At 63.5% G+C, this 110,848-nt stretch carries 110 protein-coding genes and 1 tRNA gene (1 of these 111 cut by a window edge); 58 read left to right on the top strand and 53 right to left on the bottom strand.

What is annotated here, in order from left to right; all coding sequences use genetic code 11:
* The 11 genes from astD to ACNQPL_RS07970 form a co-directional block, all read right to left on the bottom strand.
* Positions 1–1,416: the 5' portion of a succinylglutamate-semialdehyde dehydrogenase gene (gene astD, locus ACNQPL_RS08020; protein WP_346615025.1), read on the bottom strand. 48 nt of this gene lie to the left of the window's left edge; only the first 1,416 of its 1,464 coding nucleotides appear in the window; the start codon lies at positions 1,414–1,416; the stop codon falls past the left edge of the window.
* Positions 1,417–2,445 (bottom strand): arginine N-succinyltransferase, encoded by a 1,029-nt coding sequence (astA, locus tag ACNQPL_RS08015; protein WP_346615024.1) that lies wholly within the window; start codon positions 2,443–2,445, stop codon positions 1,417–1,419.
* 54 nt (positions 2,446–2,499) lie between these two features.
* Positions 2,500–3,519 carry an arginine/ornithine succinyltransferase subunit alpha gene (gene aruF / locus ACNQPL_RS08010; protein ID WP_416466397.1) on the bottom strand — a complete coding sequence of 340 codons (1,020 nt, stop codon included), beginning with the start codon at positions 3,517–3,519 and terminating at the stop codon, positions 2,500–2,502.
* Positions 3,520–3,660: 141 nt separating this feature from the next.
* Positions 3,661–4,881: an aspartate aminotransferase family protein gene (locus tag ACNQPL_RS08005; protein WP_346615022.1), complete on the bottom strand. Its 1,221-nt coding sequence runs from the start codon at positions 4,879–4,881 to the stop codon at positions 3,661–3,663.
* Positions 4,882–5,207: 326 nt separating this feature from the next.
* On the bottom strand, positions 5,208–6,188 hold the full coding sequence (argR, locus tag ACNQPL_RS08000) for a transcriptional regulator ArgR (protein WP_346615021.1): 981 nt from the start codon (positions 6,186–6,188) through the stop codon (positions 5,208–5,210).
* Positions 6,189–6,287: 99 nt separating this feature from the next.
* Positions 6,288–7,052, bottom strand: coding sequence for an arginine/ornithine transport ATP-binding protein AotP (gene aotP, locus ACNQPL_RS07995; RefSeq protein ID WP_346615020.1), 765 nt, complete (start codon positions 7,050–7,052; stop codon positions 6,288–6,290).
* Between the two features lie 22 nt (positions 7,053–7,074).
* Positions 7,075–7,773: an ABC transporter permease gene (locus ACNQPL_RS07990; RefSeq protein WP_346615019.1), complete on the bottom strand. Its 699-nt coding sequence runs from the start codon at positions 7,771–7,773 to the stop codon at positions 7,075–7,077.
* Positions 7,770–8,459, bottom strand: a complete 690-nt coding sequence (locus ACNQPL_RS07985) for an ABC transporter permease (RefSeq protein ID WP_346615018.1) — start codon at positions 8,457–8,459, stop codon at positions 7,770–7,772. Before ACNQPL_RS07985 ends, ACNQPL_RS07990 begins: the two co-directional genes overlap by 4 nt.
* Positions 8,460–8,547: 88 nt before the next feature.
* The gene (locus tag ACNQPL_RS07980; protein ID WP_346615017.1) at positions 8,548–9,333 is read right to left on the bottom strand and encodes an ABC transporter substrate-binding protein; all 786 of its coding nucleotides are present in this window, start codon (positions 9,331–9,333) and stop codon (positions 8,548–8,550) included.
* A gap of 493 nt (positions 9,334–9,826) precedes the next feature.
* Positions 9,827–11,788, bottom strand: coding sequence for an acetate--CoA ligase (acs, locus tag ACNQPL_RS07975; RefSeq protein WP_346615016.1), 1,962 nt, complete (start codon positions 11,786–11,788; stop codon positions 9,827–9,829).
* Positions 11,789–11,860: 72 nt separating this feature from the next.
* Entirely contained in the window at positions 11,861–12,469 is a 609-nt protein-coding gene (locus tag ACNQPL_RS07970) for an acyl-homoserine-lactone synthase (RefSeq protein WP_131949441.1), read from the bottom strand.
* 354 nt (positions 12,470–12,823) lie between these two features.
* Between ACNQPL_RS07970 and ACNQPL_RS07965 the strand changes: the two genes are divergently transcribed.
* Positions 12,824–13,078: a DUF2790 domain-containing protein gene (locus tag ACNQPL_RS07965; RefSeq protein ID WP_346615015.1), complete on the top strand. Its 255-nt coding sequence runs from the start codon at positions 12,824–12,826 to the stop codon at positions 13,076–13,078.
* Between the two features lie 62 nt (positions 13,079–13,140).
* Here ACNQPL_RS07965 and ACNQPL_RS07960 read toward each other — a convergent pair whose 3' ends face one another.
* Entirely contained in the window at positions 13,141–14,700 is a 1,560-nt protein-coding gene (locus tag ACNQPL_RS07960; RefSeq protein WP_346615014.1) for a sigma-54-dependent transcriptional regulator, read from the bottom strand.
* Between the two features lie 255 nt (positions 14,701–14,955).
* Here ACNQPL_RS07960 and phhA point away from each other — a divergent pair, with 255 nt between their 5' ends.
* The 4 genes from phhA (at position 14,956) to ACNQPL_RS07940 (ending at position 17,772) form a co-directional block, all read left to right on the top strand.
* Complete coding sequence (gene phhA, locus ACNQPL_RS07955; RefSeq protein ID WP_346615013.1) at positions 14,956–15,744, top strand: phenylalanine 4-monooxygenase; 789 nt, start codon at positions 14,956–14,958, stop codon at positions 15,742–15,744.
* Between the two features lie 38 nt (positions 15,745–15,782).
* The gene (locus ACNQPL_RS07950; RefSeq protein WP_346615012.1) at positions 15,783–16,139 is read left to right on the top strand and encodes a 4a-hydroxytetrahydrobiopterin dehydratase; all 357 of its coding nucleotides are present in this window, start codon (positions 15,783–15,785) and stop codon (positions 16,137–16,139) included.
* 210 nt (positions 16,140–16,349) lie between these two features.
* Positions 16,350–16,475, top strand: coding sequence for a hypothetical protein (locus tag ACNQPL_RS07945; protein WP_256215917.1), 126 nt, complete (start codon positions 16,350–16,352; stop codon positions 16,473–16,475).
* Between the two features lie 97 nt (positions 16,476–16,572).
* Complete coding sequence (locus tag ACNQPL_RS07940) at positions 16,573–17,772, top strand: MFS transporter (RefSeq protein ID WP_416466395.1); 1,200 nt, start codon at positions 16,573–16,575, stop codon at positions 17,770–17,772.
* A 121-nt stretch (positions 17,773–17,893) separates the two neighbouring features.
* Here the strand turns inward: ACNQPL_RS07940 and ACNQPL_RS07935 are convergent, their stop codons facing one another.
* Positions 17,894–20,914 (bottom strand): FAD-binding and (Fe-S)-binding domain-containing protein, encoded by a 3,021-nt coding sequence (locus ACNQPL_RS07935; RefSeq protein WP_416466394.1) that lies wholly within the window; start codon positions 20,912–20,914, stop codon positions 17,894–17,896.
* 152 nt (positions 20,915–21,066) lie between these two features.
* Between ACNQPL_RS07935 and ACNQPL_RS07930 the strand changes: the two genes are divergently transcribed.
* A complete protein-coding gene (locus ACNQPL_RS07930; RefSeq protein ID WP_416466393.1) occupies positions 21,067–21,951 on the top strand; it encodes a LysR substrate-binding domain-containing protein in 885 nt (294 codons plus the stop codon).
* Between the two features lie 168 nt (positions 21,952–22,119).
* Here ACNQPL_RS07930 and ACNQPL_RS07925 read toward each other — a convergent pair whose 3' ends face one another.
* The 3 genes from ACNQPL_RS07925 to ACNQPL_RS07915 form a co-directional block, all read right to left on the bottom strand.
* Entirely contained in the window at positions 22,120–23,541 is a 1,422-nt protein-coding gene (locus tag ACNQPL_RS07925; RefSeq protein WP_346615008.1) for an amino acid permease, read from the bottom strand.
* Between the two features lie 766 nt (positions 23,542–24,307).
* Positions 24,308–25,375 carry a 23S rRNA pseudouridine(2605) synthase RluB gene (rluB, locus tag ACNQPL_RS07920; protein WP_346615007.1) on the bottom strand — a complete coding sequence of 356 codons (1,068 nt, stop codon included), beginning with the start codon at positions 25,373–25,375 and terminating at the stop codon, positions 24,308–24,310.
* 193 nt (positions 25,376–25,568) lie between these two features.
* Positions 25,569–25,790 (bottom strand): DUF1127 domain-containing protein, encoded by a 222-nt coding sequence (locus ACNQPL_RS07915; RefSeq protein WP_346615006.1) that lies wholly within the window; start codon positions 25,788–25,790, stop codon positions 25,569–25,571.
* Positions 25,791–25,886: 96 nt separating this feature from the next.
* Between ACNQPL_RS07915 and ACNQPL_RS07910 the strand changes: the two genes are divergently transcribed.
* Entirely contained in the window at positions 25,887–26,738 is an 852-nt protein-coding gene (locus tag ACNQPL_RS07910; protein WP_346615005.1) for a LysR substrate-binding domain-containing protein, read from the top strand.
* Positions 26,739–26,741: 3 nt separating this feature from the next.
* Here ACNQPL_RS07910 and ACNQPL_RS07905 read toward each other — a convergent pair whose 3' ends face one another.
* Positions 26,742–27,491, bottom strand: coding sequence for a sulfite exporter TauE/SafE family protein (locus tag ACNQPL_RS07905; protein ID WP_416466392.1), 750 nt, complete (start codon positions 27,489–27,491; stop codon positions 26,742–26,744).
* 113 nt (positions 27,492–27,604) lie between these two features.
* Here ACNQPL_RS07905 and ACNQPL_RS07900 point away from each other — a divergent pair, with 113 nt between their 5' ends.
* The 3 genes from ACNQPL_RS07900 to ACNQPL_RS07890 all read left to right on the top strand — a co-directional run bounded on the left by ACNQPL_RS07900 (position 27,605) and on the right by ACNQPL_RS07890 (position 29,642).
* Positions 27,605–28,561 (top strand): LysR family transcriptional regulator, encoded by a 957-nt coding sequence (locus ACNQPL_RS07900; RefSeq protein WP_416466391.1) that lies wholly within the window; start codon positions 27,605–27,607, stop codon positions 28,559–28,561.
* A gap of 55 nt (positions 28,562–28,616) precedes the next feature.
* On the top strand, positions 28,617–29,072 hold the full coding sequence (locus ACNQPL_RS07895; RefSeq protein ID WP_346615002.1) for a MarR family winged helix-turn-helix transcriptional regulator: 456 nt from the start codon (positions 28,617–28,619) through the stop codon (positions 29,070–29,072).
* 141 nt (positions 29,073–29,213) lie between these two features.
* Complete coding sequence (locus tag ACNQPL_RS07890; protein ID WP_346615001.1) at positions 29,214–29,642, top strand: organic hydroperoxide resistance protein; 429 nt, start codon at positions 29,214–29,216, stop codon at positions 29,640–29,642.
* 112 nt (positions 29,643–29,754) lie between these two features.
* On the opposite strand, the gene ACNQPL_RS07885 is transcribed toward ACNQPL_RS07890, so the two are convergent.
* Together ACNQPL_RS07885 and earP are read right to left on the bottom strand one after the other, a co-directional pair.
* Complete coding sequence (locus tag ACNQPL_RS07885; protein WP_043203751.1) at positions 29,755–30,327, bottom strand: elongation factor P; 573 nt, start codon at positions 30,325–30,327, stop codon at positions 29,755–29,757.
* A 48-nt stretch (positions 30,328–30,375) separates the two neighbouring features.
* On the bottom strand, positions 30,376–31,509 hold the full coding sequence (gene earP / locus ACNQPL_RS07880) for an elongation factor P maturation arginine rhamnosyltransferase EarP (RefSeq protein WP_416466389.1): 1,134 nt from the start codon (positions 31,507–31,509) through the stop codon (positions 30,376–30,378).
* 144 nt (positions 31,510–31,653) lie between these two features.
* Here earP and ACNQPL_RS07875 point away from each other — a divergent pair, with 144 nt between their 5' ends.
* Entirely contained in the window at positions 31,654–32,046 is a 393-nt protein-coding gene (locus ACNQPL_RS07875) for a hypothetical protein (protein WP_416466388.1), read from the top strand.
* Positions 32,047–32,048: 2 nt separating this feature from the next.
* Positions 32,049–32,519: a GreA/GreB family elongation factor gene (locus ACNQPL_RS07870; protein WP_416466387.1), complete on the top strand. Its 471-nt coding sequence runs from the start codon at positions 32,049–32,051 to the stop codon at positions 32,517–32,519.
* A gap of 30 nt (positions 32,520–32,549) precedes the next feature.
* Here the strand turns inward: ACNQPL_RS07870 and ACNQPL_RS07865 are convergent, their stop codons facing one another.
* Complete coding sequence (locus tag ACNQPL_RS07865) at positions 32,550–33,494, bottom strand: LysR family transcriptional regulator (RefSeq protein ID WP_416466386.1); 945 nt, start codon at positions 33,492–33,494, stop codon at positions 32,550–32,552.
* A 117-nt stretch (positions 33,495–33,611) separates the two neighbouring features.
* Here ACNQPL_RS07865 and ACNQPL_RS07860 point away from each other — a divergent pair, with 117 nt between their 5' ends.
* The 4 genes from ACNQPL_RS07860 (at position 33,612) to ACNQPL_RS07845 (ending at position 38,434) form a co-directional block, all read left to right on the top strand.
* Positions 33,612–34,361 carry a 3-oxoacyl-ACP reductase family protein gene (locus ACNQPL_RS07860; protein WP_346614996.1) on the top strand — a complete coding sequence of 250 codons (750 nt, stop codon included), beginning with the start codon at positions 33,612–33,614 and terminating at the stop codon, positions 34,359–34,361.
* Positions 34,362–34,500: 139 nt separating this feature from the next.
* Positions 34,501–35,694, top strand: coding sequence for an MFS transporter (locus ACNQPL_RS07855; protein ID WP_416466385.1), 1,194 nt, complete (start codon positions 34,501–34,503; stop codon positions 35,692–35,694).
* A 97-nt stretch (positions 35,695–35,791) separates the two neighbouring features.
* Entirely contained in the window at positions 35,792–36,172 is a 381-nt protein-coding gene (locus ACNQPL_RS07850; protein ID WP_346614994.1) for a hypothetical protein, read from the top strand.
* A 123-nt stretch (positions 36,173–36,295) separates the two neighbouring features.
* Positions 36,296–38,434, top strand: coding sequence for a TonB-dependent siderophore receptor (locus ACNQPL_RS07845; protein WP_416466384.1), 2,139 nt, complete (start codon positions 36,296–36,298; stop codon positions 38,432–38,434).
* 140 nt (positions 38,435–38,574) lie between these two features.
* Here the strand turns inward: ACNQPL_RS07845 and ACNQPL_RS07840 are convergent.
* Positions 38,575–38,664 (bottom strand) — tRNA-Ser (locus ACNQPL_RS07840).
* A 290-nt stretch (positions 38,665–38,954) separates the two neighbouring features.
* Between ACNQPL_RS07840 and ACNQPL_RS07835 the strand changes: the two genes are divergently transcribed.
* Positions 38,955–39,644: a crotonase/enoyl-CoA hydratase family protein gene (locus ACNQPL_RS07835; protein WP_346614992.1), complete on the top strand. Its 690-nt coding sequence runs from the start codon at positions 38,955–38,957 to the stop codon at positions 39,642–39,644.
* A gap of 89 nt (positions 39,645–39,733) precedes the next feature.
* On the opposite strand, the gene rhlI is transcribed toward ACNQPL_RS07835, so the two are convergent.
* The gene (gene rhlI, locus ACNQPL_RS07830) at positions 39,734–40,339 is read right to left on the bottom strand and encodes an acyl-homoserine-lactone synthase (protein WP_003138177.1); all 606 of its coding nucleotides are present in this window, start codon (positions 40,337–40,339) and stop codon (positions 39,734–39,736) included.
* A gap of 77 nt (positions 40,340–40,416) precedes the next feature.
* Between rhlI and ACNQPL_RS07825 the strand changes: the two genes are divergently transcribed.
* Positions 40,417–41,136 carry a lysophospholipid acyltransferase family protein gene (locus tag ACNQPL_RS07825; RefSeq protein ID WP_416466383.1) on the top strand — a complete coding sequence of 240 codons (720 nt, stop codon included), beginning with the start codon at positions 40,417–40,419 and terminating at the stop codon, positions 41,134–41,136.
* Positions 41,137–41,199: 63 nt separating this feature from the next.
* Complete coding sequence (locus tag ACNQPL_RS07820; protein WP_346614990.1) at positions 41,200–42,171, top strand: magnesium and cobalt transport protein CorA; 972 nt, start codon at positions 41,200–41,202, stop codon at positions 42,169–42,171.
* A 47-nt stretch (positions 42,172–42,218) separates the two neighbouring features.
* On the opposite strand, the gene ACNQPL_RS07815 is transcribed toward ACNQPL_RS07820, so the two are convergent.
* Positions 42,219–42,953 carry an amidotransferase gene (locus ACNQPL_RS07815; RefSeq protein WP_416466381.1) on the bottom strand — a complete coding sequence of 245 codons (735 nt, stop codon included), beginning with the start codon at positions 42,951–42,953 and terminating at the stop codon, positions 42,219–42,221.
* A 526-nt stretch (positions 42,954–43,479) separates the two neighbouring features.
* Between ACNQPL_RS07815 and ACNQPL_RS07810 the strand changes: the two genes are divergently transcribed.
* The gene (locus ACNQPL_RS07810) at positions 43,480–44,280 is read left to right on the top strand and encodes a c-type cytochrome (RefSeq protein WP_416466380.1); all 801 of its coding nucleotides are present in this window, start codon (positions 43,480–43,482) and stop codon (positions 44,278–44,280) included.
* Between the two features lie 115 nt (positions 44,281–44,395).
* Here ACNQPL_RS07810 and ACNQPL_RS07805 read toward each other — a convergent pair whose 3' ends face one another.
* The 4 genes from ACNQPL_RS07805 to ACNQPL_RS07790 form a co-directional block, all read right to left on the bottom strand.
* Positions 44,396–44,725: a ribonuclease E inhibitor RraB gene (locus ACNQPL_RS07805; RefSeq protein WP_346614987.1), complete on the bottom strand. Its 330-nt coding sequence runs from the start codon at positions 44,723–44,725 to the stop codon at positions 44,396–44,398.
* Positions 44,726–44,901: 176 nt separating this feature from the next.
* Positions 44,902–45,138: a hypothetical protein gene (locus ACNQPL_RS07800; RefSeq protein ID WP_346614986.1), complete on the bottom strand. Its 237-nt coding sequence runs from the start codon at positions 45,136–45,138 to the stop codon at positions 44,902–44,904.
* A gap of 186 nt (positions 45,139–45,324) precedes the next feature.
* The gene (locus ACNQPL_RS07795) at positions 45,325–47,382 is read right to left on the bottom strand and encodes an LTA synthase family protein (protein WP_416466379.1); all 2,058 of its coding nucleotides are present in this window, start codon (positions 47,380–47,382) and stop codon (positions 45,325–45,327) included.
* Positions 47,383–47,530: 148 nt separating this feature from the next.
* Entirely contained in the window at positions 47,531–47,725 is a 195-nt protein-coding gene (locus ACNQPL_RS07790) for a PLD nuclease N-terminal domain-containing protein (protein WP_346614984.1), read from the bottom strand.
* Between the two features lie 126 nt (positions 47,726–47,851).
* On the opposite strand from ACNQPL_RS07790, the gene ACNQPL_RS07785 reads away from it, so the two are divergent.
* Entirely contained in the window at positions 47,852–48,790 is a 939-nt protein-coding gene (locus ACNQPL_RS07785) for a ZIP family metal transporter (RefSeq protein ID WP_346614983.1), read from the top strand.
* A 131-nt stretch (positions 48,791–48,921) separates the two neighbouring features.
* On the opposite strand, the gene ACNQPL_RS07780 is transcribed toward ACNQPL_RS07785, so the two are convergent.
* Both ACNQPL_RS07780 and ACNQPL_RS07775 read right to left on the bottom strand, forming a co-directional pair.
* Entirely contained in the window at positions 48,922–49,452 is a 531-nt protein-coding gene (locus tag ACNQPL_RS07780) for a hypothetical protein (RefSeq protein ID WP_416466378.1), read from the bottom strand.
* A gap of 59 nt (positions 49,453–49,511) precedes the next feature.
* Complete coding sequence (locus ACNQPL_RS07775) at positions 49,512–50,036, bottom strand: ankyrin repeat domain-containing protein (protein ID WP_346614981.1); 525 nt, start codon at positions 50,034–50,036, stop codon at positions 49,512–49,514.
* Positions 50,037–50,304: 268 nt separating this feature from the next.
* Between ACNQPL_RS07775 and ACNQPL_RS07770 the strand changes: the two genes are divergently transcribed.
* Positions 50,305–50,577: a DUF3509 domain-containing protein gene (locus ACNQPL_RS07770; protein WP_346614980.1), complete on the top strand. Its 273-nt coding sequence runs from the start codon at positions 50,305–50,307 to the stop codon at positions 50,575–50,577.
* A 120-nt stretch (positions 50,578–50,697) separates the two neighbouring features.
* Here ACNQPL_RS07770 and ACNQPL_RS07765 read toward each other — a convergent pair whose 3' ends face one another.
* The 3 genes from ACNQPL_RS07765 to aroC form a co-directional block, all read right to left on the bottom strand.
* A complete protein-coding gene (locus ACNQPL_RS07765) occupies positions 50,698–51,234 on the bottom strand; it encodes an oxidase (protein ID WP_416466376.1) in 537 nt (178 codons plus the stop codon).
* A complete protein-coding gene (locus ACNQPL_RS07760; protein ID WP_416466374.1) occupies positions 51,234–52,388 on the bottom strand; it encodes an MFS transporter in 1,155 nt (384 codons plus the stop codon). Before ACNQPL_RS07760 ends, ACNQPL_RS07765 begins: the two co-directional genes overlap by 1 nt.
* A gap of 121 nt (positions 52,389–52,509) precedes the next feature.
* Positions 52,510–53,601 (bottom strand): chorismate synthase, encoded by a 1,092-nt coding sequence (gene aroC / locus ACNQPL_RS07755; protein ID WP_346614977.1) that lies wholly within the window; start codon positions 53,599–53,601, stop codon positions 52,510–52,512.
* A 142-nt stretch (positions 53,602–53,743) separates the two neighbouring features.
* On the opposite strand from aroC, the gene ACNQPL_RS07750 reads away from it, so the two are divergent.
* Both ACNQPL_RS07750 and ACNQPL_RS07745 read left to right on the top strand, forming a co-directional pair.
* A complete protein-coding gene (locus ACNQPL_RS07750; protein WP_416466373.1) occupies positions 53,744–54,706 on the top strand; it encodes an alpha/beta hydrolase in 963 nt (320 codons plus the stop codon).
* A gap of 81 nt (positions 54,707–54,787) precedes the next feature.
* A complete protein-coding gene (locus ACNQPL_RS07745; protein ID WP_387531517.1) occupies positions 54,788–55,576 on the top strand; it encodes a hypothetical protein in 789 nt (262 codons plus the stop codon).
* A 36-nt stretch (positions 55,577–55,612) separates the two neighbouring features.
* Here the strand turns inward: ACNQPL_RS07745 and prmB are convergent, their stop codons facing one another.
* The gene (gene prmB / locus ACNQPL_RS07740; RefSeq protein WP_346614974.1) at positions 55,613–56,521 is read right to left on the bottom strand and encodes a 50S ribosomal protein L3 N(5)-glutamine methyltransferase; all 909 of its coding nucleotides are present in this window, start codon (positions 56,519–56,521) and stop codon (positions 55,613–55,615) included.
* Positions 56,522–56,700: 179 nt separating this feature from the next.
* Between prmB and ACNQPL_RS07735 the strand changes: the two genes are divergently transcribed.
* The 5 genes from ACNQPL_RS07735 to ACNQPL_RS07715 all read left to right on the top strand — a co-directional run bounded on the left by ACNQPL_RS07735 (position 56,701) and on the right by ACNQPL_RS07715 (position 59,379).
* Positions 56,701–57,291, top strand: a complete 591-nt coding sequence (locus ACNQPL_RS07735) for a cysteine hydrolase family protein (RefSeq protein ID WP_346614973.1) — start codon at positions 56,701–56,703, stop codon at positions 57,289–57,291.
* A gap of 89 nt (positions 57,292–57,380) precedes the next feature.
* A complete protein-coding gene (locus ACNQPL_RS07730; RefSeq protein ID WP_346614972.1) occupies positions 57,381–57,701 on the top strand; it encodes a hypothetical protein in 321 nt (106 codons plus the stop codon).
* Between the two features lie 71 nt (positions 57,702–57,772).
* The gene (locus ACNQPL_RS07725; RefSeq protein WP_416466371.1) at positions 57,773–58,333 is read left to right on the top strand and encodes a Smr/MutS family protein; all 561 of its coding nucleotides are present in this window, start codon (positions 57,773–57,775) and stop codon (positions 58,331–58,333) included.
* A 69-nt stretch (positions 58,334–58,402) separates the two neighbouring features.
* A complete protein-coding gene (gene folE / locus ACNQPL_RS07720) occupies positions 58,403–58,948 on the top strand; it encodes a GTP cyclohydrolase I FolE (RefSeq protein ID WP_346614970.1) in 546 nt (181 codons plus the stop codon).
* Between the two features lie 59 nt (positions 58,949–59,007).
* Entirely contained in the window at positions 59,008–59,379 is a 372-nt protein-coding gene (locus ACNQPL_RS07715) for a glutaredoxin family protein (RefSeq protein WP_346614969.1), read from the top strand.
* 119 nt (positions 59,380–59,498) lie between these two features.
* On the opposite strand, the gene ACNQPL_RS07710 is transcribed toward ACNQPL_RS07715, so the two are convergent.
* A complete protein-coding gene (locus ACNQPL_RS07710) occupies positions 59,499–60,101 on the bottom strand; it encodes a glutathione S-transferase family protein (RefSeq protein ID WP_416466370.1) in 603 nt (200 codons plus the stop codon).
* A gap of 144 nt (positions 60,102–60,245) precedes the next feature.
* Here ACNQPL_RS07710 and ACNQPL_RS07705 point away from each other — a divergent pair, with 144 nt between their 5' ends.
* On the top strand, positions 60,246–61,436 hold the full coding sequence (locus ACNQPL_RS07705; RefSeq protein ID WP_416466369.1) for a benzoate/H(+) symporter BenE family transporter: 1,191 nt from the start codon (positions 60,246–60,248) through the stop codon (positions 61,434–61,436).
* 48 nt (positions 61,437–61,484) lie between these two features.
* Here the strand turns inward: ACNQPL_RS07705 and ACNQPL_RS07700 are convergent, their stop codons facing one another.
* Complete coding sequence (locus ACNQPL_RS07700) at positions 61,485–62,612, bottom strand: GNAT family N-acetyltransferase (protein ID WP_416466449.1); 1,128 nt, start codon at positions 62,610–62,612, stop codon at positions 61,485–61,487.
* 259 nt (positions 62,613–62,871) lie between these two features.
* Here ACNQPL_RS07700 and ACNQPL_RS07695 point away from each other — a divergent pair, with 259 nt between their 5' ends.
* Positions 62,872–64,116 (top strand): putative porin, encoded by a 1,245-nt coding sequence (locus ACNQPL_RS07695; RefSeq protein WP_416466368.1) that lies wholly within the window; start codon positions 62,872–62,874, stop codon positions 64,114–64,116.
* A gap of 191 nt (positions 64,117–64,307) precedes the next feature.
* Here ACNQPL_RS07695 and ACNQPL_RS07690 read toward each other — a convergent pair whose 3' ends face one another.
* Positions 64,308–65,429, bottom strand: coding sequence for a beta-ketoacyl-ACP synthase III (locus tag ACNQPL_RS07690; protein WP_416466367.1), 1,122 nt, complete (start codon positions 65,427–65,429; stop codon positions 64,308–64,310).
* A gap of 175 nt (positions 65,430–65,604) precedes the next feature.
* Positions 65,605–69,510: an ATP-dependent RNA helicase HrpA gene (gene hrpA, locus ACNQPL_RS07685; RefSeq protein ID WP_416466366.1), complete on the bottom strand. Its 3,906-nt coding sequence runs from the start codon at positions 69,508–69,510 to the stop codon at positions 65,605–65,607.
* A 520-nt stretch (positions 69,511–70,030) separates the two neighbouring features.
* Here hrpA and ACNQPL_RS07680 point away from each other — a divergent pair.
* Together ACNQPL_RS07680 and ACNQPL_RS07675 are read left to right on the top strand one after the other, a co-directional pair.
* Positions 70,031–71,395, top strand: a complete 1,365-nt coding sequence (locus ACNQPL_RS07680; protein WP_416466364.1) for a glutamine synthetase family protein — start codon at positions 70,031–70,033, stop codon at positions 71,393–71,395.
* Between the two features lie 30 nt (positions 71,396–71,425).
* A complete protein-coding gene (locus ACNQPL_RS07675) occupies positions 71,426–72,733 on the top strand; it encodes an NAD(P)/FAD-dependent oxidoreductase (protein WP_416466363.1) in 1,308 nt (435 codons plus the stop codon).
* 112 nt (positions 72,734–72,845) lie between these two features.
* Here the strand turns inward: ACNQPL_RS07675 and fadD1 are convergent, their stop codons facing one another.
* Both fadD1 and fadD2 read right to left on the bottom strand, forming a co-directional pair.
* A complete protein-coding gene (gene fadD1, locus ACNQPL_RS07670; protein WP_416466362.1) occupies positions 72,846–74,543 on the bottom strand; it encodes a long-chain-fatty-acid--CoA ligase FadD1 in 1,698 nt (565 codons plus the stop codon).
* Positions 74,544–74,835: 292 nt separating this feature from the next.
* Positions 74,836–76,524 carry a long-chain-fatty-acid--CoA ligase FadD2 gene (gene fadD2, locus ACNQPL_RS07665; protein WP_346611607.1) on the bottom strand — a complete coding sequence of 563 codons (1,689 nt, stop codon included), beginning with the start codon at positions 76,522–76,524 and terminating at the stop codon, positions 74,836–74,838.
* A gap of 211 nt (positions 76,525–76,735) precedes the next feature.
* Between fadD2 and ACNQPL_RS07660 the strand changes: the two genes are divergently transcribed.
* Both ACNQPL_RS07660 and ACNQPL_RS07655 read left to right on the top strand, forming a co-directional pair.
* Positions 76,736–77,680: a lysophospholipase gene (locus tag ACNQPL_RS07660; protein WP_416466361.1), complete on the top strand. Its 945-nt coding sequence runs from the start codon at positions 76,736–76,738 to the stop codon at positions 77,678–77,680.
* A 33-nt stretch (positions 77,681–77,713) separates the two neighbouring features.
* The gene (locus ACNQPL_RS07655; protein WP_012315672.1) at positions 77,714–78,184 is read left to right on the top strand and encodes a MaoC family dehydratase; all 471 of its coding nucleotides are present in this window, start codon (positions 77,714–77,716) and stop codon (positions 78,182–78,184) included.
* 122 nt (positions 78,185–78,306) lie between these two features.
* Here the strand turns inward: ACNQPL_RS07655 and ACNQPL_RS07650 are convergent, their stop codons facing one another.
* The 8 genes from ACNQPL_RS07650 to ACNQPL_RS07615 all read right to left on the bottom strand — a co-directional run bounded on the left by ACNQPL_RS07650 (position 78,307) and on the right by ACNQPL_RS07615 (position 83,780).
* On the bottom strand, positions 78,307–79,545 hold the full coding sequence (locus tag ACNQPL_RS07650) for an RNA polymerase sigma factor (RefSeq protein ID WP_416466360.1): 1,239 nt from the start codon (positions 79,543–79,545) through the stop codon (positions 78,307–78,309).
* Positions 79,545–80,030 (bottom strand): SRPBCC family protein, encoded by a 486-nt coding sequence (locus ACNQPL_RS07645; RefSeq protein WP_346611610.1) that lies wholly within the window; start codon positions 80,028–80,030, stop codon positions 79,545–79,547. The genes ACNQPL_RS07650 and ACNQPL_RS07645 overlap by 1 nt, the downstream gene beginning before the upstream one ends.
* A gap of 21 nt (positions 80,031–80,051) precedes the next feature.
* Positions 80,052–80,396, bottom strand: coding sequence for a YciI family protein (locus tag ACNQPL_RS07640; protein WP_387531475.1), 345 nt, complete (start codon positions 80,394–80,396; stop codon positions 80,052–80,054).
* Positions 80,397–80,440: 44 nt separating this feature from the next.
* Positions 80,441–80,866 (bottom strand): YybH family protein, encoded by a 426-nt coding sequence (locus ACNQPL_RS07635; protein ID WP_416466359.1) that lies wholly within the window; start codon positions 80,864–80,866, stop codon positions 80,441–80,443.
* A gap of 102 nt (positions 80,867–80,968) precedes the next feature.
* A complete protein-coding gene (locus ACNQPL_RS07630) occupies positions 80,969–81,445 on the bottom strand; it encodes a GyrI-like domain-containing protein (protein ID WP_416466358.1) in 477 nt (158 codons plus the stop codon).
* A 10-nt stretch (positions 81,446–81,455) separates the two neighbouring features.
* Positions 81,456–82,103: a LysE family translocator gene (locus ACNQPL_RS07625; RefSeq protein ID WP_346611614.1), complete on the bottom strand. Its 648-nt coding sequence runs from the start codon at positions 82,101–82,103 to the stop codon at positions 81,456–81,458.
* Positions 82,104–82,182: 79 nt separating this feature from the next.
* Positions 82,183–82,515 (bottom strand): type II toxin-antitoxin system HicB family antitoxin, encoded by a 333-nt coding sequence (locus tag ACNQPL_RS07620; protein WP_387531466.1) that lies wholly within the window; start codon positions 82,513–82,515, stop codon positions 82,183–82,185.
* 299 nt (positions 82,516–82,814) lie between these two features.
* Positions 82,815–83,780 carry a threonine dehydratase gene (locus ACNQPL_RS07615; RefSeq protein ID WP_416466357.1) on the bottom strand — a complete coding sequence of 322 codons (966 nt, stop codon included), beginning with the start codon at positions 83,778–83,780 and terminating at the stop codon, positions 82,815–82,817.
* A gap of 76 nt (positions 83,781–83,856) precedes the next feature.
* On the opposite strand from ACNQPL_RS07615, the gene ACNQPL_RS07610 reads away from it, so the two are divergent.
* Entirely contained in the window at positions 83,857–85,218 is a 1,362-nt protein-coding gene (locus tag ACNQPL_RS07610) for a PLP-dependent aminotransferase family protein (RefSeq protein ID WP_416466356.1), read from the top strand.
* 65 nt (positions 85,219–85,283) lie between these two features.
* Here the strand turns inward: ACNQPL_RS07610 and ACNQPL_RS07605 are convergent, their stop codons facing one another.
* Complete coding sequence (locus tag ACNQPL_RS07605; RefSeq protein ID WP_346611618.1) at positions 85,284–85,541, bottom strand: DUF2790 domain-containing protein; 258 nt, start codon at positions 85,539–85,541, stop codon at positions 85,284–85,286.
* Between the two features lie 276 nt (positions 85,542–85,817).
* Between ACNQPL_RS07605 and ACNQPL_RS07600 the strand changes: the two genes are divergently transcribed.
* A complete protein-coding gene (locus ACNQPL_RS07600; RefSeq protein ID WP_416466354.1) occupies positions 85,818–86,267 on the top strand; it encodes a GNAT family N-acetyltransferase in 450 nt (149 codons plus the stop codon).
* Here ACNQPL_RS07600 and def read toward each other — a convergent pair.
* The 3 genes from def to ACNQPL_RS07585 form a co-directional block, all read right to left on the bottom strand.
* The gene (gene def / locus ACNQPL_RS07595; protein ID WP_416466353.1) at positions 86,222–86,758 is read right to left on the bottom strand and encodes a peptide deformylase; all 537 of its coding nucleotides are present in this window, start codon (positions 86,756–86,758) and stop codon (positions 86,222–86,224) included. The two genes, ACNQPL_RS07600 and def, sit on opposite strands and share 46 nt — an antisense overlap.
* Entirely contained in the window at positions 86,755–87,708 is a 954-nt protein-coding gene (locus ACNQPL_RS07590; RefSeq protein ID WP_346611621.1) for a YihY/virulence factor BrkB family protein, read from the bottom strand. Before ACNQPL_RS07590 ends, def begins: the two co-directional genes overlap by 4 nt.
* 180 nt (positions 87,709–87,888) lie before the next feature.
* Positions 87,889–88,068 carry a CsbD family protein gene (locus ACNQPL_RS07585; protein ID WP_346611622.1) on the bottom strand — a complete coding sequence of 60 codons (180 nt, stop codon included), beginning with the start codon at positions 88,066–88,068 and terminating at the stop codon, positions 87,889–87,891.
* Between the two features lie 244 nt (positions 88,069–88,312).
* Here ACNQPL_RS07585 and ACNQPL_RS07580 point away from each other — a divergent pair, with 244 nt between their 5' ends.
* A complete protein-coding gene (locus tag ACNQPL_RS07580) occupies positions 88,313–89,782 on the top strand; it encodes a right-handed parallel beta-helix repeat-containing protein (RefSeq protein WP_416466352.1) in 1,470 nt (489 codons plus the stop codon).
* Positions 89,783–89,972: 190 nt separating this feature from the next.
* Entirely contained in the window at positions 89,973–90,353 is a 381-nt protein-coding gene (locus ACNQPL_RS07575; protein ID WP_416466351.1) for a hypothetical protein, read from the top strand.
* Between the two features lie 2 nt (positions 90,354–90,355).
* Here ACNQPL_RS07575 and ACNQPL_RS07570 read toward each other — a convergent pair whose 3' ends face one another.
* Entirely contained in the window at positions 90,356–91,192 is an 837-nt protein-coding gene (locus ACNQPL_RS07570) for a S1 RNA-binding domain-containing protein (protein WP_346611625.1), read from the bottom strand.
* Between the two features lie 130 nt (positions 91,193–91,322).
* Between ACNQPL_RS07570 and ACNQPL_RS07565 the strand changes: the two genes are divergently transcribed.
* The gene (locus tag ACNQPL_RS07565) at positions 91,323–92,183 is read left to right on the top strand and encodes a DUF6279 family lipoprotein (RefSeq protein ID WP_416466350.1); all 861 of its coding nucleotides are present in this window, start codon (positions 91,323–91,325) and stop codon (positions 92,181–92,183) included.
* Between the two features lie 43 nt (positions 92,184–92,226).
* Here ACNQPL_RS07565 and aceK read toward each other — a convergent pair whose 3' ends face one another.
* Positions 92,227–93,936 carry a bifunctional isocitrate dehydrogenase kinase/phosphatase gene (gene aceK, locus ACNQPL_RS07560; RefSeq protein WP_416466348.1) on the bottom strand — a complete coding sequence of 570 codons (1,710 nt, stop codon included), beginning with the start codon at positions 93,934–93,936 and terminating at the stop codon, positions 92,227–92,229.
* A 236-nt stretch (positions 93,937–94,172) separates the two neighbouring features.
* On the opposite strand from aceK, the gene ACNQPL_RS07555 reads away from it, so the two are divergent.
* The 18 genes from ACNQPL_RS07555 to ACNQPL_RS07470 all read left to right on the top strand — a co-directional run.
* On the top strand, positions 94,173–95,054 hold the full coding sequence (locus tag ACNQPL_RS07555) for a DMT family transporter (RefSeq protein ID WP_416466347.1): 882 nt from the start codon (positions 94,173–94,175) through the stop codon (positions 95,052–95,054).
* Between the two features lie 387 nt (positions 95,055–95,441).
* On the top strand, positions 95,442–96,287 hold the full coding sequence (locus ACNQPL_RS07550) for an ABC transporter ATP-binding protein (RefSeq protein WP_416466346.1): 846 nt from the start codon (positions 95,442–95,444) through the stop codon (positions 96,285–96,287).
* A gap of 31 nt (positions 96,288–96,318) precedes the next feature.
* Entirely contained in the window at positions 96,319–97,320 is a 1,002-nt protein-coding gene (locus tag ACNQPL_RS07545) for an ABC transporter substrate-binding protein (RefSeq protein ID WP_346611629.1), read from the top strand.
* 29 nt (positions 97,321–97,349) lie between these two features.
* Positions 97,350–98,126: an ABC transporter permease gene (locus tag ACNQPL_RS07540; RefSeq protein ID WP_346611630.1), complete on the top strand. Its 777-nt coding sequence runs from the start codon at positions 97,350–97,352 to the stop codon at positions 98,124–98,126.
* Positions 98,123–98,890, top strand: a complete 768-nt coding sequence (locus ACNQPL_RS07535; protein WP_387528806.1) for an SDR family oxidoreductase — start codon at positions 98,123–98,125, stop codon at positions 98,888–98,890. The genes ACNQPL_RS07540 and ACNQPL_RS07535 overlap by 4 nt, the downstream gene beginning before the upstream one ends.
* A gap of 15 nt (positions 98,891–98,905) precedes the next feature.
* A complete protein-coding gene (locus ACNQPL_RS07530) occupies positions 98,906–99,445 on the top strand; it encodes a cupin domain-containing protein (protein WP_416466345.1) in 540 nt (179 codons plus the stop codon).
* A gap of 4 nt (positions 99,446–99,449) precedes the next feature.
* Complete coding sequence (locus ACNQPL_RS07525; RefSeq protein WP_416466344.1) at positions 99,450–100,307, top strand: alpha/beta fold hydrolase; 858 nt, start codon at positions 99,450–99,452, stop codon at positions 100,305–100,307.
* Between the two features lie 5 nt (positions 100,308–100,312).
* Positions 100,313–101,131, top strand: coding sequence for an IclR family transcriptional regulator (locus ACNQPL_RS07520; protein ID WP_416466448.1), 819 nt, complete (start codon positions 100,313–100,315; stop codon positions 101,129–101,131).
* Between the two features lies 1 nt (position 101,132).
* Positions 101,133–101,930 carry an SDR family oxidoreductase gene (locus ACNQPL_RS07515; protein ID WP_416466343.1) on the top strand — a complete coding sequence of 266 codons (798 nt, stop codon included), beginning with the start codon at positions 101,133–101,135 and terminating at the stop codon, positions 101,928–101,930.
* Positions 101,923–103,605: a thiamine pyrophosphate-binding protein gene (locus ACNQPL_RS07510; protein ID WP_416466342.1), complete on the top strand. Its 1,683-nt coding sequence runs from the start codon at positions 101,923–101,925 to the stop codon at positions 103,603–103,605. Before ACNQPL_RS07515 ends, ACNQPL_RS07510 begins: the two co-directional genes overlap by 8 nt.
* Positions 103,606–103,615: 10 nt before the next feature.
* A complete protein-coding gene (locus ACNQPL_RS07505; protein WP_346611636.1) occupies positions 103,616–104,419 on the top strand; it encodes an aspartate dehydrogenase in 804 nt (267 codons plus the stop codon).
* A gap of 10 nt (positions 104,420–104,429) precedes the next feature.
* Positions 104,430–105,920 carry an aldehyde dehydrogenase gene (locus ACNQPL_RS07500; protein ID WP_346611637.1) on the top strand — a complete coding sequence of 497 codons (1,491 nt, stop codon included), beginning with the start codon at positions 104,430–104,432 and terminating at the stop codon, positions 105,918–105,920.
* Entirely contained in the window at positions 105,917–106,885 is a 969-nt protein-coding gene (locus ACNQPL_RS07495; protein ID WP_387528787.1) for a VOC family protein, read from the top strand. Before ACNQPL_RS07500 ends, ACNQPL_RS07495 begins: the two co-directional genes overlap by 4 nt.
* A gap of 10 nt (positions 106,886–106,895) precedes the next feature.
* Positions 106,896–107,123 (top strand): recombinase-like helix-turn-helix domain-containing protein, encoded by a 228-nt coding sequence (locus ACNQPL_RS07490; protein WP_346611639.1) that lies wholly within the window; start codon positions 106,896–106,898, stop codon positions 107,121–107,123.
* A 20-nt stretch (positions 107,124–107,143) separates the two neighbouring features.
* Positions 107,144–108,178: an aromatic ring-hydroxylating dioxygenase subunit alpha gene (locus tag ACNQPL_RS07485; RefSeq protein WP_346611640.1), complete on the top strand. Its 1,035-nt coding sequence runs from the start codon at positions 107,144–107,146 to the stop codon at positions 108,176–108,178.
* A 14-nt stretch (positions 108,179–108,192) separates the two neighbouring features.
* On the top strand, positions 108,193–109,152 hold the full coding sequence (locus tag ACNQPL_RS07480; protein WP_416466341.1) for a PDR/VanB family oxidoreductase: 960 nt from the start codon (positions 108,193–108,195) through the stop codon (positions 109,150–109,152).
* 176 nt (positions 109,153–109,328) lie between these two features.
* A complete protein-coding gene (locus ACNQPL_RS07475; RefSeq protein ID WP_416466340.1) occupies positions 109,329–110,558 on the top strand; it encodes a hypothetical protein in 1,230 nt (409 codons plus the stop codon).
* A 164-nt stretch (positions 110,559–110,722) separates the two neighbouring features.
* Positions 110,723–110,848, top strand: a 126-nt coding sequence (locus ACNQPL_RS07470; RefSeq protein WP_416466447.1) for a transposase, incomplete at its 3' end; no start/stop codon positions are given.

Genomic DNA, 110,848 nt, shown 5'->3' with positions numbered 1-110,848 from the left:
GGTCTCCAGCGAAGCCACGGGGTAAGCGCAGTAATCGGCCGCGTAATAGGCGCTGGCGCGATGGTTGCCACTGGCGCCAACGCCACCGAACGGCGCACTGCTGGCAGCGCCGGTCAATTGCTTGTTCCAGTTGACGATGCCGGCGCGGCTGCGCAGCCAGAAGTACTGGTAACGAGCACGGGAATCGGACAACAGCCCGGCGGCAAGGCCGTACTGGGTGTTGTTGGCCTCATCGATGGCGGCATCGAAGTCCGTATAACGGATCACCTGCAGCAGCGGGCCAAAGAACTCTTCGTCGGGGCGCTCGGCCACGGCAGTGACATCGATGATGCCTGGGGTCAGCAAGGCGGCATTGGCCTGCGGCTGGGTCATTTGCAGCAGGCTGATGGCGCCTCTGCCAAGCAGTTCGGCCTGGGCAGCAACCAGTGCCTGCGCTGCCTGCAGCGAGATTACCGAGCCCATGAAGGGCGCCGGCTGCTGGTCGAAGGCACCGACCGTGATGGTCTTGCACACCTCGACCAGTCGCTCGAGCAGCGCATCGCCCCAGGCACCCTGCGGTACCAGCAAGCGCCGAGCGCACGTGCAGCGCTGGCCGGCAGAGATGAATGCCGACTGGATGACGGTGTAGACCGCCGCGTCGATATCCTTGACCTCGTCCACCACCAATGGGTTGTTGCCGCCCATTTCCAGGGCCAGAATCTTGTCTGGCCGCCCGGCAAACTGCTGGTGCAACAAGTTGCCAGTACGGCTGGAGCCGGTGAAGAACAGGCCATCGATACCCGGGTTGGCAGCAAGAGCCACGCCCGTTTCCCGCGCGCCCTGGACCAGGTTGAGCACACCGGCAGGCAGGCCTGCAGCAATCCAGCAGTTGACCGTCAACTCAGCGACCTTGGGGGTCAGTTCGCTGGGCTTGAACACCACGCAATTACCTGCCAGCAGCGCCGGCACGATATGGCCATTGGGCAAGTGGCCGGGGAAGTTGTACGGCCCGAACACGGCGACCACGCCGTGGGGCTTGTGCCGCAGCACTGCGGTGGCATCGGCCAGCGGGCCGCTCTTTTCGCCGGTGCGCTCACGGTAGCTCTGCACCGAGATCGCTACCTTGTTGACCATGCTGGTGACTTCGGTGACCGATTCCCACAGCGGCTTGCCGGTTTCCTCACCGATGCAGTAGGCCAGCGCCTCGGAATGCGTCTTGAGCTGCTCGGCAAACTTCTCCAGCACATCGATGCGCGCTTCCAGGCTCAGTTGCGCCCATGCCGGGAAGGCCTGGCGAGCGGCCTGCACGGCAGCGTCTACCTGGCTTGCGTCAGCGCCCTGCCCTTGCCAGATAACCGCCTGGGTCACCGGGTTGAGCGATTGCAGGGCTTCACCCCGGCCAGCCTGCCAGTTGCCGGCGATGTAATGCGTGGTCATTTACTGGGCCTCCCGGGCTGCTGACAGCGGCACTGCGCGCACGTTGTCGCCAGCGCCCATGCGCAGGCGCTTGGCGGTCAGCGGGTCGACCACCAGGGTGCCAGCGGCCAGGCGCGCGGGCGCGGCGGTGATGCGGCAGTCATCGCGCTTGCGGTTGTGGATGATGTAAGGGGTGGCGTCATCGCCCGGCGTGCCCACGGCCAGCACCAAGGTCTGGCTTTCGCGCACCGCACGAATCTTCGAGGTTTCGCATTCGATAGCCGGGCCAGCGTCGAAGATGTCGACATAGCCCTGGTAGTTGAAACCTTCCTGCTTGAGCATGGCCAGCGCAGGCTCGGTATCGGTGTGCACCCGGCCGATGACGTTGCGCGCTGCTTCCGACAAAAAGCAGGTGTACAGCGGGAACTTGGGCATCAGCTCGGCGATGAACGACTTGTTGCCCACGCCGGTGAGGTAGTCGGCCTGGCTGAATTCCATCTTGAAGAAGTGCCGACCCAGGCTTTCCCAGAACGGCGAGCGGCCATGCTCGTCGGACATGCCGCGCATCTCGGCGATGATCTTGTTGCCGAACAGCTCGGGGAACTCGGCGATGAACAGCATGCGCGCCCGCGACAGCAAGCGGCCGTTGATCCCGGAGCGATAGTCACTGCGCAGGAACAACGAGCACAGCTCGGAGTTGCCCGTCAGGTCGTTGGCCAGGAACAAGGTCGGAATCTCGCGGTAGATGTTCAGCTCCTGCGAGGCACTGACGGTCAGGCCGACCCGGTAGTTGTACCAGGGCTCGCGCAGGCCGACGGCACCGGCGATGGCGCTGATGCCGACCACCAGGCCTTCATCGTTTTCCAGCACGAACAGGTAGTCGGTGTCGCCACGCTCGGCTTCGCCACGGAAGCTCTTTTCGGCCCAGCCAACGCGATGCCCGAGGCGCTCCTCATTGGCCGGCAAGGTGGTCAGCCCGGTGGTACCGGTGCTGCGTGCCAATTCGATCAGCGCAGGTAAATCGCTGCTGCGTACAGGACGAACGATCATGCTATCTCCTTGAGCGGCAGCTGCGGCCACCGCAAAACTCTCTGTTCCCAGGCTTCAGACCGCGACCAGGCGCACGCTGGCGCCCTCGCCCACACCCAACGCTTCCGCGGCCTGCGCACCGAGGCTGACCGGCTTGCCCGGCACCCAGTCCAGCTCCAGCAGCACGGCGCGGTAATCCTGCAGCTGGCCGTTGCACACCAGGTACGGGCGGCCACCCCTGGCCGGTGCCTCTTCCAGCCTGACCGGCACCACACGGCTCTGGGCGATCGAGCGGATGCCCGAAGCACGCGCATGCAGGGTGGGGCCACCGTCGAAGATGTCGATGTAATGTTCGGTCTCGAAGCCTTCGCGCATGAGGATGTCGAAGGTGATCTGCGCACGCGGATGCACCTGGCCCATGGCTTCCTGCGCGGCGTCCGGCAGCAGGGGCACGTAGATCGGGTAATGCGGCATCAGCTCGGCGAGGAAGGTACGGCTTTTCAGGCCGCACAGGCGCTCTGCGTGGGCGTAGTTGAGGTCGAAGAAGTTGCGCCCGATGGCATCCCAGAACGGCGACTCGCCTTGCTCGTCGCTATAGCCGACGATCTCGGTGACCATCGAATCGGCAAAGCGCTCCGGGTGCGCCGCCATGAACAGCAAGCGACCGCGCGAATTGAGCTCGGCCCAGCCACTGTTGACCAGTTCGGGCAGCACATAGAAGCTGGTCAGCAGGCTGTTGCCGGTGAGGTCGTGGCACAGCGACAGTACGTGGATCTTGTTGTGAATCTTCAGCTCGCGCGAAGCGTGCACGAAGGTTTCGTTACGGAAACTGTAAAACGGCTCGGAATAGCCGGCCGAGGCAACGATGGCCGAGCAACCGGCAAGCTTGCCGGTCTCGCTGTCTTCAAGGACGAAGAAGTAGCTCTCTTCACCGTTGAAGCTGACTTCGGCGGCGAACGACGTCTCCGAGGCGGCGATCTTATCGCCCAGGCGGGCAGCGTCGTCCGGCAGCGAGGTGACACCAACGGGGCTGTCTGCAGCCATGCGCTGCACTTCATTCAGATCAGCCATTTGCGCGGGGCGCATCACCAGCATGGTGTCACTCCTTTGGAAAAACTGGCCGTTCACGACGGCACGGAAAAACGGCGGGCGCGTGATTGAATCTGCAAGCACGCGCCGGCACTGGAATTCAGGTATCGCCGGCCCGTGCAGGGCCAGCGAAAGACCGCAGGCAAATCAACCCTGGGTCAGTTTGGCCACGGCGCGCTCGAAGCGGTCCAGGCCTTCATCGATGTCGGCATCTTCCACCACCAGGCTTGGCGCGAAGCGCACCACGTCCGGGCCAGCCTGCAGCACCATCACACCTTCCTTTTCGGCGGCGTTGAGGATGTCCTTGGCCTTGCCCTGCCAAGCCTCGTTGAGCACGCAGCCGATCAGCAGGCCGACGCCACGCACCTGGGTGAACAGGCTGTACTGCTGACCGATCTGTTCCAGACGAGCCTTGAAACGCGCGTGTTTGGCCTTGATGCCCGCCAGGGTTTGCGGGGTGTTGATCACGTCCAGCACAGCGCAGGCAACGGCGCAGCCCAGCGGGTTGCCGCCGTAGGTGGTGCCGTGGGTGCCGACGGCCAGGTGCTTGGCGATGTCGCTGGTGGTGAGCATGGCGCCGATCGGGAAGCCACCGCCCAGGCTCTTGGCGCTGGTCAGGATGTCCGGGGTCACGCCGTAGTGCTGGTAGGCGTACAGCGAACCGGTACGGCCGACACCCGTTTGCACTTCGTCGAAGATCAGCAGGGCGTTGTGCTCGTCACACAGCTTGCGCGCGCCTTCCAGGTACGCCTTGTCGGCCGGCACCACACCGCTTTCGCCCTGGATCGGCTCGATCACCACGGCGCAGGTCTTGTCGGAAATCTGTGCCTTCAGCGCTTCCAGGTCGTTGTATGGCACGTGGCTGATGCCGGTGATCTTCGGGCCGAAACCGTCGGAATACTTCGGCTGCCCACCGACGCTGACGGTGAACAGGGTGCGGCCGTGGAAGCTGTTCACGGTGGCGATGATTTCGTGCTTCTCGGGGCCGAAGCGGTCATGGGCAACGCGACGGGCCAGCTTGAAGGCGGCTTCGTTGGACTCGGCGCCGGAGTTGCAGAAGAACGCACGCTCGGCAAAGGTGGCGTCAACCAGCTTGTGCGCAAGGCGCAGGGCCGGCTCGTTGGTGAAGACATTGGAAACGTGCCAGAGGGTGTTGGCCTGGTCGGTCAGGGCCTTGACCAGTGCCGGGTGGCAGTGGCCCAGGGCGTTCACCGCGATGCCACCGGCAAAGTCGATGAGCTCGCGACCCGACTGGTCCCAGACGCGGGAACCCTCGCCTCGCACAGGAATGAAGGCCGCCGGAGAATAGTTGGGGACCATGACCTGGTCGAAATCGGCACGTTGCACCGGGGCTTGCTCAACGGACATCTGAGTCTCCTGAAGAGGAACGCTGGCCTGGATGTGGCGAGCGATGGGGGGATTGTAAGGACTGATCGGCGCCTGTCCTTGCGGCCAAGCGACAACTTGTTACAGCGCAAAACCCAGTTTCAGCCAGGCTTTCGGCAATGCGACAAACACTGTCGCAATCGCGCAGTGTAACGGTAGAGAAGGGATGGGTGAACGGGTGTTCACATTGAACTGGAGGGGCTGCGGGGTATAGGGCGATGATTTTGTGCTGCGGCCGCATCGAGCGCCGTGCGGGCGACGCTCGGTCTAATGGCCGCCACACAACTCAAGGCATGCCGCCAAGCTCGTCAGCCTTTTTCAGCCGGCGCCGAACTGAGCTCGAACGGGCTGCTGTTACGCCGCTGGTTACGATCCTCCCGCGGCGTCGCGCCAAAGAAGTTGCGGTAAGCACTGGAGAAATGCGGCCCGGAAGAGAACCCGCAGGACAAGCCGATCTGGATGATCGACTTGCTGGTCTGCATCAGCATCTGGCGTGCCTTGTTCAAGCGCAGCTCCAGGTAATACTGGCTCGGCACTCGATTGAGGTACTGCTTGAAGATGCGCTCCAGCTGCCGGCGCGAAACGCACACATGCTGGGCGATTTCGTCGGTGGTCAGTGGCTCTTCGATGTTGGCCTCCATCAGCAGCACCGCCTGGGTGAGCTTCGGGTGGCTGGAGCCCAGGCGATTCTGCAGCGGAATGCGCTGGCGTTCGCCACCCTCACGAATACGCTCGACCACCAGTTCCTCGGACACGGCACCGGCAAGCTCCGCACCGTGATCGCGCGCCAGCACCGCCAGCAGCAGGTCAGTCACGGTCATGCCGCCACACGCCGTCAGGCGGTCACGGTCCCAGTCGAACAGGTGGCTGGTGGCGATGACCTTGGGGAAACGCTCGGCAAAATCGTCCTGCCAACGCCAGTGCACCGCGGCGCGGTAGCCATCGAGCAGCCCGAGCATGGCCAGCGGGTACACACCGGCGGACAACCCGCCAATCATGCAGCCACTGCGGGCCAGCTGCTTGAGCGCTGTCGACAGCGTCGAACCCACCGCCTGTGGCGGTTCGTCGGCCAGCAGGAACAGCTTGTGACAGCCTTCCAGGCGACCATTCCATGGCTCGCCCGGCAGCCGCCAGGCACCCTCCTCGGCAGGCTCGGCCTGCAGGAAGGCCAGCTCGTAGACCACGTCTGGATGCACCCGCTGGGCCACCAGCAATACTTCCTCTGCCAGCGCCAACGTTAAAGGCTTGGTGCTTGGCCAGATGAGAAAACCGATTCGCTGGGTGGTCATAGGGTACGGTCCGAAACCTGAGGTCGTTCGAGTCTGTGGCGCCGGGTCAGGCTGCGCTCGCTGCGCAGCATGCCCTATTCTGGTGCAAAGGTGCAGCCTTTACTTCAGGCTGCCGGAGAGAAACTGCTTGAGTCGCTCGGATTGCGGGTTGGCCAGCACTTCGCGAGGGCAGCCGGTTTCTTCGACCAGGCCTTTGTGCAGGAACACCAGCTGGTTGGACACCTCGCGGGCAAAACCCATCTCGTGGGTCACCACTACCATGGTCCGGCCTTCCTGGGCCAAGGCCTGCATGACCTTGAGCACATCCCCCACCAGCTCCGGGTCGAGCGCCGAGGTAGGCTCGTCGAACAGCATAACCTCAGGCTCCACGGCCAGCGCCCGCGCAATTGCCACACGCTGTTGCTCACCGCCGGACATGTGGCCGGGGAAGGCGTCCTTGCGATGCGCCACGCCCACTTTGGCCAGGTAATGCTCGGCTTTTTCCAGGGCCTCCTTCTTGCTCACGCCCAGCACGTGCACCGGTGCTTCGATGACGTTCTCCAGCGCGGTCATGTGTGACCACAGGTTGAAGTGCTGGAACACCATCGACAGGCGCGAGCGCATGCGCTGCAGCTGACGGGAATCGGCAGCCTTGAGCGCGCCGTCCTTGCCGGCGACCAGCTTCAGCTCTTCGTTGTTGAGCAGGATCTTGCCGGCGTGCGGCTGCTCGAGCAGGTTGATGCAGCGCAGGAAGGTCGACTTGCCCGAACCGCTGGAGCCGATGATGCTGATCACATCGCCTGCCTTGGCCGCCAGGGAAACACCCTTGAGCACTTCATGGCTGCCATAGCGCTTGTGCAGGTCTTGGACTTCGAGTTTGTACATGCTGTCGGTTCTCACAGAGCGTTCAGTGCTTGCGCGGCGCCAGGTAGCCGAGCCAACGGCGTTCGGCCATCTTGAACAGGCGCACCAGGATGAAGGTCAGGCACAGGTAGAACACGCCCGCCGTGATGTAGGCCTCGAAAGGCAGGTAGTACTGGGCATTGACCGTGCGTGCGGCACCGGTGATGTCGATCAGGGTCACGATCGACGCCAGGCTGGTGGTCTGCAGCATCATGATCACTTCGTTGCTGTACTGCGGCAATGCCCGGCGCAGGGCCGACGGCAGCAGGATACGGCGGTACATCTTCATGCGCGACATGCCCATGGCCTTGGCCGCCTCGATCTCGCCATGGGGCGTGGCCTTGAGGCTACCGGCGATGATTTCGGCGGTATAGGCGCTGGTGTTGACACCAAAGGCCAGGCAAGCACAGAACGTGGCACTGGACAGCAATGGCCAGAACACACTTTCACGCACCGCCTCGAACTGCGCCAGGCCGTAGTAGATCAGAAACAGCTGCACCAGCATCGGGGTGCCGCGGATCACGTAGGTGTAGAGCCAGGCCGTGAGGTTGACCACCGGCTGCTTCGACACGCGCATCAGCCCCAACGGCACAGCCGCCAGCAGGCCGAAGAACAGCGATATCGCCAGCAACTTCAGGGTGGTCAGCAGGCCCCCCAGGTACAGCGGCATGGCCTCCCAGATGACGTTGTAATCGAAAATCATAGCTCAGCCACCTTGACGCCCACCGAGTAGCGCTTCTCGAGATACTTCAGTGCCAGCAGCGAGACACTGGTGAGCACCAGGTACAACGCCGCCACCGCCAGGAAGAAGGTAAAGGGTTCGCGGGTGGCGTCTGCCGCCTGCTTGGCCTTGAACATCATGTCCTGCAAACCGACCACCGAAATCAGCGCGGTAGCCTTGGTCAATACCAGCCAGTTGTTGGTGAAACCCGGAATCGCCAGGCGAACCATTTGCGGCACCTGGATGCGGAAGAACACTTGCCGCCCGCTCATGCCGTAGGCCGCGCCCGCTTCGGCCTGGCCCTTGGGGATACCGAGGAAGGCCCCGCGGAAGGTTTCCGACAGGTAGGCACCAAAAATGAAGCCCAGCGTACCGATACCGGCAATCAACGGGTTCAGGTCGATGTAATCGTCATAGCCAACCAGCGGCCCCAGACGGTTGATGATGTCCTGCCCGCCGTAGAAGATCAGCAGGATCAGCACCAGGTCCGGAATACCACGGATCACCGTGGCGTACATATCGCCCAACCAGGCCAGCCAGCGCACCGGCGACAAGCGCAGCGCCACGCCAATCAGGCCGAGCACGATGGCCAGGGCCATCGACGACAGGGCGAGCTGCAGCGTCAGCCACGCCCCGTCGAGGATGACTGCCCCGTAGCCTTTCAACATGATGAGGTCCTCGACCTAAAGAATGAAAAATGGTGCAAACCTCAGAGCCTCTGCTGTTTGCACCATTGCACAGGTGAAACTCGACGTCTTAGTTCGAGTCTGGACCGTAGATGTCAAAGTTGAAGTACTTGGCTTCAATTTGCTTGTACTTGCCGTTGGCGCGGATGGCGTCGATGGCGGCGTTGATGCGGTCGACGTTGGCCTTGTCACCCTTGCGCACGGCGATACCGATGCCGTCACCAAAGTACTTGGCGTCGGTGAATGCCGGGCCAACGAAGGCAAAGCCCTTGCCGGCGTCGGTTTTCAGGAAGCCGTCTTCCAGCAGGGTGGCATCGGCCACGGTGCCGTCGAGGCGGCCAGCGGCGACGTCGAGGTAGATTTCGTTCTGGGTGCCGTAAGGAACCACGGTGGCACCTTTGGCGCCCAGCACTTCCTTGGCGAAGCGGTCGTGGATCGAGCCGCGCTGCACGCCGATCTTCTTGCCTTTGAGTTCATCCAGGCTGTCGCTGACGGCAGTGCCGTCCTTCATCACCAGGCGCGCCGGGGTCAGGTAATAGCGCTTGGTGAAATCGACCGATTTCTTGCGGTCGTCGGTGATCGACATGGACGACAGGATGGCGTCGATCTTGCGCACTTTCAGTGCCGGGATCAGGCCATCGAATTCCTGCTCGACCCAGGTGCACTTGGCTTTCATCTCTTCACACAGGGCATTGCCGATGTCGTAGTCGAAACCGGCGATGCTGCCGTCAGGCTGCTTGAAAGCGAAGGGTGGGTAGGCCGCCTCGATACCGATTTTCAACGGTTTTTCATCGGCCTGCGACACCAGGGAAAACACGGAAAGCGCCAGGGCGCCAAGCAGTGCGAGCTTCTTCATCAGGTAACTCCATCGGTACGGGGCAATACAAGGCAGGGGTAACAACTGCCCGATATGCGAATGGGTACAACGCGAGCCGCGCAGGGTTCGACCAAGGTCGCAGACCACGAGCGAGTGAGTGGCATTTTAACGACAGCCCGGTAGTCGATATTTCTTCAAAGCGACAACTACTTACAGAAGCGCTTGAAACCGCAGCGGGCGAGGTTGACAGCCTTTGCAAGATATGCAAGAGCGCAAGAAATAGAACCCATAGGACTAGCAATTACTGGGCCTATTATTGGCAAAGCCTTGAGTTACGGCAAGTGCAGCGTGCCGGGTTGCACACATTGACGCGAAAAACGCACCGAAAACACACCTTGCTGTTTCCCGGCGCCCCGTTTCCGTGCAAAGGCGGTGACAGAGGGGGTAACGATGAATGTCGGGTAACAGTAAAGCAAAAACCCCGCCGGTTGCGCGGCGGGGTTTACTCAGGCCTGGATTGGCGCAGGCAAACTTACGCCGTCGCCAGGTTCATCGCCTTGTGGGTATCGATCAGGTGCTGCACCACACCAGGGTCGGCCAGGGTCGAGATGTCACCCAGTGCGTCGTACTCCGCGGTAGCGATCTTGCGCAGGATCCGCCGCATGATCTTGCCCGAGCGGGTTTTCGGCAACCCAGGCGCCCACTGGATCACATCCGGCGAGGCGATCGGGCCAATCTCCTTGCGCACCCAGTTCTTCAGCTCCATGCGCAGCTGCTCGCTCGACTCGACGCCGGCATTGAGGGTGACATACACGTAGATGCCCTGGCCCTTGATGTCGTGCGGTACGCCCACCACAGCGGCCTCGGCCACCTTGGCATGGGCGACCATGGCGCTTTCGATCTCGGCGGTACCCATACGGTGGCCGGAGACGTTGAGCACGTCATCCACGCGCCCGGTGATCCAGTAGTAGCCATCCTCGTCGCGACGCGCACCGTCACCGGTGAAATACATGCCGCGGAAGGTCTTGAAGTAGGTATCGACGAAGCGGTCGTGGTCGCCATACAGCGAGCGCGACTGGCCCGGCCAGGAGTCGAGGATCACCAGGTTGCCCTCGGCGGCACCCTCGATCAGGTTACCCAGGTTGTCCACCAGCGCCGGCACCACACCGAAGAACGGGCGGGTCGCAGAACCCGGCTTGAGGCCGGTGGCGCCCGGCAGCGGGCTGATCAGGATGCCGCCGGTCTCGGTCTGCCACCAGGTGTCGACGATCGGGCAACGCTCCTTGCCGACGGTCTTGTAGTACCAGTTCCAGGCTTCAGGGTTGATCGGCTCGCCCACCGAGCCCAGCAGGCGCAGGCTGGAACCGTCAGCGCCTTCGACGGCAGCTTGGCCCTCGGCCATCATCGCGCGGATGGCGGTCGGGGCGGTGTAGAGGATGTTGACCTTGTGCTTGTCGACGATCTTTGACACGCGCGTGATGTCCGGGTAGTTCGGCACGCCTTCGAACAGCAACGTGGTCGCGCCGTTGGCCAGCGGGCCGTAGACGATGTAGCTGTGGCCGGTGACCCAGCCGACGTCGGCGGTGCACCAGTAGACCTCACCCGGGCGGTAGTCGAACACCCGCTCATGGGTCAGCGCGGCATATACCAGGTAGCCGCCCGTGGTGTGCAGCACGCCCTTGGGCTTGCCGGTGGAGCCAGAGGTGTAAAGGATGAACAGCGGCTCTTCGGCGCCCATTTCCTTCGGCGCGCAGTGGCTCGAGGCAACCTTCATCAGGTCTTCGTACCAGATGTCGCGGTGTTGGTGCCAGGCGATGTCGCCACCGGTGCGCTTGCACACGATGATCTTCTGCACACTGCTGGTTTCAGGGTTGGTCAGCGCCAGGTCGACGTTGGCCTTGAGCGGGGTACGACGGCCACCGCGCACGCCTTCGTCGGCCGTGATCACCACCTTGGACTTGCAGTCGATGATGCGCCCGGCCAGGGCTTCCGGCGAGAAGCCGCCGAACACCACCGAGTGGATGGCACCAATGCGCGCGCAGGCCAGCATTGCCACCACGGCTTCGGGGATCATCGGCATGTAGATGGTCACCACATCACCGCGGTGCACATCCTGGCCACGCAGGGCGTTGGCGAACTTGCAGACCTGCTCGTGCAGTTCGCGGTAGGTGATGTTGCGGTGTTCGGAAGGGTCGTCGCCTTCCCAGATGATTGCCAGCTGGTCGCCGCGCTCTTCGAGGTGACGGTCCAGGCAGTTGGAAGAAACGTTCAGAGTGCCGTCGGCAAACCATTTGATATCGACATGATGGTCGTCGAAGGAGGTCTGCTTGACCTTGGTGAATGGCTTGATCCAGTCAAGACGCTGGGCCTGCTCGCGCCAGAAGCCGTCCGGGTTGATCACCGATTGCTGGTACATGGCCTTGTAGGTGGCCTCGTCGGTCAGGGTAGTGGCCGCAACCTCGGGACGAACGGGATACAGTGGAGCCGCACTCATCTGTGTTACCTCGGTGTAATAGTTGTTTTTGTATGGAATCGTTTGTAACTGTACCAGAGCGGCAAAAGCCATTCAGGCGGCGATGGCTTGCCGGGCTGCCTGCCCCGGCTTGATTCCTAATGCCGCAAACGTTTGCGGATCAATATCGATCCAGCATGCGACCACCAGACGTCCGTCCACCTGCTTCGGCGGGCCTGCGCGGTGCGCGTGTATGCCGATCCGGCGGAACAGCCGCTCCATGCTCGCGAACGTCACGCCGATCAGCTGCCGCGCGCCGAGCTGCGCCGCGCATTCGACCACGGCCGCGAGCATCGGCCGCACGGCCCACTCGGCATTGCCCGACCCGCCTTCGTCGTCGGTCGCCGCGAACCTGGACAGCTCCCAGACGGCCGCCGATTGCGGCAGCGGCATGTCTGCGGCGATCAGGTCGGCGAACAGCGACTGCAGCAGATACGGGCGCGTCGTGGGCAGCAGGCGCGCACATCCGCACACGTCGCCGCCGGCATTTCGCGCGAACACGTACACGGTATCGTCGCGATCGAACTGGTCGCGCTCGAAGCTTTCGTTCGCCGACGGGAGCTCCCAACCGAGTTGTTCGACGAACACGCGGCGCCGGTAGCGCCCGAGATCCGCTGCAAGTTCGTGTGGTAACCGCCCTTCTTCGTGAACGAAGGTCCGCATACGACGATGGTAGTAACGCGACGGGATGCGGCTGCGCCAATTCGCGCGGAAGGCTCTAGGCCGCAGCGGGCGGCCTGATGCGTGGGCAAAGGAGAGGGTTTTGCCGGGGGATTGTTACCGATTCTGTCAAAAGGCGAAAAAACTTTATCAAAACGCCATCTGTTTCCCTTAATTACCGAGGCATAAGATTCACCTCGCCAGCAACGGCAAGGCGATTAACAACTGGTAACAGTAACAGCCCCCACGAAGGCAATCCGTTAATCCCCCTCTAATCCGATAGTTGAAAACTTGGCTGTATTCGCGGCGCCACAAGCGCCGCGTGCCCCCTCACGACCTTAGACAGGTAAATAGAAAATGAAAGCTTTACTGGTATTGGTACTTGGCGGTCTTTGCAGCGCGGCGATGGCCGGCGAAGCAAACGATGTCGAGCAGATTCCGGTTGAACAGTACAGTTACTCGCAGCACCTGGACATCGCTCGCGTCATCTCCATGAGCGAAGTGCCGAATGTCTGTGAAGTAGTGCCTGCCCGCATGACCTACGAGGACTCCAACGGCCAGAAGCACATTCTCGAATACCGCGTGATGGGCAACGGCTGCTCCAACGGCTGATGCCTGTGAGTTGGGGGCCCAAAGGGCCCCTTCGCTCGTAACTTGTTTAAAGCATCATTCGTTCATTCACTCGACTTGCCCAGCGAATAATCACGCAACTTGTTGGCAATAGTCGTATGCGATACACCCAATCGCTTACCCAATGCGCGACTACTTGTGTATTCGCCCAGCAAACTCTCCAACACCGCTTTCTCGAACCGCCCGACAATCTCCGAAAGATCACCGTCCAGGGAAAACTCGCCCAACGGTTGGCGCACACCATAATCTGGCAAGCGGATATGCTCGCTCTTCACCACCCCGCCTTCGCACAGTGATACCGCCTGGAACAATACGTTTTCCAGTTGCCGTACATTGCCCGGCCAGTGGTACTGGGCAAGCTTGTCCATCGCCGCCGGCGCCAGGCGCGGCAGGGCGCAACCGATCTGCCGGCTGGCCTGGTCGAGAAAATGCTGCACCAGCCCTTCCAGGCCATCCATGCACTCGCGAAGCGGCGGGATGTGCAGCGACAGCACATTGAGCCGGTGATAGAGGTCCTGGCGGAACTCGCCACGGGCACACAGCTCGGACAGGTCCACCTGGGTCGCACAGATCACCCGTACATCCAGGTACACCTCTTCATCACTGCCGACACGGCGGAAGCAACCATCCTGCAGAAAGCGCAGCAGTTTCACCTGCAAGCGCGGGCTCATCTCCCCTACCCCATCGAGGAACAGCGTGCCGCCAGCCGTCAGCTCCAGAAGCCCCAGCTTGCCTTCGGCGCGCGCGCCCTCGAATGCACCCGGCCCGTAACCGAACAGTTCGGTTTCAGCCATGGATTCCGGCAGGCCGGCACAGTTCAGCGCCATCAACGGTGCCTGGCCACGCGGGCTGGCCAGGTGGCAGGCGCGCGCCAGCAACTCCTTGCCGGTGCCAGTTTCGCCCTCGATGAGCAACGGTGCGTCCAGTGGCGCCATGCGCCGCGCTTCACGCACCACCGCCGCCATCACCCGCGAGCTCTGAAAAATGCTGTCGAAGCCGCGCAACTCCTGCTTGCGCACGTTGTAGATGCGCTCGCCGATGCGGTCGGCGCGATGCAGGGTCAACACCGCACCCGCCAGCGCCTCGCTGTCATCGTGCTCTGATTGCAACGGCGCGATGTCAGCCAGGAACACGTCGCCCTTGACCTTGACCCGCAGGCCGTTGATTCTCGACTGATTGGCCCGCACCAGCTCCGGCAGGTCGAAGTCCTCGACATAGCGCGCCAAGGGCATGCCCGGCACTTCGTCAACCCGCACCCCGAGCAACTGCGCGGCGGTACGGTTGGCGGCAACGATGCTGCCGCCCATGTCCACCGACAACACCGGAAAATCCAGCGCCCCCAGCAGCGCGTTGAGTTCCATGTGCCGCCGCTCGCTGGGCATAAGCCCAACGCGCTTGACGCCAAACACCCCGGCGATTGCCTCGAACTTCGGCCGCAAGGCCTGGAACTGCAGGTTGATCAGATTCGGGCAATGCAGGTAGATGGCATTGCCGTGGTCGCCCCCCACCTCGCCACGCAGCACGTTGATGCCGTATTCCACCAACAGGTTGAGGATGTCGCGAAGGATGCCGATGCGGTTCTGGCAATGCACTTTGATACGCATGGGAGCTCTCGAAGCGGCGAAGTTTTTCAACTGCGCACGGAAAAGTCGTAAAGAAAAGCTGACAAATTCTGCCATTGTGCCAGCCCAATGAGCCGAATTTTCCGCGATGCGCGGTATTTTGTAAAATTATCGTTACGAATTACCTTGTACAGCCTGGGCAAGGGGGCACCGATCACCCGTGCAATTGGGCGGATGAAGGGATATTCCTAGGGTATGTCGTGGACATAACAAGAAAGCCTTCACCAGGAGAGCCACATGAAACAGACGCAGTACGTGGCACGCGAGCCCGATGCGCATGGTTTTATCGACTACCCGCAGCAAGAGCATGCGGTGTGGAACACGTTGATCACCCGTCAGCTCAAGGTCATCGAAGGCCGGGCGTGCCAGGAATACCTGGACGGCATCGATCAGCTCCAACTGCCCCACGATCGCATCCCGCAACTGGGCGAGATCAATAAGGTGCTGGGCGCCACCACCGGTTGGCAGGTTGCCCGGGTTCCGGCCCTTATCCCCTTCCAGACCTTCTTCGAACTGCTGGCCAGCAAGCGCTTCCCGGTGGCCACGTTCATCCGCACCGCAGAAGAGCTTGATTACCTGCAGGAACCGGACATCTTCCACGAGATCTTTGGCCACTGCCCACTGCTGACCAACCCCTGGTTCGCCGAATTCACCCACACCTATGGCAAGCTGGGCCTGGCCGCGACCAAGGAACAGCGGGTATACCTGGCGCGGCTGTACTGGATGACCATCGAGTTTGGCCTGATGGAGACCCCGCAAGGTCGCAAGATCTATGGCGGCGGCATCCTCTCCTCGCCGAAGGAAACCGTCTACAGCCTGTCGGGCGAGCCGGAGCACCAGGCCTTCGACCCGGTCGAAGCCATGCGCACCCCGTACCGCATCGACATTCTGCAGCCGGTGTATTTCGTGCTGCCGAACCTCAAGCGCCTGTTCGACCTGGCCCACGAAGACATCATGGGGATGGTCCAGCAGGCCATGCAGCTGGGGCTGCATGCGCCGAAGTTCCCACCCAAGGTCGCCGCCTGAACGGCCTTGCGACAACAACTCGAATCGGAAAATACCTCATGAATGCCTTGAACCAAGCCCACTGCGAAGCCTGCCGCGCCGATGCGCCGAAAGTCACTGACGACGAGCTGGCCGAGCTGATTCGCGAGATCCCGGACTGGAACATCGAAGTACGTGACGGCCACATGGAGCTGGAGCGCGTGTTCAAGTTCAAGAACTTCAAGCATGCCCTGGACTTCACCAACGCCGTGGGCGAAATCGCTGAAGCCGAAGGCCATCACCCAGGCCTGCTGACCGAGTGGGGCAAAGTCACCGTGACCTGGTGGAGCCACTCGATCAAAGGCCTGCACCGCAACGACTTCATCATGTGCGCGCGCACCGACAAGGTCGCCGAGACGGCTGAAGGCCGCAAGTAAAGCCTTTGAACAGGGCCGCTGTGCGCCAATGAACGGCGCACGGCGGCCCTGTTTTGTCTGCAGGAAATGTCCGGTATCCGCCCGCAAAACCGACAAGCGACCGGGAAAAAATACAAACTGTCATCCAGACTTGTGTATCCTGCCCCAGCTTTACGAAGCTCCAAACGCGCCTGGCGCAGACTTTTCACTCACACTTGCGAGGACGACGAGATGCACGAAATCCCGAATCTTCCCTTCCCAAGCCTGAACCCAGAAGAGCAAACCGTTGCCGCCCACTCCGAACCGACGCCTGCCGTCGAGGATGGCGACGATCAATCCAGCGCTGACCAGGAATAACCGCGCATCTCCCCGACTGTGTGAAAACGGCTGACCTGCGGGCCTCCGTCGTCATCGCGTTTTCACACCGTCCAGAACTTCTGCCACGTAGGCCCCCATGCCCGACTCACCGCGCCCCCTTGCGGTCACTCTGCAAGTCGTCTCCATTGTCCTGTTCACCTTCATCGGCTACCTGAACATCGGCATTCCCCTGGCCGTACTGCCCGGCTATGTCCACAACGACCTGGGCTTCAGCACCGTAATCGCCGGCCTGGTGATCAGCGTGCAGTACCTGGCCACTCTGCTCAGCCGCCCCACCGCCAGCCGCATCATCGACAACTTAGGCAGCAAGAAGGCGGTCATGTATGGCCTCGCCGGTTGCGGCCTGAGCGGCGTGTTCATGCTCGCGTGTGCGTTCCTCACCCATTTGCCGTGGTTGAGCCTGGCCTGTCTGCTGGTCGGCCGCCTGGTGCTGGGCAGCGCCGAAAGCCTGGTGGGTTCTGGCTCGATTGGCTGGGGCATTGGCCGGGTCGGCGCCGAGAACACGGCAAAAGTGATCTCCTGGAATGGCATCGCCAGCTATGGCGCGCTGGCCATCGGCGCCCCGCTGGGCGTGCTGATGGTCAAGCAGCTGGGGCTGTGGAGCATGGGGGTGAGCATCATTCTGCTGTGCATGCTCGGGCTCCTGCTGGCCTGGCCGAAACGCGCAGCGCCAATTGTCAGCGGCGTGCGCCTGCCTTTCATGCGGGTGCTGGGCAAGGTATTCCCGCACGGGTCCGGCCTGGCACTGGGCTCGATCGGCTTCGGCACCATCGCCACCTTCATCACCCTCTACTACGCCAGCCGTGCCTGGCCGAACGCGGCGCTGACCCTCAGCCTGTTCGGCGCCAGCTTCATCAGCGCGCGTTTGCTGTTCGGCAACCTGATCAACCGGATTGGCGGGTTTCGCGTGGCGATTGCTTGCCTGTTGGTGGAGACATTTGGCCTGCTGATGTTGTGGCTGGCGCCCAGCGCTGAACTGGCATTGGCGGGGGCGGCGCTCAGTGGTTTCGGCTTTTCGCTGGTGTTCCCGGCGTTGGGGGTAGAGGCTGTGAACCAGGTCTCCGCAGCCAACCGCGGGGCGGCGGTGGGAGCGTATTCGCTGTTCATCGATCTGTCGCTGGGGATTACCGGGCCGCTGGTGGGTGCGGTGGCGTCGGGGTTCGGGTTTGCTTCGATGTTCCTGTTCGCCGCGGCGGCTTCATGCTGCGGGCTGGTGTTGAGCTTGTACCTGTACAGGCAGGCGCGGCAGGGTCGCAAGCCGGTGCACGAAGCCTGAGCACTGCAGGGGTCTGGCGGCCCTATCGCCGGCAAGCCGGCTCCCACAAGTACAGTGCAGCCCGTGCATTCGGTGCAGTTCCTGTAGGAGCGGGCTTGCCCGCGATAGCGCCAACGCAGATCTATCGCTGGGCGTATTGCAAAACCACCTCCAGCGGGTGACGCAGCTGCCGCTCGGTCATGCGCTTGACCTGGCTGCGGCACGAATAGCCCGTCGCCAGTGCCTCACCTTGCTTGTCCAGCTTGGTTGCCCACGACTGCTCGAAAATGGTCCGCGAGGTGGCCTGGTTACGCGCCTCATGCCCGTAGGTACCGGACATGCCGCAACAGCCCGTGGCCTCGGTCACCAACTTCAGGCCCAGACGCGCGAACACCTGCTCCCACTGGCGGGTACTGGCAGGCACGTTGGTCTTCTCGGTGCAGTGCGCCATCAGCCGGAAGTTACCGGGGGCGGTCGGCGCCTGCTCGGGCAGCACATCCATCAGCCACTCTTGCGGCAGCAGCACATTCGGGCAGCCCGCAAGGCCCGGCACCTTCTGGTACTCCTGGCGGTAGACCAGGGTCATCGCCGGGTCCAGGCCCACCAGCGGCACGCCGCAGTCGGCCAGCGCCTTGAGCTGGGTAGCGTTGCGGATCGCCGCCTTGGCGAAGGCGCCAAGGAAGCCTTGCACGTGCAGCGGCTTGCCGTTGGCGCTGTAGGGCGCCAAAAACACGCGATGGCCAAGGCGGTGCGCCAGTTCGATGAACGCAGCCAGCAGCGACGTCTCGAAGTAACGGGTGAAAGCGTCCTGCACCAATACGATACTGCGCTCGCGCTGGGCCGGCGTCAGTTCACGCAGCGCCGGCACACTGGCCACGCCCACTCGGCAGCGGGTCAAGGTGGACTGGAAGTTGAAGCGGCTGATCAGCGGACTGTCGACCATGCCGACCTTGTCTGCCAGCAGCTTGCTCACCCACTTCGACCCCATCACCGCGTTGTACAGCCCCGGCGCATGGGCCAGGTACGGGATGGTGAACTCCAGTGAGCCAATCAGGTAATCGCGCATGGGGCGCTGGTAGCGCCCGTGGTACAGCTCGAGGAAGCGCGAGCGGAAGTCCGGTACGTTGACTTTGATAGGGCACTGGCCAGCGCACGACTTGCACGCCAGGCAGCCCGCCATGGCGTCGTAAACCTCGTGAGAGAAGTCTTCCTGGCCCAGGCTGCGTGCGCGATTGTTGCGCAGCCGCGCCGGTAGCCCACGCAACCAGGACACCTTGTTGCGCGCCGCCGCCAGCACGTCGATGTTCGCCTCACCTTGCAGGCGCAGCCATTCACGCATCAGCGAGGCACGGCCCTTGGGCGAGTGCTGGCGCTCGCGGGTGGCCTTCCACGACGGGCACATGGCGTCGTTGGGGTCGTAGTTGTAGCAGGCGCCGTTGCCGTTGCAATGCACGGCACTGCCGAAGTCTTGCCACACACGCTCGTCGATGGTGCGGTCGAGGTCGCCGCGCAGGGTCACGCCATCGACCTTGGTCAGGCCTTCGGCGCTGTCCGGCGGGGTGCAGATCTTGCCGGGGTTGAGCTGGTTGCGTGGGTCGAACGCGCCTTTCAGGCGCTGCAGCGCCGGGTACAACGCACCGAAGTATTCCGGCACGTATTCCGAGCGCAGGCCCTTGCCATGCTCGCCCCACAGCAGGCCGCCGTAGCGCTTGGTCAACGCCGCCACGGCATCGGAGATCGGCTTGACCAGGGCGGCCTGGGCCGGGTCTTTCATGTCCAGCGCGGGGCGCACGTGCAGCACGCCGGCATCGACGTGGCCGAACATGCCGTAGGCCAGGCCATAGCCATCGAGCAGCGCACGGAAGTCGGCGATGTAGTCGGCCAGTTGCTCCGGCGGCACCGCGGTATCTTCGACGAAGGGTTGCGGGCGCACTTCGCCCTCGACGTTGCCCAGCAGGCCCACCGAGCGTTTGCGCATGACGTAAACTCGGGTCACCGCCTCGGCGCCTTCGGCCAGGGTATGGCCAAGACGCTCGACGCTTGTGTCTGCCTGCAGGTGCTTGACGAACGCTTCGACGCGGGCATTCACCTCGGCCGGCTCGTCGCCACAGAACTCCACCAGGTTGATACCCAACGTCGGGCGCTCAGGGTCGGCCGGGAAGTACTCGGCGACGCTGTGCCAGACGATGTCCTTCATCGCCAGCATCAGCACCTTGGAGTCCACCGTCTCGATCGAAAGCGGCTTGTGTGCCATCAGTGCATTGGCATCCCGCAGCGCGTCCATGAAGCTTGTGTAGCGAACGTTGACCAGCACCGCGTACTTCGGAATCGGCAGCACGTTGAGCTTGGCCTCGACCACATAACCCAGCGAGCCTTCGGCGCCGCACAGCACGCTGTTGAGGTTGAAGCGGCCCTGCTCGTCGCGCAGGTGCGCCAGGTCGTAGCCGGTCAGGCAGCGGTTGAGCTTGGGAAAGGTGGTTTCGATCAGGTCGGCCTGGGTTTGCTGAATGTCACGGGCGGTACGGTACACCTCGCCCACTCGTCCAGGCGCGGCACAGGCCTGCTCCAGGGCTGCATCATCGATCGGCAGGCTGTGCAGGCGCTCGCCGCCGAGCAGCACGCTGTGCAGCTCCAGCACGTGGTCGCGGGTCTTGCCGTAGGTGCAGCTACCCTGGCCGCTGGCGTCGGTGTTGATCATGCCGCCCACGGTGGCGCGGTTGGAGGTGGACAACTCGGGGGCGAAGAACAGGCCATGCGGCTTGAGCGCGGCATTGAGCTGGTCCTTGACCACACCGGCCTGCACCCGCACCCAACGTTCCTCGACGTTGATTTCGAGGATGCTGTTCATGTGCCGCGAAAGGTCGACGATGATGCCGTCGGTCAACGACTGGCCGTTGGTGCCGGTGCCGCCACCGCGCGGGGTCAGCTTGACCTGCGCGAAGCGCGCCTCGCCCATCAGTGCGGCCACGCGCGCTACGTCATCGGCATCCAGCGGGAACACCGCCGCCTGGGGCAGGCGCTGGTAGATGGAGTTGTCGGTGGCCAGCACCGTACGGGTGCCATAGTCGGCACTGATCTGGCCACGGAAGCCGCTGCCTCGCAGGGCTTCCAGGAATTCGGGGTAGGTGGCGCTCGGCGCAACGGTCGGCAGCTGGGCGATCATCGAAGGATGGCCTCTTGATATGGGCTAATTCACGGAAATCCTGTCATCACGGCATGGGTCTAGACCAGCAGGGATGACGCATAGGCCAATGTTCCTGTAGTTTCGCTTCAGGGGCAAACGGATAATCCTGCCGCTATCAATGACTTTTATGAATGAATTACCGCCACCTCACCCCGTCCATGTCGCTGCTGCTGGCCTTCGAGGCCGCCGCTCGGCATGAAAGCTACACCCGCGCAGCTGCCGAACTGTCGCTGACCCAGAGCGCGGTCAGCCGCCAGGTACAGGCCTTGGAGCAACAGCTGGGCCTTACCCTGTTCCGCCGTGAAGGCCGCCAAGTGCAACTGACCGACGTCGGCCGGCTGTACCAGCGCGAGCTGAGCGAGGCCCTGGGCCGCATCCGCAGTGCCACCTTGCAGGCCCTGGCCTATCAGTCCGGGGTCGGCACCCTGCGCCTGGCCACCCTGCCCACTTTCGGCTCCAAGTGGCTGCTGCCGCGCCTGCATGCCTTCTACGGCGCCCACCCGGGTATGTTGGTGCACATCCACTCCCGGATCGAAGCGATCAACTTCGACACCAGCGAGATCGATGCCGCCATCGGTGTGGCCAGCCACGACCTGCCGGGGCTGATCTGCCATCGCCTGCATGCCGAAGAACTGGTAGTCATCCTGCCGCCACAGGCCAGCGGCGACTACCAAGGCTGGGACCCGGCGCGGATCAGTGCCGAAGTGCTGCTCAATGTTGCCAACAACCCGCATGCCTGGGGCGAATGGTTCTCGCACCATGGCCTGTCGCACCGGGCGATGCGCCTGGGGCCGAGCTTCGAGCTGACATCGCACCTGATCCAGGCCGTGCGCGCCGGGATCGGCATAGGGCTGGTGCCGCGCATATTGGTGGAGGAAGAGTTGGCCAAGGGTGAGCTGTTCAGCCCGGGGGCAGCGTTCGCCAGCCAGCGCAGTTACTACCTGATCTACCCGCCACGGAACGAGGCGCTGCCCTCGTTGCGCGCGTTTCGCAGCTGGCTGCTGGAGCAGATCTGAATGGGTTATTGCCTGGGCGGGCCCTATCGCCGGCAAGCCGGCTCCCACAGGGTAGTGCGTAGCCCGCGATTTCTGTGGGAGCCGGCTTGCCGGCGATAGGGCCGGGCCAGGCAACAAAAACCCGATGCCAGTCACCTGACATCGGGTTTTGTATGCCACCTGCAGCGCTTACTTGGCCACGGTACCGGCAGCAGTGCCATTGACCTGTGTGCGGCGCTTGGGCTTGATGAGGTAAAGGAGGAACATCCCCAGCACCCATACCGGCATCGCATACACCGAGATCTTGATGCCCGGGATCTGCAACATGATGCCCAGGATCAACACCACGAACGCCAGGCAGATGTAGTTGCCATAGGGGTACCACAGCGCCTTGAACAGCGGCTTCTGCCCAGTGCGCTCAAGGTGCTGGCGGAACTTGAGGTGGGAATAGCTGATCATCGCCCAGTTGATCACCAGGGTCGCCACCACCAACGACATCAGCAACTCCAGCGCATCGTGCGGCATGAAGTAGTTGAGCAGCACCGCGATCACGGTCACCGCTGCCGACGCCAGGATCGAACGCACCGGCACACCGCGCTTGTCGACCTTGGCCAGGGCCGCCGGGGCGTCGCCTTGCTCGGCCATGCCCAGCAGCATGCGGGCGTTGCAGTAGGTGCCGCTGTTGTACACCGACAGCGCCGCGGTCAGTACCACGAAGTTCAGCAGGTGCGCGGCCACGTCGCTGCCCAGCAGGGAGAACACCTGCACGAACGGGCTGCTGCCATAACTGCCACCGGAGGCGTCGATGCTGGCGACCAGGTTGTCCCACGGGGTCAGCGACAGCAGCACCACCAGCGCACCGATGTAGAAGATCAGGATCCGGTAGATGACCTGGTTGATCGCCTTGGGGATCACGGTTCGCGGTTTGTCAGCCTCGGCTGCGGTGAAACCGAGCATTTCCAGGCCGCCGAACGAGAACATGATGAACGCCAATGCCATGACCAGGCCGCTGACGCCATGCGGGAAGAAGCCGCCATGCGCCCACAGGTTGGTCACCGAGGCGTCAGGCCCGCCGCTGCCGCTGGTCAGCAGGTAGGCACCCAGGCCGATCATGCCGACGATGGCTGCAACCTTGATGATGGCGAACCAGAATTCCGCTTCACCGAACACCTTCACGTTCATCAGGTTGATGAAGTTGATCAGCAGGAAGAAGCCTGCCGCCGTCACCCAGGTAGGGATTTCTGGCCACCAGTAGTGAATGTACTTGCCGACCGCGGTGAGCTCCGACATGCCCACCAGGATGTACAGCACCCAGCAGTTCCAGCCCGACATGAAGCCGGCGAAACCGCCCCAGTATTTGTGGGCAAAGTGGCTGAACGAACCGGCCACCGGCTCTTCGACGATCATTTCGCCAAGCTGGCGCATGATCATGAAGGCGATGAAGCCGCAAATCGCGTAGCCGAGGATCATCGACGGGCCGGCGGTTTTCATCACGCCTGCCGAGCCGAGGAACAGGCCGGTACCAATTGCGCCGCCGAGGGCGATCAACTGGATATGGCGGTTCTTCAGGCCCCGCTTGAGCTCGCCTGAATGCATGTTGTGTTCACTCATGAACGAAGTCACCTGCATTGTTTTTATCTGTGACGGAATCGGACCCACCGCGCTCGTGGCGCAGCGGAATGGGCAAGGTGGTTACCTTGGGTTTCTTGAACACGGGTGCCGCCAGGGCGGCTCAGCCGGGTGTGAGCAAGAGTGCGCGGTACGCAAGAGGGTCACAGGTAAAACGCGGCGCACTGTATACCCCTGCGAGCGCGCAGGCGTCAACGCGTTGCGTCGTTCTCTCGGAAAAAACGCAGCGGTCCTGTGGTAGGTAGCCTTGAAAGGCGCAGTGATCGGCGTACATGGCGCCTCCATTTGTTGTTCTGGTAGCTCGGCTCTGGGGACGAGCTTTTTGCGCGTGGCAATGGGCGCAATATCCCCGTGGGACGGGGGTTTGGGCAATAGGGGAGCGGGCTTGGGCGGGGTGCTGGGGACGTGACCCTGGCAAGTAATTTTTACAGAGTACATGCCTGACCCATGAAGCCAGGCGGTTCCGTATAAATTTCTTTACAAGGCGGTTTGAAAACTTGCCAGTCGTCCGAAAATTACTTTTTCTTCAATATCTTGGGCCGCTGCGCGGCCAATCGCCGGCAAGCCGGCTCCCACACGAATGGGTGGTGTGAATCTGCTTTTGTGGGCTGCCCCCTCAACAAGGGGTGGTGTAAACCTGCTTTTGTGGGAGCCGGCTTGCCGGCGATTGGGCTGCACAGCAGCCCCTTCCCCGCAGGCACAAAAAAGCCAGCCCGAAGGCTGGCTGTTTCATTACCGCTACCGCAGATCAACCACGCGGCTTGCCGCGACCACGGCCTGCCGGCTTGTCGCCATCAGGCTTGGACGGGCGCTTGCGCATCTCGCTCGGGCGCTCGGCCACGGCGCTGCCGCGGTTGCCCTTGCGCGGTGCATCTTCACGCGGCTGACGGGCCGGGCGCTCGGCGGCTGCAGTGCCTTCCTGCGCCGGGCGAAGGTTACGCACACGCTCGCCACGGCCCATCGGCCGGGTCGACTTGCGCTGCAGGCGTTCCATCTTGTCCTTGGCCTTGAGGTTCATGGCAGGCAGGGCAACCGGCTGCAGCCCTACTTCGGCGGCCAGGATGTCGATTTCACCCTGGGTCATTTCACGCCAGCGGCCCATCGGCAGGTCGGAATTGAGGAACACCGGGCCGAAGCGCACCCGCTTCAGGCGGCTGACCACCATGCCTTGCGATTCCCACAGGCGACGAACCTCACGGTTACGCCCTTCCATCACCACGCAGTGGTACCAATGGTTGAAACCTTCACCGCCCGGCGCCTTCTGGATGTCGGTGAACTTGGCCGGGCCGTCTTCGAGCATCACGCCAGCCTTGAGGCGGTCGATCATCTCGTCGTCGACTTCGCCACGCACACGCACCGCGTACTCGCGGTCCATCTCGTAGGACGGGTGCATCAGGCGGTTGGCCAACTCACCGTCGGTGGTGAACAACAGCAGACCAGTGGTGTTGATGTCCAGGCGGCCGATGTTGATCCAGCGGCCTTCCTTCGGGCGTGGCAGGCGGTCGAACACGGTTGGGCGGCCTTCCGGGTCGTCACGGGTGCAGATCTCGCCGTCAGGCTTGTTGTACATGATCACCCGGCGGGTGGCCTCGGCGGCCTCTTCGCGCTTGATCAGCTTGCCGTCGACAGCGATGGCGTCATGCAGGTCGACGCGCTGGCCGAGGGTGGCGGCAACGCCATTGACCTTGATGCGGCCCTGGCTGATCCAGGCCTCGACGTCACGGCGCGAGCCCACGCCGATACGCGCCAGCACTTTCTGCAGCTTTTCGCCGGACGGAGGGGTAATTTCGGTATTTTGCAGGTCTTGCTCACTCATCTGGGCACCTCCCGGTGTAAGAATGAAAACGAGGTTTCTGGCGACGAACGCGCCAAAAGGCCGCGCATCATACGCGGTTCGTTGAAGGAACGCACTGCAGGTTAGTGGGTTTTCCGGGGGAGGTAAGGACTTTCTGCCCGATGGCTTTGCTGCTACCCCAGTGAACACCTGAGCGTTCACCGGGGCAGAACAGTCACCCTTTGCTCAGCGGATCATCCCAGAAGTGCCGATCGGCCTCTTGCTGGATATCTGCCCGGCTCAAGCCCAGATCGTGCAGGGTGGCATCGCTGAGGCTGGCCAGTTCCTGGCGCTGGCGGTAGAGGTCGTACCAACGCAGCGGGCGCTCAAGGGCTGCGTGCCACAGGTGGTTCAGGGAGAACGCAGATTGCTGGATGCTGCTGACATGACCTTTCATCGTGAAGCCCTCCGTGTTGATGGCTCCAGTCTCACGCCAGGCTTAAGATCAATCCAACGAATGTTTCTGATGCCATGCATCTCGGAGATTGATGCAATGTCCCAGTACCAAAGCCTTGATGCCGACGTGCTGCGCACCTTCGTCGCCATCGCCGAGCAAGGTGGCTTTACCCGCGCCGGCGAAGTGGTCAACCGCACCCAGTCGGCGGTCAGCATGCAGATGAAACGCCTGGAGGAAGACATCCTGCAGCGCCAGCTGTTCGAGCGCGAAGGCCGCCAGGTGCGCCTGACCGCCGAGGGCCAGGTGCTGCTGGGTTACGCGCGGCGCATCCTCAAGCTGCATGGCGAGGTGTTCAACACCCTGCGCATGCCGCACATGGTGGGCGTGGTGCGCATCGGCACGCCCGACGACTACGCCATGCGTTTCTTGCCGACCATCCTCTCAAGCTTCGCCCAGGCCTACCCGCTGGTGCAGGTGGAGGTGCATTGTGATTCGTCGAAACACCTGATGCTGCGCCAGGACCTGGACCTGACCATCGTCACCCGCGAGCCGGGCAACGAGATCGGCCAGTTGCTGCGCCAGGAGCGCCTGGTATGGGCTGCCGCCGAAGGCTTCTGCCCGCAGGAACAACGGCCCATGCCGCTGGCGCTGTTCAACACCGACTGCTTCTGCCGCGCCTGGACCTGCAACGCCCTGGAGGCCCAGGGCATCGACTATCGCATCGCCTACACCAGCCCCAGCCTGGCGGCGATCTTCGCCATCGTCACCGCAGGGCTTGCGGTGACGGCGCAATTGCAGAGCCTGGTGGGCGGTAATATTCGCATCCTTGGCGAGCAGGACGGGTTGCCACAACTGCCGGTGGCAAATGTGATGCTGTTGCGCAATTCCCAGACCCAGTCGCCGATCACCGACTGCATGGCCGATTACATCGTCGAAGGGTTCCTGTAGGCCTTACAACTCGAACCCCAGCATCACCGCGCACACCACCAGGAACACACAGAACATCCCGCGCAGGATCTTTTCCGGCAGCGCATGGGCCAGCCGCACACCCCAGCTGATGCTGAGCAGGCCACCGACCGCCAACGGGATACCCACACTCCAGTCGACACTGTGGTGCACGCCGTAGGTCAGCAAGGTGACCATGGTGCTCGGCGCCGCCAGCGCCAGCGACAAGCCTTGCGCCACCACCTGGGTAGTGCCGAACACACTGGTCAGGATTGGCGTGGCAACCACTGCACCGCCCACACCGAACAGACCGCCCATGGTCCCGGAGAAGCAGCCCAGCACGCCCAGCCATGGCCAGGCATGGCGCATTTCCGGGCTGGGGGGTGCGGCCTTGAGAAACATCCGCACCACGTTCCAGATGGCCAGCGCCACCAGAAAACCGACAAAACCCAGGCGCATGGCGTGCGCATCAATGCCCACCGCCCAGATCGAGCCCAGCCAGGCGAACACGAAGCTGCACGCCGACAGCGGCAAGGCATGGCGCAACTCGATGCGGTTGCGCTGGTGATAGCGCCACAGCGCCAGCAGCACATTCGGCACCACCATCACCAGCGCCGTGCCCTGGGCCAACTGCTGATCCAGGCCAAACAGAACCCCCAGCGCCGGGATGGCAATCAAGCCGCCTCCAATGCCGAACAGCCCACCCAGGGTGCCCAGGCCTGCGCCCAGCACGATATACAACAACCACTCGATCATCAGGGCCTCATCCGCCTCATTCACAATGCGAGCATGCTAACGATTGCGCGCTGGCGGGGAAACGCACAGCAACGCACAATGGCTGTGCGTTTTATGCAAAAGCAAGGCAAACCATGAGCCCTGATACCCTCACCGACCAGTTGAGCCTGTTCCTTGACGTGCTGGAGACCGGCAGCTTTTCCGCTGCCGCTCGGCGCCATCCGCTGACGCCCTCTGCCGTGGCACGGCGTATCGACAACCTTGAGCATGCCGTCGGCAGCCGCCTGTTTACCCGCAGCACCCATGCCGTGCGCGCCACACCGGCGGGCAATGCCTTCGCCGAGCGGGCACGGCGCATCATCGAGGAACTGCGCCTGGCCCGCGCCGAGGCGGTGTCGCTGAGCAATGCCCCGGAAGGCCTGATCCGTATCGACGCCCCCGCCGCTTTCGGCCGCCGTCACCTGGCCCCGGCCATCGCCGACTTCCTCGTCGCCTACCCTGGCCTGGACGTGCACCTGCGCCTGATCGACAGTTTCGTCGACCTGCACGGCAGCCACCTGGGCGAAGTCGACCTGGTCCTGCGCGCCGGCCCTTTGGCCGATACTCGGCTGGTCGCCACCCCGCTGGCCTACATGGTGCGCATCGCCTGTGCCAGCCCCACCTACCTGGCCAGCCGTGGCGTGCCCGCCTGCCCTAGCGAGCTGCCTGAACACGACGGGCTGGACTGGGACGGCCTGGCGCCACCGTTTGCCTGGCGCTTCCACGTCGATGGGCAATTGCGCCTGTACCGCCCCGCACGCATGCGCATGGCCGCCAACAATGCCGAAACCCTGCTGTTCGGCGCCCTCGCAGGCCTCGGCATCGCGCATTTGCCGACCTGGTTGATCAGCGAGTACCTGCTGCGTGGCGAGCTGCTGCCGCTGTTTTGCCATGACGGACTGCCAGGCGCGGAGACCAGCGGAATTTATGCGCTCCGCCTGGAACATGAAACGAACTCTCGCAGCCGCTTGCTGCTCGAATTCCTCAAGAGCCGCTTCAGCCCGATTCCTCCCTGGGACCTGGCGCTGCGAAGCGAGCTGCGCTGGCAATGAGTGCGCTAAACTTGAGCGCGCTGGATTTCCACATTGATCATATTCAAGGACCTGCATGAACGCCGACACCCAAGCCTCTTGCGACGAGCTGCTGCTGGACAATCAGGTCTGCTTCGCCCTGCACTCCACCTCGTTGCTGATGACCAAGGTCTATAAACCCCTGCTGCAGGCATTGGGCCTGACCTACCCGCAGTATTTGGCCATGCTCGTGTTGTGGGAGCAGGACGGCCTGACCGTGGGCGAGATCAGCCAGCACCTGCTCACCGACCCTGGCTCGCTCACCCCCTTGCTCAAGCGCCTGGAAAGCGAAGGCTTGCTCAAGCGTACCCGCAGCCGCGAGGACGAACGGGTGGTGCTGGTGCAACTGACCGACAAGGGCCGCGCCCTGCAGCAGCAGGCCAAAGCGGTGCCGCCCTGCATTCTGAAGGCCAGTGGTCGCAGCCTTGAGAGCCTGCAGAAGTTGCAGGCAGACCTGCTTGCACTGCGCGACAGCCTGCAAAAGAACCTCTGAGGGCTATGCTGTGCAGTGCCCGTTCGGATGAGCGGTGAAGATTTATCTTGCGCACAAACTAATTGCGCGCTAAGTTAAATCCCGTACCCACCCGGCGCACCCGCCTCAAGCGGGTCGCACAGCACATTAGCGAGGCTCAAGATGCAAAAGGTCACTCCGCTGTACATCGCAGAAGCCACTTCCACTGGCGGTCGCGACGGCAAATCCCGCTCCAGCGACGGCAAGCTGGAAGTCAAGCTGAGCACCCCGAAAGAACTGGGCGGCGCAGGCGGTGAAGGCACCAACCCTGAGCAGCTGTTCGCTGCCGGTTACTCCGCGTGCTTCATCGGCGCACTGAAATTCGTCGCCGGCCAGGAAAAGAAACAACTGCCCGCTGACGCATCGATCACCGCCAAGGTGGGCATTGGCCAGATTCCAGGGGGGTTCGGCCTGGATATCGACCTGCACATCAACCTGCCGGGCCTGGCCCAAGCGGACGCCGAAGGGCTGGTGGAGAAAGCGCACCACGTTTGCCCTTATTCCAACGCTACCCGCGGGAATGTGGACGTAAGGCTGCACGTTACTGTCTGAATCTGGCGGCGCTTGCTTCGCGGGCAGACCCGCCGCCACAGCAAGCCAGTGCAAATTTCAGCCAAAAAAAACCCGGCCAAGGCCGGGTTTTTTGTGCACGTCACAAGAAGGATTACTTCTTGGAACGGCCCTTGTACACACCACCTTCGCGAGTGTCGATGTCGATCCACTCGTCGATGTTGATGAAGTCGGCAACCTGCAGTTCAGTACCGTTCTTCAGCTTGGCAGGCTTCATGACCTTGCCCGAGGTGTCGCCGCGAGCAGCGTTCTCGGTGTAGACAACCTGACGGCTGATGGTGGTCGGCAGTTCAACCGATACCAGGCGGCCTTCGAAGAACACGGCTTCACAGACGTCTTCCATGCCTTCTTCGATGAACGGCAGAACGGCTTCGATATCTTCGGCGTTCAGCTCGTACATGGTGTAGTCGCTGGTGTCCATGAAGGTGTACGAGTCACCGCTGATGAACGACAGGGTCGCTTCTTTGCGATCCAGGATCACGTCGTCCAGCTTGTCGTCCGCACCGTAAACGGTTTCGGTCTTGTAGCCGGTCAGCAGGTTTTTCAGCTTGGTCTTCATGATCGCGCTGTTGCGACCCGATTTGGTGAACTCGGCTTTCTGAACCAGCCACGGGTCATTGTCGATCCGCAGTACGGTACCGGGTTTCAGTTCTTTACCAGTTTTCATTACGAAGTATCCGAATCTGGATGGATTTATAAAAATCGAGGCCGCATATCATATCCAATTTCGGTAAAAGTGTACCAGCGCCTTGGCAAGGTCCGGCCGAGCGGCCTGACAGGCTGCCCAATCACGGGCGTGCTGCTGCAGCTCGGGCCAGTGTTTACGGGCCCCTTGCCACGCCTGGCGCATGTCATTGCCCATGTTCCAGGCGCGCCACAATGCCACCAGTGCAGCACCGGCAGCGTCCGACAGCCCCTGCCGATAAAGGTTGAGGAACGCCTCGAGCTTTTCCCAGTGGGCGTTTTCTTCTTGCACGTAAATGTGCCAGAGCATCGGCCGGCCCGCCCACTGCGCACGCACGAACGAATCTTCACCGCGCACGGCATTGAAGTCGCAGCTCCACAGCAGGCGGTCGTAGTCGTCCTGGCTGACGAACGGCAAAACCTGCACGGTCAGTGCGCCGCGCTGGAACAGGTCACCCACCTTTAGCACCGGCTCGCCTAGCCAGTTGCTCAGGTCACCGAGAATACGGCCTTGCGGCACCAGCAGGTGGGTGGCGCAAGTGTCGGCTGCCAGCGCATCGAGCCAGGCACCAAGTTGTGGGTTTTCGTAGGCGAACAGCGAAATCAGCTGCGCATCGGCCTGCGGGTATACGCCCAGGCCTTGCAGGAACGCCTCACGCGCCTCTGCGGACTGCTGCAACGCTTCGCGCCGCGCCAACAAAGAGGCCTCACGTAGCAGCCCGCCGGTCCTGTCGGTGAAGCCGGGGAAGAAAAACACTTTGCGCAGCCCGTTGGACTGGGGCGACGGCAGGCCGTGGCAGCCCTCCACCCAGTCTTCAGCGCTGAGGTAATCCAGGTTCAGCCACAAAACAGGCGTGGTGCGCACGCGCATGGTTTCGACGTAAGGCGGTGGCAACTGGCAGGCAAAGGCACCAATCACCACGTCGGCCGGCTCCGCTGGCTGCCATTCGGCCGGCCAGGCACGCACGTCCACACCTTGTTGCCATTGCTGCGCAGCACTGGCGTCAGCGCCCGGGCACAGCGGCACGAAGGCGCCCAGGTCGTCCACCCACAGGCGCACTGCCAGCCCGTGCTCGGCCACCAACTGCCGCGCCAGGCGCCAGGTCACGCCGATATCGCCGTAGTTGTCGACCACAGTGCAGAAAATGTCCCAGGTGACTTTCACGCTCTCTGCCATGTGCCCTGCCCTCGCCCTACGCAAATCGGCGAATTCTGAGGCTAAATCGTCGCCGACAAAAGCATTGGCACTGAAAAACCGCCCGATGCCATGCGACAATGGCCGCTCGTCCCGCACTGCCAGGAGGCCGCCATGCCCCGCCACCGTGAACTGAAGATCACTCTCAAGCCCCTGCAGCTGATCCTGTGCGTGGCACTGGGCCTGTGGCTAGGCGCCGTGGCCATCGCCCTGAGCCTGGGGCTTGCCCTGCGTTGGTGGCCCGAGCAGGTGCAACCGGTGGCCCAGGCCGTAGCCCCTGGCATTGCCCAGCCGGCCGCCCCGCCCGCGCAACCGCTGGATGCGCAGAGCGAGATGTTCGAGCGCTACAAGGACATCCTGCACAAGCAAGAACAGCAACAAGCCGCCGAGGCCGCCCAAGGTAACCCGCGTAACCTCAACAGCCCGAAGTGCCAGTTCTGGCTATCACAAAACCGCACCGCGCCGACCGACAAGAGCCAGGCCAACGTGCTGGAGTTCTGTTACTGATCATGGACAAGGCCACCCTGCTCACACGCATCATCGAAGCCTTGGAAACGGACATGGAGGTCTTGCGCCGCGCCGCGCAAACCGCCTACGAAACCGCCACCGCCGAAGAGAACATCGCTGAGAACAAGTACGACACCCTTGGCCTGGAGGCTTCGTACCTCGCCACCGGCCAGGCCCGACGCACCGCCGAGATCCGCCAGGCACTGCTGACCTACCAGCAGTTGGCCCTGCGCGGCTACGACCCCGCACGCGGCATCCAGATCACCAGCCTGGTGACCCTGGAAGACCAGGACGGCGGCCAGCGGCGGCTGTTTCTGGGGCCAGAGGCGGCTGGCCTGAAGATTGGCGAAGCGCACGGGCTGGTGACGGTCATCACCCCACGCTCGCCATTGGGCCAACAGCTGATGGGCAAGAAGGTCGATGACGAGGTCAGCCTGGGTGCTCAGCAGTTGTTCATTGTTGAGGTGGTCTGATCCGGCCTCATCGCGGGCAAGCCTACAGGTTCACCGTTCCCCCCCGGTCAACGCATCGAATTTGGCCGCCAACCCGCGCTCGGCGAACTGCTCCTGCACAAAATCGATGAACGCACGGGTCTTGCCGGGTAGCAGCTTGTGTTCGGCGTAATACAGGCTGATATGCCCATCATCCACATACCAGTCTGGCAACACCCGTTGCAGTTGCCCCGCCTCCAGATAAGGCACGGCAAACGGCAGGCTGACCAAGGCAATGCCCAACCCTTGCTGGGCCACCGCGCAGGCTGCATCCGAGTCGCTCATGGTCATCGCCTGGCGTAACTGCAACGGCTGCTGCGCCTGCCAGCGGCTGGTCAAGGGCCAGGAGCGCACGCGGCCGGTCTGGGGTGAGCGAATCAGAATGCCGGCATGGCGCTGCAGCGCTTGTGGTTCCTTGATCGCATCGTGCCGGGCCAGGTACGCGGGCGCCGCCACCAGCACGCGATGTGCCGGCGTCAGCTTACGCGCCACAACCCCCAGCGGCAGTTCGAACCCGCCGCCGATCGCGGCATCGAAGCCTTGGCCGATCAGGTCCACCTGGCGGTTGTCGAAATGCCAATCCGGGGTGATGGCCGGGTAGCGCTGCAGAAACTCACCGAGCAACGGCAACACGTACAACCTGCCAAACACGGTACCCATGCTCACCCGCAACAGCCCGGCCGGCTGGCCTTCGGCACTGGCCAGGTTGGCCACGGCGTACTGAATGGTGCGAAAGCTGTCGCTGACCTCGCCCAGAAATCGCTGCCCGGCTTCGGTCAGGGTCAGCTTGCGCGTACTACGCTGGAACAGCCGCACGCCGAGGCGCGCCTCCAGCTGGGCGACATGTTTGCCCACCGCCGCCGGGGTCAGGCTCAGGCGGCGGGCCGCTTCGGCGAAGCTGCCGACCTCGGCGCTGCGGATGAAACACTCAAGGGCGTTGAAAGATTCCATGGCCATGATTACCAACCAAAGGTTTACTCTGCCAATAGCGATTGCCATCTTATCAGCAGGTAATCATCGGCCGATACTGCGCCCATCCAAGGCATTCGGCCTTGCTTCCAGCAGGAGATCAGCATGTCCAAGCAACTTACTCTCGAAGGCAAAGTGGCCCTGATCCAGGGCGGTTCTCGCGGCATCGGCGCCGCCATCGTGCGCCGCCTGGCCCGCGAAGGCGCCCAGGTTGCCTTCACCTACGCAAGCTCGGAAGGCCCGGCCAACGACCTGGTCGAAGAGGTCAAGGCAGCCGGTGGTCAAGCGCTTGCCCTGCGCGCCGACAGCGCTGACGCCGCAGCCGTGCAACTGGCGGTGGATGACACCGTGAAAGCCTTCGGCCGCCTCGACATCCTGGTCAACAACGCCGGCGTGCTGGCCGTGGCGCCGCTGGCGGAGTTCGACCTCGCCGACTTTGACCGCACCTTGGCCATCAACGTACGCAGCGTGTTCGTCGCCAGCCAGGCCGCCGCCCGCTACATGGGCCAGGGCGGGCGGATCATCAACATCGGCAGCACCAATGCCGAACGCATGCCGTTTGCCGGCGGTGCGCCCTATGCCATGAGCAAGTCGGCGCTGGTCGGCCTCACCAAGGGTATGGCGCGCGACCTGGGGCCACAGGGGATCACCGTCAACAACGTGCAGCCAGGCCCGGTGGACACCGACATGAACCCGGCCAGCGGCGAGTTTGCCGAGAGCCTTATCCCGTTGATGGCGATTGGGCGGTACGGCCAGGTCGACGAAATTGCCAGCTTCGTGGCCTACTTGGCGGGCCCGGAAGCCGGCTATATCACCGGTGCCAGCCTGACCGCCGATGGTGGTTTCGCTGCCTGACTGAGGAGGTTGCCGGTACTGGCTGGCGAAACGGCGAGTACCGGCAACCTTTGCGGATAACCTGATAACCCTACGTTGGCGTCATGCCTGGCAGTTCCCGATACTGAATGCCACTGACCACTGCCCGCACGAGATTGCCATGAACGCCCCGAGTTTGAGTCGCGCCCTGATCCTGCTGATGGCCACCGCCACCGGCCTGGCCGTGGCCAGCAACTACTATGCACAGCCATTGCTGCACAGCATCGCCGAACAGTTCGGCCTGAGCACCGCCAGTGCCGGCAGTATCGTCATCGCCGCACAACTCAGCTATGGCGCCGGCCTGCTGCTGCTGGCGCCACTGGGCGACCTGTTCGAGCAACGCCGCCTTATCGTGGTGATGTCGGCGATATCCACCCTGGGCCTGGTGATCAGCGCCTGCGCACCAAACCTGCCATGGTTGCTCCTCGGTACCGCGCTCACCGGCCTGTTCTCGGTGGTGGCGCAAATTCTCGTGCCCATGGCCGCGACCTTGAGCGAACCACACCAGCGCGGGCGCGCGGTGGGCACACTGATGAGTGGCCTGCTGCTGGGCATCCTGCTGGCACGCACCGCTGCCGGCTTCATGGCAGAACTGGGCGGTTGGCGCAGCATTTATGTGCTGGCTGCCGTGCTGATGGCGATCACCGCCTTCGCCCTGTACCGCAGCCTGCCGCAACACCACAGCCACGCTGGGCTGAAATACCCGGCGCTGATCGGCTCGGTGTTCCGCCTGTTCATCGAGGAGCCGGTGCTGCGGCTGCGTTCGCTGCTAGGGTTGCTGGCATTCAGCCTGTTCGCCCTGTTCTGGACGCCGCTGGCATTCCTCCTGGCCCGCGAGCCTTACCATTATTCTGACGCGGTAATCGGCCTGTTCGGCCTTGCCGGTGCAGCGGGCGCGCTTTCGGCCAACTGGGCCGGGCGCCTGGCAGACCGCGGCAAGGGCTCGCTGGGCACCACGGTGGGCCTACTGGCACTGCTGCTGGCATGGGTACCGCTGGGCTTTGCCGAGCACTCACTGGCAGCATTGCTGCTGGGCGTGCTGGTGCTCGACCTGGCCGTGCAACTGGTGCACGTGAGCAACCAGAATGCGGTGATTGCCCTGCGGCCCGAAGCACGTACTCGGCTCAATGCCGGCTACATCACCTGTTATTTCATCGGCGGCGCGCTAGGCTCGTTGCTGGGCACGCAGCTGTTCCAGCATTCAGGCTGGAAGGGCATCGTGGTGGCCGGGTTGCTGATCGGCGCGCTGGCCCTGCTGGTATGGGCTTGGGCCGAACGCAAGCGCAAGCGGGCTGCGAAGGCCTGCGCGGCATAGCGCCGCACGACCCTCCGTCGCCTGCTCGTTGACTTGCCCGACGTGCCAGCGCTTCAGTAGGTGCTGGCCAAGCCCCTTTCACTGACAGGACGACTCAATGACAAGACTCACGGTGCAATCCGGCGATTTCTTGCAAGGTGAAGGCGAGTATCGCAATGGATCGCTCACACTCAAAACCCCGCGCAGCCCTTCGCCTGGCGAGCGTATTTCCCTCACACGTATCAGCGACCTGCAGCTCGCCAGCCTTGAGACCAGCCGGAGCCTGGGCACTGCACTGGGCTGGGGCGTGGCCGGCGCCCTGGTGGCTGGCCCGGTGGGCCTGCTGGCCGGGCTGTGGCTCGGTGGCAAGGAGGAGGAAGCCACCTTTCTTGCCACGTTCAAGGATGGCCGCAAGCTGATGGCCATCACCGATGGCAAGACCTGGTCGAAGATCGATGACAGCTGGCGCCAGCACCGTCGGCCAGCTAAAAGCGAATAAGCATCTCGGGCGCGCTCTGGGCTGCATGGGCCTGATAAGATGCGGCACTTTTTGTCTGCACTGGCCTCTTCGCGGGCTTGCCCGCGAATGGGCCCGTGCAATCTCGCCCATCAAGGACCTCGCATGCCCCTGCCCCGCCCCCGCCTGCCCCTGAGCCTGCTCAGCCTGGGCCTGGCCTTGCACAGCCCTCACGGTTTGGCTGACAGCAGTGTCACCCTTGCCCCCGTGCAGGTGTCCGACACCTACGGCAGCGAAGGCTATCAGGTGCGCGAGGCCGCAGTCGGCGGGTTCCAGGCCGCACCGCTGCTCGACACCCCGGCGTCGGTCAGCGTGTTCAGCCAGCAACTGATCGAAGACCGGCAGGTACGCCAGCTCAGCGAAGTGCTGCAAAGCGACGCCTCGGTCGGCGAAAGTTATGCCCCTATCGGCTACTACGAAAACTTCAACGTCCGCGGCTTCGAACTGAACGCCGCCAGCAGCTACCGCATCAATGGCCAGACCATTGTCGGCGAGCAGAACGTCGCCCTGGAAAACAAGCAGCAGGTCGAACTGCTCAAAGGCTTGTCCGGCCTGCAAAGCGGCGTGTCCGAGCCTGGTGGGTTGATCAACTACGTGACCAAGCGCGCCGAAGATGTACGTAGCGTAACTGTTTCGACCAACGAACAGGGCGAGCGCTATCTGGCCACCGACCTGGGCGGCTGGTTCGGCAGCGAACGGCAGTTCGGCCTGCGCGCCAACCTTGCCCATGAGGACATCCGCTCGTACGTCGACCATGCCGATGGCAAGCGCGACTTCGCATCCTTGGCCTTCGACTGGCAGATCAGCGCCGATGCCACCCTGCAACTGGATGCCGAATACCAGCACCGCGAGCAGCGCTCAGTGCCGGGCTATCAACTGCTGGGCGGCAGCCAAGTGCCGCACGGCATCGACCCCGATGACAGGCTGGCCTATCAGCACTGGGCCAAGCCTGTGCAGAACGATTCGCTGAACCTGGGCGGACGCTTCCAGTACCGCTTCAACGATAACTGGAGCGGCACGCTCAGCGCCTCGCGCAGCCACGTGGTGATCGATGACTACAGCGCGTTTGCCTGGGGCAGCGAAGGTGGCTGGCAGTCGCACTTCAGCCCGCAAGGCGACTACGACATCTATGATTTCCGCAGCCCTGATGACACCCGCCGCACGGATGAGGCGCAGGCCATGCTCAACGGCCGTTTCGATGCCCTTGGCGTAAGCCACGAACTGACGGTCGGCAGCAGCGCCCAACGACGCACTCTGGACCAGCGCCCCTACTACAACGAGTGGGTCGGCAGCGGCAACATCTACACCGGCGCGCCTGCCGTGGACCCTTCGGACAAGCCCGTAGGCAGTAGCGAGCGGCGCCTGGACAGCCGCCAGTACGGCCTGTTCGTCAGCGACCGCATAACCTTGGACGAGCACTGGCAAACCGTGCTTGGCGCCCGTGAAGTGCGCCTGGACGAAAAAACCTGGGACGAGAACGGCGTGGCCGGGCGCCACACCCGGCAATATCAGCTGCTGCCCAATGCCGCACTGATCTACAAACCGCGCCTGGACACCACCCTGTACGCCAGCTACTCGAAGGGTTTGTCGGCCGGGGGCACCGCCCCTTGGTTTGCCAGCAACGCTGCCGAAATCCTCGCCCCCACCCTGTCGCAGCAACTTGAGCTGGGCATCAAGCGCGACTGGCAAGGCATGAGCTTCAGCGCCGCGCTGTTTCAGATCCGCCAGGCCTATCAGTACGCCCGCCCGCAAGGCGATGGCGGTTTCACCTACGTGCAGCAAGGCCAGCAGAAGAACATCGGCCTGGAGCTGGGCGCCAGCGGCTGGGTGACCTCGAACCTGCAGGTCCAGGCCAGCGCCGCAGCGATTCGGGCACGGGTCAAGAACAGTGGTACCGATGCCTACGAGGACCATCAGGCGATCAACGTGCCGCGCCTGAGTGCCGCCCTGCAAGCCGACTACAGCCTGCCGGTCCCTGGCCTGGCATTGCTTGGCGGCGCGCGCTACAGCGCCAGCAAGTATGCGAGCCAGGCGGGGAATGTCGAGGTGGGCGGGTATACGGTGTTCGATGTCGGTACACGGTATCGCACGCATGTGGGTGGCTATGAGACGGTGCTGCGGCTGACTGTGGATAACCTGTTCGACAAGCGCTACTGGCGGGATGTCGGCGACTACCTGGGGGACAACTACCTGTTCCAGGGGGCGCCGAGGACGGCGCGGTTGTCGGCGTCGGTGAATTTCTGAGTTCTGCGGGGGCCGCTTTGCGGCCCATTCGCGGGGCAAGCCCGCGCCCACAGATGTTCAGCTGACCTTGGACGCGCGCCCTACTACCCCTGAAACAAAAAGCCCCCGAACTTTTCAGTTCGGGGGCTTTTCGCAGAATGTGGCGGTGAAGAAGGGATTTGAACCCTTGATACGATTTCTCGTATACACACTTTCCAGGCGTGCTCCTTCGACCACTCGGACACTTCACCGTTTTCTCTTCAAGGCATTCACCCTGTCGAGGCGCGCTAATTTAGTGGAAGAGCTTTACCTTGGCAAGCATTTTTTTCAGTTTTTTCATGCATTTAAGCCAAACAGATAAAAACCTGAGGTTGCCAGGGCAATGCTGCCATTCTCGCCTGCGCTTTTACGGGCTGGCAACGCTCTACCCCGGCGCACCAAGGCGTTGAGCCCTGCCACTGACTGGCCAGTCAGCCTTGCTGCTTTACCTGGCCCACGGCGCTGGGTAACGTCATCGTCACGCCACCTAAAGGACTCTGCCATGAGCGAGCTGATTACCTACCATGCCGAAGACGGCATCGCCACCCTGACCCTGAACAACGGCAAGGTCAACGCCATCTCGCCGGATGTCATCGACGCTTTCAATGCCGCCCTCGATCGTGCCAAGGAAGAAAGGGCCGTGGTGATCATCACTGGCCAGCCGGGCATCCTGTCCGGCGGCTACGACCTCAAAGTGATGACGGCCGGGCCGAAGGAAGCAGTCAGCCTGGTCACCGCCGGTTCCACGCTGGCCCGTCGCCTGCTTTCGCACCCGTTTCCGGTGATTGTCGCCTGCCCCGGCAACGCAGTGGCCAAAGGGGCCTTCCTGTTGTTGTCGGCCGACTACCGTATCGGTGTAGAAGGGCCTTACAAGATCTGCCTGAACGAGGTCCAGATCGGCATGACCATGCACCATGCCGGTATCGAACTGGCCCGCGACCGCCTGAGCCGCGCGGCCTTCCAGCGCTCGGTGAACAATGCCGAGATCTTTGACCCGCAGGGTGCGGTAGAGGCCGGCTTTCTCGACAAGGTGGTACCGGCCGAGCAACTGCAGGACACCGCCCTGGCCGCGGCGCGTGAACTGAAGAAGCTGAACATGCTGGCGCACAAGAACACCAAGTTGAAAGTGCGCAAAGGGCTGCTGGATGTGCTGGACAAGGCCATCGAGCTGGATCAGGAGCATATGGGCTGACGGTACCGGCCCCATCGCCGGCAAGCCAGCGCCTACCGGAGTAGCGTGCTTCCGCCTTAATAGGGCCGGCTTGCCGGCGATAGCGCCATTCACACCGCCATCGACAGCGGTACACCCTGCAGCCATTCCGGGTGGTAGCGCAACAGCATCTCCAGGCCGCGCTCCTGGTAGGCCGGGAAGCTGATCGCGACCAGCGTCTCGCCCTTGACCTTCTGCGGCGGGCCGAGGCGCTGGAGGATCACGCCGTTGCGAACGAAATAGCGCTCCATGGCCGTGGTGGTCACCGCCACCACCGAACTGGCCCCCAGGTACCAGCCGCATTGCAGGCTGGACCAGAATATCTTCATCGCCAGCTGCGGATCGTCCGCCGCGCTGGCGGCGTAGCGCGAAAGCTCCCAGACCGACGGATCGCTCGGCGGGGTTTCGCTGCACAGGTAGGCGAAGACGTCCTTGAGCAGGTAGGCGTCGGTCGTCGGCAGCAGGCGGGCGCAACCGCAGATGCCCTGGCGGCCCATGGCGACGATGTAGCGGGTTTGCGGATGGTCGAACTGGTCGAATTCCTGGTCGCGGACCCTGGAGGTGGAGACCACGTCCCAGCCCAGCTTCTCGATGAAGACTTGATGCCGGTAGCGTCCCAGCTCGGCGATCATGGCGGCGGAAAGCCCTTCCAGCGATTCAGAGAGCAATTCGATCATCAGCCACAACACCAGGGTTTGCCCAACACAGTGCACAACCGTACACTGCACCGCGACCGTCTGGTGTGAGTCGTACCATGCTTTACTGCCTTCGCATGCTCCTGCTGGGGCTGCACTTCGTGCTGGTTGGGGTCATTGGCCTGCTCATCGGGCTGCTGCGCCCGTTCAACCGTGACAACAGCCGCCTCTTCGCCCGCCTCTACAGCCTGCCAGCCACCTGGCTGATGCGCATCAAGGTCAAGGCCGAGGTCGGCCCGCTGTGGGACCAGCCGCCCGGCTGCGTGATCGTCGCCAACCACCAGTCCAACTTCGATCTGTTCATCCTCGGCCACGTGGTGCCGCAACGCACGGTCGCCATCGGCAAGAAAAGCCTCGGCTGGATCCCACTGTTCGGGCAGCTGTTCTGGCTGGGCGGCAATGTGCTGATCGACCGCAAGAACGCCTACCAGGCGCGCAAGGCGATGCAGGTGACTACCCGCATCCTGCGCGACGACACCTCGATCTGGATCTTCCCCGAGGGCACGCGCAACCCCGAACAACAGCTGCTGGCGTTCAAGAAGGGTGCCTTCCACATGGCCATCGACGCAGGCGTGCCGATCGTACCGGTGTGCGTCAGCCGCTATGCCCGGCGCCTGAGCCTGAACAGCTGGCGCCAGCGCACGGTGGTAGTGCGCTCGCTGCCCCCAATCGCCACAGCCGGGCTTACCCAGCAGGACCTGCCGGCGCTGATCGAGCAGTGCCGCGGGCAGATGCAACAGTGCATCGATCGCATGGAAGGTGAGTTGCCTCAGCCGTAGGTTGCCCTCCTACGCTATACAGCCCAAGCTGTAACCCGTGTTCAACCGGACAAGTGGATAACCATGGGTCGAGTCGTGGCATCGGCGGTGTACAGCGCCGGCAGAAAGGTCACCAACATCAGCATTGACGAAGGCAGCGAGTGGGCGCAAAAGCCGGGGCATTTCGTCTGGATCGGCTTGGAAGAGCCCAACGCCGAAGAACTGGCCAACCTGCAGCGCCAGTTCAACCTGCACGAACTGGCCATCGAGGACGCGCTCGAGAAGCACAGCCGGCCGAAGCTTGAAACCTTCGGTGATGCGCTATTCATCGTCACCTACTCGCCCGTGCGCCATGAGGGCAAGCTGGAATTCATCGAGACCCACATCTTCGCCGGCAATGGCTACATCATCACCTGCCGCAACGGCCACTCGAAATCCTACGCCCTGGTGCGCCAGCGCTGCGAAGCGCGGCCGCTGCTGCTGGAACATGGCGAAGACTTCGTGCTGTATGCCTTGCTCGACTTCGTTACGGAAAACTACCAGCCCGTCAGCGAAGCCATACATGGCGAGATCGAGGAGCTGGAACAGAGCGTACTCAGCGGCTCGCTGCTCGAAGAGGACATTCGTCGCCTGCACGGCCTGCGCCGCGACATCCTGCGCCTGCGCCGCTATGTGGCACCGATGGTGGAGGTGAGCGAGGAGCTGCAGCGCCTGAGCTTCCCATTCATCGACAAGAACATGCGCCCGTACTTTCGCGACGTGCAGATCCACGTGACGCGGCAGATGGAAGACTTGTCCGGGATACGCGACATCGCCAGCCAGACCATCGAGATTGGTATGTTGCTGGAGTCATCACGGCAAAGCCTGGTGCAACGCAAGTTCGCAGCGTGGGCGGCGATCCTGGCCTTCCCTACGGCAATTGCGGGGATCTACGGGATGAACTTCCAGAACATGCCTGAGCTGAGCTGGCACTACGGCTACTTCGCGGTGCTGGGGGTGATTGGGCTGGGCTGTGCGGGGTTGTTCGCGAGCTTCAAGAAATCCGGGTGGCTGTAGCGTGTCGGGGCCGCGCTGCGGCCCCTTCGCGACGCGGCCCACAAGGCTCAGGCAGCGTTACCGTTCGACTTGGCCGGCTGCTGCACGAAACGCATCATCCACTCCCCGACCAGGTCGCCCTGATGCTCGGTGGCCAGGCTCGCCACTGCCTTGTGGTAAACCTCATCCCCCAGGTACTCCTGGCGCGCATCGAGCAGTGCCCGCGAGTAGTCATGGACGAACTCCGGGTGGCCCTGGAAGCACAGCACCTGGTCACGAATGTGGTAGGCCGCATTCGGGCAGAAATCACTCGAGGCAATCACCGTGGCGCCTTCCGGCAGCTCGGTCACTTGGTCCTGGTGGCTGATCAGCAGGGTCAGTTCGGAAACCTCCGGGTCCATCCAGGGGGCATGCGCCGCCAGTGAATAGCGATGAATGCCTACCCCCCAGCCCTTGTCAGCGCGCTCGGCCTTGCCACCCAGCGTCAACGCCAGCAATTGATGACCAAAACAGACGCCCAACAGTTTCTCGCCACGCTCGTAAAGCTTTAGCAGGTAGGCCTTGAGGGTCTGGATCCACGGGTCTGCGCCAAACGAATCAGCCTTGCTACCGGTTACCAGGTAGGCGTCAAAGCGCTCGTCATCGGCGGGATAGTCGCCGTTCATCACGTTGTACACACAAAACTCGGCTGCGATCGGCTGCCGCGAGAAGAGCTGCTCGAACATCCTTCCGTAGCCCTGGTACTGCGCGGTCAACTCCGGTCGCAGGACATCGGTTTCAAGGATGCAGATGCGTAACGACATAGGGATAGTCCTGAACGACATGAGTGGGAATCTGCTGTAGAGACTGACGCGAAAGACACGTACAAGCAAGTAGGCTGCACTGACGAACGGTCACATTTTGTCGGGTTGTGACGGGAGTATTCGCAGCCGTCTAGCCAGAGCGTGTCAGCGAGCTGGCCCATGGCCTCATAGCAGATGGCGATTGTCTATCATAATTGTTAGAACAAAGGGTTCTGAAACATGGATAACGTTCGCCCTACTGTTGGTTGTATATCGATTTGAAGAGGTAAGCAGTACGGGCGTGAATCACGCCACGGTGATCGACCCGAAGCGCGACAGGGAAGCCAACGGGTATTCAGGAATAACAACAAGAAGGCGGTCCGCCATGTTCAGACAATCGAAACTTCGCCAAGCTGGGCTCATTTTATTTGCCACGACCTTGCTGCTGATCCTGCCAAACCTCACACGCTTGTTCGGATGACGGTGGCTGTGGCCTTTACGGGCATTGCACAGGTAACCTGCCGGCCATGACGGTCGGAGATTGCCCATGCGCCCCTGCTTTGCCCTGCTAGCCCTTCTATTCAGCCTGCCGCTGCAGGCAGCGCAACTGCACCTGGAGTTGGGGAGCCTGTCTCGCAAGTGGGACAGCGCGCAGCTGCTGAGCCTGCCGCAGGCCCGCGAGATCAGTGTCGATCAGGACGTTTCCTACAAACGCCCCATGCGCTATCGCGCCGTCCCATTGGCCACGCTGCTGCAGGGCATCAAGGCGGATGACCATCTGCAAGCCGTCGCGCTGGACGGCTTTGCTGCCGAAATGCCCGCAGCACCGCTGCTGCAGGATGGCCCGGCACGCGCCTGGCTGGCCATCGAGGAGCCGGCAAGACCGTGGCCGGCGCTGGGCAAGGGCAAGCCAAGCGCCGGGCCGTTCTACCTGGTTTGGACCGACCCGCAGGCTAGCGGCATTCGGCCCGAGCAATGGCCCTTTCAAATCGCCACGATTCGCCGCCTGGCCGCTGTCGAGGCTCGCTTCCCCGCCCTGCTACCGGATCCGATGCTGACTAAGGATGACCCGGTGCGCCAGGGCTTTGCCCTGTTCCAGCAGAACTGCCTGGCCTGCCATCGGCTAAACGGCGCAGGGGACGCGCAATTCGGGCCAGACCTGAATGTGCCGCACAACCCGACCGAGTATTTCCAGCCTGGGTTCTTGCGCCAGTACATTCGCAACCCGCAAAGCTTGCGGCAATGGCCGCAGGCGCGCATGCCTGGATTTGCCGAAAGCGTGTTGAGTGAGCAGGAACTGGACGCGCTGCTGGCTTATTTGAAACATATGGCGGGGCGCAAGCCTTGAGAATCACGGCGCCATTCATGCGGGCAAACCCGCCCCACAGGCACACAACAGCAGTCAAGGCCGGTGATGTACCTGTGGCAACGGGTTAATCGGCGAAACACACACCGCGAAGGGCTCAGGCCCTCGGCCGCTCTTGCTTGACGCCCCACCCTTCTACCTCACCGCCATAGGGTGAAACGACCTGCTCGAAGGCTTCTTCAAAGTCACCGATACCACCGTAGGTGGCATACATGATCTTGCTCAGTTCCAGGTGCCACGCACCATCATCCCGTTCACGCACCTGAGCATTGAGTGACTCGCCGCGAAACTGCCCGGCCGCTCTTCGCGCGCCGGCTTCATCTGGAAATACCGCGTAAAACTCGATGGGATGGATCTGGCTGAAGTCAAAACCGCCTGCTTTCATCTGGCGCAGGACATTGCTGCTGATATCGTCGTGGCTGCTCATGAATCGTCCTCCCGAATAACGCAATGGATAGACTTTCCGTGCACTACGCACCCGCCGGCATGGCCGGGCAGATCGAGCTGATGCAAGACGCGAATGGAACAGGTGCAGCCCCGCAGAACAGGCCAACACCTCCCTGCAGCGTAGTGCCTGCGAGGGCACCACGCCAACTTGCGGGGTCAGGAAGCTTCTTGAATGCGGGTGATGACCACGCCGTTCTGCTCTTTGAGCCAGCGTGCAGTGGGCGACGGGGCGCGGTCCTGGAAGTCGTTGAGGTCCAACTCGTCCATGACGGGGAATAGATGCGAACGAATGGCGCGGGCCGCTTCCTCCTCGCTAGGGCACTGCTCACCGTGCAGTACCAGCGTGGTTGGCTCGCCTTTCTGGTCAGCAAAAATGACTTCCCACTCTTTCATCGAATAGCCCTCTCAAGCAGAGAACATCGGGTGTGATGCCTGTAAATGCTTGACCGTGGGCGGAGGGATTTGTTCAGTCAGTTGCAGCCAGTGGTGGGCTCATCGCCGGCAAGCCGGCTCTCACAGGGCGCCACTGTTCGTTGGTTCAGTGGCCTACCTGTGGGAGCCGGCTTGCTGGCGATGGGTTCAGTTCTTAGGTGTGCCGTGCACCACACCCGCCGTGTTATCCAGCAGGCTCTTGGTCGCCGTCTGGATGTAGGCCTCGAGCTGCTTGAGCATCTGCGGCTGGTCCGGGCTTTCGATCAGCTCGGCCTTGAACTCGCTGCCCAGCTGGTAGCGGTACATGCGCGGGGTCATGTCCTTGGACTCGATGAGGATGCGGTCACCCTGCACCAGGCCCACGATCTGCTCGCTGCCCGACGGTTTGATCATGCCCACGCCCTGGTCGCCCTCAGGCAGGTTGAGCAGGTCGCGGCCCCAGCACTGGTGGCGCGCCTGGCCACCAAGGCGGCCCATGATGGTCGGGACGATGTCGACCTGCGTACCCACGGTGTGGTTGACCGCACCGAACTTCTCCTGGATACCCGGGGCAATCAGCAGCAGCGGTACGTTGAAGCGACCCAGGTCGAGCTCGGTGACCTGCTGGTGGTTGCCGAAACCGTGGTCGCCGACGATGACGAACAGGGTGTCCTTGAAGTACGGCTCCTTGCGCGCCTTCTCGAAGAACTGGCCCAGCGCCCAGTCGGAATAGCGCATGGCGGTGAGGTGCTCGTCCAGGCGGCCCTGGCCGGTGACCTTCTCTACCGGCAGGTCCTTGGGCAGTGCATACGGCGTGTGGTTGGACAGCGTCTGCAGCAGTGCATAGATCGGCTTCTTGCCATCGTGCTTGGCCAGCTCCTCGTTACCACGGTCGAACATGTCCTGGTCGGACACGCCCCAGGTCGGGTCGGAGAACACCGGGTTGACGAAGTCGTTACGGCCAATGAAGGTGGTCATGCCTTGGTTGCCGAAGAACCCGGACTGGTTGTCCCAGGCAAAATCACCGTTGTAGACGTACACGTCGTCGTAGTCACGGGCACTGAGCAACGCTGGCAGGCCGGACAGCTTGTGGCCGCCTTCCGGGGTCTGCATCAGGTATTCGAAACCTGGCAGGTTGGGGAAGCAGGCCATGGTGGCGAACATGCCCTGGTGGGTATGCGTGCCGTTGGAGAAGAAGCGGTCGAACAGCAGCCCCTCTTTTGCCAGCTTGTCGAAGTACGGGGTGATGTTGTTCGGGCTGCCGAGTGCGCCTACCGAATGGCCGGCGAAGCTCTCCATGAGGATCACCACGACGTTCTTGACCGGCAGGGTACGCTCGGCCGGCGGCACGAAGTCACGGCGGATGGCGGCCTCGTCTGCGTCAACCAGGGTGTCGTGGGGGGTCAGCAGCTGTTCACGCACGGTCTGCGTGGCGAGGTTCTGCTCCAGTACCGGCTTCCAGATGTTGGCGCGGTCTTCGCCGAAGCGGCTCTTGGCAGCATCGATCAGGGTCAGGGTGCCGTTCAGGCCAAGCTGGTTGACGAAGTTGGAATCGGTGGTGAAGGCATCACCCCAGCGCATCGGCGGGCCTTGGCGCAAGGTGCCACGGGCGGCAACCACGGCCACCAGCAGAATCACCATGAACACCGCCAGGCGGTTGTACCACGGCGCCACGCGCTGCAGGCCATTGCCACGGGTCAGGCGGTCGATGCCCTTGAACAGCAGGCTCAGCAGCCAGGTGCCGAACAGCCACGCCAGCAGGTAGCGGACTACCGGGAAGCCGTACCAGAGCATGCTCATTACGGTTTTCGGGTCTTCCTTGATGTACTGGAAGACCAGGCCGTTGAGGCGCTGGTGGAATTCGCGGTAGAAGTCCATTTCCATCAGGCCGAGGAACATCACCACGCTCGAGGTGATGGTCAGCCAGAAGCGGAACAGGCCGCGCTGGGCCATGGCCCAAGGGCTCAGGATGGCCAGCAGCAGCGGAATGCTCAGGTACACCACCACCCGCAGGTCGAAGCGCAAACCGTTGAGGAAGCCCTCTGCGACCGTCGAGTAAGGGGTGTCGCCGATCATGTCGCTGTTGTAGATCAGCAGTGCCAGGCGAACCAGGCTGAGCATCAACATGATCACCAGGCCGCTGAGCAGCGTATAGGCCAGGTGCGATTTCAAGGTCGGCGTAAAAGCTCGCGCGCCCTGTTGCTTCAAGGCATCCGTGTTAGCCATGAATGGGGAGATCCTAGGATTGCGTGTTTGCGGGGATGGCGCCGGCGCTAGACCAACGCAGCATTGTGCGGGTGCGGATTCTGTTTAAACCAATGTGAAAATTTTGTCACGAGGCTGTTGCTGATTTTGTCAGTGCCAGCAAAGTGCCCTACCCGATCCGCACATTGCCCCTGGGCCCGGCAATCGCCCAGATCACCAGCCCGATCACAGGGAGCAAGGCGATCAGCAGTATCCACAGCACCTTGACCCCGACCTCCCTGCCACTCTTGATCACATTGAGAATGGCCCAGATGTCCAGGGCCAGAATGATCAGGCCAACCAGGCCGTTGAAAGTGGAACCCATGCCAAAACTCCCGTCGAAGGTGCATGCTGCACAGCATAGCCAGCTATCACGTCGATAGAAGGGAATCCTTGGCCTGCCCCACAGGTCACTGGATAAACTGCAGGTATTCATCGATTCGAGGTTCGCATGCCCCCAGCCCACACCCAAAGCGCTGCCCAACCCTCTTTGCTGAGCGCCTGGCGGCAACAGGTGGTGAACACCCCATGGCTCAGCGCAGGCCTTGGGGTCAGCCTGCTGGCGGTGATCGTGCTGCTGGCGGCAAGCTTCTGGAACGCCATCAATGGCGACCATGCCGACAACCTTCACCTGGCGCTGCTGGGCGGTTTGTCCGGCTTTGGCGCCACGGCGCTGGGTGCTGTGCTGGCCGTTGTACTGCGGGATGTCAGCGCGCGCAGCCAGGATGTAATGCTGGGCTTTGCTGCCGGCATGATGCTCGCCGCCAGTTCGTTCTCGTTGATACTGCCGGGCCTGGATGCGGCCCGCGAAATCACCGGCAGTGGCCCGGCTGCGGCCTTTACCGTGGTGCTGGGCATGGGCCTGGGCGTGTTGCTGATGCTCGGCCTGGACCGCTTCACCCCGCACGAACATGAAAGCACGGGCCCGTGCGGCCCCGAGGCGGAACGCATCAGCCGGGTGTGGCTGTTCGTGCTGGCGATCACCCTGCACAACCTGCCCGAGGGCATGGCGATTGGGGTGAGCTTCGCCAACGGTGACATGAACATCGGCCTGCCGCTGACCAGCGCCATTGCCATTCAGGACATTCCCGAAGGCCTGGCCGTGGCCCTGGCCTTGCGTGCAACCGGCTTGTCGAATTTAAAAGCAGCGCTGGTGGCAGTCGGTTCGGGGCTGATGGAACCGCTGGGCGCGGTGATCGGCTTGGGGATTTCCACTGGTTTTGCGCTGGCCTACCCGATCAGCATGGGGCTGGCGGCGGGAGCGATGATCTTCGTGGTGTCCCACGAGGTGATTCCCGAAACCCACCGTAATGGTCACCAGACGTCGGCGACCCTGGGCCTGATGGGCGGGTTTGCGGTGATGATGTTCCTGGATACGGCGCTGGGCTGATGGGTGCAGTGGCTGCACTGGCCCTATCGCCGGCAAGCCGGCTGCCACGCCGACCCCACCGAACCTGAGGGCGGTGATACCCCAGTGGGAGCCGGCTTGCCGGCGACAGGGCCAGTGCTGACAACCTGACTTCAGACGTGAACTGCGACCTTCAAGGCCTCCAGGGCCGGCTCGACCTTGATCCCCAGCTCGCTGCCCAACTCCAGCACGCGCGCCAGGTCGTTCTGGCCCACCATCACCACCTGCAGCTCGTCGTCGAGCAACTGGCTGAAGTTGAGCAACACATAACCGCCGCCCTCTTTGTTCAAGGCGCCCATCTGCACCTGAATGCGATTCAACGCCGTCAACGGCTCGGTACGCGCCAGCTGCTTGGGCTTGAGGTTGAACGGCACGCTCTTGTCGAACGAGTCACTGATCTGCTGGAACAGGTCCTGATAGCTGTCGGCCTGGAACACCACGGTGTCCGGCAGGCTGCCGAGCACAACCCACTCGCCCAGCGGGATCGGGAAGCTGTCGTCGTAGTTGATGTCCGGGTTGGCGGCAAGGAAGGTGGCGGGGTCGGCGTAAGCCTGGGCGGCTTCGTCGGCAATGCGCTCGATGTCTTCATCGCGCATGCAGCCGGCGGCGATGAGGCTGATGAATTCGAGCAACTGGTTTTTCATGAAGGGGGCCTGCGGCGGGTGAAAAGTCGCCTAGGATAGCCGCAAACGGCCCCCGACGGTTAGCCGGCCAGCGCCTGCAGGCGGGCAGCGGTGTCTGCAGCCCCCATGGTTTGCGCTGCCATCAGTGCAGTAGCGCCGCGCGCATCCTGGCGTGCCGGGTCGGCCCCAGCCGCCAGCAGGTATTCGAGAATCTCACTGCGGTTGAACATGGCCGCGAGCATCAGTGCAGTACGCCCGTCCTGTGCTGCGGCATCCACCGGCACGCCGTTTTCCAGCAGCAGGCGGATCATCGCCATATCGCCCTTGAACGCCGCGCCGGCGATTGGCAACTGGCCGTTGTCATTGGCGATCAACGGGTCGGCCCCATGGGCAAGCAGCACGGATACCGCCTGGTGGTGGCCGTGGTAACTGGCCAGCATCAGCAACGTGTCGCCTTTGTGGTTGCGCAGGTTGGCCGGCAAGCCACTGGCCAAAAGGCGCTGGAGCATTTCCCAATCGCCTTGGCGGGCCCGCTCGAAAACCTGCTCGGCGAATGCTGCGGTTTCTTCATCGGTCATGGCGGCGGGAGCGGGTTGGTCGGACACTTGAACCTCCTGGCAGAAAAGATTGCCTAATTGTTTGTCAGGCCTGCCAAGCGGGTCAAAGGTTCAGATTCTATGAGGCTGATAGGTGTTGCCCGCTTCGTGCAAATTGCATTGTGCAAAATGCACGACCATGCAGCCTGCACGGTCACCCCTCTTAAAAATTGTTACAAGTCACTGATTTTAAAGGACTTTTTCGAAACATAAGGATTGGCACGGTCACTGCAACCATCAACTCACGTCTGCCCACACATTCAGTTCAGGAGTTGATATGGACCTCATCCAGGAAAAGTTCGTCTCGGTGTTCTCGGCCTACCAGGTCACCACCCAGCCTCGCCCCGATGGCGGTGTCCTGCTGACCCTGCGCGCCGCTGACGGCAAGGTCACCCGCCGCGTGCTGACCTACGGGCAACTGCACAGCGCCGAGCAGCTGTCCTGGGCGATCAGCGCCATTCGCCGTGACCTGGCCGAGCAGGCCAGTGAGCTGCCGGTGATCACCATGCTGCAGAGCCAGCAGCGGTTTGCCCTGCCGACCTATCGCTAAGGTTTGTCTGCACCGGCCTGCACGTGGGCGAGCCCGCTGCCACAGGTACTGCATTGCCCATAGGGATGGCGGGGTACCTTTAGCGGCAGAGGGTTGGCCCACGTGGGGCCGGAGCGGACACTAAAACTCGTCCATCCCTGCGTACAGGCGAGCCGTTTCATCACCGGTAAACGTCGCGAGTGCGCCTTTCTCGTTGGCGAATACACGCAAGGCCAGGCAGAACGGATTGTCCCCCAGGTCCAGCCAACGCGGGCTGCCTGCCGGTATCACCAACTGATCCCCCTTCTCACACAGCACCGCATACACATACTCGCCCAAGCGCAGCCCGACTTGTACGCGGCCTGTCACCACGGCCAACACTTCATCAGCGTCATGCACATGCTCATCGCGCAGGGCGGCAGCCGAAGGCTCGGCACCGTCGCGGTTGAGCACGCTGAAGGCTTTGCTGCCCTGGGCGGTCATCAGTTGGTCGAGGTATTCACGGCAGATATCCAGCACTTCTTCCTGAGCACTGCCAGGGCGCACCCGCAGCGCCAGCGGGGTGTGGGTGAAACGCACGCCCTGCTCGGCCAAGGTGGCGGCGATATCGTCGTGGTGGGTCAGCACCTTGTTCGGCAAGGCCGGGCTGGACGGGTGGAATACACAGAGGATGCTCATCAGCGGCGGGTCCTGGTCGGTTTCGAACGAGTGGCAATGATAACGGCTGCCGCCAGCGCTGCGGCGCTGGCCATACCAAAGGTGAAGGTCGGGCCCAGCAATTTCCAGCTATAGCCTGAATACAAGGCACCCAGCGCACCGCCGGTACCCGACAGCGCCGCGTACAAGGCTTGGCCCTGACCTTGCTGGCGAGCGCCGAAGGTGGCCTGGACGAACGCGATGGAGGCGGCATGGAAGCAGCCGAACGTGGCCGCATGCAACAACTGAGCGAAGATCAGCACGCCCGGGTGGTCCGCCAGGTTACCCAACAGCAGCCAGCGCAGTGCCGCCAGGAGAAAGCTCAGCAACAGCACCTGCTGCACGCTGAACCGCGTGAAGATCCGGCTCATGGCCATGAACATCAGCACCTCGGCCACCACCCCCAGCGCCCACAACAGGCCAATCGCGCCGCGGCTGTAGCCCAGGTGTTCCAGGTGCAAGGTGAGGAAGGTGTAGTACGGCCCGTGGCTGAGCTGCATCAGGGCCACGCAGATGTAAAAGGCCACCACCCCAGGGGCCATCAACTGGCGCAGGAAGCCCCCCGCCTGGCGGTGCTCGCCCTGCTCCACCGGCTGGGCGTTGGGCACCCACAGGCTGGCGGCGACGATGCCGGCCATGATGGTCACCAGGGCGACCGGGTAGATATCCAGGCTCAACCACTCGAACAGGCGGCCCAACCCGACCACGGCCAGGATGAAACCGATCGAACCCCATAGCCGCACCTGGCTGTAGCGCCCGGTCTGGCCGTGCAGGTGGGCCAGGGTGATGACCTCGAACTGCGGTAGCACCGCGTGCCAGAAGAACGCGTGCAAGGCCATCACCAGCGCCAGCCAGGCATAACTCTTGCCGAAGAAGATCAGCGAGAAGGTGGCCAGGGTAGACAGAGCGCCCAGGCGTACGATCAGCAGCCGCTGGCCACTGCGGTCACCCAGCCAGCCCCACAGGTTGGGGGCGATGCAGCGCATCAGCATGGGGATCGCCACCAGCTCGCCGATGCGCGCCGGGGGGAAGCCGAGGTGGTCGAAGTACAGAGCGAGGAATGGGGCCGTCGAGCCCAGCAGGGCGAAATAGAAGAGATAGAAGCTGGACAGGCGCCAGTAAGGGATCGGGGGCATGGGGGGCTCCGCCAGGAGGGTTGCTGCCTGGACCGGCCCTTCGCGGGCAAGCCCGCTCCTACAAGGGCGACGCGATCCCTGTAGGAGCGGGTTTACCCGCGATGAGGCCGGTACAGACGATTCAAAGCTGGCGAAGCACCGGAGTACCGACCTTCACATCCGCATTCTGCCCACGGTGACGCAGCAGGTGATCCATCAGCACGATGGCCATCATCGCCTCGGCGATCGGCGTGGCGCGGATACCCACGCAAGGGTCATGACGGCCCTTGGTGATCACTTCGACCGGGTTGCCTTCGACGTCGATGGAGCGGCCCGGCACGGTAATGCTGGAGGTTGGCTTGAGCGCAAGGTGGGCAACGATCGGCTGGCCCGAGCTGATCCCGCCCAGAATGCCGCCCGCATTGTTGCTGAGGAAGCCTTCCGGGGTCATCTCGTCGCGGTGTTCGGTGCCGCGCTGGGCGATGCTGGCGAAGCCCGCGCCGATTTCCACGCCCTTGACCGCGTTGATGCTCATCAGCGCATGGGCAAGCTCCGCGTCGAGGCGGTCGAAGATCGGCTCGCCCAGGCCCGGCATGACGCCCTCGGCGACGACGGTAATCTTCGCGCCGACCGAGTCCTGGTCACGGCGCAGTTGGTCCATGTAGGCCTCAAGCTCTGGCACCTTGGCCGGGTCAGGGCTGAAGAAGGCGTTTTCCTCTACCGAATCCCAGCTCTTGAACGGGATTTCGATCGGGCCCAGCTGGCTCATGTAGCCGCGCACCTGGATGCCCTGGGTGGCCAGGTACTTCTTGGCGATGGCGCCAGCGGCCACGCGCATGGCAGTCTCACGCGCCGAGCTGCGCCCGCCGCCGCGGTAGTCGCGCTCACCATACTTGTGATGGTAGGTGTAGTCGGCGTGGGCCGGGCGGAACAGGTCCTTGATTGCCGAATAGTCCTTGGACTTCTGGTCGGTGTTGCGAATCAACAGGCCGATCGAGCAACCGGTGGTGCGGCCTTCGAACACGCCGGAGAGGATCTCCACTTCGTCGGCTTCCTGGCGCTGGGTGGTGTGCCGGCTGGTGCCGGGCTTGCGCCGGTCAAGGTCGTGCTGCAGGTCGGCGAGCGAGATTTCCAGCCCCGGAGGGCAGCCATCGACAATGGCGACCAACGCCGGGCCATGGCTTTCGCCAGCGGTGGTGACAGTGAACAGCTTGCCGTAGGTATTGCCGGACATGGACGCTCCGCGAGTCTGCCTGAGGTGAACGAGGCGGCCAGTATACGGAAAATTTCATCAGGAATGCTCGTCTGCACCGGCCCCTTCGCCGAACCTTCCCGCAGACATTGGGTCAAACTGCCATCTCCCCACGAAGTACCCCATGATGTCGCGCTTCGTCGCTTTGCTGTTCCTGCTGTTCACCGGCCTTGTCCAGGCCGCCGCGCCCACCGTGCTGCAACGCCCCATCGACCTCGACACCGGCCAGGGCGTGCTGCATGGCAGCCTGCTGTTGCCGCAACAGGCCACCCCGCCGCCGGTGGTGTTGATCATCGCCGGCTCCGGCCCCACCGACCGCGATGGCAACAACCCGGCCTCGGGGCGTATCGACAACCTCAAGCGCCTGGCCCTGCTGCTGGCCAACGAGCACATCGCCAGCGTGCGATACGACAAACGCGGGGTGGCCGCCAGCCAGCCGGCCACCCCCGATGAACGCAACCTCAGTGTCGAACGCTATGTTGCCGATGTCGTGGCCTGGAGCCGCAAGCTCAAGGCCGACCCACGCTTCGGCCCGCTGATCCTGGTCGGCCACAGCGAAGGCGCTTTGATCGCCAGCCTGGCCGCCGAGCAGGCCGGCGCCAGTGCGGTGATCACCCTGGCCGGCAGTGGCAGGCCCATGGCAGACGTGTTGCGCGAACAACTGGCACGGCGCATGCCACCCGCACAGCTGGCCCGCAGCAGCGCCCTGCTCGACCGCCTGCAGGCCGGGCAGACCACCCTGGACGTTCCGGCGCCTCTGCGCCAGGTGTTCCGCCCCAGCGTGCAGCCCTACCTGATTTCGCTGTTTCAGCAGGACCCGGCTCAAGCCTTCGCCCGCCTGCCCATGCCCGCGCTGATCGTCCAGGGCCGCAACGACATCCAGGTGGACGTCGCCGACGCCGAGCGCCTCAAGGCAGCGAAGCCCGATGCGCAGTTGGTACTGATCGACGGCATGAACCATGTGCTGCGCATCAGCCCCAAGGCCATGAGCCAGCAACGCGACAGCTACCTCAACCCGGAATTGCCACTGGCCCGTGAGCTGGGTGAGCGCGTGGTGACGTTCATTCACCAGCTACCCTCGGCGTAAGGCGATCGCCGCACAATGGCCTCAGGTCCTGGCCGATACGGCCGATAAGCTCGGTATTGGCCAGTATTTGAGACCGCCTTGATGACCGATGCCCCCGCCGCCGTAGAGCCGGCCGAAGAGCCGCAAGCCACGGACAGCGCCGCGCTGCCGTGGGCCGACCTTGCTGTCGAACATTTCCAGTTGCTGCGCCTGGCGCCGCTGCCCACCGACCGCAACAGCGGCGCGCGGCCGCTGCGCTTCGTCGAGTTCGGCCATGCCGAACGGCACGACAAGGCGCACAGCCTGTTGCGCATGGAGATCCGCCTGCCAGGGCAGAATGTGCGCAAGGAACAGAACCTGCTTGATGTGCGGGTCGATCACGCCGAACGGCTGGTCAGCATTGGCAGCGAAAACGGCCTGCAACTGGAGCCCCTGAACCGCGGCCTTGGCCGCTTCATGATGGCCCAGGCCGTGCAGTGGCTGCAGCGCAAGTGGTCGCACTACCGGGTCGAGGGGATGGCGCTGCCGAACAAGGATGCGCTCAACGAAGACACGCGCCTGCGCCGCGACCGGTTCATCGGCGCCACGGGCATTGAAGTGGAGTACGCCGACCCGCAGCACCTGAAAGGCCGCACTGTCGAGACCACGGTCGGCCAGCTCAAGGCTGGTTGGAACAGCGAGAAGGTGCAACGGGTTGGCATCCTCGATGCCGCCGGCATGCTGCAGCAGGCCGAGCAGAACCTGCTGGAGAAGGAAGCACAACTGCGCGAGCGCGATGAGCGGGTGGCCAAGTACCGGCGCGAAGACGGCGGGTTACGCTTTACCATCACCTGCCTGGTGGCGTTTGCGGTGTTCCAGGCGGGGCTGCTGATCTGGATTGCCACGCGCTAGCAACGCGGGGCCGCAGGGCGGCCCCAAGGCCTCGAATCAGACCCGCGCCTTGAACAGCTCCTGGTGCTGCCGGCATTGCTCCGCCGTCAGCATGAACACGCCGTGCCCGCCGCGCTCGAACTCAAGCCAGGCAAAGTCGACTTCAGGGTACAGCGCCTCGACATGCACCTGGCTGTTGCCCACCTCGACGATCAGCAAGCCCTTGTCGGTCAGGTGCTCGGCCGCCTCGGCGAGCATGCGCCGCACCAGGTCCAGGCCATCGTTGCCACAGGCCAGGCCCATCTCCGGCTCGTGGTGATACTCGGCCGGCATGTCGCCGAAATCCTCGGCATCGACATACGGCGGGTTGGACAGGATCAGGTCGAAACGCTGCCCCGGCAGGCCGGCAAAACCGTCACCCTGGACGGTGAACACGCGCTCGTCGAGGCCGTGGCGCTCGATGTTCTGGTTGGCCACTTCAAGCGCTTCGAAGGACAGGTCGGCCAACACCACCTCGGCCTGCGGGAACACCTCGGCAGCGACGATCCCGATGCACCCGGAGCCCGTGCACAGGTCGAGGATGCGCGCCGGCTCGTTGGCCAGCCAGGGCTCGAAGCGCTTTTCGATCAGCTCGCCGATCGGCGACCGAGGTACCAGCACGCGCTCGTCGACGATGAACGACATGCCGCAGAACCACGCCTCGCCCAGCAGGTAGGCGGTCGGCACGCGGTCTTCGATGCGGCGCTTGAGCAGGTGCTGCAGGCGTACGCGCTCGTCGTCCTCGAGCTGGCAGTCCAGGTAGCTGTCGGCTACCTCCCATGGCAGATGCACGGCGCCCAGCACCAACAGGCGGGCTTCATCCCAGGCATTGTCGGCACCGTGGCCGAAAAACAGCTCGTGCTCGTGGAAGCGGCTGACCGCCCAGCGGATATGGTCGCGCAGCGTGCGCAGACGAGATGTGATCACGGGGTACTCCTAATTCAGACCGTACAAAAGTCTAACAGCCCACACCGCACATTTGTTGCCGCGGATCGCCCTGCGGGTAGCCACAGGCCAGTAACTACGCTGGATGCGATGTCAACCATTCCCATTGGCGCCAAGGCAAGGGAGAATAGGTATACAAAAGCCCTTCCAAGGAGCCATTGATGTCCGTTCCAACCACGATGTTCCGCCTCACTGGCCGCGACTATCCGCCGGCCAAGCTGAGCCAAGCCAGCCTGATCGTCATCGATGCGCAAAAAGAGTACCTGAGTGGTCCGCTTGCGCTGTCGGGCATGGACGAGGCCGTGGCCAACATCGCCAGGTTGCTCGACGCCGCCCGCAAGGCCGGCCGTCCGATCATCCACGTTCGCCACCTCGGCACTGTCGGCGGTCGTTTCGACCCGCAGGGCGCTGCCGGTGAATTCATCCCGGGGCTGGAGCCACGCGACGGTGAAATCATCATCGAAAAGCGCATGCCCAATGCCTTCAAGAACACCAAGCTGCACGAAACCTTGCAGGAACTGGGTCACCTGGACCTGATCGTCTGCGGTTTCATGAGCCATTCCAGCGTCAGCACCACCGTGCGCCGGGCCAAGGACTATGGTTATCGTTGCACCCTGGTGGAAGACGCCTCGGCCACCCGTGACCTGGCCTTGAAGGACCGAGTGATCCCTGCCGCGCAGATCCACGCGTGCGAAATGGCCGTGATGGCCGATAACTTCGCCTGTGTCGCCCCGACCAACAGCCTGATCTAAGGCCGTTGAACTGACGACCGCCCGGCAACCGGGCGGAACCCAAGGGCGCGCCACGGGTCGAATTCCGGATGTCCACAGAGGAAATCGGAATGAAGCTCAAAGGCAGTTTCGACGCCAAGCGCCTGCGCCAGCGCGAACCGCGCAACTGGGGTGCCCGCCTGGCCGCCGGCCTGTCGGCGTTGCTGGCCACGTTCGGCGTGTTGCTGGCGATGGCCGGATTTGCCGGGCTGCTCGGTAATTACCCGGCCCTGGCCGAACTCAATGCCAACCGCCCGCTTGCCGGCACCCTGACCGTGGTCGGGTTGCTGCTGCTGTACCTGGGCGTGCGCTTTTGGCGGCGCAGCCGCATACGCCTGCGTCGGGGGCGAGAGTTGAACCTGTCGCCGCACCTGATGAAGAAGCACGACTGAAGGGTCCTCCAGGGGCGGTGCTGACGCCATTGGGCTGATCGCGTAAACTACGCCGCCCACGTGGAGGCATCATGCAAGACGACGATTTTTCCCTGTTCACCGCCGAGGTGCGCGGCGTCAAGCCGATCAAGCACGACCGTGCCGAGGTCGGCAAACCCAAGGCCGACCGCAAGCAGCTGGCCGGCCTGCGCCAGGCGGCGACCGTGCGCAGCGATCAAGCGCTGATGATTGACGGCCTGTCCGATCAATTTGTCATCGACGTGGGTGCCGAAGACGAGCTGATGTGGCGCCGCGACGGCGTGCAGGAAAGCCAGCTGCGCAAGCTCAAGCTCGGCCAGATCGCCTTCGAGGGCAGCCTCGACCTGCACGGCATGAGCGTAGAGAAGGCCCGCGAGACCCTCTGGGCCTTCATTGCCGAAGCCAACACGCTGGAAGTGCGCTGCGTACGCGTTACCCACGGCAAGGCTGCACGCCTAGATGGCAAGCGCCCGATGATCAAGAGCCACGTCAACACCTGGTTGCGCCAGCACCCGCAAGTGCTCGGTTTCGCCTCTTGCCAGGCCCGCCACGGCGGCACCGGTGCGGTGTACGTGATGCTCAAACGAACCATGATGGAAGGCCGCGACGAGTAACGCCACGCTTGCAGCGCGGGCTTTGCCGCCGTACCCTTCGTTTTTGCGATTTTTCCCACAGGTAGATACATGTCCCTGGAACAGAACTACACCGAGATCCTCAGCCAGATCGGCGAGGACGTCTCCCGTGAGGGCCTGCTCGACACGCCCAAGCGGGCTGCAAAGGCCATGAAGTACCTTTGCCGCGGTTATGAGCAGACGCTGGAAGAAGTGACCAACGGCGCGCTGTTCACCTCCGATAACAGCGAAATGGTGCTGGTCCGGGACATCGAGCTGTATTCGATGTGCGAACACCACATGCTGCCGTTCATCGGCAAGGCACACGTCGCCTACCTGCCCAAGGGCAAAGTGCTGGGCCTGTCGAAGGTCGCGCGGATCGTCGACATGTACGCCCGCCGCCTGCAGATCCAGGAAAACCTCAGCCGCCAGATCGCCGACGCCGTACAGCAGGTCACCGGCGCCGCAGGTGTGGCGGTGGTCATCGAAGCCAAGCACATGTGCATGATGATGCGCGGTGTAGAGAAGCAGAACTCGACCATGCTCACGTCGGTGATGCTCGGTGAGTTCCGCGAGAACGCCGCCACCCGCAGCGAGTTCCTCAGCCTGATCAAGTGATCGGCGAGTGACCCCGAGCCGACCCTGTGGGGTCGGCTTTTTCTTTTCAGGAGTTGCCCATGATCGTCAAAGCCCTGCGGGTCGGCCTCGGCCAGCTCATCGTGTTCGGCGACTGGATCAGCCGCCCGGCCAAGCGCAAGCGCGACGCCACGGCCCAGGCGCGCGTCGAACAAGAGGCCAAAGGCCTCGCGCTGTACCAGTTCCATGCTTGCCCGTTCTGCGTGAAAACCCGCCGGACGCTGCACCGCCTGAACGTGCCGGTGGCGCTGCGTGATGCCAAGAACGATGCGCAGCATCGCCAGGCCCTGCTCGAAGGTGGCGGCCGGGTCAAAGTGCCGTGCCTGCGGATTGAGGAGCAAGGCGAGGTGACCTGGATGTACGAGTCCAAGGCCATCATTGCCTACCTGGACAAGCGGTTCGCCTCGGCCTGATAACAGCTTCATCAGTACCGGCCCCATCGCCGGCAAGCCGGCTCCCACAGGATGACCACAATGTTGAATGTTGTGAGGTCTCGGTAGGAGCCGGCTTGCCGGCGATGGGGCCGGTAGACTCAGTCGACCATCGGTACGTGCCGAGGGTGCGCAGCCACCCGCTCCAGCCACGCCCTGACGCCCGGGTACTCGGTTAGGTCGAAGCCCCCCTGATGCGCCACGTGGGTGTACGCGTACAACGCCACATCGGCAATCGAATACTGGTCCCCCACCAGGTACGGCGTCATCTGCAGCTGCCGCTCCATCACCCTCAGCGCCTTGTAACCACCCTTGTGCAGCTTGCGGTATTCCTCCACGCGCTCGTCCGGCAGGCCCAGGTAAAACTGGATGAACCGTGCAACGGCAATGTAAGGCTCATGGCTGTACTGCTCGAAGAACTGCCACTGCAGCACCTGTGTACGCAGGCGCGGCTCGCTGGGCAGGTATTCGCTGCCATCGGCGAGGAAGTTGAGGATGGCGTTGGATTCCCACAGGCAGGTACCGTCCTCAAGCTTGAGCACCGGCACCTTGCCGTTAGGGTTCATGGCCAGGAATTCGGGCGTTTCGGTCTCGCCCTTGAGGATGTTCACCGGGTGCCATTCATATGGGCGGTCGAGCAAGCTCAGCATCAGCTTGACCTTGTAACAGTTGCCCGACTGGTAATCGCCATAGACCTTGTACATCGCCCCTCCCTCCCATGCAGTTGTGCAATCGTGCCCAATAGTTGGCGACTGTACGGCTAAAAGCAATGGCTGCTGTATGGCAAAGATCAAGGTTGCCCGCGTTAGTCTGAAAAAACTGCTTACACATGGACAAGGACTTACCCCATGACCGATGCCACTTCCGCACGCCTGCGGCCCCTGGCAGACAGCTCTCCGTCGGCGGTGGTCGCCGGCTTCATCGCCATGCTCACCGGTTACACCAGCTCGTTGGTGCTGATGTTCCAGGCCGGCCAGGCCGCTGGCCTGACCACGGCGCAGATTTCTTCGTGGATCTGGGCCCTGTCGATCGGCATGGCGGTCTGCAGCATCGGCCTGTCGCTGCGCTACCGCACCCCCATTACCGTCGCCTGGTCGACGCCTGGCGCTGCGCTGTTGATCACGAGCCTGGGCGGGGTCAGCTACGGCGAAGCCATCGGCGCCTATATCACCTGTGCATTGCTGGTGCTCATCTGCGGCCTGACCGGCAGCTTCGAGCGCCTGGTCAAACGCATCCCTGCCTCGCTGGCCTCGGCATTGCTCGCCGGCATCCTGTTCAAGATCGGCAGCGAAATCTTCGTCGCCGCCCAGCACCGCACGTTGCTGGTACTGGGCATGTTCTTCAGCTACTTGCTGGTCAAGCGCCTGTCGCCGCGCTATTGCGTGCTGGCTGCGCTGCTGGTGGGTACGGCGCTGTCCGGCGCCCTCGGCCTGCTGGACTTCAGCAGCTTCAAGCTGGAGGTGGCCACACCGGTGTGGACCACCCCCAGCTTCTCGCTGGCCGCCACCATCAGCATCGGCATTCCATTGTTTGTGGTGGCCATGACCTCGCAGAACATGCCCGGCGTCGCCGTGCTGCGCGCCGACGGTTATCAGGTGCCGGCCTCCCCACTGATTTCGGCGACCGGTTTTGCCTCACTCGTGCTGGCGCCGTTTGGCTCCCATGGGGTCAACCTGGCAGCGATCAGCGCGGCCATCTGCACCGGGCCACATGCCCATGAAGACCCGAGCAAGCGTTACACCGCTGCAGTGTGGTGCGGGATTTTCTACGGCATTGCCGGGGTGTTCGGCGCTACGCTGGCGGCTTTGTTCGCAGCGCTGCCGAAGGAACTGGTGTTGTCGATTGCAGCCCTGGCACTGTTCGGCTCGATCATGAACGGCCTGACCGTGGCCATGGGCGAGGCGCGTGAACGCGAGGCGGCGCTGATCACCTTCATGGTCACGGCGTCGGGTTTCACCCTGTTTTCGATTGGTTCGGCGTTCTGGGGGATTGTCGCGGGGGTGCTGACCTTGCTGATCCTCAACCCGCGCAAGGCCTGAATACGCTCGGCATTATCGCGGGGGCAGCCCCGCGACAGCGCCGTGTGGTCACTCCCGGCGGTAAGGCAGCATCTCCCGCGCCTGCTCGGCATACCCCTGTATGCCCACCCGCTCCTGCTGCAGGAAGTCCTCCACCGCCCGGCGCAACCCGGGGTGCAGCAAGTAATGCCACGAACGCGTCAGCACCGGCTCGAAGCCTCGAATCAGCTTATGCTCGCCCTGCGCCCCGGCATCGAAACGCTGCAGCCCTTCGGCGATGGCAAAGTCCATGCCTTGGTAGAAACAGGTTTCGAAGTGCAGCCGGTCAAACTCGTCCAGGCAGCCCCAATACCGGCCGAACAGGCTGTCGCCACCCACCAGGCTAAGGGCCATGGCAACATCGCGCCCACCCTGACGGGCCATGACCACCCGCAGCGCCTCGGGCATGCGCTCGGCCAGCAGGCTGAAGAATTCGCGGGTCAGGTACGGCGAGCGTCTGCGTACGGCATAGGTGTTGGCATAACACAGGTAGACAAAATCCCATTGAGCCTCGTCCAGCTCATCGCCGCGGTACCAGCGAAAATCGATGCCCTGCCCTGCCACCTGTTCACGCTCCTTGCGCATCTGCTTGCGCTTGCGTGAACTCAGGCTGTCGAGAAAGTCCTGGAAGTCCCGGTAGTTTCGGTTGCGCCAGTGGTACTGGCAGCCCAGGCGCTCCATCCAGCCGGGCAGGCCGGCAAGCTGGGTATCCAGGCCTTGGTCGGTGAAGTTGATGTGCGCCCCGGAAAGCCCGGCCTTCCTCAGGTACTCGGGCAGGGCCTGGAGCACGAGCAAGCCGTCGGCCGGGTCGGCCGCGAGCAGCCGCGGGCCACTGACCGGGCTGAACGGCACGGCGCCGAGCAGCTTGGGGTAATAGGCGATACCCGCGCGTTCGCAGGCATCGGCCCAGCCATGGTCGAACACATACTCACCGTACGAATGCCACTTGCGGTACGCCGGCAACAGCGCCCGCACTTGCCCGTCACGCTCCAGCACCAGGTGCTCGGCGGCCCAGCCATTGGCCGGTGCAACACTGCCGCTGTCTTCCATGGCGCTCAGGAACGCGTGGCGCAGGAAGGGCTGGCCGGCAGGCACCAGGGCGTCCCAGGTCGCCGCGGGCAGGTCACGCAGATGGGCAAGGCTGTAGAGGCTGGTCACGGTTTCGACTCGCATGCTGAAGGCACCAGTATCAGGAATAACAGCCGCCCACTCAAATGACGAATGCCTGGCTGATCCTTTTATTCTCAATTACTTAACCGCAGTGCCACTAATTAGACATTAATCTGTCATTGCCCCCCGCAATACTTGCGCCTGTTTTCCGGAACCCCAGAACCTGTCTATTCAGGCCCTTTCCGAAGACATGCCAACACGGGGCGGGCGCTGAGCCTCCCCAATTTTTTTCAGTAGGGAGAACCTTATGCGTCTTGTTTCTACACTTACCGGAGTGAGCCTCACCGGCATGATGCTGGCTCTGAGTACTCCGGCCAGTGCTGCTGTCGACGCCAAGCTGCTCGAAATGCTCCGCGCCAACGGCTCGATCAATCAGGCGCAGTACAACGAACTGCAGGGCGACCTGGCAAAAGAAACCAAGGAAAAGGCCGACCAGAAAGCTCAGTCCGAACGTATGAGCTCCTTTGAACAGAAAGTGGCATGGGCCGCCAAGACCCAGATCAAGGGCGATGTGCGCCTGCGCTACGAAGACGTCAACGTCGACGACCCAAACAGCAGCAGCGGCAACCAGGACCGTCAGCGCGTGCGTGCCCGCGTCGGTTTCTACAGCGAGATCAACCCGCAAGTCGACGCTGGCGTGCGTATCGCCACCGGCAGCAGCGCCGACCGCCGCTCCACCAACCAGAGCTTCGACAACTATTTCGACAAGAAGTCGCTGTGGGTTGACCTGGCCTACCTGGACTGGCACCCGACGGCTATCCCGAACCTGCACCTGATCGGCGGCAAGATGCAGCAGCCTTGGGTGAACATGGGCGACATCATCTGGGACAGCGACATCAACCCGGAAGGCGTGGCAGCCACCTACAAGGCTGATCTGGGCGGCGCCGAGGTATTCGCCAGCGCTGGCCAGTACACCCTCAAGGACAACGTGGACGGCGACGGCGTGCAGTACAAGCATGACGCCCAGGTCTACCACGCGCAGTTGGGCACCAAGTTCGCGCCAGTCGATGCGTTGAAGGTCACCGTGGGTGCGAGCATCTACGGCTACGACAACGACAAGGAAGCGGCCATCCTGCAGTCGTTCGGCAACACCACCAACGAGTTCAACCTGGTGGAAGGCTTCGGCCAGCTCGACTTCACCGGCTTCGCCATCCCACTGTCGGCCTACGGCCAATACGTGAAGAACACCGAGAGCACCGATGGCGAAGACCAGGCTTGGCTGGCCGGTCTGAAGACCAAGGTTGGCGCCTGGAGCCTGGATTACAACTACCGCGATGTGCAGCGTAACGCCGTGGTCAGCCTGTTCACTGACTCCGACTTCGGCAACGGTTTCACCGGCTCGCGTGGTCACAAGTTCAAGGTCGGTTACGAAATCGACAAGAACTTCTCGCTGGGGGCTGCTTACCTGATGGCCAAGACCGACCTGTCGCAGCTGCCGAACAGCAATGCGGATGTCGACACCTTGCAGGTGGACCTGGAGGCCAAGTTCTAAGCTGCAACGCCTTTGCTTCAATCGAGGCGGGAAATGCCGACCCCATCCGGCGCTTCCTGCCTTTTTTTGTCTGCAAGAAATGCGTCGGCCCCATCGCCGACAAGCCGGCTCCCATGGGGACGCCACGATGCTCCAGCTGTGTGGGGTCCCTGTGGGAGCCGGCTTGCCGGCGATGGGGCCGACGCGGCAGGTCAGCGTTTACGCAGAATCACGCTACCAATCGAATACCCCGCCCCAAACGAGCTCAACACGCCCAGCGAGCCCGTGGCCAGGTCATCCTGATACAAGTGGAAGGCAATCACCGACCCCGCCGAACTGGTGTTGGCATAGCGGTCGAGAATCACCGGTGCATCTTCCTCGGCCACTTCACGCCCCAGCAGCTTCTTGACGATCAGGTGGTTCATGCTCAGGTTGGCCTGGTGCAACCAGAAGCGTTTCACGTCGGACGGCTGCAGGTCGTTCTCGCCCAGGTGCTTGCCGATCAGTTCCGCGACCATCGGGCAGACTTCCTTGAACACCTTGCGGCCTTCCTGCACGAACAGCTTGTCACGCGCGCCAGCGCCCTCTTCCGCCGCGCGGTTGAGGAAGCCGAAGTTGTTGCGGATGTTGTTGGAGAATACGGTCTGCAGCTTGGTGCCGAGGATGTCGAACTGGTGCGCCGAGGTGGCCAGGTCGGCCCGCTCCACCAGTACCGCGGTGGCGGCATCACCGAAGATGAAGTGGCTGTCGCGGTCACGGAAGTTCAGGTGCCCGGTGCAGATTTCCGGGCTGACCACCAGCAGTGCGCGGGCCTGACCCAGCTGCACGCTGTTGGCGGCAGTCTGGATGCCGAACGTGGCCGACGAACAGGCAACGTTCATGTCGAAGGCGAAGCCCTGAATACCTAGCGCTTGCTGCACTTCGATGGCGATGGCCGGGTACGGGCGCTGCAGGTTGGAGCAGGCGACGATCACCCCGTCGACATCGGCGGCCGTGCGGCCGGCGCGCTCCAGAGCCTGGCGCGCGGCGGCAACGCCCATCTCGCAGAGGATCGACTGCTCGTCGTTGGAGCGCTCCGGCAGGCGTGGTTTCATGCGCTGCGGGTCGAGGATGCCAGCCTTGTCCATGACGAAACGGCTCTTGATGCCCGAGGCCTTTTCGATGAATGCAGCGTCGGACATTGGCGCTGCCTCGACCTCGCCACGCTCGATGGCAGCGGCATTGTCGAGGTTGAACTGCTGCGCCCAGGCGTTGAAGGACGCCACCAGTTCTTCGTTGGAAATGCTCTGGGCCGGGGTATACAGGCCGGTGCCGCTGATCACGACGTTATGCACGGTCGTTCCTCTGGTCAAAGGCCATCGCCACGGGGCGCTGGCTGGAAAATGCGTAATGGCACTTTAGTGCCAGATCAAGGGCGAGGGCGCGGCCCTCGTTCGCGGGTAAACCCGCTCCCACAGGGGCTGTATGGCCAGCCCCAAATAGGATCAATATTGCCACATCTTCTGGGGTTTAGGCTTCCACCTGAGACCACTGTTTGCTGAGACGCTTGTCAGAAATCGGCACTTTCGTGCCCAACTGCTGGGCAAACAGCGACACCCGATATTCCTCCAGCAACCAGCGGTACAAGGCCAGCTGCTCGTCACGCTTGCCCTCCTGGGCATGCTTGTCGGCACGGGCCTTGTACTGGGCCCAGAGGTTGCTCAACTCAGCGCTCCACACCCGGTCCTTCTGCACCTGGCTGCCCAGCTTCTCGAGGCGTAGTTCCACCGCTTTCAAGTAGCGCGGCAACTCCTTGAACCAGGCTGCGGGCGTTTCGCGCACGAAGCCCGGATACACCAGGTTGGCCAACTGTTGCTTGATGTCGTTGAGCGCCACCGCCTGGCTCAGGTCGATCTTGCCCTTGAAGCGCTTCTGCAGGCCGTGCCACAGCTTCAGCACTTCCAGCGTCTGGCGGGCCAGGCGCTCGGCATGCTCGGCCCAGCTACCGCGCTTGCGCTCGGCCAGGCCGGCCAAGGCGGCGCCATCACGCGGCAACGTGGCTTCGCCTTCGAGGATGCAGCTGTCCAGGCTCGCCAGCAGGATGTCCTCGACCAGCGCCTCGACACGGCCCAGTTCGCGGTACAGCAAGCCCAGCTCGGTCAGACCCGGCAGCTTGCCACGGAGGAATTTGGCCGGTTCCGCCAACTGCTGCAGCAGCAGGCGCTGCAAGGCGCGGCGGTGCTGGAACTCGGCTTCGGCCTGGGTCGAGAACCGCCCTTCGTGCACGCTGCCGCTCTGCTCCACCAGCGCCGGGTAGACGGTCATCGACAGGCCGGCAATCTTCTGCTGGGCGGTCTGCTTGACTTCGGTGAAGGCCTTGGCCTGCACCGGCTGCTCAGCCTTGTCGTTGCGCGGCACCGCTAGCGCCGCCTGGCTGGCGGCGGCGAAACGCGCGGTCAGCTCGGCGAGGTCGCGGCCTTCGCCGAGGAACTTGCCGTCACCGTCGACCACTTCGATGTTCATGCGCAAATGGCCTTCGACCAGGCCGACCGATTCCGCCCAGGCCTCGTCGGGCACGCGTGCACCGGTCATGCGCAGCAGCTCCTGGCCCAGGGCCTGGGGCAGCGCGCCCTGGCCGAAGGTCATGCGTGCCAGCGACGCCTTGACGAAGTCCGGCACCGGCACGAAGTTTTTGCGCAGCGCCTTGGGCAGGTTGCGCACCAGGGCCACGCACTTGGCTTCGATCAAGCCCGGCACCAGCCACTCCAGGCGCTCGCCCGGCAGGCTTGGCAACAGCGGCGCCGGCACCCGCACCGTGACGCCGTCACGCGGATGGCCCGGCTCGAAGTGGTAGCTCAGCGGCAGGCGCAGCTCGCCCAACTGCAGGCTGTCCGGGTATTGCGCCGCCGTGACTTCGCTGGCTTCGCGGGCCAGCACGTCTTCCTCGCGCATGATCAGCAGGCTGCTGTCCTTCTGGCTGCCCATGCGGTACCAGCTGTCGAAGGTTGCGGTCTGGTGGATCTCGGCCGGCAGCCGCGCTTCGTAGAAGCCGTAAAGGGTTTCTTCGTCGGCCAGAATGTCGCGCCGACGCGCCTTGGCTTCCAGTTCGTCGAGCTCTTCGAGCAGGCGCTTGTTGGCGGCCAGGCACTTGGCGCGCGACTGGATCTGGCCCCCGACGAGCCCTTCGCGGATGAACAGTTCACGCGACGTGACCGGGTCGATCGGACCGTAATGCACCGGGCGGCGGCCGACCAGGATCAGGCCGTAAAGGGTGATCTGCTCGAAGGCCACCACCTGCCCGCGCTTCTTCTCCCAGTGCGGTTCGAAATGGTTCTTCTTGACCAGGTGGGTTGCCAGCGGCTCGATCCAGTCGGGCTCGATCTTGGCGACCATGCGCGCATACAGCTTGGTGGTCTCGACCAGTTCGGCGGCCATCACCCACTGCGGGCGCTTGCGGCCGAGGCCCGAAGACGGGTGCACCCAGAAGCGCCGCTGGCGGGCTCCCTGGTAGTCGCCCTCCTCGGTCTTGTGGCCGATCTGGCTGAGCAGGCCGCTGAGGATGGCCTTGTGCAGCTTCTGGTAGTCAGACGGTTCCTTGTTCACCGTCAACTGCAAGTCACGGCAGATCAGCGCCAGCTGGCGATGCGCGTCGCGCCATTCGCGCAGGCGCAGGTAATTCAGGAAGTGCTTGCGGCACCAGTTGCGCAGCGGGTTGGCGGTCAGGGCCTGGCGCTGCTCCTCGAAACCACGCCACAGGTTGACCAGCGCGGCGAAGTCGGAATCGACGTCCTTCCACTGGGCATGCGCCTGGTCCGCGGCCTGCTGGCGCTCCGGCGGACGCTCGCGCGGGTCCTGCACCGACAGCGCACTGGTGACGATCAGCACTTCCTGCAGGCTGCCCAGGCGGGCGCCCTCGAGCAGCATGCGGCCCAAGCGTGGGTCGATCGGCAAGCGCGCCAATTGGCGGCCCAAGGGTGTCAGCTGGTTCTCGCGGTTGACCGCCGACAGCTCCTGCAGCAGGTTGAAACCGTCGCTGATGGCCTTGCCATCTGGCGGCTCGATGAACGGGAAGGCATCGATGGCGCCCAGGCGCAGGTGGAGCATCTGCAGGATCACCGCCGCCAGGTTGGTGCGCAGGATCTCGGGGTCGGTGAACGCCGGCCGGCCGTTGAAGTCCTCTTCGCTGTACAAGCGGATGCAGATACCGGGCTCGACCCGGCCGCAGCGGCCTTTGCGCTGGTTGGCGCTGGCCTGGGAAACGGCTTCGATCGGCAGGCGCTGGACCTTCGCCCGGTAACTGTAGCGGCTGATGCGCGCGGTACCGGTGTCGATCACGTAGCGGATGCCCGGCACGGTCAGGGATGTTTCCGCCACGTTGGTGGCCAGCACCACACGGCGCCCGGTGTGCGACTGGAAGATGCGCTGCTGCTCGGCCGGCGACAAGCGCGCGTACAGCGGCAGAATCTCGGTATGGCGCAGCTGGGCCTTGCGCAGAATCTCCGCTGCGTCGCGAATTTCACGCTCACCCGGCAGGAACACCAGCACATCGCCAGGGCCCTTGCCCTCGCTGCGCTCGTGGTGGGCGATTTCGTCGAGGGTGGCGAGGATGGCCTGGTCAACGGTGAGGTCTTCCTCGACCTGGTTGCCCTCTTCGTCCTGCTCGCTGGTCAGCGGGCGGTACCAGGTGTCCACCGGGTAGGTGCGGCCGGACACTTCGATGATCGGCGCGCCATCGAAATGCTGGGAAAAACGCTCCAGATCAATGGTCGCCGAGGTGATGATCAGCTTCAGGTCCGGGCGGCGGTGCAGCAGGGTCTTGAGGTAGCCGAGCAGGAAGTCGATGTTCAGGCTGCGCTCATGGGCCTCGTCGACGATGATCGTGTCGTAACGCTCGAGAAAGCGATCGTGCTGGGTTTCGGCCAGCAGGATGCCATCGGTCATCAGCTTGACCAGGGTATTGGCATCGCTCTGGTCCTCGAACCGCACCTGGTAACCGACCAGCCCGCCCAACGGCGTGCCCAGCTCTTCGGCAACCCGCGCGGCCACACTGCGAGCGGCGATCCGGCGCGGTTGGGTGTGGGCGATCAGGCCATGGCTGCCGCGGCCCAGTTCCAGGCAGATCTTGGGCAACTGGGTAGTCTTGCCCGAACCGGTTTCGCCGGCGATCACCAACACCTGGTTTTCCGCCAACGCCTTCTTGATCTCGTCGCGCTTGGCGGCAATCGGCAGGCTGTCGTCGTAGCGGATGCGCGGCACGCTTTCCTGGCGCGCGGTAACCTGGGCGCAGGACGCCTGGACCTTCTCCACCCACTGCGCCAGCTTGGCCTCGTCGGGGCGCTTGCGCAGCTCGTGCAGTTGCCGGCGCAGGCGATGGCGGTCGGCGATCATGGCGTGGTCGAGGTTTTGCAGCAGTTTGTCGATAGCGTGGTCAGTCATGGGGCTTTTTAGTGATGCAGGTGAGCCTGCTTTTTCATGATCGGCATTCTTGAGGGCGCGATTGTCGCAGATTCGAGGGTGCTTTGCTGGCTGGACTGGCCCTATCGCCGGCAAGCCGGCTGCCACTGGACCTGAACGTTGTGGGGTACCTGTGGGAGCCGGCTTGCCGGCGATAGGGCCGGTGCAGACCGCACATATGTTTAGTGAAGCCCGATGTAAAGGTTGCCATTCACTGCTTTAATCAACCTTACGCCGCATGTGAGTATCCAGGGATGACCCCCGACCAGCCCATCGCCCCGCCGCTTCCCCGCCCTTCCCTCGCGAAGGCCCGGACCCGCGCCGGCGAGAATCCGCTGGTGCATGTGATCCTCGCCTTCTGGGCCCTGTGGCACTGCCGTCACGCCCGCCCACCGGATACTTCGCTCACGCTTCACTGACCAGACCCGGCCGCCATCAGGCCGATTGACTCAGCTGGACCGCCCCTGCGCGGCGGTCCTGTGCGCCCACGAGCGAACCCATCATGCACTTTGCACCTGTAGAGCACGCCAGCCGTTTCCTTGCCGAAAACCCTGATATCGAGCTGTTCGAACTGTTCATCCTCGACGCCAACGGCGTGCCGCGCGGCAAGTTGCTGCACCGCGACGAGCTGTTGGCCGTATACCAGAGCGGCCGCCCGCTACCCAGCACCATCCTGGGCCTGACCCTGAACGGCGATGACGTGGAAAACTCCGGCCTGGTGTGGGACGTCGGCGACATCGACTGCCGCGCCTATCCGCTGGAATGCAGCCTGGTGCGCCTGCCCTGGCGCCGTATACCGACCGCCGCCGTGCAGGTCAGCATGCACCCCAGCGAAGGCCTGCCTGCCAGCGTCGCCGACCCGCGCCATGTGCTGCTGCGCACCATCGAAGCGCTCAACGCCGACGGCTACTACCCGGTGATGGCCTGCGAGCTGGAGTTCTACCTGCTTGACCAGAAACGCGATGCCCAAGGCCGCCCGCAACCGGCGCTGGACAACGACGGCGGCCGCCCGCGCAGTACGCAGGTCTATGGCTTGCGTGAGCTGGAACAAATCGAACCGTTCCTTGCCGACCTTTATGCTGCCTGCAAAGCCCAAGGCATCCCGGCGCGCACGGCCATTTCCGAATACGCCCCAGGCCAGGTGGAAATCACCCTGGAGCATGGCGATGCACTGCAAGCCATGGACCAGGCCGTGCGCTACAAACGCCTGGTCAAAGGTGTCGCGCATGCCCATGGCATGCAGGCGTGCTTCATGGCCAAGCCCTTCGCCGACCTGGCCGGCACCGGCATGCACATGCACCTGAGCCTGGCCGACAGCGCCGGCAACAACCTGTTCGCCAGCGAAGACAAGGCCGGCACCCCGCTGCTGCGCCAAGCGGTGGCGGGCATGCTGCGCCACCTGCACGACTCGCTGCTGCTGTTCTGCCCCAACGCCAACTCGTTCCGCCGCTTCCAGGCCAACAGCTATGCACCGCTGGCGCCCACCTGGGGCGTCGACAACCGCACCGTCAGCCTGCGCGTGCCCGGTGGCCCGGCCAACAGCCGGCATGTCGAGCATCGCATCTGTGGCGCCGACGCCAACCCTTATCTGGCCGCTGCGGCGATTCTGGCGGCAAGCCACCGTGGCATCCGTGAACAGCTCGACCCGGGCGCACCGGTTGAAGGCAATGGCTACGCACAGGCGACCGAGCACCTGCCCACCGACTGGCTGACCGTGCTCGATGCCCTGGAGCGTTCGGAGTGGGCGCGCGAAGCGCTCGGCGGCGACTTCCTCGGGGTTTATCTAAAGGTCAAACGCGCCGAGTACCGCCAGTTCATGGCCGAAGTCAGCGAACAGGACTGGCGCTGGTACCTGCACCAGGCCTGAGCCCCACCCCATTCAGAACAAGGAACACCCATGAACGCAGCAGTGAACAACGGCCCGGCCCAGCGTGCGCCGTCCTACTACAGCGCCACCCTCAACGACCACACCCAGTACCCGCAACTCAAGGGCACCGTGCACGTCGACGTGGCCATCATCGGTGGTGGTTTCACCGGCGTGGCCACCGCGGTGGAACTGGCCGAACGCGGCCTCAAGGTGGCGATCGTCGAAACCAACCGCATCGGTTGGGGTGCCAGCGGCCGCAATGGTGGGCAGGTCACGGGCAGCCTGTCTGGCGATGAAGCCATGCGTACACAGATGCGCAACCGCCTGGGCAGCGAGGTGGACGATTTCATCTGGCACCTGCGCTGGCGCGGGCACCAGATCATCGAGCAGCGGGTCGAGCGCTATGGCATCGACTGCGACCTCAAGCGTGGCCACTTGCACGCGGCGATGAAACCTTCGCACCTGGACGAACTGCGCGACTTCGAAGCCCAAGCGCAGCGCCGCGGCATGGGCGCACAGGTGCAGATGCTCGACCGCAGCGCCGTTGCCGAACACCTGCAGAGCCCGCTGTACCTGGGCGCGCTGAAGAACCTGCGCAACCTGCACCTGCACCCGCTGAACCTGTGCCTGGGCGAGGCGCGTGCCGCCCATGCGCTGGGCGCACTGATCTTCGAAAACTCCGAAGTGCTGGACATCATTCATGGCCCGCGCCCAGCGGTGGTGACCGCCCATGGCCGTGTCGAGGCGCGCCAGGTGATGCTGGCCGGCGACGTTTACCACAAGCTGGAAAAACGCCAGCTCAAGGGCAAGATATTCCCCGCCATGGGCGGCATCGTCACCACCGCACCGCTGGGTGAACTGGCCGAACAAATCAACCCGCAGGACATGGCGGTGTACGACTGCCGGTTCGTGCTCGACTACTACCGCCTGACCGCCGACAAACGCCTGCTGTTCGGCGGTGGTGCGAACTATTCAGGCAAGGATTCGCGGGATATCGCCGGCGAACTGCGGCCGTGCATCGAACGCACCTTCCCGGCGCTCAAGGGGGTGCCGATCGAGTTCCAGTGGAGCTGCGCGATGGGCATCGTGGTCAACCGCATTCCGCAGTTGGGCAAGCTGTCGGACAACGTCTGGTACTGCCAGGGTTATTCGGGCCATGGCATTGCCACCAGCCACATCATGGGCGAGATCATGGCCGAGGCGCTGACCGGGACGCTTGAGAAGTTCGACACCTTCGCGGCGTGCAAGCACATCAAGGTGCCGATGGGGGACGTGCTGGGGAATCCGCTGTTGGCGGCGGGGATGTGGTACTACCAGATGCTTGAGAAATTGCGCTGATCGTACCGGCCTCATCGCCGGCAAGCCGGCTCCCACAGAGGCGGCGCAGCCCTTGAAAACTGCGCTTGGCCTGTGGGAGCCGGCTTGCCGGCGATGAGGCCAGCAAGGCCGATCAGGCGATCTTCTTCAACCCTTGCTTCTTCAGTTCTTCATCACGCAACTCACGACGCAGGATCTTGCCCACGTTGGTGGTCGGCAACGCATCGCGGAACTCGATGTAACGCGGCACCTTGTAGCCCGTGACGTTGGCACGCATGTGCTCCATCACCTGCTCCTTGGTCACGGTCATGCCTGGCTTGACCACGATGAACACCTTGATCAGCTCGCCCGACTTCTCGTCCGGCACGCCGATCGCGGCGCATTGCAGTACGCCCGGCAGGCCCGCCAGCACATCTTCCAGTTCGTTGGGGTACACGTTGAAGCCCGAGACCAGGATCATGTCCTTCTTGCGGTCGACGATGCGCATGTAGCCGTCCGGCTGGATCAAGGCGATGTCACCGGTCTTCAGCCAGCCTTCGCTGTCGAGAATCTCGTGGGTGGCCTCTTCACGCTGCCAGTAGCCCTTCATCACCTGCGGGCCCTTGACGCACAGCTCGCCCACTTCGCCCAGCGGCAGTTCGTTGCCACTGTCATCGATGACCTTGCACAACGTCGAGGGCACCGGGATACCGATGGTGCCGACCTGGTTGGCCTCGGCCGGGTTGACTGCCGCCACCGGGCTGGTCTCGGTCATGCCGTAGCCTTCGCAGATGGCGCAACCGGTGACGGTCTTCCAGCGCTCGGCCACGCTCAATTGCAGGGCCATGCCACCGGACAAGGTGATCTTCAGTGCAGAGAAGTCCAAGGCACGGAACGCCTCGTTGTTGCACAGCGCAACGAACAGGGTGTTGAGGCCTACGAAGCCGCTGAACTTCCACTTGCCCAGCTCCTTGACCATCGCTGGCAGGTCACGCGGGTTGCTGATCAGCACGTTATGGTTGCCGATCAGCATCATCGCCATGCAATGGAAGGTAAACGCATAGATGTGGTACAGCGGCAGCGGCGTGATGAGGATCTCGCAGCCTTCCTGCAGGTTCGCGCCCATCAGTGCGCGGCATTGCAGCATGTTGGCGACCAGGTTGCGGTGAGTCAGCATCGCGCCCTTGGCGACACCGGTGGTGCCGCCGGTGTACTGCAGCACGGCGACATCATTGGCTTGCGGGTTGGCCTCGGTGACCGGCTGGCCCTTGCCCTGCGCCAGCGTATCGTTGAAGCGGACGGCATTGGGCAGGTTATAGGCCGGCACCATCTTCTTCACGTACTTGATCACGCTGTTGATCAACAGGCGCTTGAGCGGTGGCAGCAGGTCGGCCACTTCGGTGACGATGACGTGCCTGACCTGGGTCTTGGGCACCACCTTCTCGGCCAGGTGCGCCATGTTGGCCAGGCACACCAGCGCCTTGGCACCGGAGTCGTTGAATTGGTGCTCCATTTCCCGCGCGGTATACAACGGGTTGGTGTTGACCACGATCAGGCCGGCGCGCATGGCGCCGAACACCGCTACCGGGTACTGCAGGACATTCGGCAGCTGCACGGCAATGCGATCACCCGGCTTGAGGTCGGTGTGCTGCTGCAGCCAGGCCGCAAAAGCGCCCGACAGGGCATACAACTCGCCGTAAGTGATAGTCTTGCCCAGGTTGCTAAAGGCCGGTTTGTCGGCAAAGCGTTGGCAGGATTGCTTGAGTACCGCCTGGATATTGGGGAATTCGTCAGGATTGATTTCCGCCGTAATCCCGGCTGGGTATTTATCCTTCCAAAAATGGTCGATCATGGAAGCCCACTCCTTCAGCAACAGCGAAGTTCGATTCACGCGTCGATGCGTTTATTATTGATATGAGATGGCGGTTCGTTGCAAACCGAAACATCTGAAAGCGGGCCGAGCGTAACAGCTTTGCCGAGGGTCGCCTAGAGGCCAAATCAGGCCTTGCGGTCATAAAAATGACTCAATGAACAATACAGGTCATTTTTAGAGTATTTAACTTAAAGCTACGGAATTCGAGCTGCAAGCTGCGAGTTAGAGCGACGCGCGCCACTTTACTCGCAGCGTGAAGCGTGGGGCCGCCTTACGCGATATCGCGCAACTCGCGCCGCAGGATCTTGCCCACCGGCGTCATCGGCAACGACTCGCGCAGCACGATGTGCTTGGGCACCTTGTAGCCGGTGAAATTGGCCTTGCAGTAAGCCTTGAGCTCATCGACGCTCAGCCCGCCCTCGCGCGCTACCACGAACAACTTCACCGCCTCGCCCGAACGCTCGTCCGGCACGCCGATGGCAGCGCAGTTGGCCACCTGCGGGTGCCCCATGATCACGTCTTCGATTTCGTTGGGGTACACGTTGAAACCCGAGACGATGATCATGTCCTTCTTGCGGTCGACGATACGGGTGAAGCCGTCAGGGTCGATCACGGCAATATCACCGGTCTTGAACCAGCCCTGCGCATCCAGGCACTGGGCGGTGGCTTCGGGTTGCTGCCAGTAGCCCTTCATCACCTGCGGCCCTTTGATGCACAGCTCGCCCCGCTCGCCCAGCGGCAGCTCGTTGCCGTCATCGTCGATGACCTTGAATGCGGTATCGGCGACCGGTATGCCCACCGTGCCAAGCCGCGCCAACTGGCCGTAAGGGTTGGTGCTGGCGACCGGCGAGGTTTCGGTCAGCCCGTAACCTTCGACGATGCGGCAACCCGTGAGGCTTTCCCAGCGTTCGGCGGTGGCCTTGACCAGTGCCGTACCGCCAGAGTTGGTGACCTTGAGCGCAGAGAAGTCCAGCTGGCGGAAGCCCGGGTGATCCATCAGCGCCACGAACAGCGTGTTCAACCCCAGCAACGCCGAGAACCGCCACTTGCCCAGCTCCTTGATGAAGGCCGGAATATCGCGCGGGTTGGTGATCAGCACGTTGTGGTTGCCCGTGACCATCATGCACATGCAGTTCGCGGTGAAGGCATAGATGTGGTACAGCGGCAGCGGCGCGATCATGACCTCCTGGCCTTCCTTGATCAGCTTCTGGCCGTCCGGGCCATGCTGCGAGAAGCACGCCAGCACCTGCAGCATGTTGGCCACCAGGTTGCCGTGGGTCAGCATGGCGCCCTTGGCCAGGCCCGTGGTGCCGCCGGTGTACTGCAGCACGGCGATGTCGTCGAGGCTGAGCGCGACCGGCTTGTGGCTCAACGCCCGGCCGTCGCGCAGTACCTGCTTGAACGCGATGGCCTGCGGCAGGTGATAGGCCGGCACCATCTTTTTCACCTTGTCGACCACGGTGTTGATCAGCCAGCCCTTGGCGGTAGGCAGCAGGTCGCCCATCTTCGCCTCGATCAGGTACTCGATGCCGGTATCGGGCAGCACCTCCTGCACGCGCTTGCCGAACATGTTCAGGTACACCAGGGCACGGGCACCTGAATCCTTGAACTGGTGGCGCATCTCGCGCTCGGTATACAGCGGGTTGGTGTTGACCACGATCAGGCCGGCACGCAAGGCGCCGAACACGGCAATCGGGTACTGCAGCACGTTGGGCATCTGCACGGCAATGCGGTCGCCCGGCACCAGGCCGGTATGCTGTTGCAGCCAGGCAGCAAAGGCTGCGGAAAGGCGGTCGAGCTCGGCGTAGGTCAGGGTCTTGCCCAGGTTGCTGAACGCCGGGCGATCGGCGAAGCGCTTGCAGGAGCGCTCGAATACCTCGACAACCGAGGTGTACGCATGAATGTCGATGGTGGAAGGTACGCCCGCCGGGCGTTTGTCATTCCAGAAGTCGGCTTGCATTTATTATTGTTCCTCTGCCTGAACCCGCTCTGAGCCTGTAATCCCTTTGCCTGATGGCAAAAAGGCGTTGCACCGACGTTAGCAGGTAAGCCCCAGGTGGCATATACGCCAAGTGCCGCCATTAACATTGTGAATCTTATTTGTGCCCTTCCTGCAATCCGGGCGCATGTGCATACACTGAGCGCATAGCCCTGAGAGCAAAGGATCCGCCATGCCACACGACGCCTTCTGGCTGCCCGCCAGCGAGCACTGCAGCCTGTATGTGCACCAATGGTTGCCGGCCACGCCGGTCAAGGCCGTGGTGCTGCTGGCGCACGGCATGGCCGAACATGCAGGGCGCTACCAGCACCTGGGCCAGGCCCTGAGCGCTGCTGGCTACGCCCTGCTGGCCCCAGACCTGCGCGGCCACGGCCGCACCGCAGAACTGGGCAGCCTCGGCCTGTTCGCCCGGCAACATGGCTGGAATGCCGTGGTCAATGACCTCGGCGTGCTGGCCCAGCACATCGGCCAGCAGTACCCCGGCACGCCGTTGTTTCTGTTCGGCCACAGCATGGGCAGCTACATCGCCCAAGCCTACCTGATGCACCACAGCGCCAGCCTGCACGGCGCGATCCTCAGCGGCTCCAACTTCCAGCCCGCGGCGCTTTACCGCACGGCACGCCTGGTTGCCCGGCTGGAAGCCTGGCGCCAAGGCCCACAGGGCAAAAGCGCGCTGATCGAATGGCTGTCGTTCGGCTCGTTCAACAAGGCGTTCACACCCAACCGCACCGCCTTCGACTGGCTCAGCCGCAACCCCGCGGAGGTGGACAAGTACGTCAGCGACCCATTGTGCGGCTTTCGCTGCAGCAACCAGCTGTGGCTCGACCTGCTTCATGGCCTGGCGCAGATCAGCCAGAAAAGGAACCTGGCGCAGATCGATCCGAACCTGCCTTTGCTGGTAATTGGCGGCGAATGTGATCCGGTGAGTGCCGGCAAGCGTCTCACCCATCTGGCCGACGCCCTGCGCGCGACCGGCAATCGACATGTACAGCTGCGCGTCTATCCTGAGGCGCGGCACGAAGTGCTCAACGAACTCAATCGGGACGAGGTCACCGCCGATATTCTCGCGTGGCTGGAGCAGGCGCTGACCCTTGGCCGCCCTGCCCGCAGTGAATGATATCGGCCTTGTCCGCCCATCAAGGAAACGCCAATGACCCAGGTCACCAACACACCTTACGAAGCCCTCGAAGTCGGCCAGAAAGCCAGTTACGAAAAGTCTGTTGAAGAGCGCGACATCCAGTTGTTCGCCGCGATGTCCGGTGACCACAACCCGGTGCACCTGGATGCCGAATTCGCCGCCAAGAGCATGTTCCGCGAGCGCATCGCCCATGGCATGTTCAGCGGCGCGCTGATCAGCGCTGCAGTCGCCTGCACCCTGCCTGGCCCTGGCACCATCTACCTGGGCCAGAAGATGAGCTTCCAGAAGCCGGTAAAAATCGGCGACACGCTGACCGTGCGCCTGGAAATCCTCGAGAAACTGCCCAAGTTCAAGGTGCGCATCGCCACCAATGTGTACAACCAGAACGATGAGCTGGTGGTCGAGGGTGAAGCCGAGATCCTGGCACCGCGCAAGCAGCAGACCGTCGAGCTGGTGTCGCCGCCGAACTTCGTGGCCAGCTGACGCTTCCGCCAGCACTGGCCCTGTCGCCGGCAAGCCAGCTCCCACAGGTATCCCACCCACCTTCAGAGCAGTGGGGTACCTGTGGGAGCTGGCTTGCCGGCGACAGGGCCAGCACTAGCGACTTATTCCAAAGCCTGTATGCGTTTTTCTATATGCCGCCGCTCCGGCGCTTGTTGGGTCAGCGCCAATGCCTGCTGCCAAGCCTTGCGCGCCTCTTCGAGATTCCCCAACTGCTGATGCAGCTCTGCCCGCGCCGCGTGCGCCAAGTGATAGTCACGCAACTCGCCCGCTGCCAGAATCGCCTCAACCTCCGCCAGCCCCGCCTGCGCCCCATCCCGCCTGGCCAGCGCCACCGCTCGATTCAATGCCACCACCGCCGACGGCCAGTGCCGCTGCAGCACATCGTACAGCCCGACGATTTCAGCCCAGTCCGTATCCTCTGCCGTGGCCGCCTCGGCATGCACCGCCGCGATCGCTGCCTGCAACGTGTAAGCACCAAACGCCCGACTGCCCAACGCCAGTCGCACCAGCTCGCAGCCCTCGCTGATCTGCCCACGGTCCCACAGGCTGCGATCCTGCTGGTCGAGCAGCACCAGGTTGCCTTCGACATCGCTGCGGGCATGCTGGCGCGAGGCCTGCAACAGCATCAATGCCAACAAGCCGACGGCTTCCGGGTCTGGCAACAATTGCACCAGCAAGCGACCCAGGCGGATCGCCTCATCACTCAATGCCTGTTGCAACAACGCCTCGCCCGCAGACGCCGAATACCCTTCGTTGAACACCAGGTAGATGACCCGCAGTACGCTGTCCAGCCGTTCAGGCAACTCATGCAGCTCCGGTACCTGATAGGGGATACGCGCATCGCGGATCTTCGCCTTGGCGCGGACGATGCGCTGCGCGATGGTCGCTGGGCTCTGCAGAAAAGCACGGGCGATCTGCTCGGTGGTCAGGTCACAGACTTCGCGCAGGGTCAGCGGCACCTGGGCATCCGCCGCCAATGCCGGGTGGCAGCAGGTGAAGATCAGCCGCAGGCGGTCATCGGCAAGCAGTTCTTCTTCACTGGGGTCTTGCCCCTGGCCTTCGATGAGCATGATCAGGTCCGCCTGCGAGCGGTTGAAACGCGCACGCCGGCGCAACGCGTCAATGGCCTTGAAACGGCCGGTCGACACCAGCCAGGCGCGTGGTTTGTCGGGGATGCCTTCACGCTGCCAACGCTCCACAGCGATGAAGAAGGCATCGTGCATGGCCTCCTCAGCCAGGTCGAAATCCCCCAGCAGGCGGATCAGCGTAGCCAGGATGCGCCGCGAATCACGGCGGTACACCGCCTCGACCTCGGCGCGCACCTGCTCCAGCGTCGTCATCAGTCCGGCATCCGCTGGGTCACCACCTCCACCAAGCGGTCAAGGCTCTCTCCCCAGCCCTGGTGAAAGCCCATTTCCTCATGGGCCCGGCTATCGGCGGCGCTCCAGTGCCAGGCGCGGGCGGTGTAGCGGGTCTTGCCCTGCTCCTCGTCGAAGGTCACCACCGCGGTCATGAAGGCCTTGGCCGAAGGTACCCAGCCGGGCCCGAAGGCGTCGGTGAACACCAACCGGCGCGGCGCGGCGATCTCCAGGAACACGCCCTGGGTTGGGTACTCGGTACCGTCGGGCGCACGCATCAGGGTACGAAACAGGCCGCCGACCCACAGTTGCATTTCGCATTCCGGGGTGGTCATGCCATGCGGCCCCCACCATTGCATCAGCCACTCGGGCTCTGTCCAGGCGCGGAACACCTTGGCGGGCGGGGCGTCGATCAGGCGGCTGATAGACAACTCGTGCTGCGCTTGCGCAGGTTGGGCAAGGCTCATTGTTGTTGTTCTCCGTTGCAGTCAGGGTTGCAGTTCGCGCACCGGCCGTACTTCAACGCTGCCGACCCGTGCGGCGGGGATACCCTTGGCGATGTTCAGCGCCTCATTGAGGTCGCGGGCATCGACCAGGTAAAAGCCCGCCAATTGCTCCTTGGTTTCGGCGAACGGGCCATCGGTCAGGCTCATGTGGCCACCGCGTACACGCACCGTGGTAGCGGTCTGCACCGGTTTGAGCGCCTCGGCGGCGAGCATGCGCCCGGCACCCTGCAGCGCTTCGGCGTAGGCCATGCATTCGGCGTCTTCAGGGCTGTCGGGCAGGCTGTGCAACAGCCCTTCGTCACAATAGACCAGGCAGAGGTATTTCATGGTCGTCTCCACGGCGTTGGCAAAGTGCGTTTGGCGATAGCCGATCAGGGCTTGAGATCGAACAGTGCTTTCTGGGTTTCCATGTCGAACGGCGCCGACCAGTGCTCGTGGATCACCTGCCACCGGCCGCCTGACCTGCGATAGGCCACGGTGGCGCGCATGAAACCGCACTGGCTCTCGTCGTCCGACGGGCCGCAACGGTTGAGCCAGTGGGCCAGGCCCAGGTCGCCATCGGCGTGCACCGTGAGTTCGGCCTGTTCGAAGATCATCGGGCCGCTGCACATGTTCATGCACATTTCCCAATGCGCCTGGTACACAGCCTTGCCCTTGAACTGGAGTTCCTTGATGGCGTCGAAGGCGACGATATCGTCGGCATAAGGCGCGACGATGGCCGGGATGTCGCGGTCGCGCACGGCTTGCATCCAGCGGTCGATGAGTTGGCGGATTTCGCTTTCGGCTGCAGCGTTCATCGGGTGTTCCTCCGGTCGGTCATGAGCAGGTGGGCACGGGGTTGCCCTGTGCCTTCATCTCTTGGTCGAACGGTAGCCGGGGAAATCGACAGGCCCAGGCAATTATTTGCGCTGCAGCGGCACCCAGATTTCCATCACCGCCTCGGGGTCTGCGGGATCAAAGGCCGCAGGATAGCGCTCGAACAGCGCTGCATCTGCCTGCTGCTCGCCCGATTGTGCCAACCACAGGAAGATGCCGTCGAATGTAGCCTTGAGGCCTTGCAGGCTACCGCGATGCTCGAACACCGCGTAATGCTGCGGCGCCAGCGTCAGCGTGCTGAAGCCTTCAGGCAAAGGCCCGGCAGTGCTCACCTCGACACCTGCAAGATAGTCGAAGCCACCCTGCTGGTCAGGGTTGTAGCAAACGCCGTAGCTGTCCCGCCCGTGTTGCCCGGGCACCTGGCCGATCTGTGGCGCGAAGCGTTGCCACAACAGCGGCAGCCCGCTCAGGTCACTCATGCCGAAGCGGTCGGCGAAACCGGCCAGGGCCAGCAAGCGCCCTTCCTCATAACGCGCAGGGGGTATGGGTTGCAGCGTCATTTGCATTGCCTCACGGGATGGCTGGGGTGGCGAGAATGAATTCACGGTAGCCCGAAACGATCACATACACCGCGAAATAGCAGAAAATCGCGGCCGACAGCAGGTACGACCAGGTCAGCAGGCGGTCCCCAAGCAAGCGCCCGCCATGGCTGGCAATGCCGCAAATGCTCATGCACCAGACCAGGCCGGCGACGAAAAAGCCGCTCAGGAACAACCCGGCATCGAGCAGGCTGCCACCGCCCGAGCGGGAAATCAGTACACCGCCGACAGCGGCGAACCACAAAATGGCGGTGGGTGACGACATGGCCAGGAAGATGCCGCGCAAGAATTCGCGCCAGGCCGATTCCACCACCACCTCACTTCGCGCTTCCATGTGCCCGCCACGCCAAGCTGCCAGCAGCATCTTCAGCGCGAACCACACCAGCAGCGCCGAGCCGCCCAGCCATAACGCCCAGCGCACGCTTTCGAACTGCAGCAGCACGGTCATGCCGGCCAGCGCCGCGATAGCGTAGACCAGGTCGCCGACACACGTGCCCAGGCCAAGCCAGAAGCCTTGCATAAAGCCGCGCTGCATGGCGAGGGTGATCATGGCGATATTGGCAATGCCGATATCGAGGCACAGGGACAGGCTGAGGAGAAAACCGTTGGAGAAAGGCATTGAGTACTCGATGACCGGCCAATTAAGCGCCGTAGAGCCTGCCACGAGTAAATGCGGGATTGGAAGAAGAAGTGTTCGGTCAGGCGAAAGCCGCCTGCTCGAACACCTCATCCGCCCACTGGTTCAAGCTCTTGCCGGCAGCTCGGGCTGCAATGCTGGCAGCAGCGTGGACTTCAGGCCGGATACGCAGCATGACCTTGCCCGACGCCGGCTTTTCGGGAGTGATGCCCTGCTCTGCGCAATCGGCAAGGTAGTCTTCAAGCGCTTCGCTGAAGGCTTCGTGCAGTTCGGGGACGGAACTTGCGTGAAAACTGATGATGTCACGCATGCCAAGCACGCGGCCGACAAAAATATCGTCACGCTCATCGTATTCAATTCGGGCAGCATAGCCCTTGTAGCGCATGCAACTCATAGGCTGACTCCTGCCCGCAGCAAGAATTCGCGGGCCTCTTCAATCTGATACCGCCTGGCTTCCTTGCCTGGATGGGGGCGATGACATCTCCAGCATTGGTCCCCAAGCACCAGCTTGACCCTGGAGCCTTGCCGCTCCAGCACTTGCCCTCCGAGATGAAGCACCAGTGCTTCAATCTCGGAAAAAAGCCAATGACGACGTGGTTGGCGACCTGGAGATAGCGTCGAGAATCTTTCGGTATCGAGTGTTCATCGAAAAATGCTATCAAATTAAGATAGCACTTATTCCTCGATATTCATTCAGGATTTTTCATCGCCCATCAGAACCTGCGCATAACGCGCCCTGTCCACATTCGCGCCACTGAGCACCACAGCCACCCGCTTGCCCGCTTGCCGCCCGCGCTCCTGCATCAGCGCTGCCAGCGCAGCAGCGCCCGCCCCTTCGGCAGTGTTGTGCGTCGCCTCGTGATACACCCGCATGGCCTCGGCGACTTCGTTGTCGGTGACCCGTACGATGCGCGCGGCATGCTCACGCACCAGCGCAAAAGCCTGCGGGTGCGGCACGCGGCACGCCATGCCATCGGCGAAAGTATCGGCGGTGGCGGTGGTGACGATGCGGCCCTGCTCGAAGCTTTGCGCATAGGCATCGGCCGCGCTGGACACCACACCCACGATTTCGGTCTTCAGCCCCAGCAGGTTGCGGGCCTGGATCAGCCCGCAGATGCCCGATCCCATACCGATCGGCACGTACACGCAGTCCAGGTCGCGCACCGCTTCGAACAGTTCCAGGGCGTAGGTGGCCACGCCACGCACCAGTTCCGGGTGGAACGACGGCACCATGGCATACCCCAGCTCGTCTGCCAGGCGGGCCGCCTCCTCGCGGGCCACGTCAAAGTCGACACCGTGCTCTACCAGTTCGGCACCGAGTGCACGCATGGCGGCGTTTTTCTCCCTGGAGTTGCCCTCGGGCACGACGATGACCAACAGGATACCTGCCTGGCGTGCGGCCAGGGCCATGCTCTGCCCATGATTGCCGCGGGTCGCGGTGACCAGCCCGCGGGGTGGCTCGCCACCGGCCAGCAGCGAACGCACATAGACCAACCCGCCGCGTACCTTGAATGCGCCGGTGGGCGCGTGGTTCTCGTGCTTCACCCACACCTGGCAGCCCAGCCGCTGGGCCAGCAAAGGCCAGGCGTGCTGTGGGGTAGCGGGTACATGCTGGTGAACGTAATCGGCGGCTTCGCGCAGGGCTGCAAGGTCGAACATGGCGATCATCCCTCTTCGGTATGTGGTTGATCCGATCCTATGCGCCGGGCATTGTATGGGTAAAACTTTATATTGCATGGGTAGCAATTTCGTGTGGATCCCGCAGCTGGTCGATGATGATCAACCCCGCTACCTGGCCCTGGTCGATGCGATTGCCAACGCCATCGAAAACGGCACGCTCAAGGTCGGTGACCGCCTGCCACCGCAACGGCGGCTGGCCTGGAAACTGGGCCTGAACCCCAGTACCACGCAGCAGGCCTACCGCGAAGCTGCCGCTCGGCACCTGGTGGCTGGCGAAGTGGGCCGCGGCACCTACGTGCTGGCGGGCAGCAAGGAAGCCACCCTGTTCCGCATCAAGGAACACCATGGGCAACAGCCGCTGATCGACCTGTCGACCAACGTACCGGTGGCCGACCCGCACAATCTTGATTTGCACGACAGTTTACGCAGCCTGCTGCAACGCCCCGATAGCGGCTTGCTCGATCATTACCTGGGCCCCGAGCAGTTGCTGTTGGGGCGAATCCGCGGCGCGCACTGGTTGGCCAACCGCGGCCTCACCCTGTCGGCGGACGAGCTGCTGCTGTGTGGCGGTGCCCAGCAGGCGCTGGCACTGGTGCTGCAGTCGTTCTGCCAGGCGGGTGAGCCGGTCATGCTCGAAGCCCTGAGCGCACCAGGCATCAAGGCGGCCTGCCGGCAACTGCGCCTGCCCGTGCATGGCGTGGCACTGGACAACCAAGGCCTGCGGCCCGATGACCTGGACCGGGTCGCGCGCGCCAGCGGTGCCCGCGTGCTGGTCACCACACCTACCCTGCACAACCCCACGGGCGCCTGCATGGACGATGGTCGCCGCGAGGCGATTGCCGAGGTCGTCCGACGCCTGGGCTTGCTGGTAATCGAAGATGATGTGTATGGCGCGCTCAGCGACAGCCGGCCGCTGTACCCGCTGCTGGGCAATAAAGGGATTTATATCAGCAGTCTGTCCAAGACAGTGGCGGCAGGGTTGCGCCTGGGGTGGGTGGTGGCTACCCCGCCGGTACTGGCGCAGGTCGATCCACACGCCCAGGCCAGCCACTGGTCAGTGTCGCCGCTGAACCTGCATGTCGCCTGCCAGTGGATCGAAGACGGCACGGCAGCGCGGCGACTGGCCTGGCAGCGCAAGGAGACTTCCGAGCGCTGGCGCCTGACGCGCAGGCTGCTCGGCGAGCGGCTGCAGAACACGGCTCAGCCTTCCCCCCATGCGTGGCTGGCCACGCCGCATGGTGCGGAGAAGGTTGTAAGGCAATGCCGCGAACAGGGTGTGGAAGTCGTCCCGGCCAGCGTGTTCGCCATTGGCGCGTCGCAGGTGCAGGCCGTGCGCATCAGCCTGTCGGCGGCAGCTAGCCGGGCGCAACTGAAACGGGGCCTGGAGGTCGTACACCAGGTGCTGTTGGAGCAATGAAAGGGGAAGACGAAAGCAGCTTCTTCGCGACTGCTCGACGCGAAGAAGCCGCTGACGTTGGGCTATCAACCCTGCTGGCAACCTTCGCCCATGGCGCGGTACTGAATGGTGTGCACCTGGCCCTGATGGTCTTCATAGGTCATGGTCGCAGGCACCACTTCGCAGACATTGGGGATGGTCGACAGGTTGATCACCCGTTTGATGTCCAGGTTCATGGTGTAGTCGTACTGCTGGGCCACAGGCTCGCTGGAGACGGGTCTGGCCTCATCGGCAAGGGCGAACGAGGACACACCGACCAGTGCAAGAATCAGTAATGGTTTCATGGATGTTTGGCCTTTAAAGCAATCAAGCTGATCGATTGACTTCATATGCCGTCAATGGCGCGGAGAAGTTGTCATCAACTGCGAAGATGACACGAAGTACCGATCCCGCTTCGTCGTACTGCCAGGGGGGATAGGTGAAATTCTACTCCCGGCCTGCAATAGTTGAACCCCGAACTCGGACATTCACCCTTGCAGCCTTTGCAACAATCTGCGACAAAGCGAAACGGTTTGAAGGCCTGAAAACATTGGGCTAGAGCCGCCGGCGACTGGAAACCTATGACCGCCCTACTCTGCACGCCACTGACCGACTTCGAACGAAGATTGTTAAATCATTTTTACAAACAGCACGGCTCGCGCATGCGCGCAGCCAGTGACGGTGAGCTGTGGGTAGCACGCAGTGACGCCATCATTGCCGGTTTGAGCCTGAGCCCGGTTGCCGATGGCCACTGGCTCACCGGCCTGCTGGTAGCGCCACAGTGGCGCAACCAGGGCGTAGCCGCGCAGCTGGTAGAAGCGGCATTGGCCCAGGCCGATGGCTGCACCTGGCTGTTCTGCCACCCGGACCTTGCGTATTTTTACCGCCGCCTGGGCTTTACCCCTGCGTGCAGCCTGCCCGAAGCTCTGGCCTCACGCCTGGTGCGCTACCAGCGCAGCAAACGCCTGATGGCCATGGCACGTGTTCAGTCGTCGCTGGCGTCCAAGCCTGGGAACAGCACCTCGGTATAACCGAACTTGGCAAAATCCTGGATGCGCGAAGGGTACAGCCGCCCGACCAGGTGGTCGCACTCGTGCTGCACGACCCGCGCGTGGAAGCCATCGGCAACCCGGTCGATCGGGTTGCCCTGCGGGTCGAGCCCTTCATAACGAATGTGCTTGTAACGCGGCACCACACCGCGCAGGCCCGGTACCGACAGGCAGCCTTCCCAACCGTCCTCTACCTCGGTCGACAGCGGGGTGATCACCGGGTTGAGCAGGATGGTCTGCGGCACTGCCTCGGCATCCGGGTAGCGCTCGCTGCGCTCGAAACCGAAAATTACCAGCTGCAGGTCAATGCCGATCTGCGGCGCGGCCAGGCCGACGCCGCCGACATGGCGCATGGTTTCGAACATGTCGTCGATCAACTGCTGCAGTTCGGCACTGCCAATCAAGTGCTTGGGCACTGGCGGGGCGATGCGCAGCAGGCGCTCGTCGCCCATCTTTAAAATGTCACGAATCATCGCGGGTTCGGCTCGGTGGTCTGCGGCTCGGCCGGGTGTTCATGGCCGAGCACGGTGATGGTTTCCTTGGGTTTTTCACCCGCGAAATCCTTCTCACCGGGGTCCTTGCCTTCAGCTGACATGTGTTCGATCACTGCATTCATTTCCGCCCCTAGCAACAGCACGGCAGCGGAGATGTAGAAGTACAGCAACAGCACGATGATCGCACCGATACTGCCATACATGGCGTTGTAGTCGGCGAAGGTCTTCACATAATAAGCGAAGCCCAGCGAGGCGACGATCCACACCACCACGGCCAGCACCGAGCCGGGCGTAATGAAGCGAAACTTCTGCTTTACGTCGGGCATCACGTAATAGATCAGCGCCACCGCCACCATCATCAGAATGATGATCGCCGGCCAACGCAGGATGGTCCACACCGTGACGATGACCTCCTGCATGCCGATCTGCGCGGCGATCCACTCCATCACCTGCGGCCCCAGCACCATCAACGCAGCCGCCACCAGCAACATGCCGGCGATACCAATGGTGTAGAAGATCGACAGTGGAATGCGCTTCCATACAGGGCGCCCTTCAGGCACGTCGTAGGCGGCGTTCATTGCGCTCATCATCAGGCGCACACCCGCAGAAGCCGTCCACAGGGCGATGACGATACCCACCGACAGCAACCCGCCTTTGGACTGCTGCAACTGGTCAATTACCGGGTTCACCTGTTCCAGCGCCTGGGGCGGTAGCACCAGCTCTGACTGCAGGCGCAGCCACGAGAAGAAATCGGGCAAATGCAAGAAGCCGATCAGGGCTATGAGGAAGAGCAGGAAGGGGAACAACGAAAACAGCATCTGGTAGGCCAGCGCCGAGGCATAGGTGGACATCTCGTCATCGAGAAATTCCGTGACGGTACGCACCAGTACGCGGTGCAAAGGCAGGCCACCCAGGTCGGGAAAAATCATAGCGTCTCCTTTCGCCGCTTGATCAGTACAACAGGGAAGTCTAATAGACCACGCGGCTGCCGTGCTGCTCCCTGCCTCACTACAAGAAAATAGCTACCCAGCATTCGTTGCAGCGGCGGCCACGTGTCGCAACACGAAGGTCGCCCCTGCAACGAAGAGGCCGGTACGGTCACTGCAGAATCAAGGCTTCTTCACAGCATCCTTGACGTCACCCTTGACTTGCTGCGCCTCGCCCTTGAGTTCCTGGGCCTTGCCCTCTGCACGCAGTTTGTCGTTGTCGGTAACTTTACCCACGCCCTGCTTGATGTTGCCGACCGCTTCATTGGCCAGGCCTTTCGCTTTGTCTTTAGTGCCGCTCATGGCAAATCTCCTGCAAATGGAGACACGTAATCCGTGTCGACAAAAGGTGGACCGGCCGCCTTCGCCAGGAGTTTCAAACTTTTTTCCAATCTCAAGCCGAGCGGTAAATCTGCGGGCGAATACCGCACCGAATCGGCAGCATACCTCTGCGCAATGCCGTCTGGCTCCCCTAGAATCGCCCTTAAACAGCAACCCGACGCCGGTTGCCAGCTTATAAAAACAACAGCTTACGGAAACCCGCACCATGCGTTTGATGCCTCTGCTCGCAGCCTTGCTGCCACTGCTGCCGCTGCCTGCCCTGGCCGCCGCACCGGCCACCGAAACCTTGAAGGTCGACCGCTACAGCGATGATGACCAACCCGGCACCTTGCGCTGGGCCATCGAAACCAGCAACAAGAACCCCGGCCACTACCGCATCGATATCGCCGCGGTTGGCCAGGCGCCGTTCGTCATCCGCCCGACCCGCGCGCTGCCGGAAATCAAGGGCCCGGTGCGAATCACAGGCCTGTCCTGGGCGCGCGACGGCCAATACATCGCCATCGACGGCGCCGGCTACATCAAGGACCAGGGCGTGCGCACCTGCCCCGGCGCCCTGCCCGGCCAATTCGGCACCAATGTGCGCACCACCACCAACCCCGGCCTGGTATTGCGTGACACCCAAGGTGTGCACCTGAGCGGCCTGGAAGTGCGCAACTTCTGCATCGGTATCCTGGTCAACCGCGCCAGCAACAACGTCATCGAAGACAACCGCATCGTCGCCAACAAAGGCGGGGCCGGCATCATGCTGACTGGCGATGACGGGGCCGGCAACCCGACCGCCACCACCACCAACAACAACAAAGTGCTGCGCAACCAGCTGATCGACAACGGCGATGGCCTGGAACTCACCCGCGGCGCGGCGTTCAACCTGGTGGCCGACAACCTGTTCCGCTCCACGGCCGCCAACCCGGAGCCGTCCCAGGGTATCGAGATTCTGCTGGGCAACGACAACAACGTGGTGCGCAACCGCTTCGAGAACTACTCCGACGGCCTGCAGATCAACTGGGGCAAGCGCAACTACCTGGGCGCCAACACCTTCAGCGGCAATTCGATTGGCGTCAGCGTCACCGGCGAGGGCAACATCCTCGACGGCAACCTGATCCACGGCAACCGCATCGGCGTGGCCCTGCGGCCGGAACCGGACATCACCACCACGCGCCTGACCGGCAACCGCATCTGGGGCAACAGCCAGGATATCCGCCGCTGCGAAGCCGGTGGCTCGTGCGTGCCGGATCAACGCACCGGTGCCATCGTGTTCGGTGTGCCGGCCCAGGCCCATGCGCTGTATGTGGGCTCGCGCGGGGTGGGTGCGGACCTGCCGAAAAAGGACCAGGCGATCATCTGCGATGCCAAGGGCGAACCCAAACCGTGCCAGCCGCTGCCCAACCATAACCAGCAGGCGCCACGGTTGCTGGGGCTGAACGGCAATGTGCTGCGCGGCGAAGTTCAAGGGCCGGCGTCGAGCCTGATGCGGGTCGAGGTGTTTGGTAATGCCGAGGCTGAGGGGACGGAAGCGGAGCAGTATCTGGGGGAAGTGCTGGTGAACAGTGATGCCAAGGGGCAGGCGCGGTTTGCACAGGCGCTGGAGAATGCCGGAGGGATGCGCAGCTTCACGGCTACTGTGACTACCGCAGACGGCGCGACTTCCGAGCTGAGCCTGCCGGTTCGCCGGTGAAGCAACTGCCCTCCTCGCTGGACAAGCCCGCCCCACAGGGCAGTGACATCATTGGGGTTTGCACTGTACCTGTGGGTGCGGGCTTGCCCCGCGAAGAGGCCGGGCCGGACAAAGCGGGGGGAAACCTTGCCCCGCTTCGTGCCACCCCTCACAATGCAGGCCTTTATAGCGTCACACCGCAGGAACCTGCATGAAACTCGACAAACCCGCCGCCATCGCCCGGCGCAACGAAGCACTGACCAAGCCCGTGCTCACCAGTGCCAACACCCTGTTCGCCACCCTCGACCGCAAACGCAACCTGTGGTGGTTCGAGGTGCCGGTGGCGCTGCTGCGCAAAGGCCAGCCCGACTGGGTCAACCTGCTGCTGCACACCCCAGAGACTGATGAGCTGCAGCACCTCAAGGTGCCGACCAACTTCATCAAGGCCCATCAGGAGCAGATGGAAGTGCGCAATGCCGGCAAGCGCCGCTCGACCATCAGCCTGGCGCTGAGCGCCGACCGCGACTCGCTGCTGCGCGACACCCGCCCGGGCGGCGAGCAGCTGGATTTCAGCACCTTCGTGCAGGCCTGACTTCAGGCGCGCTCGATGCGGTCGTCATGGATGACGATGCGGCCCTGCTTGAACAACGCGCCAATGGCCTTCTTGAAGTTGCCCTTGCTGACGTTGAACATGCGGCTGATCACTTCCGGGTCGCTCTTGTCGCACACCGGCAACACCCCGCCTTCGGCTTCCAGGCGTTGCATGATCTGCTCATGCAGCCCCTCGGCCAGCGCCTGGCCAACCGGTTGCAGGCTCAGTGCGATCTTGCCGTCGTGGCGCACTTCCTTGATGTAGCCCTTCTCATGCATGCCCGAACGCATGAACTTGAAGATTTCGTTCTTGTGGATCAGGCCCCAGTGGCGGTTGTTGATGATCGCCTTGAAGCCCATTGGCGTCTCGCCGGCCACCAGCAGTTCGACCGGCTGGCCAACCTGGTAGTCGGCCGGGGTGCGGTCCAGGTAACGGTCCAGGCGTGAGGTGGCGGTGATGCGCCGGGTGCGTTTGTCGAGGTAGACGTGCACCACGCAGTAATCGCCGATCTTCAGCGGCCGCGCCTCTTCCGAGTAAGGCATCAGCAGGTCCTTGGACAAACCCCAGTCGAGGAAGATACCCGCACCGTTGATGTCCTTGACCTTGAGGCTGGCGAACTCGCCCACCTGCACCTTGGGTTTTTCGGTGGTGGCGATCAGCTGGTCTTCGCTGTCCAGGTAGATGAACACGTTAAGCCAGTCGTCGACCTCGGTTTCGGCATTTTTCGGGATGTATCGCCCGGGCAGCAGGATCTCGCCGTCGGGGCCGCCGTCCAGGTAAAGGCCGAACTCCACGTGTTTCACGATTTGCAAACTGTTGTAACGCCCAAGCAGAGCCATTTCCGATGTTCCTCAAGACAAGGCGGCTATTCTACACCTGAAGCCAGCGCGCCGCCCGACCGCTGATTCGGCGGAACCCTCGGGGTGCCCTTGCGTCTACCGAGTGGCCAGCCAATGCAAGGATCTGCACATGCCTCTACGCCTGTCCAAAGCCCTGCTCATCGCCAGTGCATTTGCCCTGGCCCTGGTGGCCTGCAACCGCATGGACCTGGCCTACCGCAACCTCGACCGGCTGGTGCCGTGGTCGCTCAGCGATTACCTGGCCATGAACCGCGAGCAGAAAACACTGCTCGACGAACGGCTCAAGCAGCAACTGGCCTGGCACTGCAAGACCCAACTGCCCGGCTACCTCGACTGGCTGGACCGCGTGCGCGACATGGTCGCCGAAGGCCAGGTGACCGACCAGGCCCTGCAGCAGCGTACGCTCGAGGCCCGCCAGGCCATTGGCCGCGTCGCCGAAGCGATCACCCCGTCGGCCACCGAGCTGCTGCGCGGCATGAGTGATACCCAGGTGGCGCAAATGCGCGAGGCGTTCCGTGACGACATCAGCGAGCGGCAGAAGAAGTACGACGAGACCCCGCTGCCCAAACAGATCGCCCGCCGCGCAGAACGCATGGAAAAGCGCCTGACGCCCTGGTTCGGCGAACTCAGCGCGGCCCAGCGCCAACGCGTGCAAGCCTGGTCACAGGCGCTAGGCGACCAGAACCGCCAGTCGATCACCAACCGCGCGCACTGGCAGCAACAACTGGTACTGGCCATGAACCAGCGCGGCGATGCCAGCTTCGAGCCGCGCCTGGAGCAACTGCTGCAGCGCAAGGAAAGCCTGTGGACGCCGCAATACCGCGTTGCCTTTCAGAACAGCGAGCAGCAAACCCGCAGCCTGTTGATCGACCTGCTGCAGCAAAGCAGCCCGGCACAGCGTCAGTACCTGCAGGAGCGGCTGGCCAAGGTGCGCGCGGACTTCAGCGAACTCAAGTGCCTGAAGGGGTAGGAGCGGGCTTGCCCGCGAAGAGGCCGGTATTGCCCCAACAAAATCAGCGCCCCTTGCGCCGATACGGGAACACATCGATCACCTTGCCCTCGCGGATCGACGCCTGCAGGCCTTTCCAGTAATCCGCGTCATACAGCTCCCCATGCAACCGGCTGAACAGCCGCCGCTGGCCCATGTCGGCAAACAGAAACGGCGGAAACTCCTCGGGGAATACATCATGTGGCCCGATCGAGTACCACGGTTCGCCCGACATCTCGTCCTCGGGGTAGCGTGGCGGCGGTATATGACGGAAATTCACCTCGGTCAGGTAGCTGATCTCGTCATAATCGTAAAACACCACCCGGCCATGCCGGGTAACGCCGAAATTCTTCAGCAGCATATCGCCGGGGAAGATGTTCGCCGCCGCCAACTGCTTGATGGCCAGGCCGTAATCCTCCAGCGCCTCCAGCACTTGCGCTTCGCTGGCCTGCTCCAGGTAGAGGTTGAGCGGGATCATGCGCCGTTCGGTCCAGCAATGGCGGATCAGCACCGTGTCGCCCTCCAGGGCCACGGTGGACGGTGCCACCTCCAGCAGTTCGGCCAGGCACTCGGGCTCGAACTTGGCCACGGGAAAGCGAAAATCGGCGAACTCCTGGGTATCGGCCATGCGCCCGACCCGGTCGACGCTCTTCACCAGGCGGTATTTGTCGATCACCGTGGCGCGGTCCACCGTCTTCGACGGCGAGAAGCGGTCCTTGATGATCTTGAACACGGTGTTGAAGCCCGGCAGGGTGAACACGCTCATGACCATGCCGCGCACGCCGGGGGCCATGATGAAGCGGTCGTCGCGGTTGGCCAGGTGGTTGATCAACGCCCGGTAGAATTCCGACTTGCCGTGTTTGTAGAAACCGATCGACGTGTACAGCTCGGCAATGTGCTTGCCTGGGATGATGCGTTTGAGAAAGTTGACGAACTCCGCCGGCACCGGCACATCGACCATGAAATACGAGCGGGTGAAGGAGAAGATGATCGACACCTCGGCCTCGTCGGTGATCAGTGCATCGGCCTCGATACCATGGCCTTCGCGGTGCAATAGCGGGATCACCAGCGGCCACTGCTCATCACTGTTGTACAGCCGGCCGACCAGATAGGCGCCCTTGTTGCGGTACAGCACCGGCACGAACAGCTCCACGGCCAGCGCCGGGTCCTTGCATACCCAGTCCGGCAGGCAGCCCTTCAGTTGCTCCTCAAGGCGTGACACGTCGCCTTCGAGGTCAGCGTAGGCAAATGGGTAGTCCTTGAAGATAGCCCGCAACAGGCCCTTGAGGCTGCCATCGGGGGTATAGGTGCAGGTTTGCGCAGCGCGCTGGTGGCTGCGCATCGACGGCCGCGTGGTGTGGATGAACATGCAGCCGTCGTTGATCTGGTCATGGCTGAACAGGCTGCAGAACAACGAGTTGTACCAGGTCTCGGACAGCTCATCGTCCAGCCGCGGGTCGATCAGGCGTATGTAGGCGCTTTTGACCAAAGGCCACTGCTCTACCTCCAGCAGCACTTCATCATCAAACGCATCGCGCAGCCAGCCATTGACCTCCCCGACCTTCTGTTCATACAGGTTGATCCGAGCGGCCGCCGCCCGCTGGATATCCTGCCAGCGCGCCTGCTCGAAGCGTTCGCGGGCACCGAGGGTAATGCGGCGAAAATGCTCGCGGTAGTCGTCGAAGCCATCGAGGATCATCCGGGCGATCTCGCCGGCAGGCCAGTGCTGGGTCATGCGCGACACCTCGGGGTGGGGTGAGATAGACAGCTTAGTCGGCTGTGGACGTTTGTGGAGCCTTTACCGGCCCCATCGCCGGCAAGCCGGCTCCCACAGATTCACCAGACAACTCAAGGTTTCTGTGCGGGCTTGCCCCGCGAAAGGGCCGGCACTGATTCACACCGCAAGAATGAACAAGAACCGCCCGTCCACCATCAAGTACACTCGCGCCCTGCCCTGTACCGGAGACCGCCGTGAGCCCCATCGCCCTAGCCCGCCTGCTGACCCTTGCCGCCGTCTGGGGGGCGAGCTTTCTGTTCATGCGCATCATCGCCCCGGAACTTGGCACCGTGCCCACCGCCTTCTTCCGCGTGTCGATCGCCTGCCTGGGCCTTGTCGCCATCCTGGGCGCCGCGCGGGTGCGCTGGAACTTCGAGGGCAAGCTCGGCGCCTGCCTGGTGCTGGGCATGATCAACTCAGGCATCCCGGCCACCTTCTATTCAGTGGCGGCGCAGGTGCTGCCGGCCGGTTACTCGGCGATATTCAACGCCACCACGCCGCTGATGGGCGTGCTGATCGGCGCGCTGTTCTTCCGCGAAGGGCTGACCGTGGCCAAACTGTGCGGCATCTTCCTGGGCCTGTTCGGCGTCGGCATCCTCAGTGGTGCCGGCCCTGTAGCCTTCGACATGGCCCTGCTGCAAGGTGCCCTGGCGTGCCTCGCGGCAACCACCTGCTACGGCTTCGCAGGCTTTCTGGCGCGGCGCTGGATCAGTGGCCTGGACAGCCGCCTTTCGGCACTCGGCAGCATGCTCGGCGCCACGCTTCTGATGACGCCACTGTTCGCCTGGAGCGCATGGGCCCAACCGCCTGCCAGCTGGGGCGGCTGGCAGGTATGGATGTCGCTGCTGGGCCTGGGGCTGGTGTGCACGGCCTTCGCCTATATCCTGTACTTCCGCCTGCTGGCAGAAATCGGCCCGGTGAAAGCCAGTACCGTGACCTTTCTGATTCCGGTGTTCGGTGTACTGTGGGGCGCCTGGCTGCTGGACGAGTCGCTGTCGATGGGCCACCTGTACGGCGGCCTGCTGATTGCTGCAGCGCTTTGGCTCGTCCTCAAGCCCGCACGCCGCACTGCCTGAGGGATTGTAGGGGGCTGCTGTGCAGCCCAATCGCCGGCAAGCCAGCTCCTACAGGTACTGCACTGCACTCAGGCAAGCGAGAATTCCTGTGGGAGCCGGCTTGCCGGCGATGAATACCCCGCCGTTTCACCTGCGAAACCTCTACTTTTTCGCGTTACCCAAAATGCCCAGCTTCCTCGCACGAACTGAAGTTCATGCGCGGTTGCTGGGCATTTTCGTGCCATATAAAAAACCATGTTTCATATATAAAACACGCTCTTCTTCCCTGCTAACTCGCAAGTTATTAATAATTAACAAAATTATTGTTTAGTTGGGGAAATTACCCAACTGGCATTGTTCATGCACTAAACGGCGTATCACCTATAAAACAGACCAGAGAACATTCCCATGGCTGTGAAAGAGATGTACGCAATCGCCCCGCAATGGCATGAACCGCAGCGCAACGAAGCAGCGACCGAAATCGAATTCCGCAACGTCGGCAAGGCCTTCCCGGCCAAAGGTCAGGCCGACGCGCCGTTCGCCATCCGTGATGTGAACTTCAAGATCCGTCGCGGCGAAGTGGTTTCCATCATTGGCCCTTCCGGCTGTGGCAAAAGCACCATCCTCAACATGGGCTCTGGCCTGTACCGCCCCACCGAAGGCGAGGTACTGGTCAGCGGCGAAGCGGTCAACGGCCCGGTGCCGAAAGTGGCTTTCATGCTGCAGAAAGACCTGCTGATGCCGTGGCGCAGCATCCGCCGCAACGTTGAACTGGGCCTGGAGATCCAGGGCATGCCCGCCGCCCAGCGCAAGGTCATCGCCGAGGATCTGCTCAAGCGCTGCCACCTGCAAGGCTTCACCGACCACTACCCGTTCCAGCTGTCCGGCGGCATGCGCCAGCGCGCCGCACTGGCCCGCACCCTGGCGATCGACCCGCAGGTGCTGTTTCTCGACGAGCCATTCTCGGCCCTCGATGCGCAAACCAAGATGATCCTGCAACAGGACCTGGCGCAGATGCTGTACGAGGAAAAGAAGACCGCGTTGTTCATCACCCACGACCTGGTCGAGGCCATTGCCCTGTCTGATCGCCTGCTGGTGATGAGCGCACGCCCCGGCACGATCATCGAGGAAATCGAGATTGACCTGCCTTACCGAAACAACCCGCTGGAGCGCCGCAAGCTGCCGGAAATCGGCCCGCTGGCGGGCCGCCTGATGGATCTGCTGAAGGTCGGCGAAGACCTCGACCTGCACTGACCGACGCCCCACTCATTACTCGGGAGTTAGCATGTTCACCACCTACCTCAAGCGTGTGGCACACACCACCCTGGCTGCACTGGCACTGAGCCTGGCCGCCCAAGCCCAGGCCGAGCCGAGCAAAGTCACCTACCTGTTGCCCGCGCCGCCCAGTCTGCCGGCGTTCGCGCCATGGATCATCGCCAAGGAAAAGGGCTACTACCAGGCCCAGAACCTGGACCTGACCTTCATCGCCGCCAAGGGCGGGGTGGACGTTGCCAAGCAGATTGGCGCCGGCAACGCCCTGGTCGGCGGCGCCATCGGTGATACGCCGATCATCGTGCGCCCCAACGGCATCCCGGTGCGCGCGGTGGCCGTGCTCGGTGGCGGTGGGGTGACCATGATCGCCACCAACGCCGGCGAGAACATCCAGTCGATCCAGCAGCTCAAGGGCAAGACCCTGACCGTGATGTCCTACTCCGACACCACCTACTACGCCCTGCTCGCTTCGCTGCGCAAGGCCGGCCTGAGCAAGGACGACGTGGACATCCAGGCCGCCGGCCCCTCGGGCGTATGGCAACTGTTCTCGGCCAGCAAGGCCCAGGCCATGGCCGGGGTGCCGGACTGGGTGGTCAACGCCGAAGACGCCGGGCTGAAGTACGCGCTGATCCCCCGTGAGCAGGTGTTCGAGAGCATGGCCCAGGCGATCCTCGCCTCCGACGATGCCATCGAGCACCACCCAGAGGTGGTCCGCGGCGTGGTCAAGGCCACCCTGCGCGGCCTGCAGGACATCATCGACGACCCCAAGGCCGCCGCCGCCAGTTTCGCCCGCGCGGTCCCGGCGTACGCCGGCAAGGAAGCGTCGCTGGAAAAAACCCTGCGCCTGTACGTGGAGTACGTGTACGCCGGCCAGCCCGTACTCGGCCGCATCGACCCGGCGCGCCTGGACACCGTACGCAAGTTCTACGTCAGCGAAGGCATCGTCCCTCGCGAACCCAAGCTCGACGAGCTCTACAGCAACCAGTTCATCGAAACCAGCACCGCGGCCAAATGACGGCCCGGCCATAACAAGGTAATCGCCCGATGAGAAACCTCAACCCATCCATGCTCGGCAGCGTCGCCCTGCTGGCCCTGTTCCTGGTGCTCTGGCAATGGGGCCCGGGGCTGGTCGGCATGCCCGAATTCGTCATGCCCCAGCTGAGCCGGGTAGCCCAGGAAAGCCTGCTGATGTGGCAATCCGGCGGCCTGCTCGAACACACCCTGATCACCGCCTTCGAAATCATCGTCGGCTTCGCCCTCGGCGCCCTGCTGGGCGTGGCCATCGGCGTATCGCTGGGCCTGTCGCCGTCGGCCGAGGCCATGCTCTCGCCGTACATCCTTGCCCTGCAGATCGCCCCCAAGGTGGCCTTCGCGCCGCTGTTCGTGATGTGGCTGGGCTACACCATCTACCCGAAGATCCTCATCGCCATCCTGATCGTGTTCTTCCCGGTGATGATCAACGTGCTCTCGGCCATCCGCACCGTCGACCCGGACATGATCAACCTGGTGCGCACCATGAACGCCAGCCGCTGGCAGATCTTCCGCCTGGTGGAGTTCCCCTCGGCCATGGCCGCGCTGTTCTCTGGCCTGCGCATCGCCTCCACCCTGGCGGTCATCGGCGTGACCGTCGGCGAGTTGGTCGGTGGCAACCAGGGCCTGGGCTTCCTGCTGGTGGATGCCGAAGGCCAGGGCAACACCGCCGGGGTGTTCGTGGCCATCGTCATGCTCACGCTGATCGGCGTGCTCGCTTACGGCGCCGTGGTCTGGGCCGAGAAGCGCGTTCTGCACTACCTCCCCAAAGCCATGCTGAGTAGCCAATGATGAGCAGCTTCAACAACCTTCTCGAAGGCCGCCGCGTGCTGGTCACCGGTGGCGCCCGCGGCCTGGGCTATGCCTTTGCCCAGGCCATCGCCCAGGCCGGTGCGCGGGTGGTCATCGCCGATGTGCTGGCAGGCCGTGTGCAACAGGCCGCCTGCGAACTGAGTGGCATGGGCCTGGATGTCAGCGGCGTCAGCCTGGACCTGGCCAGCCCCGAGTCCATCGACGCCTGCATCGAGCGCACGGTCAAGCGCCTGGGCGGCCTCGACGGCCTGGTCAACAACGCCTCGATCACCAACTCCGGCGGCAAAAGCTGCGAAGAGCTGGACATCGAGACCTGGGATCAGGTCATGCAAGTCAACGTGCGCGGCACCTGGCTGATGACCCGCGCCGCCCTGCCGGCCCTGCGTGAAAGCGGCCGTGGCGCGGTGATCAACCTGGCCTCCGACACCCCGCTGTGGGGTGCGCCGAACCTGCTGGCCTATGTCGCCAGCAAGGGCGCGGTGATCGCCATGACGCGCAGCCTGGCGCGCGAGCTGGGCAACGCCAACATCACCGTCAACGCCATCGCCCCCGGCCTGGTGCTGGTCGAGGCCACCGCCTACGTACCCGAGGCCCGCCACCGCCTGTACACCGAACAACGGGCCATCCAGCGCCCGCAACTGCCCGACGACGTCAGTGGCGCGGTGCTGTTCGCCCTGTCCGACCTGTCGCGCTTCATCACTGGACAAACCCTGCCGGTCAACGGCGGGTTCGTCATGCCCTGAGCAAAGGAGAATCCCATGACCGACCTTTCCCAACAGCAAGACGCCCCGAAATCCTGGGACCGCCCGGCCGACGCCGACCTCGCCAGCTGGATGCAGACCCGCATCGCCCGCTACGAGACCCGCCGCTACGACTGGGACGCGCTGAAGTTCCAGGCCGACTACGACCCCAAGTTCCGTCGCGCGCAGATGCGTTACGTGGGCACCGGCGGCACGGGTGTAGGCAGTGACATGAACACCATCGCGTCCGAGCACTTCACCTTCTCCACCATGGTCATCCCGGCCGGCCACGAAGGCCCGCCGCACCTGCACACCGATGTCGAAGAGGTGTTCTTCGTGCTGCGCGGCAAGCTCAAGGTGGTCATCGAAAAGGATGGCGAGCGCTTCGAGACCATCCTCACCGACCGCGACCTGATCTCGGTGCCGCCTGGGGTGTACCGCGAAGAGATCAACGTGGGCAATGAAGACGCCCTGATGTGCGTGATGCTCGGCGCCAAGAAGCCGGTCACCCCGACCTACCCGCCAGCGCACCCGCTGGCGTCGATCAAGCGCGGGTAAGCCGATGATGCCGATCACCCCCATCGCCCCGCTGCTCGCGCAGCTCGACCAGCGCTTCGGCGCCCGCCTGCTGCGCCTGAAACACGGCCAGCAAGCGGTGCGCGAAGCCGGCAGCGGCGAAGCCATCGTGCTGCTGCACGGCATTGGTTCGGGCGCGGCCAGCTGGTTGCAGGTGGCCCTTGGCTTGAGCGAGCGGGCGCGGGTGATCGCCTGGGATGCACCGGGCTATGGCCAGTCCGCGCCATTGCCAAACGCAGCGCCAAGCGCCTGCGACTATGCCGGGCGCCTGCTGCAGACGCTCGACGCCCTGGGCATCGCGCGCTGCGTGCTGGTCGGCCATTCCCTTGGCGCCCTGACCGCCGCCGCGTTCGCCCAGGCCCAAGCGGGCCGCGTCAGCCGTCTGGTGCTGATCAGCCCGGCACGCGGTTACGGGGCGCAACCCGATCAGGGCCAGGCGGTGCGCAACAAACGCCTGCACAGCCTGGAGCAGCTGGGCATCGAACGGATGGCCCGCGAGCGCAGCGCGCACTTGCTGGCCCCTGGCGCCAGCATCGAGGCCCTGGCCTGGGTGCAGTGGAACATGGCGCGGTTGCTGCCACAGGGCTACCGCCAGGCCATCGAACTGCTGTGTGGCGACCACCTGTTGCGCTACGCGCCGTTGGCGGTGCCCTGCGAGGTGCACGGCGGCAGCGCCGACTGCATCACCCGCGCCGACGACTGCCAGGCCCTGGCCGCAGCCCTCGGCGCGCCTTTCACGCTGATACCCGGCGCCGGCCATGCCTGCGCCATCGAACAACCCGACACGGTGACGGGCCTGCTGGCCCGCGCCCTGGACGCCTCTCTCACAGGTAGCGTGCTATGAACGATATGGATCCGTTGAAGGAAAACCAGGACAAGTACATTGTCCCGGGCCTGGAACGCGGCCTGCTGCTGCTGTGCGAATTCAGCCGGCAAAACCGTACCCTGACCGCCCCCGAACTGGCCCGGCGCCTGTCGCTGCCACGCTCGACCATCTTCCGCCTGCTGACCACCCTGGAAACCATGGGCTTCGTCACCCGCAGCGGCAACGAGTACCGCCTGGGCATGTCGGTGCTGCGCCTGGGCTTCGAATACCTGGCCTCGCTGGAGCTGACCGAACTGGGCCAGCCGCTGCTGGCACGGCTGTGCGACCACCTCAACTACCCGAGCAACCTGGTGGTGCGTGACGGCCGCTCGATCGTCTACGTGGCCAAGGTTTCGCCACCGTCGGTGTTCTCCAGCGCGGTCACCGTCGGCACCCGCCTACCCGCCCACGCCACCGTGCTGGGGCGCATCCTGCTGGCCGACCTGAGCCTGAACGAGTTGCGCGAGTTGTACCCGGAAGAACACCTGGAGCAGTTTTCGCCGTGCACACCGAAGACCGTGCTGGAGCTGTTCGACCTGGTCCAGGCCGACCGCCTGCGCGGCTATGTCAGCGGCGAAGGCTTTTTCGAACCGAGCATTTCCACGGTCGCAGCCCCGGTGCGCGATGCCAGCGGCCAGGTGGTGGCCGCGCTCGGCCTGACCATCCCCACCGTGCAGATCGGCCACGTCAATTTCGACAACCTGCTGGGCCAGGTACGGGGCAGCGCCGATGAGCTGTCGCGGCTGCTCAACTACACCCCTAACGCCGGCCTGGGCCGCGTCACTGCGCTGATGAGGGACTGAGATGAACCCCTATCAACTTCACGACAGCACGGTGATCGTCACCGGCGGCTCGTCCGGCATCGGCTACGCCTGCGTCGAACTGCTGCTCCAAGCGGGTGCCCGCGTGGCCTTCTGCGGGCGCAACGAAGGCCGCCTGCGCAGCGCCGAAACGCGGTTGCGCGAACGCTTCCCCGGAGCGCGCCTGCTGGCCCAGGTGTGCGACGTGCTCGACGCAGGTTCCGTGCAGGCCTTTGCCGCCGCCAGCCAGGCCGCGCTCGGCGCGGCCCAGGTGCTGATCAACAACGCAGGCCAGGGCCGCGTGTCGACCTTCGCCAGTACCACCGATGACGCCTGGAACGACGAGCTGCAGCTCAAGTTCTTCTCGGTCATCCACCCGGTACGCGCGTTCATGGCGCAGCTGCAAGGCCAGGCCAACGCCTCCATCGTGTGCGTCAACTCGCTGCTGGCCAGCCAGCCCGAGCCACACATGGTTGCCACTTCGGCGGCCCGTGCGGGGCTGAAGAACCTGGTGCGCTCGATGGCTTTCGAATTCGCCGAACAGGGTATCCGGGTCAACGGCATCCTCATCGGCCTGGTCGAGTCGGGGCAATGGCGCCGCCGCTTCGAGGCCCGCGAGGAGCGCGAACTGGACTGGCCGCAATGGACCGCGCAACTGGCACAACGCAAACAAATTCCCTTGGGCCGCCTTGGCCTGCCGAAGGAAGCGGCGCAGGCGATCCTGTTCCTCGCCTCGCCCCTGTCGGCCTACACCACTGGCAGTCATATCGATGTATCCGGAGGCCTGTCCCGCCATGCGTAACGAAAACACTGTCACCGTCGGTGCCGTCATCACCGCGTTCCTCGAGCAATGCGACGTCAAGGCGGCGTTCGGCGTCATCTCGATCCACAACATGCCGATCCTCGATGCCTTCGCCGTGCGCGGCAACATCCGTTTCGTCATGGCCCGCGGTGAAGCCGGGGCCACCAACATGGCCGATGCCTACGCCCGCAGCAGCGGCGGCCTGGGCGTGTGCCTGACCTCCACCGGCACCGCGGCCGGCAACGCCGCCGGGGCGATGGTCGAAGCGCTGACCGCCGGCACCCCGCTGCTGCACATCACCGGGCAGATCGAAACCCCGTACCTGGACCAGGAGCTGGCCTACATTCACGAAGCGCGCGATCAGCTGACCATGCTCAAGGCAGTGTCCAAGGCGGCGTTCCGCGTACGCAGTGTCGAAACCGCGCTAAGCACCCTGAAGCTGGCCGTGCAGACCGCCCTGACCGCGCCCACCGGCCCGGTCAGCGTCGAGATCCCGATCGATATCCAGTCGGCTTTCATCCCCATGCCAAGTGACCTGTCGCCGCTGCCGATCCCGGTTGCCGCACCGGCTACAGAAGCCCTCGACCTGGTCGCCGAACGCCTGGCCAGCGCCACCCGCCCGCTGCTGTGGCTAGGCGGTGGTGCGCGGCATGCCGGCGCGCAGGTCAAGCGCCTGCTCGACATGGGCGTCGGCGTGATCACCTCGACCCAAGGCCGCGGTGTGGTCAACGAAGACGACGCACGCTGCCTGGGTGCGTTTTCGCAGAACAAGCTGGTCGAAGGCTTCATGCAGACCTGCGATGCGCTGGTGGTGGCGGGCTCGCGCCTGCGCAGCAACGAGACCTTCAAGTACGCCCTGAAGCTGCCGCGCACCACCCTGCGCATCGACGTCAACCCGGCCATCGAAGGCCGCAGCTACCCCAGCGACCTGTTCATCTGCGGCGACGCTGCGCTGGCCCTGGAAGGCCTGGCCGACCGCCTGCAAGGCCGCCTGAACATCGACCCGAACTTCCTTGCCGAGCTCAAGGCCGTGCGCGAGCAGGCGCGCAAGCAACTGGTGGCAGACCTTGGCCCGTATGCGGCACTGGTCGAGCAGTTGCAGGCGCAGACCGGGCGCAACTTTACCTGGGTGCGCGACGTGACCCTGTCCAACAGCATCTGGGGCAACCGCCTGCTCAACCTCTATCACCCGCTCGCCGGCGTGCACGCGCTCGGCGGTGGCATCGGCCAGGGCCTGGCGATGGGTATCGGCGCGGCCGTGGCAGCGGCCGAAACCGCCCCGGGGCGCAAGGTGTTCGCCCTGGCCGGCGACGGCGGGTTCATCCTCAACCTGGGTGAACTGGCAACCCTGGTGCAGGAGAAAGCCAACGTAGTCATCCTGCTGATGAACGACCAGCGCTACGGCGTCATCCGCAACATTCAGGACGCCATCTACGGCGCCCGGCATGCCTATGTCGAACTGCACACGCCGGACTACAGCAAGCTTGCCGAATCGCTCGGCCTGCGCCACGGCCTGGTCAGCGACCTGAAACACTTCGGCGGGGTGCTCGAGGGCGCCCTGAGCGCACAAGGCCCGTTCCTGCTGGAAGTGGACATGCTCAGCGTCGGCGGTTTCGCCACCCAGTTCGCCGGCCCGCCCAACAGCGAAACCAAGGCGCAGAAGGCCACGGCCTGAGGACCCTGCCATGTTGCATATCACCATGATCGGCTGCGGCGCCATTGGCGTCAGCGTGCTCGAACTGCTGGAGCAAGACCCGCAGCTGTGTGTGGACGCGGTGATCGCCTCGGCCGGCTCCGAAGACCTGGTGCGCCAGCGCCTGGCCAGCTTTCGCCAGCCGCCACGGGTACTCACTGCCCTGCCCAGCGATCACTGCCCCGACCTGCTGGTCGAGTGCGCCGGCCACAAGGCCATCGAGGAACATGTGCTGCCAGCGCTGGAACGCGGCATCGCCTGCCTGATCGTGTCGGTGGGCGCGTTGTCCGAGCCCGGCCTGGTCGAACGCCTGGAAGCCGCAGCGGCGCGCGGCAACACGCGCATCGAGCTGCTGCCAGGCGCCATCGGTGGCATCGATGCCTTGTCGGCGGCCAAGGTCGGCGGCCTGGATGCGGTCACCTACACCGGCCGCAAACCGGCCCAGGCCTGGAAGGACACCCCGGCCGAGCAGGTGTGCACGCTGGGCACGCTCAGCGAAGCGACGGTGATCTTCGATGGCAGCGCCCGCGAAGCGGCGCGGCTGTACCCGAAGAACGCCAATGTGGCCGCCACCCTGTCGCTGGCGGGGCTTGGCCTGGACCGCACCCGGGTAACCCTGATCGCCGACCCGCACAGCGAAGAGAACGTGCACCAGGTCGAAGCCCGTGGCGCCTTCGGCCGCTTCGAGATGAGCCTGCGCGGCAAGCCGCTGGCGGCCAACCCGAAGACCTCGGCACTGACCGTCTACAGCGTGGTGCGCGCCCTCGGCAACCACGCCCATGCCATTTCCATCTAGGGGACTGCCAATGACTCTGGAACAGACCTTACCCATTTGCATCGCCGGCACCTGGCGCCTGGGTGGCGGCGAACGCTACGCCACCTGCTACCCCGCCACCGGCGAGCCGGTGGCCTGGCTCAATGCCGCCAGCCTGGAGGATGTCGAAGCCGCCGTGCAGGGCGCGCACCAGGCCTTTTTGCACAGCGGCTGGGCCCAGCGCAAACCGCATGAGCGCGCCGCTGTGCTGTACCGCATCGCCGGGCTGATCCGCGAGCGTGCCGAAGAGCTGGCGCAACTGCAGCGCCAGGACAACGGCAAGCCGATCAACGAGACCCGCGCCCTGGTCGCCAGTGCTGCGGGCACCTTCCAGTTCTTCGCTGCCGCCTGCGAAACGCTGGAAGAAACCATCACCCCGTCGCGCGGCGACTTCGTCAGCATGAGCGTGTACGAGCCGATGGGCGTAGTCGCGGCGATCACCCCGTGGAACTCGCCGATCGCCAGCGAGGCGCAAAAGGTTGCCCCGGCCCTGGCCGGCGGCAATGCGGTGGTGATCAAGCCGGCGGAAATCACCCCGCTGCTGGCCCTGCAACTGGCCCGCATCTGCGAAGACGCCGGGCTGCCCAAGGGCCTGGTCAGCGTGCTGCCGGGCAAGGGTTCGCTGCTGGGTGACGCCTTGACCCGCCACCCACTGGTCAAGCGTGTGTCGTTCACCGGCGGTACCCGCACCGGCAAGCACATCGCCCATATCGCCGCCGACAAGATGATGCCGGTGTCGCTGGAGCTGGGCGGCAAGTCGCCAACCATCGTGCTGGAAGACGCCGACCTCGACCACGCCGTGGCCGGTGTGCTGTACGGCATCTTCAGCTCCTCGGGCGAGGCTTGCATCGCAGGCTCGCGGCTGTTCGTCGCCCGTGCCCTGTACGAGCCATTCATGGCCCGCCTGACCGCCGCCGCCGCGCAACTGCGCCTGGGCGACCCGGCCGATGAAAACACGCAGATGGGCCCGCTGATCAGCGCCGGCCACCGCGAATCGGTGGAGCGCTACGTGGCCCTGGGCCTGGCTGAAGGTGGCCGCCTGCGCCTGGGCGGCCAGCGCCCGAGCGGCGGCCTGTTCGACCAGGGCTACTTCTACCCGCCGACCATCCTCGAAGGCCTGAGCAACCACCAGCAGGTCTGCCAGGAAGAAATCTTCGGCCCGGTGCTGGTCGCCATGCCGTTCGACAACGAAGAGCAACTGCTGGCCCAGGCCAACGACAGCCTCTACGCGCTGGCCGCCGGCATCTGGAGCCGCGACTACAAGCGTGCCTGGGCCTTGGGCCGCAAGCTGCAGGCCGGCACGGTGTGGATCAACACCTACAAGCAGTTCTCCATCTCGACGCCCTTCGGCGGCTGGCGTGACAGCGGCCTGGGCCGTGAAAAAGGCCGCCTGGGCATCCTGCAGTACATGGAACAGAAGAGCCTCTACTGGGGCATGAACCAACAACCGCTGGCGTGGGCTGGCGTGGAGGCAGGGCAATGAGCGTACTGGGCATCGACGAAGTCACCTATGGCGTGGAAGACCTCGCCACCTGCGCGCGCTTCTTCGCCGACTGGGGCCTGAGCAAGGTCAGCGAGCAGCCCGACGAGGTGGTCTTCGAAACCCTCAACGGTTGCCGCGTGGTGCTGGCGGCCATCGACAAACCTGGCCTGCCACCGGCCATCGAGCCCGGCTCGACCGTGCGCGAGGTGGTGTGGGGCGTCGCAAGCCAGGCAGACCTGGCGCTGTACAGCCAGCGCATCGCCAACGACCCGGGTTTCGTCGAAGGCAACGGCCGCATCGGCTGCACCGACCCCAACGGCCTGGCGATCCGCCTGCAGGTCACCCGCAAGCACGCACTGGACATCGAGTGCAGCGGCCACAACACCTGGCAGACCAAGGGCCGGATCAACAAGCCGGCACCGGTCTACGAGCGCGCCACCCCCATCGAAGTGGGCCACGTGGTGTTCTTCGTCAAGGACGTGAATGCCTGTGAAGCCTTCTACCACGAGCGTTTCGGCTTCCAGGCCTCGGACCGTTACCCCAACCGCGGCGCGTTCCTGCGTACCGCCGAAGAAGGCGGCCACCACGACCTGTTCATGCTGCAGCTACCGGCCCCACGCGCCGGGCTCAACCACGTGGCCTTCACCGTGCGTGACCTGCACGAAGTGTTCGGCGGCGGCATGCATATTTCCCGCTGCGGCTGGGCCACCGAGATCGGCCCGGGCCGGCACCCGGTGTCGTCGGCGTTCTTCTGGTACTTCAAGAACCCGGCCGGGGCGCTGGTTGAATACTACGCCGACGAAGACCAGTTGACCGGCGACTGGCAGCCGCGTGAATTCGAACCCGGCCCCACGGTGTTCGCCGAATGGGCGATCGCCGGTGGCATCGATGGCAATACCCGACGCCAGCAGAATATCGAAGCGCCGCAAGGCAAGTTCCTCACCGACAAACCCAAGAACAATTGAGGCCACTCCCATGAGCACACCCGAGGTTTACCTGCAGCCGCACCAGGCGCGCAAACGCCCCAACACGCCGTTCGAAGACCTGCTCGGCGACTCGATCGAACGCGCCTACGGCAACGGCGTGAGCGAGCTGGGCGAATTGCTCGCGCACCTCAACCTGGCCGGCCCGCCCTGCCCGCTGACCCGCGGTGAATGGACCGAAGACTCCTTCAAAACCCTGATGGCACGGCTGGGCGAATGACCCGCCGGAGGTAGAACAAAATGAACATGCAGATTACCGTCGACCCTGTTGAACAGCACCTGGCCAACGGCCTGAAAGACCTCTGGTTCCCGGTTTTACCGTCGCAGCTGCTGGGCGAAAAACCCGTCTCGATTCGCCGCCTCGGCTACAAGATCGCCCTGTGGCGCGACAACGACGGCAGCGTGCACGCCCTTGAGGATCACTGCCCGCACCGCGGTGCGCCACTGTCCCAGGGGCCGGTGCTGGGCGACCGCCTGCAGTGCCCGTACCACGGCGTCGAAGTACGCTGCGATGGCACCGTCACCAAGGTGCCGGGCAGCCCCGGCTGCAAGCTCGAAGGCAGCCGCCCGACGCGGATGTTCCATACCCGCGAGGCGGCGGGTGCGATCTTTTTGTTCAACGCCACCGACCCGCACCTGGCCACGCCGCCGGAGCTGGTGCTGCCCGAGCAGCTGACCTCGCCCGAGTGGAGCAGCTTCCTCTGCTACACCGAGTGGAAAGGCGACTACCGCTACGTGCTCGACAACGTCATGGACCCGATGCACGGCACCTACCTGCACAAGATGTCGCACTCCATGAGCGAAGGCGAAGCCACCGCCAAGTTCGTCACCCGTGATACCGACCAAGGCTTCTTCTTCGAGAAGGAAGGCCAGCGCGGGGTCAACTTCGACTGGACCGAGTTCCTCGACAACGGCTGCCACTGGCTGCGCCTGGAAATCCCCTACCCGAAGACCGGCGGCCCGGGCGGCAACTTCACCATCATCGGCAGCTACACACCGAGCAGCCGTGCCCTGTCGGCAGTGTTCCACTGGCGCGCACGGCCGCTGACCGGCTGGCAGCGCGACACCTGGCGCTTCCTCTACAAGAACCGCCTGGAGGCACGCCACTGGGCGGTGCTGGAGCAGGACCGGGTGCTGCTGGAGTTCATGGAATTCGACGCCAACCAGCGCGAAAACCTTTACCAGCACGACCTGGGTGTGGTGCGCCTGCGCCGTTACCTGAAGGGCAAGGCCAAGGAACAGCTGGCCCTGATCGAAACCCAGCAACTGGCCTGAGCCTGAGGTGACCGATGTCCAACTCTTGCACCCTAAGCGCGCTGGTGTACACCCTGCGCCATGAAGCCGAAGGCATCATCAGCGTCGAGCTGCGCCCGTGGGGCGATACCGTTTTCACGCCGTTCGAAGCCGGTTCGCACATCGACCTGCACCTGCCCAACGGCCTGGTACGCAGCTACTCGCTGCTGAACGCCCCGAGCGACCAGGGCCGTTATGTGGTCGGCATCCTGCGCGACCGCGCCAGCCGCGGCGGCTCGCGCTACGTTCACGAACAACTGCGGGTGGGCACGCAGTTGCAGATTTCCCAGCCACGCAACAACTTCGCCCTCGACACCCGCGCCAGCCACAGCGTGCTGGTGGCTGGCGGCATCGGCATCACGCCGATCTATTGCATGTTCCGCCAGCTGCTGGCGCTGGGGCGCTCGGCCGAACTGATCTACTGCGCCCGCTCGCGCGCCGAAGCGGCATTGGTTGACGAGATCAGTGGGCTGGGGGCGAAGGTGCTGTACCACTTCAACGACGAAAAAGGCGGCCTGCCGGACCTTGCCAGTTACCTGGCCGGGCGCCCTGCGGACACGCACTTCTACTGCTGCGGGCCGACACCGATGCTCGATGCCTTCGAGCAGACCTGCGAACGGCTCGGGTACCCGCATGCGCATATCGAGCGGTTCACCGCCGCCGAAGTGGCCGCTTCGGAAGATGCCCAGGACAGCTACAGCGTCGAGCTGAGCAAGTCGGGCAAGACGGTCAGCGTCGAGCCAGGGTTGAACCTGCTGGATGTGCTGCTCGAAGCCGGCTGCGATATCGAATACAGCTGCCGCGAGGGGGTCTGTGGCTCGTGCGAAACCCGCGTGCTGGAGGGGGATGTGGACCACCGCGACGGGGTGCTGAGCAAGGCTGAGCGGGCGGCGAACAAATCGATGATGGTGTGTGTCTCGGGCTGCAAGAGCCGGCGCCTGGTGCTCGACCTTTGAATCGGTGCCGGCCTCTTCGCGATCCGACTTGCCCCGCGAAGAGGCCGGCACTGACACCCTAAAACAATAAAAACCACCCCCCGTTTTCCGCATTCAGCCAGCCAATCCAATCATCCCTTGATGGGATGATGCCCCGCTGCTGCCTGCGAAAACTCCCCAACCTTGCAGGGCACAACATGAACAGGTACCTGATCACCCTCGGTCTGCTGGTCACCGCATGCTCAAGCTTCGCCTCCGAACCCGGCCCCGCCGCCCCGGACCAGCCGCCCACCGCGAAAAAGCCCTTCCCGCACATCGCCTGGCGCAGCGACGACGGCCAGAGCAGCCTCGACATCGGCGGCGCCTTGCGCGTCAATTACCGCGACGAACACTGGGACACCACCGAGAACAACGGCCGCTTCCTCTTCGACACCTTCCGCCTGGACGTGCAGGCCAGCCATCGCCAACTGTTCAGCGATGTCGGTTACTGGTTCCAGGACGACGGCAAGCGCTCCATCGACCGCGGCTACATCGGCTACCGCTTCAGCCCGCAAGCCAACCTGCAACTGGGCGCACCATTCAAACCGTTCGGCCTGGAGCCCTACCCGCAGTTCGGCTGGAGTTATCACATCCCATTCTTCATGGGTTACGGCGTCAGCGCCGGCACGGGCCTGAAGTACAGCTACAAGGACGCGCAATGGGACCTGCAACTGGGCTACTTCCCGCGCATGCTGCCGTCGAGCCTGCGCTATTCGCCGGAGGTCGGGCGCTACGCCGACCTCGACGACAACGCCGTGCCGTTCACCCAGTCGCGCCAGGACAACGAAAAGCGCAACCAGCTCAACGCCCGCGTCGCCCGTACATTCAATGGCGATGGCTGGAAGACCGAGCTGGGCGCTTCACTGGCCGCTGCCCAGCTGTACAACGCCACTACCCATGATGACGGCGACTACTGGGCGGGCGGCGTGCACGCGCTGTTCAACACCGGCCCCTGGACCGTGACCGGCCAGGCAATCCGCTACGAATACGACCCGAAAAACCCGGCGGGCGTCAGCGACGACGCGGTGCTGATGGGCGGCAACGGCCTGACCCCGGCCTACCTGATCGCCGCCAAGGCGACCATTGCCGCAGTCAACGTTGGCTACGACATATTTACCCCGAAGCTTGGGCAGTTGAAGAAGATCAAGCTCTATACCGACTACAGCCGCATGATGAAGGATGAGCACGGTTGGGACGATTCGCAGATGTTCACCGTCGGCGCGCAGTTCCTGGCCATGCCGATCATGGCCTGGGTCGACCTGACCTGGGCGCGCAATGCCAACCCGTTCGGTGGGGCGGAAAATGGCACGGGGTGGACCAGCACCGGTTCGGTGGGCAGTAACGACTGGTATTACCGGACCAATATCAACATCGGCTATTACTTCTGAAATTTTGATTCTGTCTCTCCCGGCCTCATCGCCGGCAAGCCGGCTCCCACAGATACATCACTCTTCTCGAGCACTGTGCAGTACCTGTGGGAGCCGGCTTGAACTGGCTTAATGATCCCGGACACCTCTTAAGGGCGATATGATTCGCCCAATCAGGAGGTTCCATGCAAGAACGAAAGACCTATACCCGCGAGTTCAAGCAACGTGCTGCCAGCATGGTTCTTGATGACAACGGCTCGATTCCAGATGTTTGTGCGTCGATGGAGGTCGGCCCTACGGCGCTGCGCCGC

The organism is Pseudomonas sp. LFS044 (genome assembly GCF_047978245.1).
GTDB lineage: Bacteria > Pseudomonadota > Gammaproteobacteria > Pseudomonadales > Pseudomonadaceae > Aquipseudomonas.
This window is presented reverse-complemented; position numbering and strand designations above follow the sequence as displayed.

Excerpts from the sequence above, each read along its gene's own strand:
- ACNQPL_RS07480 (WP_416466341.1), top strand. The coding sequence starts at position 108,193 with ATGTCCAACTCTTGCACCCTAAGCGCGCTGGTGTACACCCTGCGCCAT.
- ACNQPL_RS07490 (WP_346611639.1), top strand. The coding sequence starts at position 106,896 with ATGAGCACACCCGAGGTTTACCTGCAGCCGCACCAGGCGCGCAAACGC.
- ACNQPL_RS07495 (WP_387528787.1), top strand. The coding sequence starts at position 105,917 with ATGAGCGTACTGGGCATCGACGAAGTCACCTATGGCGTGGAAGACCTC.
- ACNQPL_RS07640 (WP_387531475.1), bottom strand. The coding sequence starts at position 80,396 with ATGAAATACCTCTGCCTGGTCTATTGTGACGAAGGGCTGTTGCACAGC.
- ACNQPL_RS07855 (WP_416466385.1), top strand. The coding sequence starts at position 34,501 with ATGAACGCCCCGAGTTTGAGTCGCGCCCTGATCCTGCTGATGGCCACC.
- ACNQPL_RS07580 (WP_416466352.1), top strand. The coding sequence starts at position 88,313 with ATGCGTTTGATGCCTCTGCTCGCAGCCTTGCTGCCACTGCTGCCGCTG.
- ACNQPL_RS07990 (WP_346615019.1), bottom strand. The coding sequence starts at position 7,773 with ATGATTTTCGATTACAACGTCATCTGGGAGGCCATGCCGCTGTACCTG.
- ACNQPL_RS07760 (WP_416466374.1), bottom strand. The coding sequence starts at position 52,388 with ATGCCCCCGATCCCTTACTGGCGCCTGTCCAGCTTCTATCTCTTCTAT.
- ACNQPL_RS07600 (WP_416466354.1), top strand. The coding sequence starts at position 85,818 with ATGACCGCCCTACTCTGCACGCCACTGACCGACTTCGAACGAAGATTG.
- ACNQPL_RS07820 (WP_346614990.1), top strand. The coding sequence starts at position 41,200 with ATGGGTCGAGTCGTGGCATCGGCGGTGTACAGCGCCGGCAGAAAGGTC.
- ACNQPL_RS07875 (WP_416466388.1), top strand. The coding sequence starts at position 31,654 with ATGCCCCGCCACCGTGAACTGAAGATCACTCTCAAGCCCCTGCAGCTG.
- phhA (WP_346615013.1), top strand. The coding sequence starts at position 14,956 with ATGAAACAGACGCAGTACGTGGCACGCGAGCCCGATGCGCATGGTTTT.
- ACNQPL_RS07610 (WP_416466356.1), top strand. The coding sequence starts at position 83,857 with ATGGGTAGCAATTTCGTGTGGATCCCGCAGCTGGTCGATGATGATCAA.
- ACNQPL_RS07940 (WP_416466395.1), top strand. The coding sequence starts at position 16,573 with ATGCCCGACTCACCGCGCCCCCTTGCGGTCACTCTGCAAGTCGTCTCC.
- ACNQPL_RS07810 (WP_416466380.1), top strand. The coding sequence starts at position 43,480 with ATGCGCCCCTGCTTTGCCCTGCTAGCCCTTCTATTCAGCCTGCCGCTG.
- ACNQPL_RS07535 (WP_387528806.1), top strand. The coding sequence starts at position 98,123 with ATGATGAGCAGCTTCAACAACCTTCTCGAAGGCCGCCGCGTGCTGGTC.
- acs (WP_346615016.1), bottom strand. The coding sequence starts at position 11,788 with ATGAGTGCGGCTCCACTGTATCCCGTTCGTCCCGAGGTTGCGGCCACT.
- ACNQPL_RS07525 (WP_416466344.1), top strand. The coding sequence starts at position 99,450 with ATGATGCCGATCACCCCCATCGCCCCGCTGCTCGCGCAGCTCGACCAG.
- ACNQPL_RS07660 (WP_416466361.1), top strand. The coding sequence starts at position 76,736 with ATGCCACACGACGCCTTCTGGCTGCCCGCCAGCGAGCACTGCAGCCTG.
- ACNQPL_RS07950 (WP_346615012.1), top strand. The coding sequence starts at position 15,783 with ATGAATGCCTTGAACCAAGCCCACTGCGAAGCCTGCCGCGCCGATGCG.
- argR (WP_346615021.1), bottom strand. The coding sequence starts at position 6,188 with ATGACCACCCAGCGAATCGGTTTTCTCATCTGGCCAAGCACCAAGCCT.
- ACNQPL_RS07715 (WP_346614969.1), top strand. The coding sequence starts at position 59,008 with ATGATCGTCAAAGCCCTGCGGGTCGGCCTCGGCCAGCTCATCGTGTTC.
- aotP (WP_346615020.1), bottom strand. The coding sequence starts at position 7,052 with ATGTACAAACTCGAAGTCCAAGACCTGCACAAGCGCTATGGCAGCCAT.
- hrpA (WP_416466366.1), bottom strand. The coding sequence starts at position 69,510 with ATGACTGACCACGCTATCGACAAACTGCTGCAAAACCTCGACCACGCC.
- ACNQPL_RS07860 (WP_346614996.1), top strand. The coding sequence starts at position 33,612 with ATGTCCAAGCAACTTACTCTCGAAGGCAAAGTGGCCCTGATCCAGGGC.
- ACNQPL_RS07565 (WP_416466350.1), top strand. The coding sequence starts at position 91,323 with ATGCCTCTACGCCTGTCCAAAGCCCTGCTCATCGCCAGTGCATTTGCC.
- fadD2 (WP_346611607.1), bottom strand. The coding sequence starts at position 76,524 with ATGCAAGCCGACTTCTGGAATGACAAACGCCCGGCGGGCGTACCTTCC.
- ACNQPL_RS07985 (WP_346615018.1), bottom strand. The coding sequence starts at position 8,459 with ATGTTGAAAGGCTACGGGGCAGTCATCCTCGACGGGGCGTGGCTGACG.
- aruF (WP_416466397.1), bottom strand. The coding sequence starts at position 3,519 with ATGCTGGTGATGCGCCCCGCGCAAATGGCTGATCTGAATGAAGTGCAG.
- ACNQPL_RS07540 (WP_346611630.1), top strand. The coding sequence starts at position 97,350 with ATGAGAAACCTCAACCCATCCATGCTCGGCAGCGTCGCCCTGCTGGCC.
- ACNQPL_RS07890 (WP_346615001.1), top strand. The coding sequence starts at position 29,214 with ATGCAAAAGGTCACTCCGCTGTACATCGCAGAAGCCACTTCCACTGGC.
- ACNQPL_RS07800 (WP_346614986.1), bottom strand. The coding sequence starts at position 45,138 with ATGAAAGAGTGGGAAGTCATTTTTGCTGACCAGAAAGGCGAGCCAACC.
- ACNQPL_RS07960 (WP_346615014.1), bottom strand. The coding sequence starts at position 14,700 with ATGCGTATCAAAGTGCATTGCCAGAACCGCATCGGCATCCTTCGCGAC.
- ACNQPL_RS07705 (WP_416466369.1), top strand. The coding sequence starts at position 60,246 with ATGACCGATGCCACTTCCGCACGCCTGCGGCCCCTGGCAGACAGCTCT.
- ACNQPL_RS07630 (WP_416466358.1), bottom strand. The coding sequence starts at position 81,445 with ATGACGCTGCAACCCATACCCCCTGCGCGTTATGAGGAAGGGCGCTTG.
- ACNQPL_RS07970 (WP_131949441.1), bottom strand. The coding sequence starts at position 12,469 with ATGCGGACCTTCGTTCACGAAGAAGGGCGGTTACCACACGAACTTGCA.
- rhlI (WP_003138177.1), bottom strand. The coding sequence starts at position 40,339 with ATGATCGAATTGCTCTCTGAATCGCTGGAAGGGCTTTCCGCCGCCATG.
- ACNQPL_RS07680 (WP_416466364.1), top strand. The coding sequence starts at position 70,031 with ATGCACTTTGCACCTGTAGAGCACGCCAGCCGTTTCCTTGCCGAAAAC.
- ACNQPL_RS07590 (WP_346611621.1), bottom strand. The coding sequence starts at position 87,708 with ATGATTTTTCCCGACCTGGGTGGCCTGCCTTTGCACCGCGTACTGGTG.
- ACNQPL_RS07780 (WP_416466378.1), bottom strand. The coding sequence starts at position 49,452 with ATGAAAAACCAGTTGCTCGAATTCATCAGCCTCATCGCCGCCGGCTGC.
- aceK (WP_416466348.1), bottom strand. The coding sequence starts at position 93,936 with ATGACCCAGCACTGGCCTGCCGGCGAGATCGCCCGGATGATCCTCGAT.
- ACNQPL_RS07900 (WP_416466391.1), top strand. The coding sequence starts at position 27,605 with ATGAGCCCTGATACCCTCACCGACCAGTTGAGCCTGTTCCTTGACGTG.
- ACNQPL_RS07895 (WP_346615002.1), top strand. The coding sequence starts at position 28,617 with ATGAACGCCGACACCCAAGCCTCTTGCGACGAGCTGCTGCTGGACAAT.
- rluB (WP_346615007.1), bottom strand. The coding sequence starts at position 25,375 with ATGAGTGAGCAAGACCTGCAAAATACCGAAATTACCCCTCCGTCCGGC.
- ACNQPL_RS07485 (WP_346611640.1), top strand. The coding sequence starts at position 107,144 with ATGAACATGCAGATTACCGTCGACCCTGTTGAACAGCACCTGGCCAAC.
- astA (WP_346615024.1), bottom strand. The coding sequence starts at position 2,445 with ATGATCGTTCGTCCTGTACGCAGCAGCGATTTACCTGCGCTGATCGAA.
- def (WP_416466353.1), bottom strand. The coding sequence starts at position 86,758 with ATGATTCGTGACATTTTAAAGATGGGCGACGAGCGCCTGCTGCGCATC.
- ACNQPL_RS07605 (WP_346611618.1), bottom strand. The coding sequence starts at position 85,541 with ATGAAACCATTACTGATTCTTGCACTGGTCGGTGTGTCCTCGTTCGCC.
- ACNQPL_RS07730 (WP_346614972.1), top strand. The coding sequence starts at position 57,381 with ATGAAGCTCAAAGGCAGTTTCGACGCCAAGCGCCTGCGCCAGCGCGAA.
- ACNQPL_RS07585 (WP_346611622.1), bottom strand. The coding sequence starts at position 88,068 with ATGAGCGGCACTAAAGACAAAGCGAAAGGCCTGGCCAATGAAGCGGTC.
- ACNQPL_RS07770 (WP_346614980.1), top strand. The coding sequence starts at position 50,305 with ATGGACCTCATCCAGGAAAAGTTCGTCTCGGTGTTCTCGGCCTACCAG.
- ACNQPL_RS07825 (WP_416466383.1), top strand. The coding sequence starts at position 40,417 with ATGCTTTACTGCCTTCGCATGCTCCTGCTGGGGCTGCACTTCGTGCTG.
- ACNQPL_RS07850 (WP_346614994.1), top strand. The coding sequence starts at position 35,792 with ATGACAAGACTCACGGTGCAATCCGGCGATTTCTTGCAAGGTGAAGGC.
- ACNQPL_RS07655 (WP_012315672.1), top strand. The coding sequence starts at position 77,714 with ATGACCCAGGTCACCAACACACCTTACGAAGCCCTCGAAGTCGGCCAG.
- ACNQPL_RS07785 (WP_346614983.1), top strand. The coding sequence starts at position 47,852 with ATGCCCCCAGCCCACACCCAAAGCGCTGCCCAACCCTCTTTGCTGAGC.
- ACNQPL_RS07695 (WP_416466368.1), top strand. The coding sequence starts at position 62,872 with ATGCGTCTTGTTTCTACACTTACCGGAGTGAGCCTCACCGGCATGATG.
- ACNQPL_RS07965 (WP_346615015.1), top strand. The coding sequence starts at position 12,824 with ATGAAAGCTTTACTGGTATTGGTACTTGGCGGTCTTTGCAGCGCGGCG.
- ACNQPL_RS07945 (WP_256215917.1), top strand. The coding sequence starts at position 16,350 with ATGCACGAAATCCCGAATCTTCCCTTCCCAAGCCTGAACCCAGAAGAG.
- ACNQPL_RS07845 (WP_416466384.1), top strand. The coding sequence starts at position 36,296 with ATGCCCCTGCCCCGCCCCCGCCTGCCCCTGAGCCTGCTCAGCCTGGGC.
- ACNQPL_RS07805 (WP_346614987.1), bottom strand. The coding sequence starts at position 44,725 with ATGAGCAGCCACGACGATATCAGCAGCAATGTCCTGCGCCAGATGAAA.
- ACNQPL_RS07925 (WP_346615008.1), bottom strand. The coding sequence starts at position 23,541 with ATGAGTGAACACAACATGCATTCAGGCGAGCTCAAGCGGGGCCTGAAG.
- ACNQPL_RS07725 (WP_416466371.1), top strand. The coding sequence starts at position 57,773 with ATGCAAGACGACGATTTTTCCCTGTTCACCGCCGAGGTGCGCGGCGTC.
- ACNQPL_RS07510 (WP_416466342.1), top strand. The coding sequence starts at position 101,923 with ATGCGTAACGAAAACACTGTCACCGTCGGTGCCGTCATCACCGCGTTC.
- ACNQPL_RS07870 (WP_416466387.1), top strand. The coding sequence starts at position 32,049 with ATGGACAAGGCCACCCTGCTCACACGCATCATCGAAGCCTTGGAAACG.
- ACNQPL_RS07650 (WP_416466360.1), bottom strand. The coding sequence starts at position 79,545 with ATGACGACGCTGGAGCAGGTGCGCGCCGAGGTCGAGGCGGTGTACCGC.
- ACNQPL_RS07910 (WP_346615005.1), top strand. The coding sequence starts at position 25,887 with ATGTCCCAGTACCAAAGCCTTGATGCCGACGTGCTGCGCACCTTCGTC.
- aroC (WP_346614977.1), bottom strand. The coding sequence starts at position 53,601 with ATGTCCGGCAATACCTACGGCAAGCTGTTCACTGTCACCACCGCTGGC.
- ACNQPL_RS07550 (WP_416466346.1), top strand. The coding sequence starts at position 95,442 with ATGGCTGTGAAAGAGATGTACGCAATCGCCCCGCAATGGCATGAACCG.
- ACNQPL_RS07570 (WP_346611625.1), bottom strand. The coding sequence starts at position 91,192 with ATGGCTCTGCTTGGGCGTTACAACAGTTTGCAAATCGTGAAACACGTG.
- ACNQPL_RS07735 (WP_346614973.1), top strand. The coding sequence starts at position 56,701 with ATGTCCGTTCCAACCACGATGTTCCGCCTCACTGGCCGCGACTATCCG.
- fadD1 (WP_416466362.1), bottom strand. The coding sequence starts at position 74,543 with ATGATCGACCATTTTTGGAAGGATAAATACCCAGCCGGGATTACGGCG.
- ACNQPL_RS07545 (WP_346611629.1), top strand. The coding sequence starts at position 96,319 with ATGTTCACCACCTACCTCAAGCGTGTGGCACACACCACCCTGGCTGCA.
- ACNQPL_RS07675 (WP_416466363.1), top strand. The coding sequence starts at position 71,426 with ATGAACGCAGCAGTGAACAACGGCCCGGCCCAGCGTGCGCCGTCCTAC.
- folE (WP_346614970.1), top strand. The coding sequence starts at position 58,403 with ATGTCCCTGGAACAGAACTACACCGAGATCCTCAGCCAGATCGGCGAG.
- ACNQPL_RS07575 (WP_416466351.1), top strand. The coding sequence starts at position 89,973 with ATGAAACTCGACAAACCCGCCGCCATCGCCCGGCGCAACGAAGCACTG.
- ACNQPL_RS07765 (WP_416466376.1), bottom strand. The coding sequence starts at position 51,234 with ATGAGCATCCTCTGTGTATTCCACCCGTCCAGCCCGGCCTTGCCGAAC.
- ACNQPL_RS07865 (WP_416466386.1), bottom strand. The coding sequence starts at position 33,494 with ATGGCCATGGAATCTTTCAACGCCCTTGAGTGTTTCATCCGCAGCGCC.
- ACNQPL_RS07620 (WP_387531466.1), bottom strand. The coding sequence starts at position 82,515 with ATGAGTTGCATGCGCTACAAGGGCTATGCTGCCCGAATTGAATACGAT.
- ACNQPL_RS07815 (WP_416466381.1), bottom strand. The coding sequence starts at position 42,953 with ATGTCGTTACGCATCTGCATCCTTGAAACCGATGTCCTGCGACCGGAG.
- ACNQPL_RS07645 (WP_346611610.1), bottom strand. The coding sequence starts at position 80,030 with ATGAGCCTTGCCCAACCTGCGCAAGCGCAGCACGAGTTGTCTATCAGC.
- ACNQPL_RS07505 (WP_346611636.1), top strand. The coding sequence starts at position 103,616 with ATGTTGCATATCACCATGATCGGCTGCGGCGCCATTGGCGTCAGCGTG.
- ACNQPL_RS08005 (WP_346615022.1), bottom strand. The coding sequence starts at position 4,881 with ATGTCCGTTGAGCAAGCCCCGGTGCAACGTGCCGATTTCGACCAGGTC.
- ACNQPL_RS07980 (WP_346615017.1), bottom strand. The coding sequence starts at position 9,333 with ATGAAGAAGCTCGCACTGCTTGGCGCCCTGGCGCTTTCCGTGTTTTCC.
- ACNQPL_RS07635 (WP_416466359.1), bottom strand. The coding sequence starts at position 80,866 with ATGAACGCTGCAGCCGAAAGCGAAATCCGCCAACTCATCGACCGCTGG.
- ACNQPL_RS07745 (WP_387531517.1), top strand. The coding sequence starts at position 54,788 with ATGACCGATGCCCCCGCCGCCGTAGAGCCGGCCGAAGAGCCGCAAGCC.
- ACNQPL_RS07710 (WP_416466370.1), bottom strand. The coding sequence starts at position 60,101 with ATGTACAAGGTCTATGGCGATTACCAGTCGGGCAACTGTTACAAGGTC.
- ACNQPL_RS07915 (WP_346615006.1), bottom strand. The coding sequence starts at position 25,790 with ATGAAAGGTCATGTCAGCAGCATCCAGCAATCTGCGTTCTCCCTGAAC.
- ACNQPL_RS07520 (WP_416466448.1), top strand. The coding sequence starts at position 100,313 with ATGGATCCGTTGAAGGAAAACCAGGACAAGTACATTGTCCCGGGCCTG.
- ACNQPL_RS07795 (WP_416466379.1), bottom strand. The coding sequence starts at position 47,382 with ATGGCTAACACGGATGCCTTGAAGCAACAGGGCGCGCGAGCTTTTACG.
- ACNQPL_RS07475 (WP_416466340.1), top strand. The coding sequence starts at position 109,329 with ATGAACAGGTACCTGATCACCCTCGGTCTGCTGGTCACCGCATGCTCA.
- ACNQPL_RS07515 (WP_416466343.1), top strand. The coding sequence starts at position 101,133 with ATGAACCCCTATCAACTTCACGACAGCACGGTGATCGTCACCGGCGGC.
- ACNQPL_RS07930 (WP_416466393.1), top strand. The coding sequence starts at position 21,067 with ATGAATTACCGCCACCTCACCCCGTCCATGTCGCTGCTGCTGGCCTTC.
- ACNQPL_RS07905 (WP_416466392.1), bottom strand. The coding sequence starts at position 27,491 with ATGATCGAGTGGTTGTTGTATATCGTGCTGGGCGCAGGCCTGGGCACC.
- ACNQPL_RS07750 (WP_416466373.1), top strand. The coding sequence starts at position 53,744 with ATGATGTCGCGCTTCGTCGCTTTGCTGTTCCTGCTGTTCACCGGCCTT.
- ACNQPL_RS07835 (WP_346614992.1), top strand. The coding sequence starts at position 38,955 with ATGAGCGAGCTGATTACCTACCATGCCGAAGACGGCATCGCCACCCTG.
- ACNQPL_RS07530 (WP_416466345.1), top strand. The coding sequence starts at position 98,906 with ATGACCGACCTTTCCCAACAGCAAGACGCCCCGAAATCCTGGGACCGC.
- ACNQPL_RS07500 (WP_346611637.1), top strand. The coding sequence starts at position 104,430 with ATGACTCTGGAACAGACCTTACCCATTTGCATCGCCGGCACCTGGCGC.
- ACNQPL_RS07790 (WP_346614984.1), bottom strand. The coding sequence starts at position 47,725 with ATGGGTTCCACTTTCAACGGCCTGGTTGGCCTGATCATTCTGGCCCTG.
- ACNQPL_RS07885 (WP_043203751.1), bottom strand. The coding sequence starts at position 30,327 with ATGAAAACTGGTAAAGAACTGAAACCCGGTACCGTACTGCGGATCGAC.
- ACNQPL_RS07625 (WP_346611614.1), bottom strand. The coding sequence starts at position 82,103 with ATGCCTTTCTCCAACGGTTTTCTCCTCAGCCTGTCCCTGTGCCTCGAT.
- ACNQPL_RS07615 (WP_416466357.1), bottom strand. The coding sequence starts at position 83,780 with ATGTTCGACCTTGCAGCCCTGCGCGAAGCCGCCGATTACGTTCACCAG.
- ACNQPL_RS07935 (WP_416466394.1), bottom strand. The coding sequence starts at position 20,914 with ATGATCGCCCAGCTGCCGACCGTTGCGCCGAGCGCCACCTACCCCGAA.